The 115,343-nt window shown below is 36.5% G+C and carries 108 protein-coding genes, 1 pseudogene and 1 riboswitch (2 of these 110 only partly in view); of the genes and pseudogenes, 32 read left to right on the plus strand and 77 right to left on the minus strand.

Annotated features, from left to right (window positions below; genetic code table 11):
- The 6 genes from upp to PQF83_RS18315 all read right to left on the minus strand — a co-directional run.
- Positions 1 to 425 carry the 5' portion of a uracil phosphoribosyltransferase gene (upp, locus tag PQF83_RS18290; protein ID WP_000517539.1) on the minus strand. Its footprint begins 205 nt before the window's first position, so the window shows 425 of its 630 coding nt (coding positions 1–425); it begins with the start codon at positions 423 to 425; the stop codon falls past the left edge of the window.
- Positions 426 to 695: 270 nt separating this feature from the next.
- Positions 696 to 1,937 carry a serine hydroxymethyltransferase gene (gene glyA, locus PQF83_RS18295; protein ID WP_000349817.1) on the minus strand — a complete coding sequence of 414 codons (1,242 nt, stop codon included), beginning with the start codon at positions 1,935 to 1,937 and terminating at the stop codon, positions 696 to 698.
- 216 nt (positions 1,938 to 2,153) lie between these two features.
- Positions 2,154 to 2,726, minus strand: a complete 573-nt coding sequence (locus PQF83_RS18300; protein WP_000136362.1) for a TIGR01440 family protein — start codon at positions 2,724 to 2,726, stop codon at positions 2,154 to 2,156.
- A 66-nt stretch (positions 2,727 to 2,792) separates the two neighbouring features.
- Positions 2,793 to 3,236 carry a ribose 5-phosphate isomerase B gene (gene rpiB / locus PQF83_RS18305; protein ID WP_000869919.1) on the minus strand — a complete coding sequence of 148 codons (444 nt, stop codon included), beginning with the start codon at positions 3,234 to 3,236 and terminating at the stop codon, positions 2,793 to 2,795.
- A 95-nt stretch (positions 3,237 to 3,331) separates the two neighbouring features.
- Positions 3,332 to 3,772, minus strand: coding sequence for a low molecular weight protein arginine phosphatase (locus PQF83_RS18310; protein WP_000832385.1), 441 nt, complete (start codon positions 3,770 to 3,772; stop codon positions 3,332 to 3,334).
- A 246-nt stretch (positions 3,773 to 4,018) separates the two neighbouring features.
- Positions 4,019 to 4,516: a PTS sugar transporter subunit IIA gene (locus PQF83_RS18315; protein ID WP_000473666.1), complete on the minus strand. Its 498-nt coding sequence runs from the start codon at positions 4,514 to 4,516 to the stop codon at positions 4,019 to 4,021.
- A 387-nt stretch (positions 4,517 to 4,903) separates the two neighbouring features.
- Between PQF83_RS18315 and PQF83_RS18320 the strand changes: the two genes are divergently transcribed.
- Together PQF83_RS18320 and PQF83_RS18325 are read left to right on the plus strand one after the other, a co-directional pair.
- Positions 4,904 to 5,290 (plus strand): DoxX family protein, encoded by a 387-nt coding sequence (locus tag PQF83_RS18320; RefSeq protein WP_000968618.1) that lies wholly within the window; start codon positions 4,904 to 4,906, stop codon positions 5,288 to 5,290.
- Between the two features lie 159 nt (positions 5,291 to 5,449).
- Positions 5,450 to 6,061, plus strand: coding sequence for a flavin reductase family protein (locus PQF83_RS18325; RefSeq protein WP_000949039.1), 612 nt, complete (start codon positions 5,450 to 5,452; stop codon positions 6,059 to 6,061).
- 509 nt (positions 6,062 to 6,570) lie between these two features.
- Here the strand turns inward: PQF83_RS18325 and PQF83_RS18330 are convergent.
- The 15 genes from PQF83_RS18330 to spo0F form a co-directional block, all read right to left on the minus strand.
- Positions 6,571 to 7,086 (minus strand): hypothetical protein, encoded by a 516-nt coding sequence (locus PQF83_RS18330; protein WP_000065590.1) that lies wholly within the window; start codon positions 7,084 to 7,086, stop codon positions 6,571 to 6,573.
- Positions 7,087 to 7,096: 10 nt separating this feature from the next.
- Positions 7,097 to 7,372, minus strand: a complete 276-nt coding sequence (locus PQF83_RS18335; protein WP_000197468.1) for a DUF3935 domain-containing protein — start codon at positions 7,370 to 7,372, stop codon at positions 7,097 to 7,099.
- A 150-nt stretch (positions 7,373 to 7,522) separates the two neighbouring features.
- Positions 7,523 to 8,071 carry a manganese efflux pump MntP gene (locus tag PQF83_RS18340; RefSeq protein ID WP_000142468.1) on the minus strand — a complete coding sequence of 183 codons (549 nt, stop codon included), beginning with the start codon at positions 8,069 to 8,071 and terminating at the stop codon, positions 7,523 to 7,525.
- Positions 8,072 to 8,148: 77 nt separating this feature from the next.
- Positions 8,149 to 9,189 (minus strand): L-threonylcarbamoyladenylate synthase, encoded by a 1,041-nt coding sequence (locus PQF83_RS18345; protein ID WP_000557333.1) that lies wholly within the window; start codon positions 9,187 to 9,189, stop codon positions 8,149 to 8,151.
- Between the two features lie 108 nt (positions 9,190 to 9,297).
- Complete coding sequence (locus PQF83_RS18350) at positions 9,298 to 9,756, minus strand: mechanosensitive ion channel protein (RefSeq protein WP_000758435.1); 459 nt, start codon at positions 9,754 to 9,756, stop codon at positions 9,298 to 9,300.
- A 49-nt stretch (positions 9,757 to 9,805) separates the two neighbouring features.
- Positions 9,806 to 10,672, minus strand: a complete 867-nt coding sequence (gene spoIIR / locus PQF83_RS18355) for a stage II sporulation protein R (protein ID WP_002163457.1) — start codon at positions 10,670 to 10,672, stop codon at positions 9,806 to 9,808.
- Positions 10,673 to 10,785: 113 nt separating this feature from the next.
- Positions 10,786 to 11,637 carry a peptide chain release factor N(5)-glutamine methyltransferase gene (gene prmC / locus PQF83_RS18360; protein WP_001267033.1) on the minus strand — a complete coding sequence of 284 codons (852 nt, stop codon included), beginning with the start codon at positions 11,635 to 11,637 and terminating at the stop codon, positions 10,786 to 10,788.
- Positions 11,637 to 12,704, minus strand: a complete 1,068-nt coding sequence (gene prfA / locus PQF83_RS18365; protein WP_000887065.1) for a peptide chain release factor 1 — start codon at positions 12,702 to 12,704, stop codon at positions 11,637 to 11,639. The genes prmC and prfA overlap by 1 nt, the downstream gene beginning before the upstream one ends.
- A gap of 268 nt (positions 12,705 to 12,972) precedes the next feature.
- Entirely contained in the window at positions 12,973 to 13,560 is a 588-nt protein-coding gene (locus tag PQF83_RS18370) for a thymidine kinase (RefSeq protein ID WP_000280862.1), read from the minus strand.
- A gap of 108 nt (positions 13,561 to 13,668) precedes the next feature.
- A complete protein-coding gene (locus PQF83_RS18375; RefSeq protein ID WP_000643437.1) occupies positions 13,669 to 13,914 on the minus strand; it encodes a type B 50S ribosomal protein L31 in 246 nt (81 codons plus the stop codon).
- A gap of 614 nt (positions 13,915 to 14,528) precedes the next feature.
- Positions 14,529 to 15,800, minus strand: coding sequence for a transcription termination factor Rho (gene rho / locus PQF83_RS18380; RefSeq protein ID WP_001053898.1), 1,272 nt, complete (start codon positions 15,798 to 15,800; stop codon positions 14,529 to 14,531).
- 317 nt (positions 15,801 to 16,117) lie between these two features.
- Complete coding sequence (gene glpX / locus PQF83_RS18385) at positions 16,118 to 17,083, minus strand: class II fructose-bisphosphatase (protein ID WP_000442336.1); 966 nt, start codon at positions 17,081 to 17,083, stop codon at positions 16,118 to 16,120.
- Positions 17,084 to 17,199: 116 nt separating this feature from the next.
- Positions 17,200 to 18,489, minus strand: a complete 1,290-nt coding sequence (gene murA, locus PQF83_RS18390) for a UDP-N-acetylglucosamine 1-carboxyvinyltransferase (protein ID WP_000413260.1) — start codon at positions 18,487 to 18,489, stop codon at positions 17,200 to 17,202.
- 332 nt (positions 18,490 to 18,821) lie between these two features.
- The gene (locus PQF83_RS18395; protein WP_001131850.1) at positions 18,822 to 19,679 is read right to left on the minus strand and encodes a class II fructose-bisphosphate aldolase; all 858 of its coding nucleotides are present in this window, start codon (positions 19,677 to 19,679) and stop codon (positions 18,822 to 18,824) included.
- A 210-nt stretch (positions 19,680 to 19,889) separates the two neighbouring features.
- The gene (gene spo0F / locus PQF83_RS18400; RefSeq protein WP_000398594.1) at positions 19,890 to 20,258 is read right to left on the minus strand and encodes a sporulation initiation phosphotransferase Spo0F; all 369 of its coding nucleotides are present in this window, start codon (positions 20,256 to 20,258) and stop codon (positions 19,890 to 19,892) included.
- Between the two features lie 201 nt (positions 20,259 to 20,459).
- Here spo0F and PQF83_RS18405 point away from each other — a divergent pair, with 201 nt between their 5' ends.
- Positions 20,460 to 20,984, plus strand: coding sequence for a DUF2529 domain-containing protein (locus tag PQF83_RS18405; RefSeq protein WP_000912421.1), 525 nt, complete (start codon positions 20,460 to 20,462; stop codon positions 20,982 to 20,984).
- A gap of 30 nt (positions 20,985 to 21,014) precedes the next feature.
- Here the strand turns inward: PQF83_RS18405 and pyrG are convergent, their stop codons facing one another.
- From pyrG to PQF83_RS18445, 8 genes are all read right to left on the minus strand, one after another.
- Positions 21,015 to 22,622, minus strand: a complete 1,608-nt coding sequence (gene pyrG, locus PQF83_RS18410; protein WP_000170454.1) for a CTP synthase — start codon at positions 22,620 to 22,622, stop codon at positions 21,015 to 21,017.
- Between the two features lie 257 nt (positions 22,623 to 22,879).
- Positions 22,880 to 23,413 (minus strand): DNA-directed RNA polymerase subunit delta, encoded by a 534-nt coding sequence (gene rpoE / locus PQF83_RS18415; protein ID WP_000346283.1) that lies wholly within the window; start codon positions 23,411 to 23,413, stop codon positions 22,880 to 22,882.
- A 154-nt stretch (positions 23,414 to 23,567) separates the two neighbouring features.
- On the minus strand, positions 23,568 to 24,197 hold the full coding sequence (locus tag PQF83_RS18420) for a TetR/AcrR family transcriptional regulator (RefSeq protein ID WP_000238604.1): 630 nt from the start codon (positions 24,195 to 24,197) through the stop codon (positions 23,568 to 23,570).
- Between the two features lie 64 nt (positions 24,198 to 24,261).
- Entirely contained in the window at positions 24,262 to 25,401 is a 1,140-nt protein-coding gene (acdA, locus tag PQF83_RS18425) for an acyl-CoA dehydrogenase AcdA (RefSeq protein ID WP_000545521.1), read from the minus strand.
- A gap of 21 nt (positions 25,402 to 25,422) precedes the next feature.
- Positions 25,423 to 26,553: an acyl-CoA dehydrogenase gene (locus PQF83_RS18430; RefSeq protein WP_001011170.1), complete on the minus strand. Its 1,131-nt coding sequence runs from the start codon at positions 26,551 to 26,553 to the stop codon at positions 25,423 to 25,425.
- A gap of 72 nt (positions 26,554 to 26,625) precedes the next feature.
- A complete protein-coding gene (locus tag PQF83_RS18435) occupies positions 26,626 to 27,477 on the minus strand; it encodes a 3-hydroxybutyryl-CoA dehydrogenase (RefSeq protein WP_000538858.1) in 852 nt (283 codons plus the stop codon).
- A gap of 49 nt (positions 27,478 to 27,526) precedes the next feature.
- The gene (locus PQF83_RS18440; protein ID WP_002163456.1) at positions 27,527 to 28,810 is read right to left on the minus strand and encodes an acetyl-CoA C-acetyltransferase; all 1,284 of its coding nucleotides are present in this window, start codon (positions 28,808 to 28,810) and stop codon (positions 27,527 to 27,529) included.
- A 9-nt stretch (positions 28,811 to 28,819) separates the two neighbouring features.
- Positions 28,820 to 30,931, minus strand: coding sequence for a heterodisulfide reductase-related iron-sulfur binding cluster (locus PQF83_RS18445; protein WP_001086790.1), 2,112 nt, complete (start codon positions 30,929 to 30,931; stop codon positions 28,820 to 28,822).
- 307 nt (positions 30,932 to 31,238) lie between these two features.
- On the opposite strand from PQF83_RS18445, the gene cls reads away from it, so the two are divergent.
- From cls to PQF83_RS18460, 3 genes are all read left to right on the plus strand, one after another.
- Positions 31,239 to 32,432: a cardiolipin synthase gene (gene cls, locus PQF83_RS18450; protein ID WP_000465816.1), complete on the plus strand. Its 1,194-nt coding sequence runs from the start codon at positions 31,239 to 31,241 to the stop codon at positions 32,430 to 32,432.
- 32 nt (positions 32,433 to 32,464) lie between these two features.
- The gene (uvsE, locus tag PQF83_RS18455; protein WP_000605890.1) at positions 32,465 to 33,418 is read left to right on the plus strand and encodes a UV DNA damage repair endonuclease UvsE; all 954 of its coding nucleotides are present in this window, start codon (positions 32,465 to 32,467) and stop codon (positions 33,416 to 33,418) included.
- Between the two features lie 128 nt (positions 33,419 to 33,546).
- Positions 33,547 to 36,225, plus strand: a complete 2,679-nt coding sequence (locus PQF83_RS18460; RefSeq protein WP_002163455.1) for a DUF4084 domain-containing protein — start codon at positions 33,547 to 33,549, stop codon at positions 36,223 to 36,225.
- A gap of 17 nt (positions 36,226 to 36,242) precedes the next feature.
- Here PQF83_RS18460 and papR read toward each other — a convergent pair whose 3' ends face one another.
- Both papR and plcR read right to left on the minus strand, forming a co-directional pair.
- Complete coding sequence (gene papR / locus PQF83_RS18465) at positions 36,243 to 36,389, minus strand: quorum-sensing peptide PapR (protein WP_000734741.1); 147 nt, start codon at positions 36,387 to 36,389, stop codon at positions 36,243 to 36,245.
- A gap of 88 nt (positions 36,390 to 36,477) precedes the next feature.
- The gene (plcR, locus tag PQF83_RS18470; RefSeq protein WP_000542921.1) at positions 36,478 to 37,335 is read right to left on the minus strand and encodes a transcriptional regulator PlcR; all 858 of its coding nucleotides are present in this window, start codon (positions 37,333 to 37,335) and stop codon (positions 36,478 to 36,480) included.
- A 415-nt stretch (positions 37,336 to 37,750) separates the two neighbouring features.
- On the opposite strand from plcR, the gene PQF83_RS18475 reads away from it, so the two are divergent.
- Positions 37,751 to 38,074: a bacillolysin gene (locus tag PQF83_RS18475; protein WP_033671088.1), complete on the plus strand. Its 324-nt coding sequence runs from the start codon at positions 37,751 to 37,753 to the stop codon at positions 38,072 to 38,074.
- Between the two features lie 12 nt (positions 38,075 to 38,086).
- Here PQF83_RS18475 and PQF83_RS18480 read toward each other — a convergent pair whose 3' ends face one another.
- The 4 genes from PQF83_RS18480 to PQF83_RS18495 are packed head-to-tail and all read right to left on the minus strand — an operon-like array spanning position 38,087 to position 41,450.
- Entirely contained in the window at positions 38,087 to 38,689 is a 603-nt protein-coding gene (locus PQF83_RS18480; RefSeq protein ID WP_000619261.1) for a response regulator transcription factor, read from the minus strand.
- Positions 38,686 to 39,816, minus strand: coding sequence for a sensor histidine kinase (locus tag PQF83_RS18485; RefSeq protein WP_000136743.1), 1,131 nt, complete (start codon positions 39,814 to 39,816; stop codon positions 38,686 to 38,688). Before PQF83_RS18485 ends, PQF83_RS18480 begins: the two co-directional genes overlap by 4 nt.
- Entirely contained in the window at positions 39,817 to 40,551 is a 735-nt protein-coding gene (locus PQF83_RS18490) for an ABC transporter permease (protein ID WP_000646285.1), read from the minus strand.
- The gene (locus tag PQF83_RS18495) at positions 40,548 to 41,450 is read right to left on the minus strand and encodes an ABC transporter ATP-binding protein (RefSeq protein ID WP_000411152.1); all 903 of its coding nucleotides are present in this window, start codon (positions 41,448 to 41,450) and stop codon (positions 40,548 to 40,550) included. Before PQF83_RS18495 ends, PQF83_RS18490 begins: the two co-directional genes overlap by 4 nt.
- Positions 41,451 to 41,608: 158 nt before the next feature.
- Between PQF83_RS18495 and map the strand changes: the two genes are divergently transcribed.
- From map to PQF83_RS18515, 4 genes are all read left to right on the plus strand, one after another.
- Positions 41,609 to 42,403: a type I methionyl aminopeptidase gene (map, locus tag PQF83_RS18500; RefSeq protein ID WP_002081265.1), complete on the plus strand. Its 795-nt coding sequence runs from the start codon at positions 41,609 to 41,611 to the stop codon at positions 42,401 to 42,403.
- A 725-nt stretch (positions 42,404 to 43,128) separates the two neighbouring features.
- On the plus strand, positions 43,129 to 51,750 hold the full coding sequence (locus tag PQF83_RS18505; RefSeq protein WP_000732694.1) for a SpaA isopeptide-forming pilin-related protein: 8,622 nt from the start codon (positions 43,129 to 43,131) through the stop codon (positions 51,748 to 51,750).
- 490 nt (positions 51,751 to 52,240) lie between these two features.
- Positions 52,241 to 53,641, plus strand: coding sequence for a M28 family metallopeptidase (locus PQF83_RS18510; protein ID WP_000749146.1), 1,401 nt, complete (start codon positions 52,241 to 52,243; stop codon positions 53,639 to 53,641).
- A 146-nt stretch (positions 53,642 to 53,787) separates the two neighbouring features.
- Positions 53,788 to 54,162, plus strand: a complete 375-nt coding sequence (locus PQF83_RS18515; protein ID WP_000720474.1) for a hypothetical protein — start codon at positions 53,788 to 53,790, stop codon at positions 54,160 to 54,162.
- 25 nt (positions 54,163 to 54,187) lie between these two features.
- Here the strand turns inward: PQF83_RS18515 and PQF83_RS18520 are convergent, their stop codons facing one another.
- From PQF83_RS18520 to PQF83_RS18530, 3 genes are all read right to left on the minus strand, one after another.
- Complete coding sequence (locus PQF83_RS18520; protein ID WP_085964720.1) at positions 54,188 to 54,703, minus strand: anti-sigma factor; 516 nt, start codon at positions 54,701 to 54,703, stop codon at positions 54,188 to 54,190.
- 232 nt (positions 54,704 to 54,935) lie between these two features.
- Complete coding sequence (gene argS / locus PQF83_RS18525) at positions 54,936 to 56,606, minus strand: arginine--tRNA ligase (RefSeq protein ID WP_001086449.1); 1,671 nt, start codon at positions 56,604 to 56,606, stop codon at positions 54,936 to 54,938.
- Positions 56,606 to 57,043, minus strand: a complete 438-nt coding sequence (locus PQF83_RS18530; RefSeq protein WP_000414867.1) for a DUF1934 domain-containing protein — start codon at positions 57,041 to 57,043, stop codon at positions 56,606 to 56,608. The genes argS and PQF83_RS18530 overlap by 1 nt, the downstream gene beginning before the upstream one ends.
- 202 nt (positions 57,044 to 57,245) lie before the next feature.
- Between PQF83_RS18530 and PQF83_RS18535 the strand changes: the two genes are divergently transcribed.
- Positions 57,246 to 58,232, plus strand: coding sequence for a S66 family peptidase (locus PQF83_RS18535; RefSeq protein WP_000938067.1), 987 nt, complete (start codon positions 57,246 to 57,248; stop codon positions 58,230 to 58,232).
- 25 nt (positions 58,233 to 58,257) lie between these two features.
- On the opposite strand, the gene PQF83_RS18540 is transcribed toward PQF83_RS18535, so the two are convergent.
- Positions 58,258 to 58,620 (minus strand): YxeA family protein, encoded by a 363-nt coding sequence (locus tag PQF83_RS18540; protein ID WP_000779936.1) that lies wholly within the window; start codon positions 58,618 to 58,620, stop codon positions 58,258 to 58,260.
- Between the two features lie 234 nt (positions 58,621 to 58,854).
- Here PQF83_RS18540 and PQF83_RS18545 point away from each other — a divergent pair, with 234 nt between their 5' ends.
- Positions 58,855 to 59,892 (plus strand): PTS sugar transporter subunit IIC, encoded by a 1,038-nt coding sequence (locus PQF83_RS18545; protein ID WP_000996317.1) that lies wholly within the window; start codon positions 58,855 to 58,857, stop codon positions 59,890 to 59,892.
- Between the two features lie 346 nt (positions 59,893 to 60,238).
- On the opposite strand, the gene speB is transcribed toward PQF83_RS18545, so the two are convergent.
- The 4 genes from speB to PQF83_RS18565 form a co-directional block, all read right to left on the minus strand.
- On the minus strand, positions 60,239 to 61,111 hold the full coding sequence (gene speB, locus PQF83_RS18550) for an agmatinase (protein ID WP_001209831.1): 873 nt from the start codon (positions 61,109 to 61,111) through the stop codon (positions 60,239 to 60,241).
- A gap of 217 nt (positions 61,112 to 61,328) precedes the next feature.
- Positions 61,329 to 62,156, minus strand: a complete 828-nt coding sequence (speE, locus tag PQF83_RS18555) for a polyamine aminopropyltransferase (protein WP_000424696.1) — start codon at positions 62,154 to 62,156, stop codon at positions 61,329 to 61,331.
- Between the two features lie 164 nt (positions 62,157 to 62,320).
- Complete coding sequence (locus PQF83_RS18560) at positions 62,321 to 63,484, minus strand: MFS transporter (protein ID WP_000444218.1); 1,164 nt, start codon at positions 63,482 to 63,484, stop codon at positions 62,321 to 62,323.
- A 5-nt stretch (positions 63,485 to 63,489) separates the two neighbouring features.
- Complete coding sequence (locus PQF83_RS18565) at positions 63,490 to 63,897, minus strand: MerR family transcriptional regulator (RefSeq protein ID WP_000276568.1); 408 nt, start codon at positions 63,895 to 63,897, stop codon at positions 63,490 to 63,492.
- Between the two features lie 152 nt (positions 63,898 to 64,049).
- Between PQF83_RS18565 and PQF83_RS18570 the strand changes: the two genes are divergently transcribed.
- Positions 64,050 to 64,775: a glycerophosphodiester phosphodiesterase gene (locus PQF83_RS18570; RefSeq protein WP_000042763.1), complete on the plus strand. Its 726-nt coding sequence runs from the start codon at positions 64,050 to 64,052 to the stop codon at positions 64,773 to 64,775.
- 99 nt (positions 64,776 to 64,874) lie between these two features.
- Positions 64,875 to 66,926 carry a transglycosylase domain-containing protein gene (locus PQF83_RS18575; RefSeq protein ID WP_000372994.1) on the plus strand — a complete coding sequence of 684 codons (2,052 nt, stop codon included), beginning with the start codon at positions 64,875 to 64,877 and terminating at the stop codon, positions 66,924 to 66,926.
- Between the two features lie 35 nt (positions 66,927 to 66,961).
- On the opposite strand, the gene PQF83_RS18580 is transcribed toward PQF83_RS18575, so the two are convergent.
- Positions 66,962 to 67,471: a YwhD family protein gene (locus PQF83_RS18580; protein ID WP_000136688.1), complete on the minus strand. Its 510-nt coding sequence runs from the start codon at positions 67,469 to 67,471 to the stop codon at positions 66,962 to 66,964.
- 25 nt (positions 67,472 to 67,496) lie between these two features.
- On the minus strand, positions 67,497 to 68,171 hold the full coding sequence (locus tag PQF83_RS18585; protein WP_000372461.1) for a site-2 protease family protein: 675 nt from the start codon (positions 68,169 to 68,171) through the stop codon (positions 67,497 to 67,499).
- Positions 68,172 to 68,281: 110 nt separating this feature from the next.
- On the opposite strand from PQF83_RS18585, the gene PQF83_RS18590 reads away from it, so the two are divergent.
- Positions 68,282 to 68,467 carry a 2-hydroxymuconate tautomerase gene (locus tag PQF83_RS18590; RefSeq protein ID WP_001147171.1) on the plus strand — a complete coding sequence of 62 codons (186 nt, stop codon included), beginning with the start codon at positions 68,282 to 68,284 and terminating at the stop codon, positions 68,465 to 68,467.
- A gap of 39 nt (positions 68,468 to 68,506) precedes the next feature.
- Here the strand turns inward: PQF83_RS18590 and PQF83_RS18595 are convergent, their stop codons facing one another.
- The 6 genes from PQF83_RS18595 to PQF83_RS18620 all read right to left on the minus strand — a co-directional run bounded on the left by PQF83_RS18595 (position 68,507) and on the right by PQF83_RS18620 (position 74,534).
- A complete protein-coding gene (locus PQF83_RS18595; RefSeq protein WP_000262739.1) occupies positions 68,507 to 69,811 on the minus strand; it encodes an HD domain-containing protein in 1,305 nt (434 codons plus the stop codon).
- A gap of 146 nt (positions 69,812 to 69,957) precedes the next feature.
- The gene (locus tag PQF83_RS18600; protein WP_000787743.1) at positions 69,958 to 70,902 is read right to left on the minus strand and encodes an ABC transporter substrate-binding protein; all 945 of its coding nucleotides are present in this window, start codon (positions 70,900 to 70,902) and stop codon (positions 69,958 to 69,960) included.
- Between the two features lie 192 nt (positions 70,903 to 71,094).
- The gene (locus tag PQF83_RS18605; RefSeq protein ID WP_000212060.1) at positions 71,095 to 71,907 is read right to left on the minus strand and encodes an ABC transporter ATP-binding protein; all 813 of its coding nucleotides are present in this window, start codon (positions 71,905 to 71,907) and stop codon (positions 71,095 to 71,097) included.
- A 15-nt stretch (positions 71,908 to 71,922) separates the two neighbouring features.
- Positions 71,923 to 72,939 carry a FecCD family ABC transporter permease gene (locus PQF83_RS18610; protein WP_001260776.1) on the minus strand — a complete coding sequence of 339 codons (1,017 nt, stop codon included), beginning with the start codon at positions 72,937 to 72,939 and terminating at the stop codon, positions 71,923 to 71,925.
- Complete coding sequence (locus PQF83_RS18615) at positions 72,936 to 73,991, minus strand: FecCD family ABC transporter permease (protein WP_000388276.1); 1,056 nt, start codon at positions 73,989 to 73,991, stop codon at positions 72,936 to 72,938. Before PQF83_RS18615 ends, PQF83_RS18610 begins: the two co-directional genes overlap by 4 nt.
- Before the next feature lie 318 nt (positions 73,992 to 74,309).
- Positions 74,310 to 74,534: a DUF1450 domain-containing protein gene (locus PQF83_RS18620; protein WP_000526077.1), complete on the minus strand. Its 225-nt coding sequence runs from the start codon at positions 74,532 to 74,534 to the stop codon at positions 74,310 to 74,312.
- 387 nt (positions 74,535 to 74,921) lie between these two features.
- Here PQF83_RS18620 and PQF83_RS18625 point away from each other — a divergent pair, with 387 nt between their 5' ends.
- A complete protein-coding gene (locus PQF83_RS18625; protein ID WP_000868375.1) occupies positions 74,922 to 75,614 on the plus strand; it encodes an RsfA family transcriptional regulator in 693 nt (230 codons plus the stop codon).
- A 28-nt stretch (positions 75,615 to 75,642) separates the two neighbouring features.
- Here PQF83_RS18625 and PQF83_RS18630 read toward each other — a convergent pair whose 3' ends face one another.
- Positions 75,643 to 76,233 (minus strand): lipoprotein BA_5634 family protein, encoded by a 591-nt coding sequence (locus PQF83_RS18630; protein ID WP_000800128.1) that lies wholly within the window; start codon positions 76,231 to 76,233, stop codon positions 75,643 to 75,645.
- A 176-nt stretch (positions 76,234 to 76,409) separates the two neighbouring features.
- Between PQF83_RS18630 and PQF83_RS18635 the strand changes: the two genes are divergently transcribed.
- Entirely contained in the window at positions 76,410 to 77,255 is an 846-nt protein-coding gene (locus PQF83_RS18635; RefSeq protein WP_000071925.1) for a lipoate--protein ligase family protein, read from the plus strand.
- A 48-nt stretch (positions 77,256 to 77,303) separates the two neighbouring features.
- Here PQF83_RS18635 and pta read toward each other — a convergent pair whose 3' ends face one another.
- The gene (pta, locus tag PQF83_RS18640; protein WP_000067214.1) at positions 77,304 to 78,275 is read right to left on the minus strand and encodes a phosphate acetyltransferase; all 972 of its coding nucleotides are present in this window, start codon (positions 78,273 to 78,275) and stop codon (positions 77,304 to 77,306) included.
- Positions 78,276 to 78,529: 254 nt separating this feature from the next.
- Between pta and hemQ the strand changes: the two genes are divergently transcribed.
- The 4 genes from hemQ to gerQ all read left to right on the plus strand — a co-directional run bounded on the left by hemQ (position 78,530) and on the right by gerQ (position 81,792).
- Positions 78,530 to 79,273: a hydrogen peroxide-dependent heme synthase gene (gene hemQ, locus PQF83_RS18645; RefSeq protein ID WP_001287585.1), complete on the plus strand. Its 744-nt coding sequence runs from the start codon at positions 78,530 to 78,532 to the stop codon at positions 79,271 to 79,273.
- A gap of 195 nt (positions 79,274 to 79,468) precedes the next feature.
- On the plus strand, positions 79,469 to 80,746 hold the full coding sequence (locus PQF83_RS18650) for a serine hydrolase (protein ID WP_001998707.1): 1,278 nt from the start codon (positions 79,469 to 79,471) through the stop codon (positions 80,744 to 80,746).
- A 173-nt stretch (positions 80,747 to 80,919) separates the two neighbouring features.
- Entirely contained in the window at positions 80,920 to 81,342 is a 423-nt protein-coding gene (gene cwlJ, locus PQF83_RS18655; protein ID WP_000538165.1) for a cell wall hydrolase CwlJ, read from the plus strand.
- A 27-nt stretch (positions 81,343 to 81,369) separates the two neighbouring features.
- Positions 81,370 to 81,792 (plus strand): spore coat protein GerQ, encoded by a 423-nt coding sequence (gerQ, locus tag PQF83_RS18660; protein ID WP_000068644.1) that lies wholly within the window; start codon positions 81,370 to 81,372, stop codon positions 81,790 to 81,792.
- A gap of 30 nt (positions 81,793 to 81,822) precedes the next feature.
- On the opposite strand, the gene PQF83_RS18665 is transcribed toward gerQ, so the two are convergent.
- The 3 genes from PQF83_RS18665 to PQF83_RS18675 all read right to left on the minus strand — a co-directional run bounded on the left by PQF83_RS18665 (position 81,823) and on the right by PQF83_RS18675 (position 83,539).
- A complete protein-coding gene (locus tag PQF83_RS18665) occupies positions 81,823 to 82,191 on the minus strand; it encodes a DUF423 domain-containing protein (RefSeq protein ID WP_000688322.1) in 369 nt (122 codons plus the stop codon).
- 64 nt (positions 82,192 to 82,255) lie between these two features.
- The gene (locus PQF83_RS18670; RefSeq protein WP_001167357.1) at positions 82,256 to 82,540 is read right to left on the minus strand and encodes a YwdI family protein; all 285 of its coding nucleotides are present in this window, start codon (positions 82,538 to 82,540) and stop codon (positions 82,256 to 82,258) included.
- Between the two features lie 6 nt (positions 82,541 to 82,546).
- Positions 82,547 to 83,539: a potassium channel family protein gene (locus PQF83_RS18675; RefSeq protein WP_000993997.1), complete on the minus strand. Its 993-nt coding sequence runs from the start codon at positions 83,537 to 83,539 to the stop codon at positions 82,547 to 82,549.
- Positions 83,540 to 83,634: 95 nt separating this feature from the next.
- Here PQF83_RS18675 and PQF83_RS18680 point away from each other — a divergent pair, with 95 nt between their 5' ends.
- From PQF83_RS18680 to PQF83_RS18690, 3 genes are all read left to right on the plus strand, one after another.
- Entirely contained in the window at positions 83,635 to 84,918 is a 1,284-nt protein-coding gene (locus PQF83_RS18680; RefSeq protein ID WP_000847023.1) for a purine/pyrimidine permease, read from the plus strand.
- Between the two features lie 225 nt (positions 84,919 to 85,143).
- Entirely contained in the window at positions 85,144 to 85,965 is an 822-nt protein-coding gene (locus tag PQF83_RS18685; RefSeq protein ID WP_000221376.1) for a Cof-type HAD-IIB family hydrolase, read from the plus strand.
- 211 nt (positions 85,966 to 86,176) lie between these two features.
- A complete protein-coding gene (locus tag PQF83_RS18690; RefSeq protein WP_000953390.1) occupies positions 86,177 to 86,470 on the plus strand; it encodes a DUF3817 domain-containing protein in 294 nt (97 codons plus the stop codon).
- A 38-nt stretch (positions 86,471 to 86,508) separates the two neighbouring features.
- On the opposite strand, the gene PQF83_RS18695 is transcribed toward PQF83_RS18690, so the two are convergent.
- Genes PQF83_RS18695 through PQF83_RS18715 form a run of 5 tightly spaced genes read right to left on the minus strand, consistent with a single transcriptional unit; the run spans position 86,509 to position 90,974 of the window.
- Positions 86,509 to 87,186 carry a uracil-DNA glycosylase gene (locus tag PQF83_RS18695; RefSeq protein WP_000432522.1) on the minus strand — a complete coding sequence of 226 codons (678 nt, stop codon included), beginning with the start codon at positions 87,184 to 87,186 and terminating at the stop codon, positions 86,509 to 86,511.
- A 19-nt stretch (positions 87,187 to 87,205) separates the two neighbouring features.
- Positions 87,206 to 88,198: an ABC transporter permease subunit gene (locus PQF83_RS18700; protein ID WP_001206493.1), complete on the minus strand. Its 993-nt coding sequence runs from the start codon at positions 88,196 to 88,198 to the stop codon at positions 87,206 to 87,208.
- Positions 88,191 to 89,108, minus strand: a complete 918-nt coding sequence (locus PQF83_RS18705) for an ABC transporter ATP-binding protein (RefSeq protein WP_000207715.1) — start codon at positions 89,106 to 89,108, stop codon at positions 88,191 to 88,193. Before PQF83_RS18705 ends, PQF83_RS18700 begins: the two co-directional genes overlap by 8 nt.
- The gene (locus tag PQF83_RS18710) at positions 89,105 to 89,986 is read right to left on the minus strand and encodes an SGNH/GDSL hydrolase family protein (RefSeq protein WP_141402918.1); all 882 of its coding nucleotides are present in this window, start codon (positions 89,984 to 89,986) and stop codon (positions 89,105 to 89,107) included. The genes PQF83_RS18705 and PQF83_RS18710 overlap by 4 nt, the downstream gene beginning before the upstream one ends.
- A gap of 10 nt (positions 89,987 to 89,996) precedes the next feature.
- Positions 89,997 to 90,974 (minus strand): LacI family DNA-binding transcriptional regulator, encoded by a 978-nt coding sequence (locus tag PQF83_RS18715; protein WP_000181965.1) that lies wholly within the window; start codon positions 90,972 to 90,974, stop codon positions 89,997 to 89,999.
- 98 nt (positions 90,975 to 91,072) lie between these two features.
- Here PQF83_RS18715 and PQF83_RS18720 point away from each other — a divergent pair, with 98 nt between their 5' ends.
- On the plus strand, positions 91,073 to 91,699 hold the full coding sequence (locus PQF83_RS18720) for a YczE/YyaS/YitT family protein (RefSeq protein WP_000943413.1): 627 nt from the start codon (positions 91,073 to 91,075) through the stop codon (positions 91,697 to 91,699).
- A 23-nt stretch (positions 91,700 to 91,722) separates the two neighbouring features.
- On the opposite strand, the gene PQF83_RS18725 is transcribed toward PQF83_RS18720, so the two are convergent.
- The 4 genes from PQF83_RS18725 to PQF83_RS18740 all read right to left on the minus strand — a co-directional run bounded on the left by PQF83_RS18725 (position 91,723) and on the right by PQF83_RS18740 (position 96,512).
- Positions 91,723 to 93,018 (minus strand): homoserine dehydrogenase, encoded by a 1,296-nt coding sequence (locus PQF83_RS18725; RefSeq protein ID WP_000659097.1) that lies wholly within the window; start codon positions 93,016 to 93,018, stop codon positions 91,723 to 91,725.
- Between the two features lie 141 nt (positions 93,019 to 93,159).
- Complete coding sequence (gene metA, locus PQF83_RS18730; RefSeq protein ID WP_001121520.1) at positions 93,160 to 94,065, minus strand: homoserine O-acetyltransferase MetA; 906 nt, start codon at positions 94,063 to 94,065, stop codon at positions 93,160 to 93,162.
- Complete coding sequence (locus PQF83_RS18735) at positions 94,049 to 95,347, minus strand: bifunctional O-acetylhomoserine aminocarboxypropyltransferase/cysteine synthase (protein WP_000504756.1); 1,299 nt, start codon at positions 95,345 to 95,347, stop codon at positions 94,049 to 94,051. The genes metA and PQF83_RS18735 overlap by 17 nt, the downstream gene beginning before the upstream one ends.
- Before the next feature lie 92 nt (positions 95,348 to 95,439).
- A riboswitch (SAM riboswitch) is annotated at positions 95,440 to 95,544 on the minus strand.
- Between the two features lie 272 nt (positions 95,545 to 95,816).
- A complete protein-coding gene (locus PQF83_RS18740) occupies positions 95,817 to 96,512 on the minus strand; it encodes a YjjG family noncanonical pyrimidine nucleotidase (protein ID WP_000760172.1) in 696 nt (231 codons plus the stop codon).
- A 106-nt stretch (positions 96,513 to 96,618) separates the two neighbouring features.
- Between PQF83_RS18740 and PQF83_RS18745 the strand changes: the two genes are divergently transcribed.
- Positions 96,619 to 97,290 (plus strand): transcriptional regulator YeiL, encoded by a 672-nt coding sequence (locus PQF83_RS18745; RefSeq protein ID WP_000868836.1) that lies wholly within the window; start codon positions 96,619 to 96,621, stop codon positions 97,288 to 97,290.
- Between the two features lie 61 nt (positions 97,291 to 97,351).
- Here the strand turns inward: PQF83_RS18745 and PQF83_RS18750 are convergent, their stop codons facing one another.
- From PQF83_RS18750 to PQF83_RS18760, 3 genes are all read right to left on the minus strand, one after another.
- Positions 97,352 to 97,978 carry an FMN-dependent NADH-azoreductase gene (locus PQF83_RS18750; protein WP_000170050.1) on the minus strand — a complete coding sequence of 209 codons (627 nt, stop codon included), beginning with the start codon at positions 97,976 to 97,978 and terminating at the stop codon, positions 97,352 to 97,354.
- Between the two features lie 191 nt (positions 97,979 to 98,169).
- The gene (locus PQF83_RS18755) at positions 98,170 to 98,817 is read right to left on the minus strand and encodes a response regulator (protein ID WP_000695784.1); all 648 of its coding nucleotides are present in this window, start codon (positions 98,815 to 98,817) and stop codon (positions 98,170 to 98,172) included.
- A 20-nt stretch (positions 98,818 to 98,837) separates the two neighbouring features.
- Positions 98,838 to 100,409 carry a GAF domain-containing sensor histidine kinase gene (locus tag PQF83_RS18760; RefSeq protein WP_000485091.1) on the minus strand — a complete coding sequence of 524 codons (1,572 nt, stop codon included), beginning with the start codon at positions 100,407 to 100,409 and terminating at the stop codon, positions 98,838 to 98,840.
- A gap of 135 nt (positions 100,410 to 100,544) precedes the next feature.
- Here PQF83_RS18760 and pdxK point away from each other — a divergent pair, with 135 nt between their 5' ends.
- A complete protein-coding gene (gene pdxK, locus PQF83_RS18765) occupies positions 100,545 to 101,369 on the plus strand; it encodes a pyridoxine/pyridoxal/pyridoxamine kinase (RefSeq protein WP_000174249.1) in 825 nt (274 codons plus the stop codon).
- 84 nt (positions 101,370 to 101,453) lie between these two features.
- Here the strand turns inward: pdxK and PQF83_RS18770 are convergent, their stop codons facing one another.
- The 8 genes from PQF83_RS18770 to PQF83_RS18805 all read right to left on the minus strand — a co-directional run bounded on the left by PQF83_RS18770 (position 101,454) and on the right by PQF83_RS18805 (position 110,961).
- Complete coding sequence (locus tag PQF83_RS18770) at positions 101,454 to 102,509, minus strand: GGDEF domain-containing protein (protein WP_000942884.1); 1,056 nt, start codon at positions 102,507 to 102,509, stop codon at positions 101,454 to 101,456.
- Positions 102,510 to 102,654: 145 nt separating this feature from the next.
- Complete coding sequence (locus tag PQF83_RS18775; RefSeq protein ID WP_000919826.1) at positions 102,655 to 102,858, minus strand: YbdD/YjiX family protein; 204 nt, start codon at positions 102,856 to 102,858, stop codon at positions 102,655 to 102,657.
- Positions 102,851 to 104,926 carry a carbon starvation protein CstA gene (gene cstA / locus PQF83_RS18780; RefSeq protein WP_001259567.1) on the minus strand — a complete coding sequence of 692 codons (2,076 nt, stop codon included), beginning with the start codon at positions 104,924 to 104,926 and terminating at the stop codon, positions 102,851 to 102,853. Before cstA ends, PQF83_RS18775 begins: the two co-directional genes overlap by 8 nt.
- Positions 104,927 to 105,047: 121 nt before the next feature.
- Entirely contained in the window at positions 105,048 to 105,764 is a 717-nt protein-coding gene (locus PQF83_RS18785) for a LytR/AlgR family response regulator transcription factor (protein WP_000698252.1), read from the minus strand.
- A gap of 265 nt (positions 105,765 to 106,029) precedes the next feature.
- The gene (locus PQF83_RS18790) at positions 106,030 to 107,229 is read right to left on the minus strand and encodes an MFS transporter (RefSeq protein ID WP_000521096.1); all 1,200 of its coding nucleotides are present in this window, start codon (positions 107,227 to 107,229) and stop codon (positions 106,030 to 106,032) included.
- Between the two features lie 292 nt (positions 107,230 to 107,521).
- Positions 107,522 to 108,262, minus strand: a complete 741-nt coding sequence (locus PQF83_RS18795; protein ID WP_000290741.1) for a WecB/TagA/CpsF family glycosyltransferase — start codon at positions 108,260 to 108,262, stop codon at positions 107,522 to 107,524.
- Positions 108,263 to 108,283: 21 nt separating this feature from the next.
- Positions 108,284 to 109,393: a glycosyltransferase family 4 protein gene (locus PQF83_RS18800; RefSeq protein WP_001221233.1), complete on the minus strand. Its 1,110-nt coding sequence runs from the start codon at positions 109,391 to 109,393 to the stop codon at positions 108,284 to 108,286.
- A 95-nt stretch (positions 109,394 to 109,488) separates the two neighbouring features.
- A complete protein-coding gene (locus PQF83_RS18805) occupies positions 109,489 to 110,961 on the minus strand; it encodes an O-antigen ligase family protein (RefSeq protein ID WP_000880772.1) in 1,473 nt (490 codons plus the stop codon).
- Between the two features lie 494 nt (positions 110,962 to 111,455).
- Between PQF83_RS18805 and PQF83_RS18810 the strand changes: the two genes are divergently transcribed.
- From PQF83_RS18810 to PQF83_RS28595, 3 genes and pseudogenes are all read left to right on the plus strand, one after another.
- A complete protein-coding gene (locus PQF83_RS18810; protein WP_000924376.1) occupies positions 111,456 to 112,088 on the plus strand; it encodes a trimeric intracellular cation channel family protein in 633 nt (210 codons plus the stop codon).
- 249 nt (positions 112,089 to 112,337) lie between these two features.
- Positions 112,338 to 112,715, plus strand: a pseudogene (locus PQF83_RS28590) (protoglobin family protein); the annotation flags it as partial.
- On the plus strand, positions 112,713 to 113,519 hold the full coding sequence (locus PQF83_RS28595) for a methyl-accepting chemotaxis protein (protein WP_369805093.1): 807 nt from the start codon (positions 112,713 to 112,715) through the stop codon (positions 113,517 to 113,519). The pseudogene PQF83_RS28590 and the gene PQF83_RS28595, both read left to right, overlap by 3 nt.
- Before the next feature lie 92 nt (positions 113,520 to 113,611).
- On the opposite strand, the gene PQF83_RS18820 is transcribed toward PQF83_RS28595, so the two are convergent.
- Complete coding sequence (locus PQF83_RS18820) at positions 113,612 to 114,925, minus strand: ArnT family glycosyltransferase (RefSeq protein WP_001015645.1); 1,314 nt, start codon at positions 114,923 to 114,925, stop codon at positions 113,612 to 113,614.
- A gap of 298 nt (positions 114,926 to 115,223) precedes the next feature.
- Between PQF83_RS18820 and PQF83_RS18825 the strand changes: the two genes are divergently transcribed.
- Positions 115,224 to 115,343, plus strand: the beginning of a protein-coding gene (locus PQF83_RS18825; RefSeq protein WP_000412121.1) for an acyl-CoA thioesterase. The gene runs 393 nt beyond the window's last position; only the first 120 of its 513 coding nucleotides appear in the window; the start codon lies at positions 115,224 to 115,226; its stop codon lies beyond the right edge, outside the window.

Genomic DNA, 115,343 nt, shown 5'->3' on the forward strand with positions numbered 1-115,343 from the left:
TCAGCTGCAGAACCACCTGTTGCTAGCATCGGATCTAGTACGATAAAGTCACGCTCTTCTACATCCGTTGGAAGTTTCACATAGTATTCTACCGGTTGCAATGTTTTAGGGTCGCGGTATAAGCCAACGTGTCCTACTTTTGCTGCTGGAATTAATTTCAGAATTCCATCAACCATTCCTAAACCTGCACGTAAAATCGGAATTAAACCAAGTTTTTTACCAGCGATCACTTTTGTTGTCGCTTTGCTTACAGGAGTCTCAATTTCAATGTCTTTAAGTGGAAGGTCGCGAGTAATTTCAAAAGCCATTAAGCTTGCTACTTCGTCCACTAATTCACGAAAATCTTTCGTACCTGTATTCTTGTCGCGAATATATGTAATCTTATGTTGAATTAACGGGTGATCAAATACATACAGTTTTCCCATGTGAATCTCTCCTTTAGATGATATTCATGCGTTTGCACGCTTTTTTACACTATTTACGATTGTAAAGAAAACGCTACTAATATTCAAGGGCAAATTTGGAAAAGTCATGATTTCCGATGAATCTATCTAGTATCTTTACCAATTATGGGAGCTGTATCCTTCATTATATCGCCAAAATTTATTCATCATTTGTATACATACTTAAAGAACAATATATGTCCACAAAAAAACTGCCAAAACAATTATGTCTCAGCAGTCTTCTTCAATCTATTATAGATTTGGATACATTGGGAATTTGCTCGTTAACGCTTCTACACGCTTACGCGCTTCTTCTAATGCAGCTTCATTTTCATGATTTTTTAATGTGTAAGCAATAAGTGACGCAATTTCATCCATTTCTTCTAAACCGAAACCACGAGATGTTACAGCTGCTGTACCGATACGTACACCACTTGTTACAAATGGGCTTGCTGTTTCAAATGGAATTGTATTTTTGTTCACTGTAATACCAACTTCGTCTAATACGTGCTCTGCTACTTTACCTGTGATTTCTAGGTTACGAACATCAATTAGGATTAAGTGATTGTCTGTTCCACCAGAAACAAGTGTAAGTCCTTCTTTTTGAAGACCTTCAGCTAAGCGGTTCGCATTGTTAATGATATTTTGTGCATATGTTTTGAAATCATCTTGAAGTGCCTCACCAAACGCAACAGCTTTTGCAGCGATTACGTGCATAAGTGGACCACCTTGAATACCAGGGAAGATTGATTTATCAATTTGTTTTGCAAATTGCTCTTCACATAAAATCATACCACCACGTGGACCACGTAATGTTTTATGTGTTGTTGTTGTAACGAAATGTGCATGTGGCACTGGATTTGGATGTAAACCAGCCGCTACTAAACCAGCGATATGTGCCATATCAACCATTAAGTATGCGCCCACTTCATCTGCAATCTCACGGAATCGTTTGAAATCGATAACACGAGGGTATGCACTTGCACCTGCAACGATTAATTTTGGTTTATGTTCTTTCGCTTTTGCTAATACATCATCGTAATTAATACGGTGAGATTCAGCATCCACGCCATATTCTACGAAATTATATTGTACTCCACTGAAGTTAACAGGGCTTCCGTGTGTTAAGTGACCACCATGAGATAAATTCATACCAAGTACTGTATCGCCTTGCTCTAAAATCGTGAAGTATACTGCCATGTTCGCTTGTGCACCAGAATGCGGTTGAACATTTACGTGCTCTGCGCCGAAAATTTCTTTTACGCGATCACGTGCGATATCTTCTACTACGTCTACATGTTCACAACCACCATAGTAACGTTTCCCAGGATATCCTTCAGCATACTTATTCGTTAAAACAGAACCTTGCGCCTCCATTACTGCTTCACTTACGAAGTTTTCCGAAGCAATTAACTCAATCTTCGAACGCTGTCTTCCTAGTTCTGCCTCAATTGCAGCAAATACCTTTTCATCTTGACGTTTTAAATGATCCACCAAAATCCCCCTTTTCTGAACGAATTACATCGATTCCCAACAGTTTTTTCTTATTTATTCAGAAAAAACGAAAATTCAGGTTGTAATTCTTTCGAACCTTCATGTTTTCAACTACATTCTAACATGACTTTCTATATCATAAAAGAAAAAAAAGACCGAAAATCGGTCTTTTCTTTCTTCTATAATAAAGTCAGACAACATACCTTATTCATAACTTTAACGGCAAGTGATAGTCTCTTCCTTCGCCGCATAAACAGCACGTGCTCCACCAATTAGCTTTCCACGTGTTGTTGCCATCGTTACATGTGCACTTCCAATTTCCTTCACACTAGTACGAACCGGAACAGCTACGTGCTTTAAATGCATACCGATAAATGTATCACCAATATCCATTCCCGCATCTGCTTTAATAAACTCAATTACTACCGGATCTTTCAAATTGTGATAAGCATATGTTGCTAATGCACCACCTGCTGATCTAACAGGCGTAACTGTTACAATTTCAAATTGATATTTCATCGCCAACTCTTTCTCAACTACTAAAGCACGGTTTAAATGCTCACAACATTGAAACGCCAACTCAATACCTGTTTGTTCTTGAAATTGTTTTAACTCAGAAAAAATCGCCTCTGCTACTTCCATTGTTCCTGATGTCCCAATTCTTTCTCCTAGCACTTCGCTCGTACTACACCCCACTACAAAAATTTGACCACTTTGTAATGAAGCTTGTTCTTGGAAATCAGAAAGCGAAATTTGTAGCTGTTCTCTTACCTTTACGATTTCTGTCATTACGCCTCTTCCTTTCACAGGTTGGTTCACCAAATTATATTTCCTACTGCTTCTAGTTAGAATCTATTACTTTGCTTCGTATGTTTTAATTTTTCCTACGCGGTTTTCGTGACGGCCGCCTTCAAATTCAGTTGTTAACCAAATTTTTGCGATGTCGCGTGCTAGACCAGCACCAATTACACGCTCGCCCATTGCTAACATGTTTGTATCGTTATGCTCTCTCGTTGCTCTCGCACTGAAAGTATCATGAACTAACGCACAACGAATACCATTTACTTTGTTTGCAGCAATTGACATACCGATGCCTGTCCCACAAACTAAGATACCACGATCTACTTCGCCATTTGCTACCATTTCCGCTGCTGGAAACGCAAAATCAGGGTAATCAACAGAACCAGCTTCACATTCACAACCTAAATCAATATATTCAATATTTAACTCTTCTAATAAACTTACAAGTTCTTTACGGATATTCATACCGCCGTGATCAGATGCTACTACTACTTTCATTTTTACCCCTCCAAAGTTTCAATCCATTATCTTCATTCTCACTTAATCCTTTAATGGGACGAAGTGATCTCCAATATCGTATTATACACGAAACATCAACCTTCTGAATGTTTTTTCAGTAAAGTTTGTACAAGTTTTTCCATCTCTTCTAATGTTTCTTTATAAATAGAGAGAGAGCCGCCGAACGGATCTGAAATATCCTTACTCATCCCCTCAGTTACTCCATATAATGTATCTACTTTCCCTTCAACACTCGGATAATGCCCAAGGATAAGTTCCTTATGGTTTTCCGTCATTGTTACTACAATATCTGCCCAATCAATTAAGGCTTCGTTTACCTGCTGCGAAGCATGATCGATTGCAATTCCCTTTTCAGCTAAAGCTTCCTTTGCATGTACCGACGCATCACTTCCAGGATAGGCGAAAACACCAGCAGATTGCACTTCAAACTTACCTTCTCCATAATGGCGCAGTAACGCCTCAGCCATCGGACTACGGCATGTATTTCCAGTGCAAACAAATAATACTCGTTTCATCTAAACCCACCCCTTTTCTCTATTTCCTTCCTTTTATCATAGCGTACATTACAATAGAACAAAAGAAATGTGAATATACGAAAGGCGCATTTCTCTTATATTTTTTCTAAGAAAAATGCGCCTTATCCACATATATGTGAAACCCTATTTCCAAGTGCCCAAAGTATTTTACCATATATAAGGAACAGACTACAAAACAAAATAAGGAATCCATTTCATACGAAACGGATTCCTTTCATGTGATAATTATTTCATTGTAACTTTCATTACTTCTGTTGAACCTTTTGTAGCAGTTACACCTACAGTTGTCTTAATAGACTCAGCTGCATCTGTGTTTGTAATAACGATTGGAGTAATTGTGCTTTTCGCTTTTTCACGAATTAATTCTAAGTCGAATGAGATTAATTTATCTCCAGCTTTTACAGCTTGTCCTTCAGAAACGTGAGCTTCAAAACCTTCGCCTTCCATTTTTACAGTTTCTAATCCAACGTGGATTAAAATTTCTGTACCGTTTTTCGCTTTAATTCCAATTGCATGTTTCGTGTGGAATAATTGTACGATTTCGCCATCAACTGGAGATACAACTACACCTTCAGTAGGATCGATTGCAACACCGTCACCCATCATACGACCAGCGAATACTGGATCTGGTACTTCTTCAATATTTTTCACCGCTCCAGTTAATGGAGCTACAATTGTTTCTTCATTTGTTTTTGAACCAAGACCGAATAATTTTTTAAACATAGGATAGTCCTCCTTATAATTTACCTAAAAGTTTATAGGGCAATCTCTATTAAAGATCAGAATAAACGTAAGACTTCATACTTCGAATATTATACTGTAAAAACGCTTTCGAAATAAATTACGTCATTACTACTAGACTCTTATTGTAGCGTCTCACAAAATTCCAGTCAATTCTGATTGTCTGAATAACAATAAGAAGTTAACTTCTACTTATATTTTCTCTTTTTTTACCTAACTTGTCTAGAGGTCTTTACTACATTTTATTTTTTGTTGTTAATTTGTAAAATTTTTTTCAAACTTTTTTCGAAATCCACTTGACTAAAGTAAGTAACTATTTTATTATTACTTACGTAAGGTAAGTTAATAACTTTTAGGAGGTTTTCAAAAATGATGGATTTCGGTCTTCTTATTATTCGTCTTATTATAGGTATTACATTCATGGGTCATGGTGCTCAAAAATTATTTGGTTGGTTCGGCGGTTACGGTTTAAAAGGAACAGGTGGCTGGATGGAATCAATCGGTTTACGCCCTGGTGTATTTATGGCATTTATGGCTGGCGCAACTGAACTATTAGGTGGTTTCTTATTCGCATCAGGTATTTTCACTGCAATCGGTTCATTATTTATCGTTGGAACAATGTTAATGGCGATCTTCACTGTTCATGGAAAAAACGGTTACTGGGTAACTCAAAATGGATATGAATATAACTTAATGTTAATCGCTGTTGCTATCGGTGTAGCTTTAATCGGTCCTGGCGCATACGTTTTACTATAATTTTTATCTTGAATTCGAGATTATTTAGGTGGAACTTACTTCATTGTGGTTGAAGTAAGTTCTTTTTATGTAATAAAAATATTATTTTCAGCAGGAGTTTTCCACTAACATCTTGTAAACAAACAATAAGTCGTCATATTTAGAAAGGGGATTTCAATCATGTTATCCATTAATCCAAATGAACAATCGGAAAAAGAGAATTACAAATTACTTACAGGAAGTATTATTCCACGCCCTGTCGCATTCGTTACTTCTGTAACAAAAGACGGCGTATTAAATGGAGCACCATATAGTTATTTCAATATTGTTGCTGCTAATCCGCCACTTATCTCAGTTTCTGTACAACGAAAAGCTGGAGAAAGAAAAGACACTTCTCGAAACGCAATTGAAAAAGGAGAATTTGTTGTACATATCTCTGATGAATCATATGTAGCGGCAATTAACGAAACAGCAGCAAATCTCCCTCCAAATGAAAGTGAAATTGAATTAGCAAAATTAACACCAATTGAAAGTGATGTCATCTCCGTTCCAGGTGTAAAAGAAGCAAATATTCGAATGGAATGCGTACTAGAACGCGCAATCCCCCTTGGCGGAACAGAAGACTCACCAGCTTGCGATCTACTAATTGGACGCGTCGTTCGCTTCCACGTCGCAGAACACCTATACGAAAAAGGACGCATTCATGCCGAAGGACTAAAACCAGTAAGCCGCCTAGCAGGACACAACTACGCAAAACTAGGAGAACAATTTGAATTAGTGAGGCCAATCTAAAAGCGGAAGCGGCTCGTTCAGAATGGGAGGAGGATGGAGCTTCTGACGTAGAGGCGCCTTTTGCCTCGCAGGAAGACGCGAAGCCACCGACCATTCTAGCCGCTGGAGCTGGATAACAACTAACAGCGGAAGCGGCTCGCTCAGAATGGGAGGAGGATGGAGCTTCTGACGTAGAGGCGCTTTTTGCCTCGCAGGAAGACGCGAAGCCACCGACCATTCTAGCCGCTGGAGCTAGATAACAACTAACAGCGAAAACAGCTCGTTCAGAATAGAAGTAACAATAATATAAAAGGGTGTACCAAATTAATTTGGTACACCCTTTTCATAGAAGAAGAAAAATAATTTTTCATTATTGGTCATCGACCTCTTTTCCCATTATTGGTCATCGGTAAAAAGTAACAGTGTGATTGGTTATTGGATGATTGGTTGTCCTTTGGCCATCACAAATCTCATTTTTACAAAAGTGGTCTTCTTCTATGCCTTGAAGCGGAGTCTCACCACTTCAAGGTTTAAAAGTATTTTTCACCATCAAAGTCTAGTTCAATGGCGTAGTTTTTCGCATTAATTAAGTTAGATAACCTATTAGCTTGTCTCTCTAACTCTAAACCTTTTACACGATATACTTCAGGATCAAACATGGCTACTTTTACAAGCGACGATGTTTCACCGTACGAATATACATGTTCTTCTTTCTTACTCACGCCAAACTCTTTACACTTTCGAGCTTTTGCACGTAACTGCGTTGCAAGTTCTATCGCTTCAACAATCGTTATATTCTCTCCGTTGAAATTCACTTCATTTCGGATATTTGCTTCATACATTAATTTATCTAAAAGACGAAAATCAGCGCGAACTTCATCTAGCTCCTGTTCAACTTGTACCAATGTACGCGTCTGTTTTGGAAGTGTATCACCTTTTTCAATTTCAACAAATCCAATTTGGTTCATCTCTTCTTCTAATTCATGTATTCTTTTCGATAATACACTTTTTAATTTTACAGCTTCTGCCAAAGAAATGTTAGACATAGTATCCCCCTTATATCTCTTCTTTCTGCTCCTCTAAAGTAGGTACTTTCTCTTTTTTCGGTTTCCCAAGCTTAATGACTAAGAAATATAGGGAAAGCAATGTAATAAGAAAAACAATTATAAATGGATACGGAGAATAAAAGGCACGCGCTGCCTCCGTTTTCCCTGCAACAAACTTCAATGACTCAATATCTAAAAACTCAGCAAACATTTGTACACCGAGCATACTAAACCAAAAAACAAAAAAACTAATAATAATACCAAAAACTTGCTTCAATCTCGTCATCCATCTCATCCTTTCTATATGTTTAATTTTTTAGCGCAATCAGTATAGTACAAACAAAACTATGCACAGAAAGGAACTATCTTACCATTCGCGAATTAATTTAATCCAACCTAAAATTGAAATTTGTAAAATAACGCCCTCCCCCTAAAATTATATAGGAAAAAGGAGATATAATCCAAATCCAACCAAAATGATACCACCTACTATCTCACCATATGTACCGAGCATACCTTTCGCATGCCTACCAATGAATAAACCAGTCCACGCTAATAACATACTAATAAATCCAAAGAGTAATATCGTAATAACTGTCTGTGCTCCGTAAATACCAAGACTAAGCCCTACTGAAAAACTATCTATACTAACACCAAATGCAAATACGAATAAACTAATTCCAATAGGGGCTGTTCTAGTCTCTTCATTCTCTAAAATAGAGGAATACACAATATAAAATCCTAGTCCTATTAATAAAATAGCACCTGCAAAATGTGCAATGTCTCCATACTGCTCTGATAAAAAACGACCTAATACCATCCCAATAAATGGCATGATAATATGAAATATCCCTATCGTCACACCGATATACAGGATCTGTCTTATCTTTAAGGCCATCATTCCCATACCAAGACTCACCGAAAATGCATCCATCCCTAAGGCGAATGCCATAATTATTAAAGGTATTAGCTGTTCAAACGTCATTCATGTCCCTCCTCGGACGTGCTACTTCACAATATGCTTATCCGAGGAGAAATATTCTGTTTGCTAATCGTACCTTATCATTCAGTGATAATTTGATGTCCTGCCGCTTTTGTTAAACGATTCATAATCGCGTTCCCTATTCCTTCATTCGGGAATGATTCACTAAAAATAACATCCACTTCACTTGCATCAAATGTTCTAAGTACATCATATAATTTAGTCGCAACGCTAGCTAAATCACTTCGAACACCACAAGATAATACAACATCCGCGCTATATACATGCTGATACTCTTCTGTCGTTAATACACCGACTTTGAATCCCTCTTCCTTTTTCTTATCCACAATAAGCTGAATAAATTCACGTGAACCTTCAACAATACTTAGCGGCGCTTTCGGTGCATAATGTGTATATTTCATTCCAGGTGATTTAGGTTTTTCCTTCTCATCCTTTAGAGCCGGATCTAAAGAAACCGTGCCAATCACCGCTTCCAATTGTTCTTTCGTAATTCCACCTGGGCGTAATATCGTTGGAACAGCGCTCGTACAATCAATTACAGTCGATTCAACACCGACCCCTGTTGCACCACCATCTACAATACCTGCGATTTTCTCATTTAAATCTTCATATACGTGAGATGCTAACGTCGGACTTGGACGACCTGAACGATTTGCACTAGGTGCTGCAACAGGTACATTTGCCTCTTCAATAAGAGCAAGAGCTACCGGATGATCAGGCATTCTCACTCCAACTGTATGAAGTCCTGCCGTCACCTTCTCTGAAATTCCTTCTTTTCTAGGTAAAATAATTGTTAACGGACCTGGCCAAAAATGCTCCATCAACTTCTCTGCAACTGGCGGAATTTCCTTCACAATACCATCTAACTGCGATTTTGTACCGATGTGGACAATAAGTGGATTATCACTCGGTCTTCCTTTCGCCTCAAAAATTTTCGCAATCGCTTCATCATTCATCGCGTTTGCACCTAGTCCATATACCGTTTCTGTAGGGAAGGCAATCGCCTCATTTTCCCTTAATAATTTTGCTGCTTCTTGTAACTGTGGATAATATTTTTTTCTTTCCACAACATTATCCACAACCCACATATTTGTATGCATTTTTTCCCACGTCCTTTTCTACCCTGAAATACTTGTCTATTTTTAGTTTACTATGAGATTTATCCAAAAGACAAACAAGGTTTATCCACAAAATGTGGATAAACCTAATTAATCCGTGGATAACTTTGTGAATAGCTGACAATTTAGTATTATTGCATTTGGCTCTTTTATATTTTTACAAAAGTGTTCTAACTGTCGAATTCCCTCTGGTACGTTCTCTTTCTCTATCGTAACAAAGTCAAAAAACTGAAAGATCGTTATAGATTGTGGATGATTTGTTAGTAAGTACAATTGTCGAATATTTTTTTCTTTCATATACTGCAAAAACATTTCAAAAAAATATAAGAAAGTCTGTTTATCCACATTAGGTGTGAATAAACAAGAACGAATAAGTGCGTTTTCTTCACTTTGTTCATATCCAATGACTGCCCGTATTTCTTCCGCCTCTTCCAAAATCATAAACTGTGCGTACAACTCATTTATTTTATCATCTTTTTTATTAGCTTGTCCGAAAAAAGAATGCAATCTTTCCACATCTGCCTTTGTCGCAAAATATACCTTCTTCATAATAAATCCCTCCTCTTTTTTATATATGAGAAGGGATTTACGAATAGTACTATTTAGAGAATAAAGATGTAAAAGCTTCTACAATAAATAACTTAACTTCCGGCTTTTCTTCTTCCTCTTCTACTTTTACATACTCATTTCGCTTTTCTTGTTTTTGTTCCACAGGTTTCTCCACTTTTTCCACAGTTTTTGTTTCCTCTTTACTTGCAGGTTGTTCTTCTACTTTCGTTTCATTTTTTACTACTTTTTTTTCAGAAGCTGTTACTTTTTTTGCGACTTCCTGCTTTACAACTTTCTTTTCTTTCACCTCATCCCCTTTTTTCTCTTCTGCATTTACTACTTCTTCATCATCTATTTGTTTCACTTGCTCCTCTTCAGGAGATTCAGCCTTCACAACATGTTCTTCTTTCCTTACAGCTGTACCACTTGAAAAATCTAAGAAACACATTGGTGGAAATAGTACACACCACCAGTTTGCCCCTTCACCTTCCCCAATTGTAATTAAGACTGCTTCATATTCCCCTGCCGGATAAATAAAATTCCCATATACCTTTGTAGGAAACTTTACATTTTTACTGAATTTCACTTGAAATGAATCTTTACTTCCTTCTTTTTTCAACGTATTTGCTACTGTTTTTTCGATTTCTGGAATATGACTTTGAATGACCTTGCGTGCCTCTTCAAATGAAGTTAAATCAGCTACCCATCCATCAATTTGTGCTTTTACTTCATCACGCACTTTGCGCTTTAACGCCTGGTCTTTATCTGAATCACTATTTGCTAAAATCCGTAATCGAACGGCCTCTTTCGGAATAACTGAAGGCCCTTTCGCATCAGCTTTCATATATCCAAACTGCACAAGTAACTGTGCACCAATTAATAATAGAAGAAGATAAGCAATAACTTGTTTTTTCATTTCCTCCACCGTCCCTTCTACAAACAGTGTGGACAGACTTTCATCTTTCTAAACTATTAAATTCAAAATCTATATGAATTTTTCCACAAAAAAAATAGAGTAAGGTGTAAACCTTACTCCATCTCCGCAAATACCATACGATCTTTTCCATTAATATCAAAAACAACCTCAACATGAGCATGTGGAAATGCTTGTTGTAACAGCCCTTTCACGTCCTCACCTTGCCCTACTCCAATTTCAAATGCGACAATTGCTTTCTTCTGCAACACATTCGGCAACTCTTCCATAAAGCGGCGATAGAAATCTAATCCGTCTTCACCACCAACAAGCGCTCTCTTTGGCTCATGCTCTTTCACCACTGGAGAAAGACCACGCCAATCTTCTTCCGGTATATATGGAGGATTTGAAACAACAACATCTAACTTTTGACCCGTTTCATAAAATGGTGATAATAAATCACCATGATAGAACGTTACTTCTGCGCCCAAAGTTTTCGCATTTTCTTTTGCAACTTCAATCGACTCCTGCGCAATATCTACCGTATACACATGAAGATTTTTATTTTCTAAAGCAAGTGTAATCGAAATTGCTCCGCTACCTGTACCAATATCTGCTACATGTATTTTCTCATCACCAAAATGACGCTCGATTCTTTCTAACACTCCTACTATAAGCTCTTCTGTTTCTGGTCTTGGTATTAATACTTCTTCATTCACAAAGAACGATCTTCCATAAAACATTTCATGACCAATCATATATTGAATAGGAATACCTTCTACATGCTTGTGGATAAACTCTGTAAAACTTTTTTCTTGTTCCGCAGTTATTTCTTCACGCATGTTCATCAATAATCCTGTTCTATTCGTCTTTAATACATGACAAAGGACAATTTCTCCCGCATTTTCATCTCGTCCATTCTCCTGTAAAAAAGAAGAAGCCCATTTCAGGGCTTCATAGACACGCATTACTCAGCTGCCTCCATCCTTTGAGCCTGATCTTCCATTACTAAGGCATTGATGAAATCATCTAACTTACCTTGTAAGATTTGATCTAACTTTTGAATCGTTAAACCGATTCGATGGTCTGTAACACGGTTTTGCGGGAAGTTATACGTACGAATACGCTCTGAACGATCACCCGTACCAACAGCTTGTTTACGGTTTTGATCATACTCAGCTTGTGCTTCTTGTCTAAACTTATCATAAACACGTGCGCGTAATACTTTCATCGCTTTTTCTTTATTCTTAATTTGTGATTTCTCATCCTGACATGATACAACTACACCAGTCGGTAAATGCGTTAAACGTACCGCTGACATCGTTGTATTAACGCTCTGTCCACCAGGTCCACTAGAAGCGAATGTATCAACACGAACATCTTTCTCATGAATATCAATTTCTACTTCTTCTGCCTCTGGTAATACAGCTACAGTTGCTGTAGATGTATGGATACGTCCACCAGATTCCGTTTCAGGAACACGTTGTACACGGTGAGCGCCATTCTCGAATTTCAGCTTCGCGAAAGCACCTTTACCGTTAATCATAAAGATAATCTCTTTATATCCACCTAACTCTGTATAGCTAGCCTCGATAATCTCCGTTTTCCAACCTTGCACCTCAGCATAACGGCTATACATACGATATAAGTCACCAGCAAATAAAGCGGCCTCGTCGCCACCAGCAGCTCCACGAACCTCAACGATAACGTTCTTATCATCGTTAGGGTCTTTTGGTACAAGTAAAATTTTCAGACGCTCTGATAATGTTTTTTCTTGTGATTCTAACTCAGAAACCTCTTCTTTTACCATTTCACGCATTTCTGCGTCTAACTTATCTTCTAACATTGCTTTCGCATCTTTTAATTGCTCACGAACATCCTTATACTCACGATACACCTCTACCGTTTCCTGTATATCAGACTGTTCCTTTGAATATTCACGAAGCTTATTTGAATCACTAATAATTGCTGGGTCGCTTAGCAATTCATTTAACTTCTCATAACGATTTTCTACAGCTTGCAAACGATCTAACACATCATTCACCTCTACATCCTAGTATCTAATACAAATAGTATATGGTACTTACTCAAAAAAACGCAAATTATATTTAAAAGCGTAAGCGGCTTGCTCAGAATCGCAGGCCATTGGAACTCTCGACCTTGAAGCGCTTTTTGCTTCAAGCGAGAGAGTGAAATGGCCGGAGATTCTAGCCGCTGGAGCTAGATATTACAACTTAAAGCGCAAGTGGCCCACATCACTCACACTCTCTATTCTGAAAAAAACCCGCCTTGCGCAGCGAGTTTTACTTATCTTTGTTTGTAGGAACTGCATGACAATGACGACAGCGTGGTTCATACGATTCTGAAGCACCAACTAAAATAATCGGATCATCAAATGCCGCTGGTTCTCCATCAATTAATCGTTGTGTACGACTTGCCGGAGATCCACATGCAGAACATACTGCTTGTAGTTTTGTTACATGTTCAGCAATCGCCATCAGCTGAGGAACTTGTCCAAATGGTAGACCACGGAAATCTTGGTCTAAACCAGCTACAATGACACGATAGCCACGATTTGCCAATACTTGCACCACTTCCACAATGTCCCCATCAAAGAATTGCACCTCATCGATTGCAATTACATCCATTTCTTCAGTGATATGTTCAAATATATCTTTTGAAGCTGAAACAGGAACTGCTTTTACCTTTAATCCGTTATGTGATACAACGTCTTCTTCACTATAGCGATTATCAATACATGGTTTAAATACAATTGCATGTTGTTTCGCAAATTGCGTACGACGCACACGGCGGATAAGCTCTTCTGATTTACCAGAAAACATACTACCGCAAATCACTTCAATCCAACCGTTCTGATTTATTAAGTACATGAAGCTCTCCTTTCATCTACTTTTTAATTAAAAGTAGGGTAAAGGTATAATATTTTCGCAAAAAAAACAGACAAGCGAATAGATACACTTGCCTGTTTTATGTTTTTATTACTTAAGACCGTATTTCTTATTGAAGCGGTCAACGCGTCCGTCTGCAGTAGCAAACTTCTGACGTCCAGTGTAGAATGGGTGAGAATCAGAACTGATCTCAACTTTTAGTAATGGATAAGTGTTACCATCTTCCCACTCAACAGTTTCGTTAGATCCTCTAGTAGATCCGCTTAAGAATTTGAAGCCTGTGTTTGTGTCCATGAATACAACTTTCTTGTAATCTGGGTGAATTCCTGCTTTCATTCTTTTCATCTCCTTCCGCCCTGAATCATTTTCGAAACAGAGTTTTTCATCTTCAGCTGCATACACAACTATATTGATGAAACACATATGATGAAATTATAACAAGGCTAACTTCATTTTGCAACTACCTGTTTTTGTCTTTTTAATTTTAAAAGCAGAAGCGGCTCGTTCAGAATGGGAGGGGGATGGAGCTTCTGACGTAGAGGCGCTTTTTGCCTCGTAGGAAGACGCGAAGCCACCGACCATTCTAGCCGCTGAAGCTGGATATTATCTTTAAAGTGGAGGGGGCTCGCTCAGCTCTGACCAGCTAAGGTTCTTTCGCCCTAAAGGTGCTTTTTACCTTTCGGGCGGAAGGTTCTTAGATGCGAAGAGCTAGCCACCGGAACTGGATATCATTTAAAAGCAGAAGCGGCTCGCTCAGAATCGCAGGCTATTTGGAACTCTCGACCTTGAAGCGCTTTTTGCTTCGAGCGAGAGAGTGAAATGACCGGAGATTCTAGCCGCTGAAGCTGGATATTATCTTAAAATGGAGGCCGCTCATCTCTCTTTAAGATCACCTAAAAAACATAAAAAACTCGCTTACCATAAAATAAGCGAGTCCCAATCTTTTCCCTTTACTTCGTTGTTACATATCTTTTCGAATCTGCAACAATGTTTTGTAAAAATTCTTCATTTGTCTTTGTTTGACGAAGTTTACGTAAGAAACCTTCAACAAAGTCTGGTGTATCACGCATTGTTTTACGAATACCCCATAGTTTGTCTAAATGTTCTTTCGGAATTAATAGATCCTCTTTACGTGTACCAGAACGGCGAATATCAATTGCCGGGAAGATACGACGCTCAGCTAATGAACGATCTAAATGAAGTTCCATATTTCCAGTTCCTTTAAATTCTTCGTAAATTACATCGTCCATACGAGATCCTGTATCAACAAGAGCTGTTGCTAAAATTGTTAAGCTACCGCCTTCTTCGATATTACGTGCAGCTCCAAAGAAACGCTTCGGTCTATGGAAGGCAGCTGGGTCGATACCACCCGATAATGTTCTACCACTTGGCGGAATAACAAGGTTGTAAGCTCGCGCTAAACGGGTAATACTATCCATTAAAATGATAACATCTTTTTTGTGCTCTACAAGACGCATTGCACGTTCTAACACAAGTTCTGCTACTTTAATATGATTTTCTGGTACTTCATCAAAAGTAGAGCTTACAACATCTCCTTTAACAGAACGTTCAATATCTGTTACTTCCTCTGGACGCTCATCAATTAAAAGGACAATTAATTCAGCTTCCGGATGATTTGTTGTAACACTGTGTGCGATTTCTTTTAATAGACTAGTTTTACCAGCCTTTGGAGGCGCGACAATTAAACCACGTTGTCCAAATCCAACTGGTGCAATTAAATCCATGATGCGTGTCGGTAACTTTTTCGGTTCCGTTTCCAATTTCATTTGGCGATCTGGGTATAATGGTGTTAATGCAGGGAAATGCACACGCTCTTTTGCTGACTCTGGATCATCTCCGTTTACAGCTTCAACTTGTAATAACCCAAAGTAGCGTTCATTTTCTTTCGGAGGTCGTACTTTACCAGAAACCTTATCTCCATTACGTAAATCGAAACGACGGATTTGCGAAGCTGAGATATAAATATCTTCTGAGCTTGGAGAGTAGTTGATAGGACGTAGGAATCCAAATCCTTCTGATTGAATAATTTCTAATACGCCTTCCATGAAGAAGAAACCTTCTTTTTCTGCTCGAGCTTTTAAAATGGCGAAGATTAACTCTTTTTTCGTTAATTTGCTATAATACGAAATTTTAAATTCTTTCGCAAGCTCGTATAACTCTTTTAATTTCATGTTTTCTAATGCTGCAATTGACAAATTCATTCAGACACCACACTTTAACGTTATTCTCTTTTCACATGGGTAAAGGGAAAAAATACGGAAGGCAAATAATTAATAATGAAAGGCAATAAGTTCAAGTAGGGTAATATTCACTATTGTAACCCTTTTATCTAGTTTTAATCAATACGTTGAAACACAAATACAAGAAGCGAAGACAAGAAAATTTGTCTTCGCTTTTTATTTAATCCAGCTTCAGCAGCTAGAATGGTCGGTGGCTTCACTTCTTCCTACGAGGCACAAAACGCCTCTTCGTCAGGAGTTCCAATGCCTTCCCCTTCTGAGCAAGCCACCTCCGCTTTTTACTTAATAACCAAGTTCGGTTTTTTATTTAAGCTGTGACGTCCGTCTACGAAGCGTACGGTGCCTGATTTTGCGCGCATAACAAGGGATTGTGTTGTTCCTACGCTACCTTTAAATTGAACGCCGCGTAGTAGTTCTCCGTCTGTTACGCCTGTTGCTGCGAAGATTGCATCGTCACCTTTTACTAAGTCCTCCATGCGAAGGATACGGTTGATGTCTTCTATGCCCATCTTTTTGCAACGCGCCAATTCAGCTTCGTTTTGTGGTAATAATTTCCCGTGAATTTCTCCACCTAAACATTTTAATGCAACTGCTGCTAACACACCCTCAGGCGCGCCACCAGAGCCGAATAAAATATCTACACCTGTACGATCAAATGCGGTGTTGATTGCACCAGCTACGTCTCCATCATTAATCAATTTAATGCGAGCACCAGCTTTACGAATTTCTTCAATAATTGCTTGATGACGTGGACGGTTTAAAACTGTCGCTACAACATCTTCAATATCTTTGTTTTTCGCTTTCGCAACTGCACGTAAGTTATCGATAATAGGCGCATCAATATCGACCGCCCCAACTGCTTCTGGGCCAACCGCGATTTTATCCATGTACATGTCAGGAGCATGTAACAAATTACCATGATCTGCAATTGCAATAACAGCAAGAGCATTCCATCCACCAGCTGCTACAATGTTTGTCCCTTCTAAAGGATCAACTGCAACGTCTACACGCGGACCATATCCTGTACCTAATTTTTCTCCGATATATAGCATTGGTGCTTCATCCATTTCACCTTCACCAATTACAACTGTACCTTTCATCGGAATTGTATCAAATACATCACGCATAGCTGATGTTGCTGCACCGTCTGCCTCATCCTTTTTCCCGCGTCCCATCCAACGCGCTGATGATAAAGCTGCAGCCTCTGTTACACGTACTAACTCCATAGATAAACTTCTTTCCACGATAATCCCTCTCCTTTAAGTCTTTATATTTCTGCCGTATTTTGTGAACCGTGTTTTTCTATAAAGTGTACTTCCGCAAGTAGTGATGCTTCGCTTCCCCCTCGCGGAAGTATCACTTATGCGTTCTTCATTTCTTCAATTTCTTGCTTTGTCATTTGTTCTCGCCAAATGTTTGCACCAAGCCCTTTAAGCTTGTCTACTATATTTTCATAGCCACGATCAATATGCTCAAGTCCGGTTACTTCTGTAATTCCATCCGCCATCAATCCTGCAATAACAAGAGCTGCTCCAGCTCGCAAATCACTCGCTTTCACTTTTGCACCTTGTAATAAAACAGGACCAGTTACGATAGCTGACCGACCTTCCACTTTAATTTGCGCATTCATGCGACGTAATTCATCAATATGTTTAAAACGTGCGCCATAAATCGTATCCGTTACAACACCCGTTCCATGCGCCTTTGTTAAAAGTGTTGTAAATGGCTGTTGTAAATCTGTTGGGAAACCTGGATATACAAGCGTTTTTATATCAACTACTTTTAATCTTCTATCACCGTTCACTGTAATCTGGTCATCATTCGTTTCAACTTGGACACCAGCTTCTCTTAATTTTGCAGTAACTGACTCCAAATGCTGAGGAATAACATTATCAACTGTTACTTCTCCTCCTGACGCAGCACCTAAAATCATATACGTACCCGCTTCAATACGATCTGGAATGATCGTATGATGACAACCGTGCAATGAATCCACACCATCAATTCGGATTACATCTGTACCAGCACCTTTAATGCGTGCTCCCATGCTAGTTAACAATGTAGCTACATCAATAATCTCTGGTTCTTTCGCTGCGTTTTCAATAACAGTTCTACCTTTCGCTCGTACAGCTGCTAGCATAATATTAATCGTAGCTCCTACACTAACAACATCTAAATAAATACGTGCCCCTCGTAGTTCATCTGCTCTTAAATAGATAGCACCTTGTTCATTCGTAACATGTGCACCTAACGCTTCAAATCCTTTAATGTGCTGATCAATCGGCCTCGGTCCTAAGTGACATCCACCTGGAAGCCCAATAACAGCTTTTTTAAAACGGCCAAGCATCGCACCCATTAAATAATAAGAAGCACGCAATTTTTTCACTTTTCCATTTGGTAAAGGCATTGCAACCATGTTAGAAGGATCGACTACCATCTCTTCCTCCTGTCCATACGTTACTCTTCCTCCAATTTCCTCTAGTAAGTCTCCTAACATTTTCACGTCCGAAATATTAGGGACACCACCAATAGTTACTGGAGTATCTGCTAAAATTGTCGCTGGAATTAGTGCAACGGCGCTGTTCTTTGCACCACTCACACGAATTGTTCCATTTAAAGCTCTTCCGCCTTCAATTAGCAATTTTTCCATATTGAGCTCCCTTCTTGTGAATGTATTTACTTTCTATATTTTTATAGAAAGCTCCCCCTTAAGAATCTCAATCACTCTTTCCACCCTAACACTCAATAAATAGGAAACCATCATCTTCATTTCTCCTGTAATACAAAAAGATAAAGATTAACTATTTATCGAATTTACTTTATCAATTTAGATACATTATCACATTTATTAATAGGACTATGCACATTATTTTCTATTTCAAAAACAAAATGATAAAATCTTTAGACTTGTTCACGCTTTCATTATACAACGAAAGGAAACCGTCTAAAAGAGTAGACGGTTTCCAAAACGGAATTTTATTCTTACGCTTTACCGTTAGAACCGAATTCGCGAATTTTACCAATAACAGTTGCTTTGATAGCGTCGCGGCCAGGTCCGATAAATTTACGAGGATCGTAAACTTCTTGGTCTTTGTTTAATACTTCACGAACAGCTTTTGTAAACTCAATTTGGTTCTCAGTGTTTACGTTGATTTTTGAAGTACCTAAAGAGATAGCTTTTTCGATATCAGCAGTTGGGATACCAGTACCACCGTGTAATACTAAAGGTACGCCAGTGAAGTCACGAACTTGTTCCATTTCAGCGAATCCTAAGTTAGGCTCACCTTTGTAAGGACCGTGTACAGAACCTAAAGCTGGAGCTAGGCAATCGATACCTGTTGCTTCAACAAGGTGCTTACACTCAGCTGGGTCAGCGTAAATTACGCCTTCAGCGATTACGTCGTCTTCTTGTCCGCCAACTGTTCCAAGCTCAGCTTCAACAGATACGTTACGAGCGTGTGCGTATTCTACTACTTTTTTAGTAGTTTCTACGTTTTCTTCGAATGGGTGGTGAGAAGCGTCGATCATTACAGATGTGAAACCTGCATCGATTGCTTCTTTACATTTTTCGAAGCTTGAACCATGGTCAAGGTGAATCGCTACAGGAACAGTGATGTTCATTTCTTCGATTAAAGCTTTAACCATAGCTACAACTGTTTTGAAACCAGTCATATGACGAGCTGCACCCTCAGATACACCTAGGATTACAGGAGATTTTTCTTCTTCCGCAGCAGCTAAGATAGCTTGAGTCCACTCTAAGTTGTTCATGTTGAATTGACCAACTGCGTATTTTCCTTCTAGTGCTTTGTTTAGCATTTCTTTCATAGAAACTAAAGGCATGGTGAATCCTCCTAAAAAACGTTTTTTGTATCCGATAAGTTCTTATCGCTGGTAGTATGACCAGAATAAGGTAAAATATGTATATCTACATACCGGACTTTTTTCTACACTCAATAGGATAACAACTTGTACTCAAAAACTCAACCGTATTCACCTGCACAATAGTCCATGTAAACGCTTTTTTCCATATTTTTTATAAAAAATTCATTTTTAAGCCTCTACAGCGAGTTCATTTCTCACCGCTTGACGAATTTCATCAATATCAAATGGTTTAGCAAAATGCATTAAAGCACCTAAATCTTTTGCTTCTTGGATCATATCAAGCTCTCCATAAGCAGTCATTAAAATCACTTTAATACTCTCATCAATTTCTTTTACATGCTTTAAAATCTCTATACCATCCATACCTGGAATTTTCATATCTAACACAACTAAATCTGGATTATCTTTTTTCACGATATCTAAAGCTTGAAATCCATTCGCTGCTTGGAATGTCTGATAACCTTCTTTTTGGAACACTTCATGTAATAACACACGAATGCCATATTGATCATCAACGATTAAAATTTTCCCTTCCATAACTCCCAACCTTTCTGTGTAAGTACAAGATTTAAAGCTTCTTATATCTTAACGATTAATTTTCGCTATTCTTTACCAAATTCCTTCCTATTTCTTTCTTATTTTACCGTTTCCTATTTTGTTATGCCACCTTCGATTTCACCTTTCTAAAAAAATAAACTATAATGAAAGCCGGTAAACACGTACGAAGGGAGTAACATTATGTTAAAAATTTTTTCAACCCAATTAAGCGGTTATTTCTCCAGAGTTTCTCAAAAAGAGGAAATGAATATAGAAGATAGCGCCCGTCTACTTGCTCAAGCATTAGTTGGCGAAGGTTTCATTTATTTACATGGTACAAATGAAATGGAGGGCGTTGTTGCTGAAGCACTATTCGGTGCTGAACCAATGAAGCAAGCAAAACGATTTTTTGAAAATGGTAAAGAAGTAGAAGTAACTTCTGCAGATCGTGTGCTTCTTATTAGCCGTTTTTCAACAGATGAAGAAGTTGTAGCAATAGCAAAAAAACTGCAAGCAGATGGACACTCTATTGTCGGCATCTCTGCTATTCAAGAAGGCAATGAATCACTAGAACAATATACAGATGTACATATTGATACAAAACTGTTAAAAGGGCTTATTCCAGACGATGAAGGTAATCGCTACGGATTCCCAAGCTTAATGATAGCTTTATTTGCATATCACGGAATCAAATTTACAATCGATGAAATGTTAAATGAATATTAAAAAAAGCGCCCTATTTCAGGCGCTTTTTTATTACTTGCTCTCTTTATTCGTAATAGAAGCTTTTACGAAGTCATGGAACAATGGCTGTGGACGGTTTGGACGAGAAACAAGTTCTGGGTGGAACTGTGCTGCCACGAACCAAGGGTGATCTTTTAATTCAATGATTTCAACTAGACGGCCATCTGGGCTTGTACCAGAGAATACAAATCCTTCTTTTTCCATATCCGGACGGAATTGATTGTTGAACTCATAACGATGACGATGACGCTCATATACAACCGGCTCATTGTAAGCATTGTATGCATTTGTTTCTTCAGCAAGCTTACATGGATATAGACCAAGACGAAGTGTACCACCTAAGTCTTCTACATCTTTTTGTTCTGGTAATAAGTCGATGATTGCATAAGGTGTGTCAGGATTGATTTCAGAAGAGTTAGCTCCTTCTAATCCTAATACGTTACGTGCGAATTCGATTGATGCAAGTTGCATACCTAAGCAAATTCCTAGGAATGGAACTTTGTTTTCACGAGCATATTGAATTGCAACGATTTTACCTTCTACACCACGATCACCGAAGCCACCTGGTACAAGGATACCATCTGTGTCTCCTACTAATTCTTGTACGTTCTCTGCTGTTACGTGCTCAGCATTTACCCATTTCACTTCTACATCTGTGTCGAAAGAGTAACCCGCATGACGAAGTGCTTCTACAACAGAAATGTATGCATCTTGAAGCTCTACGTATTTACCAACAAGAGCGATTTTTGTTTTCTTAGAAAGGTTACGCACTTTTTCAACTAGCGCAGTCCACTCTGTCATATCTGCAGCTGGATTGTCTAATTTTAAGTGATCGCAAACGATTTGGTCCATATTTTGCTCTTGAAGAGATAATGGAACTGCATATAAAGTATCTGCATCGCGTGCTTCAATAACTGCTTTTGTATCAATGTCACAGAATAATGCAAGCTTGTCTTTCATATCTTGAGAAACAGGCATTTCTGTACGAACAACGATAATATTTGGTTGAATACCTAAACTGCGAAGCTCTTTAACGCTATGTTGCGTTGGTTTTGTTTTCATTTCACCCGCTGCTTTTAAGTACGGGATTAACGTACAATGAATGTACATTACATTGTCACGACCGATGTCGCTCTTAATTTGACGGATTGCTTCTAAGAATGGTAGAGACTCGATGTCACCAACAGTTCCACCGATTTCTGTAATAACAACGTCCGCGTTTGTTTCGCGACCAGAACGGTATACGCGCTCTTTAATTTCGTTAGTAATGTGAGGAATAACTTGAACTGTTCCTCCTAGGTATTCACCACGACGCTCTTTTTGAAGAACTGAAGAGTAAATTTTACCTGTTGTTACGTTGCTGTATTTGTTTAAGTTGATGTCGATGAAACGCTCATAGTGACCAAGGTCTAAGTCAGTTTCTGCACCATCATCTGTTACGAATACCTCACCGTGTTGGTATGGGCTCATAGTCCCTGGGTCTACGTTAATGTATGGATCAAACTTTTGAATTGTTACGTTTAAACCACGATTTTTTAAAAGTCTTCCAAGAGATGCTGCTGTAATACCTTTACCTAAAGACGATACTACACCGCCTGTTACAAAAATATACTTAGTCATGAAAAAGCTCCCTTCTATTTTGCTGTTATATAATCACCGTTGCAAAGCGCAACGTATGTAGATAACACTGTATCCATCTTATTGTTAGACTCTTTTTATTTTCTAAACAAAAAACAAAAAAGAAAATTGCTCCCCTCATCACATAAAGTAATAAGTAGGGAGCAATTTTCTTTTATATTTACACTTTAAAAGTATTATCGTCCTTTTTTAAAGAGCCCAAAAATGATTCTACATGGACGATAATGAAAAGTCAAGAACTACAGTTCTTCCTCTTCTTCTTCTTCAGTTTCATCATACTCAAGTTCTTCTTCAGCGAAGTCATCTTCATCGTCCTCTAAATCATCAAGATCATCGTCGTCTCCGTCTTCGTCTTCAAGAACCTTGTCCAAATCTTCTACATCATCATCTTCGTCTTCATTTCCGTCTACATCATCAAAGTCATCTTCATCTTCTTCAATGTAGTCGTCAAAACCGTCTTCTTCAACTTTACGTTTCTTCTTCGGTTTTGGTTGAGGCAAGATTTCTTCATCAATTTGCTCATATGGGTACCAGCTACGTAATCCCCAACGATTTTCTCCTAAATTAATGAAACGTCCATCGATGTTTAAGTCTGTATAAAATTGTGCGATCTTCGCATTAACTTGCTCTTGAGATAGTCCCAGCACTTGAGCGATTTCTTGAACCAACTCGTTGAATGTCGTTGCTTGTTTTTTATCCCCTAAAACGCTATGTACAACTTCAATCATTGAACATTCTTTTAGCTCTTCTGGTGAATATTGCTTAAAATCCACTTATGCGGCACTTCCTTTCATCAAATATAACCTTATATATAACGGCCTGCTTAAAAAAATCCATACTATTCATTATAAACAAAAGTCGCACAAATATGCTACAAAAAAAACGGGAAACTTTTATAGGGTAGTAAAATTATAATTTGTGCATTCCTTATTTCGGAAGCATATGGGCCCCTTGTAATACATACCTAATTTGCATGTCTGTATATTCCTCGAGCGTATATAGCTTTTGCAACGCCCAACGTCGAAATCCCCACATCTGTCCTTGTATAAAAATATTATGCGCAAGAAGCTGTATTTCTTTTTTATTTAATGTAAATGTTCCGTTTTCCGTACACTGTTCTAAAATATTCTCAAACATTCCTACCATTTGAAACTCCTTTTCTAATACGTACGGGAGTGATTCTTTCGGTAAAAAGCGTACCTCTTGATACATTATTAATACTTCTTCCTGCAATTCGTCCATCACTTTAAAATAATTCGTTATTGCTATCTTTAAACTTTCTACACTTCCTTTTTCCGTACAAACTACTTCCTCTAACCTTTCTTTTACATGTTCATAAATACTATCACAAACTAAATACAAAACATCATCTTTTGTACGAATGTATTCATAAAGCGTTCCAATACTAAATCCAGCTGCCTTTGCAATCTCTCTCGTTGTTGTACGCGGAAATCCTTTTTGTTTAAACAGTTGTACTGCACCTTTAATCATTTGTTCACGCCTTAACGCAACTAATTTTTCATCTTTCACTGATGCATGCACATTATGTTTAACCATCCCCTTCACCTCTCTATTATTTTTTGGAAGGAAAAAGCGTAGGAAAATACCTACGCCTTTGATCCTACTTCGTTAACATACGAGAAATTACGAGCCTTTGAATCTCTTGTGTTCCTTCATATATCTGTGTAATCTTTGCATCTCGCATGTATCGCTCTACTGGATAATCTTTCGTATAACCGTAACCACCAAATACTTGTACCGCTTCCGTCGTCACCTTCATCGCTGCATCACCTGCAAATACTTTTGACATCGCTGACTCTTTCCCATACGGAAGCCCTTCCGATTCCAGCCAAGCTGCTTGATATGTTAGAAGACGCGCCGCCTCCACATCCGTTGCCATATCTGCAAGTTTAAAGCCAATCCCTTGTTGCGCCGCAATCGGCTTCCCAAACTGATGACGCTCTCTTGCATATTCTACGGAAGCATCTAAAGCCCCTTGTGCAATACCGACCGCTTGCGCCGCAATACCGTTACGGCCACCATCTAATGTTTGCATCGCTATCTTAAACCCTTGTCCTTCTTCCCCTAGTAAATTCTCTACAGGAATACGGCAATCTTCGAACATAATTTCAGTTGTTGGTGAAGAGCGAATCCCTAATTTACTCTCCTTCTTCCCAACTGAAAATCCTGGTGTATCACTTTCCACTATAAATGCACTCGTGCCACGCTGCTTCGATTCAGGATCAGTTAATGCGAAAACAACATAAATATCAGCAATACCACCATTAGTGATAAATATTTTTGATCCATTTAATACATAATGGTCTCCATCTCTTTTGGCGATCGTCTTCATTCCACCAGCATCCGATCCAGACCCTGGCTCCGTTAAGCCGTACGCACCAATTTTCTTTCCTTCAGCCATCGGTCGTAAAAATGTTTGCTTTTGCTCTTCTGTTCCAAATTTAAAAATTGGCCAACCAGCAAGCGAAGTATGTGCAGACAATGTTACACCTGTAGAAGCACATACACGCGATAATTCTTCAATAGCAATTACATATGCTAAGTAATCGCTTCCAATTCCGCCGTATTCTTCAGGCCACGGAATACCAGTTAAACCAAGCTCGGCCATTTGATCAAATATTGCACGATCAAATCTCTCTTCTTCATCACGCTCAGCTGCCGTCGGTGCTACTTCATTCTTAGCAAAGTCTCGAACCATTTTTCTTATCATTTCATGTTCTTCTGATAGTTTAAAATGCATGCCCGTCTCCCCCTTGTGCTTTTATAAAGCTCGGCTAATAACAAGTTTCTGTATTTCGCTCGTTCCTTCATATATTTGCGTGATTTTCGCATCACGGAAAAATCTTTCTACTGGATAGTCCTTCGTATAACCGTATCCCCCAAATACTTGCACCGCTTCAATCGCAACTTCAACAGCTGTTTTAGAAGCGAATAATTTCGCAATAGATGCTTCCTTACCACATGGTAATCCTTGCGCTCTTAGCGATGCCGCCCTATATACGAGTAATCGCGCCGCTTCTACACTAGTTGCCATATCTGCAAGTTTGAAGCCAATCCCTTGCTGCGCCGCAATTGGCTTTCCGAATTGCTCACGTTCTTTCGCATAATCAATCGCACATTCAAGCGCCGCTTCAGCAATCCCTAATGCTTGCGCCCCAATCCCAATTCTTCCAACATCTAAATTCGCCATTGCTACCTTAAATCCTTGTCCTTCTTCACCAAGTAAATTCTCAGCCGGTACCTTCATATCCTCGAACGTAAGTTGTACAGTGCGAGAACCGAGCAGTCCCATTTTATGCTCATCTTTACCGATAATTAAGCCTGGTGTATCTTTCTCTACTATGAATGCAGAAATCCCACTCTTTCCTGCCTCTGGATTTGTAGAAGCGAATACAATATATGTACTTGCTTCACCACCATTTGTAATGAACACCTTCGATCCATTAATAATGTAATGATCGCCTTTCTTCACAGCTCTTGATTTCAAACTTCCTGCATCCGATCCTGCATTTGGTTCTGTTAATGCAAATGCACCTAAATATTCACCAGTCGCAAGTTTAGAAACGTATTTCTCTTTCTGTTCTTCTGTTCCGAAATATAAAATCGGGTTCATTCCAACTGACGTATGTACAGCTAAAATTACACCAACCGTTGCGCTTACCTTTGAAATTTCTTCAATTGCTAAAATGTAAGAAATAAAATCCATTTCTGCCCCGCCGTATTTTGCAGGCGCTGGAATTCCCATTAATCCAAGCTCACCCATCTTCTGCAAAATCTCTTTTGGAAACACCCCTTGTTCCATACTAGGAACAAAGGGAGCAATTTCCTTCTGTGCAAAATCTCGAACCATTTTTCTCATCATTTGTTGCTCTTCATTAAAACGAAAGTTCATATACTCCGCCTCCATTTGCTATAAATCCTTTTAATAATTTGGTAAGACCACTATTTTGTAACAAAGGGGGATTTATTCGTAAACGTAGAAACCACGACCTGTTTTACGTCCTAACCATCCTGCATTTACGTACTTACGCAGTAATGGACATGGGCGGTATTTACTATCACCTAAACCTTCATGCAACACTTCCATAATATATAAACACGTGTCTAAACCGATAAAATCAGCGAGCGTTAAAGGACCCATCGGGTGATTCATACCAAGTTTCATTACTTCATCAATCGCTTCTTTCGTCGCTACACCTTCATATAACGTATAAATTGCTTCGTTAATCATCGGCAATAAAATACGATTCGATACAAATCCTGGGAAATCATTTACTTCAACTGGTACTTTGCCAATTTTCTTCGTAATATCTTCAATTGTTTTGTATACCGCATCATCTGTAGCCAAACCACGAATAATTTCAACAAGTTTCATAACCGGAACCGGATTCATAAAGTGCATACCGATTACTTTTTCCGGACGTTTCGTTACCGCGGCAATTTCTGTAATTGGCAAAGATGACGTATTTGTCGCTAAAATTGCGTGTTCTGGAGCAATTTCATCTAAATTCGCAAAGATTTTCTTTTTAATATCCATTTTCTCGACAGCTGCTTCGATAATAAGATCCGCTTCCTTCACACAATCTAAATCAAGCGTTACTGCAAGACGGTTTAATGTCGCTTCCTTTTCTTCTTCCTTCATGCGCCCCTTTTCTACTTGGCGTGCTAAGTTTTTCGTAATAATAGCCAATCCTCTATCTAATTGCTCCTGTTTTAAATCTTGTACCTTCACATCGTATCCTGCCATTGCACATACTTGCGCAATTCCTGATCCCATTTGTCCTGCACCAATTACAACAATTTTTTGTACACCCATTTCTTCTTCCCCCTTAATTTTTAATAAACTATATATCTTCTAATCTTAATTAGTGAACTTCAATCATCACTGCATCGCCTTGACCGCCACCACTACAAATCGAAGCAATTCCAATTCCACCGCCGCGTTGCTTAAGTGCATGGATTAGTGTAACAATAATGCGCGCTCCGCTTGCTCCAATCGGATGTCCCATCGCTACTGCGCCGCCATTTACATTCAATTTTTCTGGGTCAATTCCTGCGATTTCTGTACTTGCAATTGCTACTGCTGCAAATGCTTCATTAATCTCGAATAAATCGATGTCTTCAATTGTCTTGCCTGTTTTTTCAAGCAATGCGTTAATTGCATAACCTGGCGTTCTCGGGAAATCTTTAGACTCCACTGCAATTGCTGTATGTGCCAAAATTGTCGCTAACGGCTTTCTTCCTTCTTGCTTCGCTCTGTCTTCGCTCATTAATACAAGTGCAGCACCACCATCGTTTAAGCCTGGTGCATTACCAGCTGTCACTGTCGCTGTTTTATCAAATACAGGTTTTAATTTTGCTAACTTTTCAATTGTTGTATCCGCGCGTGGCGCCTCATCCTTTGCAACGACAATAGGATCGCCTTTTCTTTGCGGAATCGTTACTGGCACGATTTCCTCTTCAAAACGTCCTTCATTATGTGCTGAAACCGCACGCTGGTGGCTACGATATGCCCATTCATCTTGCGCTTCGCGAGAAATTCCATCTTCCTTCGCAACTTCTCCGCCATAAACACCCATGTGTATACCTGAAAATGCGCATGTTAAACCGTCAGCAATGTTTAAATCAACGACTTCGTTGTTGCCCATTCTATATCCCCATCTTGCTCCTCGTAAAATGTAAGGACTGTTACTCATCGACTCCATACCACCAGCTACAATCAATGATTGATCGCCAGTACGAATAATTTGATCCGCTAACGTAACCGCACGAAGCCCCGATGCACAAACTTTATTCACTGTTTCCGTCTGCACTTCCCAAGGGATTCCAGCAGCCCTCGCCGCTTGGCGCGACGGAATTTGCCCCTGCCCACCTTGAATAACCGTTCCGAATATAACTTCCTCAACATCACTAGCAGAAACATTTGCTCTTTCAAGCGCCGCTTTAATTGCAATCCCTCCAAGTTCTGTTGCTTTTACATCTTTTAAAGATCCTCCAAATTTTCCAACTGGTGTTCTTGCAGCACTTAAAATAACTGTTTTACTCATGTTTCTTTCCCCCATTTCATTTTTTAACACTGAGCGCTCGCTCGGTATCCCTACGTTGAGAAGAGGTGCAATCATTGCACCTCTTTCTAAAGTTGTATGCATTCCTACAAACTAGATTGCTTCTTTCTTCTGTCCAATCACTGAGCGTTCTAAAATCTCTGTTACATCGAGAGTTTGAACTTTCTCTTCAACTTCTTTCGCTTTCGTCCCATCACTAATCATCGTTAAGCAATACGGACATCCTGTACCGATAATGGATGGCTGTACAGCTAATGCTTGTTCTGTACGAGCAACGTTAATGCGTGAACCTGTTGTTTCCTCCATCCACATTAAGCCACCACCTGCTCCACAGCACATTCCCGTTTCACGGTTACGTGCCATTTCTACAAGATTCACACCAGGAATCGCTTTCAAAATGTCACGCGGGGCTTCGTATACTTCATTGTATCTTCCTAAGTAGCAGGAATCATGGTACGTAACTGTTTCCTCAATAGCGTGAACCGGTTTTAAGCGTCCTTCTTTCACCCACTGAGCTAACAGTTCTGTATGATGATAGACTTCTGCTTGCAAGCCAAAGTCCGGATACTCATTTTTAAATGTGTTATAAGCATGAGGGTCAATCGTAACGATTTTCTTCACTCCTGCTTTTTCAAATTCCTCGATATTTTTTGTCGCCATCTCTTGGAAGACAAATTCATTTCCAAGGCGGCGCGGTGTATCTCCAGAGTTCTTTTCCTTATTACCGAGTATCGCAAATGAAATGCCTGCTTCGTTCATCAACTTCGCAAACGATATCGCAATCTTCTGACTACGATTATCATATGATCCCATTGAACCAACCCAGAATAAATATTCGAACTCCTCACCAGCTTTCGATTTTTCTTTTACAGTTGGAACCGTTACTTCATCATCACCTTGGCGCCAAGTTTCACGCTCTTTACGGTTTAGACCCCACGGATTCCCCTGACGCTCGATATTTGTCATCGCACGCTGTGCTTCCGCATCCATCTTTCCTTCTGTTAAAACGAGATAGCGGCGTAAATCAATAATTTTATCAACGTGCTCATTCATAACCGGACACTGATCCTCACAGTTACGACACGTTGTACAAGCCCAAATCTCTTCTTCTGTAATAACATCTCCGATTAAACTCGGATCGTAAGCGAGTGTTGCAGCCGCTGATTCTTGTTGCCCTTTTCCAGCTGCCATCATCGCTAACTGATTTCCTTGTGTATTATTAAAAGCAACTACTGGAACCCACGGTGCTTTTGATGTCACTGCAGCTCCTTTATCAGTTAAATGATCGCGAAGTTTTAAAATTAAATCCATCGGCGATAACATTTTACCTGTTCCTGTTGCCGGACACATATTTGTACAACGACCACACTCTACGCAAGCGTATAAGTCAATAAGCTGATTTTGTCTAAAATCTTCGATTTTACCAACACCAAATGTTTCTTGTGTTTCATCTTCAAAGTCAATCTTTTCAAGTTTCCCTGGATTTGAAAGACGGCCGAAGAAAACGTTAGCTGGTCCCGCAATTAAATGCGCGTGTTTCGATTGTGGAACATAAACTAAAAATGTTAACAAAATTAGTAAATGCACCCACCAAGAGAAATAGAACACAGAAATGGCTACGGTTTCATTTATCCCTGAGAAAACGTAAGCGATTGCAGAAGCGATTGGCTCACTCCATGAAAGCTCCTCGCCATGCCATATAATTCCCATCCCATTACCGAGTAGCACAGAAATCATTAAGCCACCGATAAAGATAAGAACAAGGCCTGATTTGAAATTACGTTTTAAACGAACTAGCTTCTCAACATAACGTCGATGAAAAGCCCAAAAGACTGCAATTAAAATAACAAGTGTGACAATTTCCTGGAAGAATGTAAATGCAGGGTATAGTGGTCCAAGTGGAAGATGTGATCCTGGTGCGAGTCCTTTCCAAACGAAGTCAATTGCTCCAAATTGGACAAGAATAAATCCGTAAAAGAACATAACGTGAATAATGCCGCTCTTTTTATCTTTCAGCAGCTTTTTCTGACCGAAAACATTGACCTTAAGGAGATCCCAACGCTCTTTAAAACGACGGTCAAATTCAATCTTTTTTCCTAACTGTATGTAGGCCATCCTCGTTCGTATAAGATACACAAACAAATATCCCGCATAAGCAATAACAGCAATGGCAGCCAGCCAATTCATGATCAGTAAGCTATTCATTTTTATGCTACCCCTCTCTTTGTAAGCCCTCTTTCTTTTTTTAGAATCTTCAAAAACATATAATTTTCTGAATTTTATCCCCTACCTTCATTATATAATGAGTGAGCATTCAGTCAACAGTTTTTTGTTATACAACAACATATTTTTTAATAAAGCTGTTTATTTCGGTGAAACTATAAAGTGAAACTTTAATCATTAGAAGTTATTTACTCCCTACTAATTATTAGCCCACAAATAACCGAATAAAATGAATGTTTGATTTATAAAAAACAAATGGTGAAAAGACCGTGAAGGAGGGAATTTACTCATGTTCTTCTTATCTCTCTTATTAATAGGTATTGCTCTCTGGATTGTAATTGATCTTTCTTATGGGAGAATTGTTCATTTAAGGCGTGTACGTTCTCGTTCTTTCCCTTTACGTCAAAGTGATTTTCACCTTTATACATACGGAAAAGATTTGTATGACGCTCTATTTACTGATATAAAACAGGCGAAACACCATGTGCACGTTTTGTTTTTCATTGTAAAAAACGATACAATCAGCCGGGAATTTTTAAAGTTACTTATTGATAAGGCAAAGGAAGGAATTGAAGTAAGACTTCTACTCGATCGATTGGGGGGCCATCATTTATCAAACGAGGCCGTTCGCTCCCTACAAAAACATGGTGTCTCTTTTTCATTTTGTCACAAAGTAAAGTTTCCTTTTCCTTTCTTTTCTGCAAATCAAAGAAACCATAGAAAAATTACAGTTATCGACGGGAAAATTGGTTACATTGGGGGATTTAATATTGGTGAAGAGTATTTGGGACATAATGAGCGGTTAGGATTATGGAGGGACTATCATTTACGTCTTACAGGCGAAGGAGTACAAGATTTACAAAAGCAATTTTTACATGACTGGTTTGATGATACAAACCAAAATTTATTGGACGCTTCTCTTTATTTTCCGAAACAGCAACCCGGTACTATCGAACATCAATTTATTCCAACTGATGGTGCCTATTTACAACATACTTTTTTACATTTAATTGAAGGTGCAAAAAAGGAACTCTTTATCGGTACACCCTATTTCATTCCTGGAAGAAAAATTATGAACGCATTATTAGAAGCACGAAAACGCGGGGTTCAAATCACGATTCTCGTTCCAGAAAAAGCGGATCACCCCCTTGTTCGAGAAGCAAAATTCCCATATTGCCGAAAGTTAATACAAGCTGGCTGTAATATTTACGCATTTCAACAAGGTTTTTTTCACGCTAAAGTTATTATAGTTGATGACTATATCTGTGATATCGGAACTGCAAACTTTGATATGAGAAGTTTATATATTAACCATGAAATCAACTGCCTTTTATATGATGAACATTTTATACAAACAGTAAAAAATAAATTCCACGAAGATCTAGAAAATGCGTCATTACTTTCCTTGAAAGATGTTAGTCCGAATTCTCTCATTAATAGAGGCAAAGAATGGATAGGAACAATACTTGCTTTCTTCCTATAGGAAAGATAATGCATAAAGGAGATGTATTCATTATGATTATGCGTTTCGGATATGTCTCACATGCAATGGCACTCTGGGACTGTTCTCCGGCTAAAACGATGACATTTACAAGCTTTCAAAAGCTTAGTAAACAAGAACGAGAAGATAAATTATACGATGTTACGCGGCAGAATCTTGAGCATACAATACGTATTCTTCATTACAATATAGCGCATGAAATTCCATTATATCGCTTATCTTCTTCCATCGTCCCACTTGCAACACATCCCGAAGTCGAGTTTGATTACATCGGATTGTTCACACCGCTTTGGCGTACAATTGGGGCATTAATTAAAGAACATAATTTACGAGTAAGTTTTCATCCGAATCAATTTACACTATTTACAAGCGACAAACCACACATTACGACTAACGCTATTACAGATATGACCTATCATTATAAAGTATTAGATGCAATAGGCATTGCAGATTCTTCTTATATTAACATCCATGTAGGTGGTGCCTACGGAAATAAAGAAAAAGCGGTTGAACGTTTCCATGACAACATAAAAAAACTTCCTGCACATATAAAGAGGCAAATGACACTTGAAAATGATGATAAAACATATACAACTGCTGAAACTTTATCTATTTGCCAAAAAGAAAAGATCCCATTCGTATTTGATTATCACCATCACATGGCAAATCTTTGCGAAGAACCGTTAGAAGAGTTACTTCCTGCAATTTTTGAAACTTGGTCACATACAAATATCGTTCCTAAAGTTCACATTTCCTCTCCTAAATCAAAAAAAGAATTTAGGGCTCACGCGGAATATATTGATTTAGAGTTTATTAAACCTTTCTTACACGTTGCAAAAAAAATCAATCATAATTTCGATATTATGATTGAAAGTAAACAGAAAGATTTAGCGATGCTGCAATTCATACATGAATTATCCTCTATAAGAGGGGTAAAAAGAATAAGTAGCTCAACATTACAATGGTAAATTGTAATGTTGAGCTATTTTTTTCAAAAAAAGTAATTTTTTTAGTAAAAAACACCCTATTTTATATGCTATGATTGGAATTAGCATTTTCCACCTGTGATTCAACTTTATTGAAACGGAGTCATAATATGATTAATCAAAAAAAATACGTACACTTTGTCACGATGTACATAATTATATTTTCTCTTTGGATATTTCTTATCCCTAAGGACTTAAATATAAAAGAAATTGGAATTCTCTTCTTATTTTTTTTCGCTACACTCTTTTCTTGCTATTGCCTATATAAAGCAATTAAGAAAATGAAGCGCGGTGACAAATTATTTTGGGTTTTAGTACTATGCACTTGCCTATGTGGATTGACAATGGAGATAACTCTATTTCTTCATTCACTTTCTATATATGACCAAGTCATATTCTCGTATAAGGCATTGCCCTTTTTTATCGTACAATATATTTTGCTCTTTTCTGGCTTTGCTATAAAGTTCATAAAGCATTACTCTATTAGAGGACTAGCTCAATTTTCATTCGATAGCATCTTTATCGTTATTATGAATATTTATTTTACCTTAACTTTTATTTTGGACATTTCAAGCTTTCGTATGTTAACAACAGATACCTGGGTTTTAATTGGATATTTTATTGCACAATCATTAGTAATCTACGCCGTAATTAGTCTATATAGAAGAGAAGAATATTCTTCTAGCAGAATTTCATTAATTATCGGCTTTACTATTATACTCGTGTACGGATATATACACCTGTTTCAATTAAACGCAGGGATAAAACCTTCTTCTGAAGTCTCTTACTTAATACATACTGCTTCGATTTTATTAATTGGTTTGTCATCCATACTATATATTTTAGATAAACCAATACAGCATGAAACGAAAACAAAATATTATCGGTTTGATTATGTGCGCTTTATATTACCTTATTTTAGTATAATCATTACTTTTTCTTTTATTATCTTTCAACCTTGGGATGATAAGTTCATGTTGATCGGTCTAGTATTATCTCTTATCTTATTATTCTTACGACAACTTTATATGTGGAAAGATAATCAGGCACTAATCGATACATACGAGCAGTTGACTACACAACTAGAAGATAAAGTAGAAGAAGGTGCATCTGCTTTATCAAAAAGTGAACAACGTTATAAATCTTTATTCGAAGATCACCCGGATGCTGTTTTCTCTTTAAATATGTATGGTATTTTCCAGCAGTCTAATACAGCTTGCGAAAGCTTATTTACTGCCTACTATTGTGAAGTAGAAAGCTATTCCCTTTTACACTTTATTGACTCAAAAGACCATGATTTACTAAAGAAAGCTTTACAACTAACGAAAGAAGGTAGACCACAAACTTTAGAAGTTCGCACAAAGGAAAAAGAAGGTTACTACTATTACCTTCACATTACACTCATCCCTACTTTCATAAACAAGGAAGTTGTCGGGATGTTTGGCATAGCACGTGATATTACAACTTTATATGAAAAACAAAAACAAGTAGAACATTTAGCCTTTCATGATGCACTTACCGGATTACCAAATCGCCGTAAGTTTGAAAAAGATTTAAAAAACATTTTAAATACCGCTCAGGCTAGCGCAAATGATGTTGCCGTCATATTTCTTGATTTAGATCGATTCAAAAAAATTAACGATAGACTCGGTCATGACGTCGGAGACTTGTTATTAATTGAAGTAGCAAAACGATTACGCAGTTGCCTACGTTCAAAAGATGTCGTTGCTCGCCAAGGCGGAGATGAGTTTACAATTCTATTACCAGATATGTACTCAGAAAAAAGTGCGGCCTTTATAGCTGAACAGATTTTAAATATTTTAAACAAACCATTCTTCATTAAAGATGAAGAACTGTCTATTACACCAAGTATCGGAATTGCAATGTACCCTGATTGTGGAACTGATGTAACAGCATTAATGAAAAATGCTGATATGGCTATGTATCGCGCGAAAGCAAATGGAAAAAACCGATTTGTTTTCTTCTCAAAAGAAATGAGTATCGCTCAAAATGAGAGTAACTTCTTAGAAGGAGAACTTTCAAAAGCATTACAACAAAATGAATTTTTCCTTGAATACCAGCCACAAGTAAGCACAAAAACAAAACAAGTTATTGGTTTTGAAGCATTAATTCGTTGGAAACATCCAAAGCTCGGTATCGTATCCCCAGCCCAATTTATCCCTCTAGCAGAGGAAACTGGATTCATTATTGAACTTGGAAATTGGATTTTACGTACTGCTTGCTTAGAAGCGAAAAGATGGCATAATCAAGGTTTCTCTCACTTAAAAGTCGGTGTAAATTTATCTGTAGTTCAATTTAATCATGCAGATTTAATCCCAACTATTTCAAAAGTTTTAGAAGAAACAGAGTTACAACCAGAAGCACTAGATATCGAAATTACAGAAAGTATCGCCATTAACCAAAATCAATCTGTAGTTGCAAAACTAGAACAACTTCAAAATCTCGGTATTCAAATTTCAATTGATGACTTTGGAACTGGTTATAGTTCTTTAGCTTATTTAACAAAATATCCAATTAACACATTAAAAATTGCTCGAGAATTTATTTGCGGAATTACAACTAGTCCTTTAGAGGAAGCGATTATTTCTTCCATTATTACACTATCAAAAGAACTAAATTTAGAAGTTATCGCAGAAGGTGTAGAAACCGAAGAACAATGGAAGTTTTTATATGAGCAAAACTGTGACCACATTCAAGGATTCTTTATTAGCAAGCCCGTTTCTAGTAAAGACGTTTGGAGGTTACTCCACAAAAAAACAACCGTCTAAGTAAGACGGTTGTTTTTTTAATATTCAAAAGGTAGGTCCGAAGCTAATTGTACCTCTTGATCATTATGAGAAATTACTTGGCTTTTCTCTAAAGCTGTATCTGTTAATGAAATACCCCATGCCATTGCTAACGTTAATAAACTACCAATAAGTAATTTTTTCATATTCCATCACCCACATTTTTTCTTTTAATATATCATGAAAGTTTATCCATGCCGTATGCAATTATGCATATCCATTTTTTAGGGTTATTCATTCATTGATTTTATTTACGATTGCCTCTTTATATGCATGCATTTCTAATATATCAAAAAAGAAACTTGCTTTCTTATATGTATCTTCAATCTCTGCCTCATCATACTCCAACCTTTCTAGACATTCACCTCTTTGATAGTACAGCTGCCCAATTAATGCCATACTATTAATTCGGCAAGATATTTCAATCGCCTTATTCACTTGATATAAGGCTTGTTCATATTGATTATCTAAGTATAGTGCTTTTGCATGATTATATCTTACCTTCACGTCGAATTCTTCATTATCATGCAATGACTCTAATTGTTTCAATATACCTTCAAATAACTCAATACTCTTCTTAAAATAGCCATTTTCAGCATAAATATTTGCGATTGCATTTTCTATATAGAGGTTTTGGTATACATCTATTCCAGCTAGTTGTTGGTTTAACAATTTTTTCAATTCTAAAATACAATATTCGTAATCAATTTTCTTCAACATGTAAGCTGCTACATGATATTGCCATTGAAGAAACTGCTGGAATTCGGGATGATATTCTTCCTTTTTCAGCTCATTCCATACTCTATTATAAATCTCTTTATATTTTTTTTGCTTACATAGCGTAATGACTTGATCTTTAAACTGCTTTTTTCTCTCAATATCTGAATAAATGAGTACCTCATAAAAATGAATAATGGGAACTTGTAACTTTGCTGCAATACCTTGCAATATATCCATACTTGGGTATACTGCGCCTGATTCAATTCGGCTCACTTCCGATTGATGACATATGTTCTCGGATAACTGTTTTTGTGTTAATCCCCGCATTACCCTAATTTTCTTAATTTCACTTCCTAATTTTTCTGCGTGCATACTTACTCACCATCCCATTATAACAATATAATTTGTTAAGTTGTCATACCACTACAATAATGTGAGTTCGACAATTTTTGACATGAAATAATGCATAATATATATAAAATTCGGCAAATTCTTCATACAATTCGTCTCACATATAATAATAGATTAGTAGTTTTATAAATAAATTATAGAAGATTCGTCCGTGCCTTCGTTACATTCGGTCTTCTTTTTCCTTTATTAGCAGTAGCAGAAGTTATTCACACCCAAGAATTAGACAGAAATGAAGTAAAATTTGAAATTACTTAGCCTAATTTAACGCTTAAAAAATTACACAACCTCAAAATGATACGAAAAAAACATACTGAAAAAGTATTTAAAAGGTGAGATAAATGAGGCACAAGCTCAACAAAAGTGAATGACAACTGAAATGAATATCGATTCCCAACCTACAAATAAAGCAACAAAAGAAAATCAAACCGAAGCTCGCCTTGCACAAACATATAAAAACTATAAAGTATATGGCCAAGATCTCATTGTAAAAGTAGATAAAAATGGAGTAATCACAACTATTAGTGGTAAAGTTGTCCAAAACTTAGATCAACAACCTAATCTTACTATAACAAATTTTTTGTCGAAAAATGAAGTAAAATCTAAATTACACGATATACTTCAAATCCTGAGCGATGCGACTGTGACGAAACTCTCTATTGAAATACTTGTTTATAAGAAAAAAGAAGTTTACCATTCATAGGTAAACTTCTTTTCATATCCATCCCTTTTCTTCCGCAATTGTAATTGCCTCAATTCTATTTTTCGCATCAAGCTTCGTTAATACTTCAGAAATATAATTACGTACTGTACCTGGCGAAAGATAAAGTGCCTTTGCGATTTCATTTGCCGTCTTTCCCTCTTTCGCAAGTAGCAATACTTCTTTTTCACGATCTGATAACGGATTTTGCTCCTGCCATAAGCCGAACATTAAATCTTGAGAAATCTCTCGTTTACCTTTCATTACGTTGCGAATCGATGCAGCTAAATCCTCGCTTGGGCTATCTTTTAATAAATATCCGTGCACACCAGCTTTCATTGCTCGTTCAAAATATCCAGGACGCGCAAATGTCGTTAAAATCATTACCTTGCACGCTGAATTTTCTTTCTTTAACGTTTCCGCAACATCTAATCCACTTTGAATTGGCATTTCAATATCCATAATGCTTACATCAGGCTTTAACGATTCAATTAGTTTTAGCGCCTCTTCCCCGTTTGCAGCCTGCCCAATTACTTCAATATCATCTTCTAGATCGAGTAGGGCTCCTAACGCACCACGAAGCATTCGCTGATCTTCTGCAATAATAATTCGAATCATGCCTTCACCTCATCTTTTCCTGTTCTAATAACAACTGGAACTTTTACTGTTAATAGTGTTCCTGGATTAATCGTACCCAGTTCAACAAATCCATCAATAAGAGCGATTCGCTCCTTCATACCACGAATACCATTCCCATCGTGATTTTGATCCGCTAAACCAATTCCGTTATCTTCTACTGTCAAAATCAATTCACCTTGTAATTCTCGTACAGAAACTATGCACCGCGTCGCCTTACTATGCTTTACAACATTCGTAACAGCTTCACGTAAACACATTCCTAAAATATTTTGTTCAATGGGTGATAGCGAACTTGCACTCGTTTCTTGTTTGATCTCTAATTCAATATTAGCAGCTTGTAAGATCGCTTTTATTTGCTCAAGCTCTTCTTCTACCGTAATCATGCGCATATCAGAAATTAATTCCCTTAGCTGTTTTAAAGCAGTTCGAGATGTTTGTGTAATCTCCTTCGCTTCCGTACTTGCGCGCTCTGGATTTTTGACGATTAGCTTTTCAACAAGCTGACTTTTCAACGTAATAAGAGATAGCGTATGCCCGAGCGTGTCATGAAGATCCCTTGCAATACGCTGCCTCTCTTCACGTTTTACTAAGTCCTTAATTTGCTCATTCGCTTCGTTTAATTGATTTCTTAACATCTTTTTCTGGTTAAAATTGCGCATACCAAATGGTGTAAGAAGCATTAAAATAAACATCGGAACGATATTTACTAAACTTGTCGGTGTTAGTTGATTCATATTTATAAATACAAATACTCCAAGCATTACAACTAACAAACATAGTAATATCCGAAATACTTTCTTACTTGGTGCAAACCCCATTGCACTTGCTGTGAAAAAGCCAAAGAATATCATGAAGGGATTATAAAATAAAGCAAATAAAAGCGTAAGTATCATTTGAATACAAGCCCACAAAATGAACGTCTTCTGAACAAAATAAAGTTGACGGTATGTGATCATGAAAACTATCAACATACCGCTTCCTATTACAAGCTTCCATCCCGATACTTGTGTTAAATTATAAATTGGAAATAACAAATAAACGAGCCACATATACGGAAAGAATCCCATATGTTTCGGAAAAATCTCAATCCTCTTCTTCTCTGTCATTTATACCGCTTCCTGTCTTTTTCTTATATATATTGATACTACAACAAATATAAGGAAATAACCTCCTAGTACCGCGATATTTTCCCATCCAATTGATTTTCCAGCTACAATGTCCCACGCACCACTTCCGAAATGATATGTCGGTGTCCATTCACCAATTGTTCTCAATATTTTTGGAAATACTTCAATCGGCATCCATAGCCCACCAATTACAGCTAAGCTCATATTTAAAATATTCGCTAAGCCAGCAGCTGCATCAGCCTTCTTAATAGAACCTATTACTGTTCCTAATGCTAAAAATGGTGTTACCCCTAACAATAACCATAATCCAGCACCAATCCACTGCCCTACCGTTAACTCCACATGATTAATTAATATCCCTGCAATAAAGATAACTAATATTGAAAAAGCATTTACTACTGTTTGAGCAATGATCTTTGCTGTTAAATATGCACCTTCTGGAAGTGGCGTAATTTTTAAAAGATGTGTCCATCCCTGCCCTTTTTCTTGAGAAATTCTTACACCGAAACTAAACAACGCAGTCCCTACAATACTGAAAGTTGCCATTGAAATTAAATAATGCGCCTTCCATGCATCACCGTTTTGCGGTACTTGAATAACGTTTGTGAAAATGTAATAAAACATAACTGGCATTAATAATGAGAAAAAGATAAATAATTTATTACGGAATGTACGTAAAATTTCTATTTTGCATTGCATCCATAGTGCTTTCATGCTATTTCTCCCTTCTGATTTGCGACAAACTGTTCAAATGCTTCATCAAGCCTTCCACGTTCAACGGAAACGTCTGTTACAGGTAAATTCTTTTTATAAATTGCTTGTAAAGTTGCATCGGTATCCTCAGTTGTTAAGATGAAACGCCCTTCATTTGACTGTACTTCTGTTACATTCGGCAACTCCTTTAGTACACTCTTAGGAATTTTTTCTTTCGAATAAAACGAAATCGTTTTTCGAGAAATCGTTGCTTTCATCTCATCTGGTGTACCGTCTGCGATAATCTTTCCATTCGCAAACAGTAAAATACGATTTGCCAATACATCTGCTTCTTCTAAATAGTGCGTCGTTAAAATAATTGTTTTCCCTTCACTTGCTAACTTTCGAATCGTTTCCCAAAACGTTCTTCGAGACGTAATATCCATTCCAACTGTCGGCTCATCTAAAAATAACAAGTCTGGATTTCCTGCAAGTGCGAGTGCAAAGTTTAACCTTCTCTTTTGACCTCCTGATAATTTCTCACATCTTTGCTTTCGCTCCGATTCTAAATTTGATAACTGTAGTAACGTTTCTTTCGCTACCGGATTCGTATAATAGCTACGGAATAACTCAATTGCTTCTTCCACTGTAATGCTATCAATGACACTTACTTCTTGTAACATCGCACCGAGGCTATTACGAACATCTCTATGCTTTGGACTCTTTCCGAATATAGAAACCGTTCCTTCCGTTGGATCCTTTAATCCAAGCATCATCGACATCGTCGTCGTTTTCCCTGCACCATTCGGTCCAAGCAATGCTACGATTTCTCCTTTATTCACATGAAATGAAACGTTATTTACTGCTTTTTTATGTTTAAATGTTTTAGAAACACTATTTACTTCAATAATCTTTTCCATCTCTCCACCCCCGCTGTTTCTTATATTTACATTGTATTCCTTGGAAAACTTAGGAAACAGTATGATGCGTCATGACATCGATATGACAATTGTCATGTATTCTTTATGAGAGGAATCAATCCACCATACTGCAAGCGAGTAGCAGGACGAAAATAAACATGATACAATCGGGTAAGATATATATTCGAGGAAGGACAGTGGTTTTCATGATTATTCGTAATGAACAAGATTTAGAAGGCTTACGAAAAATCGGCCGCATCGTTGCGCTTGCACGTGAAGAAATGAAAAAAGAAGCGAAGCCAGGTATGACAACGAAAGAGCTTGATTTGATTGGCAAAAAAGTATTAGATGAGCATGGTGCTATTTCTGCGCCTGAAAAAGAATATGATTTCCCTGGCGTAACTTGCATCAGTGTAAATGAAGAAGTTGCTCACGGTATTCCAGGTGATCGTGTATTAAAAGAAGGCGACCTTGTAAATGTCGACGTATCTGCAGCACTTGATGGTTATTATGCAGATACAGGTATTTCATTTGTACTTGGAGAAGATGAAGCAAAAGAAAAGCTTTGCCAAGCAGCTGTTGATGCCTTTTGGGCAGCAATGAAAAAGGTGAAAGCTGGTTCAAAACAAAACCAAATTGGTCGTGCCGTTTCAAACTTTGCACATAAAAATGGATACAATGTTATTCAAAATTTAACTGGTCACGGTATTGGTCTTAGCTTACATGAAGCACCAAACCACATTTTAAGCTATTTTGATCCAATGGATAATGCGCTTCTAAAAGACGGTCTTGTTATCGCTGTAGAGCCATTCATTTCTATGAAAGCTGATCACATTATCGAACGTGGCGATGATGGTTGGACATTCGTTACACCTGATAAAAGCCTTGTTGCACAATGTGAACATACAGTTGTCGTAACACGTGGCGAACCGATTATTTTAACAGAAGTATAAAAAAGAACCGCTTCTTACTAAGAAGCGGTTCTTTTTACATACTTTTTTGAAAAGAAGCAATACGGTTGAACTCTTTTTCATTTACGTATATAATTTTTAACGAAGGTTTGATGATTATCTCTTATAGAAGATAATCAAGGGAGTACCTTCTTTTTTTATTTAACAGCATCGATTAAAGTAATGCGTTCTATTTATTATAAGACGCTGTCTTCACTTTAATCTACGAATTGTATACTCCTTTAGATAGTACATATTTTCTTCATTCTGACCAAATTCAAGCTACATGTTATCACTACCTCAATACGAAAGAACTTTTTACAATGAGATACATTATTTTGGTTAGTATGTATCGTAAAACTCACCTTTATAACGATTCTTTACACATTGCAAGAATACAAATCCTTATAAAATAGTTTAAGCATTTCACTGCATATTTTTTGTATGTACCTATTTTATAAAGAACCACATAACAACTCGCATTCTATAAAGGTCTGATATCATTCCTTATCAGCACTTCATTCGACATTTTTTGTCGAAATTTGTATATTAACTCCCTATATTATTAAAATATACATTTGTTTTACGTTACAAGACATCAATATGAACACTTTTTCTATAAGGGTATACGTAGTAAAGGAGGCATCACATAAAGCACATTGATCTATGACAAATAATCTCTTCATAAAGCATTGTTATGCAATAGAAGGATTCATAAAGGAGGCACAATGAAAAAACTTTTCAATATATGTTTAATTGTATTCGTACTATTTTCGCAACTTGCTAGTTTTCCAGACAATCAAGTAAAAGCAGAAACCTTAGCAGGGAATTCATTATTTGACACTGTTGAAATGAAAGATGCAACAAATCATATTATTGACGAAGCATTAAATCCTAAAAACTTAATAAAAGTAGGATCAACCATTCACCTAGAATATGCTTGGTCAATAAAAGATCAACAAACAGACTCAGCAGTGCTCCAAATACCTAACGCATTAAAAGTAAAAAGTGACCAACAGGGAAATCTGATGGCAGAGCAACAAATTATTGGTCAATATTTTGTTAAAGCAAACGATAACAAAATGAAACTAGTATTTAACGACCAAGTAAAAGATTCCAAAGGTGCTAACGGAAAAATCAGTATTGATGCAGTATTCAATCCAGATTTAAAATCTGGTGCAAAATCTGTTCAACTCTCTTTCCCTTTAGGTGCAACAGCTAAGCCTATTTCAGTTCCTGTTCAAGTAGATAACCCGGCTTCACCTACTACGGATAAGGATACTGCTCAACAACCTGCAGAAGAGCAAAAAGATGGTGATGCTCAACAACCTGCAAAAGAGCAAAAGAATGGCGATACTCAACAACCTGCGGAAGAGCAAAAGAACGGTGATGCTCAGCAACCTACGGGAGAGCAAAAGAACGACGATGCTCAGCAACCTACGGAAGAGCAAAAAAACGGTGATGCTCAACAACCTACGGAAGAGCAAAAAAACGGTGATGCTCAGCAACCTACGGAAGAGCAAAAGAACGGCAATGCTCAACAACCTACGGAAGAGCAAAAAAATGGTGATAACACAACAGAACAACCTGTTGATAATCCCGACCCATCACCTAAGCAAATTACAGAAAATATTTTAACAGGTGTCACACTAACGGACAAAGACGGTAAGCCATTCAATGATACGGATAATCGTCCAAGTCCAGATTCTATTACTAAAATTGATTTTACATGGGAAATTTTAGAGTCCCTAAACGTCAAAAAAGGTGATTACTACACTTTCCAACTCCCAGAATACTTTATTGTCCACAATACCATTACAGAAGATTTAATAGATGGTGAAGGACATACGATTGGATCATTCGTTGTTACGCCTGATGGCAAAGTAACGATGACTTTTAACGAATATGTTGAAGATCATCCTAATATAGCTGGAGATTTAAATATTCGTACGGAGTTTAATGAAGTAAAAATTACAGGGACTACCGAAAAACAAATTCCATTCCCTATTAAAGAAAAAGACGTTATTATTGAGCTTGATTTCAAGCCTAAAGTAACAAAATCTATAGATAAAAAAGGTGTACCTGATAGACCAATTAATACGAATCAAATTAATTGGAAAGTAGAAATGAACAAGACAAAAGATAAGCTTACAAATGCCGTCTTTGAAGATGACATTCCAAATGGGGCTAGTCTCAACGAAGATTCTATTAAGGTCTACTATTTGGAAGTAGATATTAACGGGAAAACAACTCGTGGTGCAGAAGTTCCTAAAGAAGAATATGAACTTACTTCATCCTCTAATAAATTAAATATCGCTTTCAAAAAAGAAACGAATAAAGCATATGAAATTGAATATGCAACAAAGATTACAGATGAAAGTGTTACTAGTTTCAAAAACAACGCAAAAGTATCCAGTGATAATCAAGGTAGTGTAGCTGCGAATGCCACTGTAACTGTTTCACGCGGTACACATCTTGAGAAAACTAGTAAGTACAATCCAAAAACACAAACAATCGAATGGACAATCACTTATAACGGTGATCAGAGAGATATTAAAAAAGCTGATGCGCTTTTAAAAGATGTTTTGGATAAATCTCATAAAGTTGATAAAAATTCTATCGTGGTAAAAAATGCTTCTTATGATGATGCAGGAAAACTTGTTACAGGTGACAACGCCACAAACTTTACTGTAAAAGAAACTGATGAGGGATTTGATTTACAGTTTAATGAAGATATTAATAGTGCCTATGTGATTACTTATACATCGAAAGCTACGAATGATGTCATAAAAGATGGCGAAATCGAAAATAAAATTATTGCAGATGGTAAATGGAATCAAACAAACAAAGTTACGTTAAAACAACAAAATATCATAAAGAAACATAATAAAAAAGATACAGATTACAATAAGAAAACAACAACATGGACAATTATTGTAAATGATAACAACTACGTGTTAAACGATGCTGTTATCAAGGATACGTTTGACTATGGTGGCTTAATGTTACAAAAAGATAGTTTCAAAATTACAGACGGCTCGAGAACGCTTGATCCAAATTTTGATTACACACTTGATGTAACAGATAAGGGATTTGAAGTGAAACTAACTGGTGATTATAAGTCTAATATGGATAAAACTTTAACTATCACATACACAACAGACTTTAATTATGAAAATTTATCCAAAGAGAATGATAATAAATCATTCAAAAATACAGCAAATTTATCATGGATAGACATAAATAATAAAAAGAACAACAGTTCATCTGATGATACATTTGATCCTGATTACTACACAAAAGGAAACGGATTTAAATACGGTTCTTACAATGCCCAAACGAAAGAAATTAAATGGGACATAGGGTTTAACTATAATAATAGACCGATTAAGGATCCTTCTATCGTTGATATATTAAGAGATAACCAAAAATTAATACCGGAATCTATTGAAGTTCGACATATGAAATTAACTGGTGGTGCACATGGATTTGAAGTAGGCGATCCTGTTCCTCCTAGCGAATATACGATAGAAAATCCAACAAAAGATAACAACAATACATTAACGGTTCATTTTAAAAACGAAATTAATTCTGCATATTATATTAGCTTTAAAACTTCACTTGCAGGTGAACAAATTAATAAGCGCTACGATAATTATGCCGATTTAAAAGATGGATCGAAAACTGTTACTACTATCCATGGTGCATTTGAGATCAAAAACGGTGGTAGCGGTGTTACGAAAACAGCAAAACAAAATGACAAGTATATTGATTGGAGTGTTTCCATTAATCCGAGTCAATCAACTATTGAAAATGCTGTCGTAACAGATAACCCAACAGACAATCAAATTCTTGATGAAAAGTCCTTCCACCTATATCCAACAACAGTAGCCGTGGATGGCACTTTAACAAAAGATACAGCAAATGAATTAAAAGAAGGAACAGACTATAAACTCAAAGTAACAACAGACAACGATACAGGAAAACAACAGTTTAAAGTTGAATTTCTTCATACCATTAATCGAGCTTATATTTTAGAATATCGCTCACTCATTAATGCAGACAATAATGAGACAGTGAGTAATAAAGTGAAGATTACTGGTAATCGTTTAACATTAACTCAGGTTGAAACAACAGAAGAAAAGGTAGTTAAAGTATCTTCTGGATCTGGGGGTGGTTCTGCTAATAAAGGACGCGGAAGTCTTCAAATTATAAAGGTTGATGACAAAGATAGAAAAGTACCATTAGCCGGAGCAGAATTTACTTTATATGATCAGACAGGCACAACCGCTATTCGTTCAATTACAACAGGTGATGACGGCGTCGCCAAGTTTAACAACTTACGACGTGATAAATATTTAATTAAAGAAACAAAAGCACCTCAAGGTTATGTAATTAGTAAAGAATTAAAAGAAGGTATACTTGTCGAGCTAGGTTCTGAAGAAATTACAAAATATACTCTTACAAATAAAAAGTTTGTTGGGAAAGTAGTACTTACAAAAACTGATGCTACGAGTAGAGAGAGACTTGAACATGCTGTTTTCTCTTTACTGGATCAAAACAAACAGGTTATTCCTGAACATAAAGAATTAATAACAAATGATAAAGGACAAATTACTGTAGATCATTTAAAACCAGGAACTTACTACTTACAAGAAACAAAGGCTCCTGAGCATTATAAATTAGATGATCGACTGATTGAGGTTAAAATCGCGGAAGATCAAACAACAGTAATAAACCGCACTGCAACAAACAGCTTGATTCCAGGTTCGGCCATTTTAACAAAAGTCGATAAAGATGGAAAAACTTTAGCAGGTGCGGAGTTCAGTGTACGGGACCGAAAAAACAAAATAATCCCCGGCTATGGAAAATTAACGACAAATGATCAGGGACAAATCGAAGCAACAAATTTACGTCCTGGAGACTATCAATTTGTTGAAGAAAAGGCTCCTAAAGATTACGACATAGATAAAACACCAATTGAGTTTACAATTGTAAAAAGTCAACAGAAGGCAGTTACTGTTACTGCGACAAATCACCTCATTAAAGGTGGCGTCACTTTAACAAAAACTGATGATATCGATGGTACAGCTCTTGCAGGTGCTATATTTAAAATTGTCGATGCTAATGATGAAAAGAAAGTCATTCGCGAAAATGTAACAACTGGTGCGGATGGTAAAGTAACTGTTAAAGACTTAGAGCCTGGTACGTATAAATTTATTGAAACAGAAGCTCCTAAGGATTATGTGTTAAATACAAATCCTATCGAGTTTACAATCGATAAAAGCCAACAGTCTTTTGCTACTGTTACGGCAACTAACAGTTTAAAAACAGGAGAAGTTGAATTATTAAAAGTTGATGAATTCGGTGATAAAAAACCTCTTGCAGGTGCCGTATTTAAAATTGTTGATGTAAATAATAATGATGTTCGTACTGACTTAACTACAGATGCTGATGGAAAAACAAAAGCTGATAAGCTACGTCCTGGTACGTATAAATTTATTGAAACAGCTGCTCCTGAACACTACGTTTTACGAGCAGAACCTATTGAATTTACAATCGATAGAAGTCAGAAAGAAACTCTACTTGTGAAAGCTGAAAATGCTTTAAAACCAGGAGATGTTGAATTAACAAAAGTTGATGATATCGATGGTACAGCTCTTGCAGGTGCTGTATTTAAAATTGTCGATGCTAATGATGAAAAGAAAGTCATTCGCGAAAATATAAAAACTGGTGCGGATGGTAAAGCTATCGCTACTGGCTTACGCCCTGGCGATTATAAATTTATCGAAGTAACAGCACCAAAGTATTACGATAAAAATACAAATCCGATTAAATTTACAATCACAGAAAGTCAAACGACGTCGGCTACTGTTACTGCTAAAAACAGCTTAACAAAAGGCGGTATTGAATTAACAAAAGTGAATGCTGCAGATGAAAAGGAAACACTTGAAGGTGCGGTATTTAAAATTGTTAATAGAGATACAAATGAAGATGTTCGTGCGGAACTTGTTACGAATAGTGAAGGAAAGTTAGTTGTAGACGACTTACGTCCTGGTAACTATAAACTTATCGAAACAAAGGCCCCAACTTATTACGATGTAAATGTAGAACCAATTGAATTTACAATCGAAAAAGGACAACAAAAACTTCTTCCACTTACATTTAAAAATAGTTTAACGAAAGGAAAAGTTAAACTTATTAAAGAAGATGATGTGGAAAGTAGTATCGCTCTTGCTGGAGCAGTGTTCACATTACAAGACGCAACTGGCAAAGAAATTGCGAAAGATTTAAAAACAGATGATTACGGAGTACTAGTTATTCCTGATTTAGCACCAGGAGATTATCAATTTATTGAAACATCAGCTCCTGAACATTATAAATTAGATCAAACACCTATTAAGTTCACAATTAAAAAAGGTAGCAAGGATGATCTTCCAGTCCCTGTCACTGTAACAAATAGTTTACTTACAGGTGGCGTTACTTTAACAAAAGTTGATGACATTGATGGCGTTACTCTTGAAGGCGCAGAATTTATCATTGTTGATGCTCATGATACGAAAAAGGTAGTTCGTAAAGGATTAACTACCGATGAACATGGTAAAGTTTCTGCTTCTGATTTACGTCCAGGTGACTATCAATTTATTGAAGTAAAAGCTCCAAAAGACTATGACTTAAGACAAGATCCTATTCCATTCACTATTGGAAAAAGTCAAAAAGAAAATATTAGCGTTACCGCTACTAACAGCTTAACGAAGGGTGGCGTCATTTTAACCAAAATCGATGACATCGATCGTACAATGCTGAAAGGTGCAATCTTTAAAATTGTTGATATGAATGGTAACGACGTTCGCACAAACCTTGGTACAGATAAAAATGGAAAAATTTCCGTTTCTGATTTACGTCCTGGAGACTATCAGTTCATTGAAACAAAGGCTCCTGAGCACTATGTATTAGACGAAACACCGATTCCATTTACAATTGAAAGAAGTCAAACGAAAAAAATTACTGTTACGGGTAAAAACACGTTGAAAAAAGGTAGCGTGGAATTAACAAAGATTGATGATATCGATACAAACACTAAACTTGCTAATGCTGTATTTGATTTATTAGATGCAGACGGACAGCTAGTTGAAAAAGGTTTAAAAACAAATAATGAAGGGAAAATTGTTGTTGAAAACCTACGTCCTGGCACGTATCAATTCGTTGAGACAATCGCTCCTGAACATTACGATTTAAATAAAAAACCGATCAAATTTACAATTAAGAAAAGCCAAACTGAAACGCTTCATGTTACGGCTAAAAACGCTCTAACAAAAGGTGGCGTTGAACTTTCTAAAGTAGATGACATCGATGATACTAAACTTGAAGGTGCTGTATTTAACATTGTTGATATGAACGGTACTGTAATTCATAAAGATCTTGTTACAAATAATAAAGGAAAAATCGAAATCGATGACCTACGTCCGGGTGATTATCAATTCATCGAAACGAAAGCACCTAAGCATTACGTTTTAGATGAAACGCCAATCCATTTCACTATTGAAAAAGGACAGAAGAAAGCTATTTCTTTAACTGCTAAAAATAGCTTACAACAAGGTAGTATTGAACTACTTAAAGTAGATGATCTAAACGATCAAATGAAACTTTCTGATGCGGTATTTAATTTACTAGACCAAAACGGAAAAGTGCTTAAAACAGATTTAAAAACAAATAATGAAGGAAAGATCGTTGTTGAAAATTTACGTCCTGGTACGTATCAATTTGTCGAAACAACCGCTCCGAAACATTATGATTTAGACAAAAAGCCAATTGTAGTTACAGTTGAAAAAAGCCAAAAAGATATTGCTACTGTTACTATGAAAAATAGTTTAACTAAAGGTGGCGTTGAACTTTCTAAAGTCGATGACGTCGATGGTACTACTCTTGAGGGTGCTGTATTTAACATTGTTGATATGAAGGGTACTGTAATTCGCAAGAGTCTTACTACCAATTCACAAGGTAAAATTAGCGTTCCTGACCTACGTCCGGGTGATTATCAATTCATCGAGACAAAGGCTCCGAAACATTACGATTTAAATAAAGAACCAATTCCTTTCACTATCGAGAAAGGACAAGCCGAACCGATTTCTGTTACTGCTAAAAATAGTTTAACTAAAGGTGCGGTAGAACTTTCTAAAATGGATGATATCGACGGTACGGCTCTTGAAGGTGCGGTATTTAAAATTGTTGATATGAACGGCAATGACGTTCGTACTGGCATTACGACAGATGCGAAAGGGAAAGTTTCTATTCCTGATTTACATCCTGGAGACTATCAATTTATTGAAACAAAAGCTCCTAAGCACTATAAACTAGATGCTACACCAATTAAATTTACAATTGAGAAAAGCCAAGCAGAGAAGTTACAAGTCACTGCTAAGAACAGCTTAATTGAAGGTGCGGTAGAGTTAATTAAAGTGGATGATATAAATCCAGATACAAAACTTTCTGATGCAGTATTTAACATCATTGATGCGAAAGGTAAAATTGTTCGCACAAATTTAACTACTGATAAAGACGGGAAAGTTTCTGCTTCTAATTTAAGACCAGGAGATTATCAATTCGTGGAAACGAAAGCTCCGAAACATTATGATTTAAATAAAACACCTATTCCTTTCACTATCGAGAAAAGCCAAACAACTCACGTTTCTGTTACTGCTAAAAATGGCTTAACTAAGGGTGGCGTTGAATTAACGAAAGTTGACTCTTTAGATGCGAAAGAAACGCTAGAAGGTGCGGTATTTAAAATTACTGATATGAACGGTAATGATATTCGTACGAATTTAGTTACCAATAAAGACGGAAAAATCATCGCTAAAGACTTACAACCTGGAGACTATCAATTTATTGAAACGAAAGCTCCTGAAGGCTATCAATTAGATGCATCACCAATAAGCTTTACAATTGAAAAAGCCCAAGCTGCACCACTACAAATTACAGTTTCAAATAAAAAGATTGAATCTTCATCAGGTGGAGATAATGAATCAATTACTCCTCCGAATAAAGAAGAGAAACCAGGTAAGGAAACTTCCGAAGAACTAGAAAAAGGAAATCCTGAAACACCTGGTACAGAAACTTCTGAAGAACTAGAAAAGGGAAATCCTGAAGCACACGGTAAAGGAACTTCCGAAGAACTAGAAAAAGGTAACCCTGAAACACAAATAAACAAACAGCAAGATGACCGAAATACGGGTAAAGAACTTCCAAATACAGGTCACAAAAAAGATTCTACTCAAACAGTAGGTATCTTACTTCTACTAGCTGGTTTGTTAAGTATTTTAGCTACAAAACGCAAAAAATATTATTAATAGTTTTTCACACCCCATCAAGTGAATATTTGATGGGGTGTTTTTTTATACAAAAAAGGACGATACATAGAGTATCGTCCTTTTAACGGGGTGAGGCTGTCCAAAAGTACGGAAAACCTTTGAACAGCCTCGTATTTTCATATGGATGCCTTACATATATCACTGATGATAATTATGAAATGCGGAAACATATTTATCATCACATGATTCAAACACGAGAAAAGAAACCCTACAGTGGATTCTTTTCTCTACATAATCTAAAGTTTGGGTACACTAGATTCATGCAATGTAGGAGCTTTCCAAATAGAAAGCGAACCTTCGTTTAAAATGATAGCATACATATCTCCGTCAAAAATATGCAAATGTGCATACAGCGTTTTTTATTTCTCAATGTCAGAATATTGAAAAATAATAAAGGTAAGGGTAAAATGAAGTCGTTATCCGTCTTCTTTTGTCAGTCAGAGAGAATAGAAGAATAGGAGAGGAAAAAATGAAAAAATCTTTGAAACAAAAAATAGTAAGCTCTTTGCTTGCTGTATCACTCGCTGTTAGCTTAGCTCCGATTGGACAAGCCAAAGCTGATTCCACTTCAGAAATCACACAGACTTCATCTATTACAAAACAAGTTGATGCAAGCCGCGCTATCGAACACATCCGTTTCTTATCCGAAACAATTGGCCCTCGACCTGGCGGGACAAAATCAGAGGAATGGGCTTCTCGCTACGTCGGTATGCAGCTTAAATCAATGGGCTACGAAGTAGAATATCAACCATTCCAAGTGCCGGATCAATACGTTGGATTTATTGAATCACCATTATCCACAAAGCGTAATTGGCAAGCTGGTGCTGCCCCTAACGCACTAATTTCTACAGAATCTGTTACGGCTCCTCTTATCTTTGTTCAAGGTGGGACAAAATTAGAGGATATCCCAAATGAAGTAAATGGAAAAATTGTTCTATTCGAAAGAGGAACAACAGTAGCTGACTATAATAAACAAGTTGAAAATGCCGTTAGCAAAGGAGCAAAAGGTGTTCTTTTATACAGTTTAATTGGTGGACGTGGAAACTACGGACAAACTTTCAATCCCCGCCTAACGAAAAAGCAATCTATCCCTGTCTTCGGTCTTGCTTATGCACAAGGAAATGCATTTAAAGAAGAAATCGCTAAAAAAGGAACAACAATTCTTTCCCTAAAAGCGAGACATGAATCTAATTTAACATCATTAAACGTCATCGCTAAAAAGAAACCAAAAAACAGTACAGGTACTGAAAAAGCTGTCGTCGTAAGTTCACACTACGATAGTGTCGTTGGAGCACCTGGAGCAAATGATAATGCTTCTGGTACAGGGTTAGTATTAGAATTAGCTCGTGCTTTTCAAAATGTAGAAACTGATAAAGAAATTCGTTTTATTGCTTTCGGTTCTGAAGAGACTGGCTTACTTGGCTCCGATTATTACGTTAATAGTTTATCCCAAAAAGAACGCGATCGAATTTTAGGTGTCTTTAACGCAGACATGGTCGCAACAAATTACGATAAAGCAAAGAATTTATATGCTATGACGCCTAACGGTTCTCCAAACCTTGTAACAGATGCAGCCTTGCAAGCAGGTAAACAGTTAAATAATGACCTTGTACTGCAAGGAAAATTCGGCTCTAGTGATCACGTACCATTTGCTGAAGTTGGGATTCCTGCCGCTCTATTTATTTGGATGGGTGTCGATAGTTGGAATCCATTAATCTATCATATCGAAAAGGTATATCACACACCTCAAGATAACGTATTTGAGAACATTTCACCTGAACGTATGAAAATGGCATTAGAGGTTATTGGAACAGGAGTTTATAATACACTTCAAAAACCTGTCACTCAAACTGAACAAAAAGCTGCTTAGTCATTTAAAAGACCACCGATTTTTATCAGTGGTCTTTTATTGAGAAAAAATATATATGCATAAAAGCATATTTTCTCCTACTCATTATCGTATACAATATTAACTGTAACAAAAATGATTACAACAATTAAGGAGGCTTTTCTACTATGAAAAAAATAATTTTAGCCGGTGCATTAACTTTAGCAGGAATTACTGGTGCTACCGCGTTTATTCCTGAAACAAAGGCCGCTGCCGCTACTCAAGAACAAAGCTTTACAAAATTTTATTCTTTGCAAACTGGAAGTAGTTCTGAACAAGAACCTGTTTTCCTTCAAAAGGGACAAGAGTTAACAATTCAACCTAACAGCAAAACCCCTAGTTACAGTGTTTATGACTCAAATCATAACCTTATTGGACGTTATTCTGATGGCTACGGCCGAATTTTCACTGCAAAAACAGATGGGAATATGTACGTTCAATTTCATGCACCTTATGTTTACTATAGTCCTGTTAGCTTTTCGGTTACGTATACAATCCGATAAAATAAAGGGCCCTTCCCAAGGGCCTTTATTTTGTTTCCCAATTCACTTTTACAAAACCATCTTTCACCATTAAACCACTTATACTAAATACATACTTTTCATTCGCTTTCAATGTAGCTTTAAAAGTACCTTTTTTTGATTCACAGATTTCTTTTAACTCCCTTATACCTTCTCCTTTCCTTTCATACAAGCTAAAGCATAAATTCCCACGTTTTGCATCCGTCTCATAAGAAAATGTTACTTCTGTGTCTTTGGCATACTCAAGTTCAATACCTTTCCCAGCAATATCCCATGATGAGAATTTTGCCTCATAGCTTGTCTCTCCTTGTTGCTCACTCTCTAAATATATATCACCAGCTCTCCACATATCATCTAACGTTTGAAGAAAAGCAAAGCCGCTCAGTAATACAAACATCGCACTTGCAAATATGACAACTAATGTTATCTTTTGTTTTTTCACAGCATTCATCGTATGCTCTCCTTCTATTTCCTTGTTACTTCTTCGTATCATATATAACAAAACTACAATAAAAAAAGGCAATCACAACATCGTGTGATTGCCTTTTACTAAAAGCGAAAATCGACTAGAATACTCGGTGGCTTCGCGCCTTCCCCCTCCTATTCTGAACGAGCCGCTTCCGCTTTTCTTTATGTCTAGCTCTGCCTCCTAGCCCCTTCCGTCTAAGAACCTTCCCCACAAGAAGATAAAATGCATCTTCTGTGGGAAAGAACCTTAGCCTTCGGGACTAAACAGTCGGCTCCGCTTTTCTTAATTACATTTTTTCTGGCGCAGATACTCCTACGATTGCTAATGCGTTTTGAAGTGTAGTGCGTACTGCTTTCATTAACTCGTAGCGAGCTTTACTTAATTCTAAGTTATCTTGGTTTAATACTTTTTCTGCATTGTAGAAGCTGTGTAATGTTGCTGCTAATTCAAATGCATAGTTTGTAATACGGTGTGGTAAACGTTTTTGTGCTGCATCCGCAACTACTGCCGGGAATTCACCAAGTTTTTTCAGTAACTCTACTTCTTTCTCAGAAGTAACAAGTTTGTAGTTCACGTCTCCGCCTGTAGCTAATCCTAATTCTTCACCTTGACGAAGGATACTGCATACGCGAGCGTGAGCGTATTGTGCATAGTATACTGGGTTTTCGTTAGATTTTGATACAGCTAAGTCCATATCGAAGTCTAAATGAGAATCACCGCTACGCATTGCGAAGAAGTAACGCATTGCGTCCACACCTACTTCTTCCATAAGCTCACGAAGTGTAACTGCTTTACCTGTACGCTTACTCATTTTCATTTTTTCACCATTTTGATACAGTTGTACCATTTGGATGATTTCTACTTCAAGTGTTTCTTTATCGTAACCTAGCGCTTGAATAGCAGCTTTCATACGTGGAATGTAACCGTGGTGGTCAGCACCCCAAATGTTGATTAACTTATCGAAACCACGCTCTAATTTATCACGGTGATACGCGATATCTGGCGTTAAGTACGTGTAAGAACCGTCGTTTTTAATTAATACACGGTTTTTATCATCACCGTAAGTCATTGAGCGGAACCAAGTTGCACCGTCTTCTTCAAAAATCTCGTCACGCTCTTTTAATACAGCAAGAGCTTGATCGATTTTTCCGTTTTTGTATAATGATGTTTCTGAGAACCATACATCAAATTTAACACGGAAACTTTCTAAGTCTTTTTGAAGTTTTGCTAACTCATATTTTAAACCGTACTCACGGTAGAATTCATAGCTTTCTTTTTCATCAGCTTTCGCATAACGATCGCCAAACTCTTCTGCTAAACGTTTACCAATTGCAATGATGTCCGCACCATGGTATCCGTCTTCTGGCATTTCTTTCTCTAAGCCTAAAGCTTGCATGTAACGAGCTTCAACAGAAAGAGCTAAGTTATGGATTTGGTTACCAGCATCATTAATGTAGTACTCACGAGATACATCATATCCTGCTTTTGCTAATAAGTTACATAAAGTGTCACCTACTGCTGCACCACGTGCATGCCCTAAGTGAAGGTCACCTGTTGGGTTCGCAGATACGAACTCAACTTGTACTTTTTCACCTTTACCAGTATTCGTTTCACCGTAAGCTTCACCAGCATTAACGATCGTTGGGATTAAGTCTGTTAAGTAGCTATTATCCATGTAGAAGTTAATGAAACCAGGACCTGCGATTTCAATCTTTTCAATAGAAGCTTTTGCTTTATCGAAGTTTGCAACTAATTCTTCTGCAATCATACGAGGTGCTTTTTTCGCAACACGTGCAAGTTGCATTGCCATATTTGTAGAGAAGTCACCATTTGTTTTATCTTTTGGAGATTCTAATACTACGTTTGGAATCTGTTCTTCTGTCGCTAATTCTGCCTTTAATACAGCAGCTTGAATTTCTTCTTTAATTAATCCTTTTACTTGTTCTAAAGAATTCATTATTTTGCCTCCTTCAAATTAATCGTAATTGTATATCTGCCAGCTTCTTGTTCACTTAGAAGCAATGCGTACGTTAAGAAGAGTTGTCCTTTTTTCTTTTCATCCGACCATTTAAAAAGAACGTTATCAGTCTTTGTTTGCAATGCAAACGTACCAAGTTCACTCGTGTACGTACCAGTTGTCCATTCACCTTTCACATGCGTTTGACGCATCGAAACAGCACCTGAACGCATAATGAGAACTTGTTCATCTTGAATTTTAATAATTGTTTTCACTTCGCCTTGTTCGTTCGGCTCTTGGAATGTTACATATGTACCTTGACCTTTTACATAGTATTGACCATTTGCTTCAAAAGCAACGGTTTCCTTCCTCGCCCCTTCACGGATTTCTGTTACGAAATGAACGTGTACCGGCAAGCCTGCAAGTTGTTTCTCCACGTCTTGCACACCTTTCAAATGTTATAGATATTAAATACTACTTATAATAAATCACTTTTCCTATCATATCAAAAAAAACCTCTGTCTGTCTGCTGAAAAATCAGGAAAACTCCATTTCAAAACATAATTCACTTTCACTTTATTTCATATGATAAAATATTTCTTAAATCTAAATATTCTTTCTTTTGAAGAGGTGAATGAAGTGCTACCAACAAAATTGAAAAAAGGTGATGAAATTAGAGTGATTTCACCATCTTGTAGTTTAAGTATTGTCTCAACTGAAAACAGGAAGCTTGCTGTAAAAAGGTTAACCGAAATGGGCTTTCACGTTACATTTTCAACATATGCTGATGAGATAGACAGATTTGCTTCCTCTTCTATTTCTTCACGCGTTCAAGACCTTCACGAAGCATTTAGAGACCCGAATGTAAAAGCCATTTTGACGACACTTGGCGGATACAATTCTAATGGCTTATTAAAACATCTCGATTACGATTTAATTCGAGAAAACCCGAAATTTTTCTGTGGCTATTCGGATATCACTGCACTAAATAATGCAATTTACACTAAAACAGGACTTGTTACATATTCAGGCCCCCATTTCTCTTCATTTGGAATGGAGAAAGGGCTCGAGTATACAACAGATTACTTTTTAAAATGCGTAACTTCTAATGAGCCGATTGAAGTCCTACCATCTGAAACATGGAGTGATGATTCTTGGTACATTGATCAGGAAAATCGAGAGTTTATTAAGAATGAAGGATACGTTTCGATTCACGAAGGAGAAGCTACGGGAGATATTATCGGTGGTAATATGAGCACATTGAACTTACTGCAAGGTACACCATATATGCCAGACTTAAAGGATAAAATTTTATTTCTTGAAGAGGATAGTTTAACTGGAAGAGCTACTCTTAAAACTTTTGATCGATATTTACATTCTCTTATGCAGCAGCAAGATTTTGAACATGTAAAAGGCATCGTTATAGGAAAGATGCAAAAAGGCGCAGAATGCACGATAGAAGACATTCAAGAAATGATTGCTTCAAAGCCTGAACTTGCACATATCCCTATCATTGCAAATGCAAGTTTCGGTCATACAACCCCGATTTTCACTTTCCCAATTGGCGGACGTGCAACAATCATTTCTAGCAAAGAAAAGACATCTATCACTATTTTAACGCACTAAAAAAGGAGCGAATGAGTCGCTCCTTTTATCGTTTTTCTATTTTTTCCAACGCTTTTTGTGGAATTGATTCTTTCGGGATTTCAGCCCACCCTTTTCCTTGCATACCTTTTGCATAAATTTTTATAAATGCCCCCGTATGCAATTCACGGTTCATCATTCTTTTAATAACCTGTAACTTTCCGTCTTCTGTATACCCTTTAAAAGTATACAAGTATTCTCCGTCTTTTTTCTCACCTTTATCTATAACCGCATAATAATCTTGTATTTCTTTATTTGAAAAGAAGTTGTCTACAAAAGCATGTACACCTTCTGTTTTTGTGTTCAAATAATACGCTGTTCCACCTAGAATGATGGCGAATACAACCAAAACTTTAATTACCAATTTCATACATGCGCCTCCTGTTTGCACTTCTTTTTCCCTAGTCATATATCTATACTTGTATTATACGAAAAATGGCATACTATACTCTATCTAAAAGTCTTACACTTTCCTTACATTATTGTAAGGCATTTTCACCTTATAGCAATTTCCCAAGAAAAAATTTTTCCGTTTCATACACTTTTATATTATTATTGAATGATACAAATTTTTATTACAAAAATCAAAGGAGACAGTTTTCAAATGGCTATCTTGCAAGGTTTAGCACTATTACTTGTTGTACTTTGTCTATTTACACTTTTTAGTTACCGTGCTCCTTACGGCATGAAAGCAATGGGTGCTTTAGCTAATGCAGCAATCGCAAGTTTTCTTATTGAAGCATTTCATCGTTATATAGGTGGAGAAATGTTTCATAATGACTTTTTACAATCAGTAGGAGAAGCTTCCGGTAGTATGAGCGGTGTCGCAGCAGCGATTTTAGTCGCATTAGCAATCGGTGTTTCCCCCGTATATGCTGTTTTAATCGGTATCGCTACTAGTGGATTTGGTATTTTACCAGGATTTTTCGCTGGATACGTTTGTGCCTTCGTCGTAAAATTTCTCGAAAAGAAATTACCGGCTGGTGTAGAGTTTTTAGCAATTTTATTTATCGCTGCACCAATCTCACGCGGAATGGCAATGCTTATGGATCCGCTCGTTAACGCAACACTTGGTAAAATTGGTTCTATGATTTCAGTTGCAACTACAGAAAGCCCTATTATCATGGGTATTATGCTTGGTGGATTAATAACAGTTATTTCTACCTCTCCACTGAGTTCTATGGCACTCACTGCAATGCTTGGATTAACAGGTTTACCAATGGCAATTGGTAGTCTTGCCGTAGCAGCCTCAGCCCCAATGAACTTTATTTTCTTTAAACGACTAAAGATTTGTTCAAAGAAAGACACAATTGCTGTAGCAATCGAGCCTTTAACACAAGCCGATGTTGTTTCAGCAAATCCAATTCCAATTTATGCGACAAACTTCGTTGGCGGTGCACTTGCTGGTATTATTACATCTCTGTTCCAGCTCGTTAATAATGCACCAGGAACAGCATCACCAATCCCAGGACTTCTTGTTTTATTCGGATTTAATGACGTTGTAAAAGTAACAATTGCTGCTATATTATGTGGAATCGTTACCACGATTGTTGGATACATCGGATCAATTGTGTTCCGTAAATATCCAATTCGCTCTGCTGATGACATTCGCGGCATTACTTCGGAAGAGAAGGTTGCATAAGAAAAAGAGCTATTCCCGTTGTTTGGGAATAGCTCTTTTTTGTGTGTTGCGTGATAGTAAATACAATTATATCAGCGGTTTTTCAATTATATCGGCGCAACTCGAATTATATCGGCGATTTTTTAAATATATCAGCGTAACTCGAATTATATCAGCGGTTTTTTAAATATATCGACTTACCGACACATAACGACAAAATAAGAGCCCCCTAATCATAGGAGACTCTTATTTTATCTAGCTGCAGCGGCTAGAATAATCGGTGGCTTCGCTTCTTCCTTCGAGGCAAAAAACGCCTCTATGTCTGAAGCTCCATCCCCCTCACATTCTGGGCGAGCCGATTCTGCTTTTACTTTACCCAACCGAGCAGCATTTCCCGCACGAATTTGCTTGCTGCGACTGGTGTTTGATCACTATGGTCGTAGACAGGAGCTACTTCTACTAAGTCTGCTCCAACTACATTTATATTTGAATTTGCAATTGCTACGATGGAATCTAATAATTCTTTAGATGTGATACCACCAGCTTCTAACGTTCCTGTTCCTGGAGCGTGAGCTGGGTCTAATACATCAATGTCGATTGTGACATAGACTGGGCGTCCTGCAAGTTTCGGTAATACTTCTTTTAACGGTTCTAATACGTCAAATTTATATAAGTTCATACCTACTTCTTTCGCCCATTCAAATTCTTCCTTCATTCCAGAACGAATTCCGAAAGAATATACGTTTTCCGGACCAATTAAATCACACACTTTACGAATTGGTGTAGAGTGGGATAAAGGCTCCCCTTCATATGATTCACGTAAATCAGTATGAGCATCCATATGGATGATTGCTAAATCCGGATATTTTTTTGCCATTGCCTTAAAAATTGGCCAAGACACTAAGTGCTCACCGCCGAGACCTAGTGGAAACTTATCGGCATCTAAAAGTTTTGATACATATTCTTCAATCATGTCTAAGCTGCGCTGTGCGTTTCCGAATGGTAATGGGATATCACCCGCATCAAAATATTTTACCTCTTCTAGTTCACGATCTAAATACGGACTATATTCTTCAAGACCGATTGATACTTCACGAATACGTGCAGGGCCAAAACGAGATCCCGGACGGTAACTTACTGTCCAATCCATAGGCATCCCATAAATAACTACCTTCGACTCTTCAAAACTTGGATGACTTTTAATAAATACTTTACCTGAATAAGCTTCATCAAAACGCATATTCTTTTCCTCCTTATGTGGAACTTAAGGTATCCCAACCTTTCATTATTTCTCAAATTTGGAGCGAGTTGCTCCTCTTTCTCGATTTACCGGGTCTTCTATTTCATACAAAGAAGACAATTTTCTTTACAGAAGTGTAAATAGCTAGCATGTTCAAGTCTTCTGGACAAACACCTTAAATGAGCTATTTACACTTTATTTGTTCCGTGCGATTCTCTTACTTAATTAAATCGCCAACAAATTTCGGTAATGCGAATGCTGCATTGTGTAATTCTTTTGTGTAGTATTTCGTTTCGATTTCGTGGAAACGCTCTTCACTTACTTCTAATGGATCATGTTTTTTAGATCCGATTGTGAACGTCCAAAGACCGCTTGGGTAAGTTGGAATGTTCGCTGTGTATAAACGAGTAATTGGGAAAATCTCTTTTACATCTTTAAACACAGTTGTAATTAGTTCTGGCGTAAACCAAGGGTTGTCCGTTTGTGCAACGAAAATACCATCTTCTTTTAACGCTTTTGAAATTCCAGCGTAGAAGCCTTTTGTAAATAGGTTTACTGCTGGTCCTACTGGCTCAGTAGAATCTACCATAATTACGTCATATTCATTTTCGCTTTCTGCGATATGTAGGAAACCGTCTCCTACTTTTACTTCTACACGCTCATTATCTAATGCACCTGCAATTGATGGTAAGTACTGTTTAGAGTACTCAATTACTTTTCCATCGATTTCAACAAGAGTTGCTTTCTTTACGCTTGGGTGTTTTAACACTTCACGAATAACACCGCCATCGCCGCCACCTACAACTAATACGTTTTCAGGGTTTGGATGTGTAAATAAAGGTACGTGCGCTACCATTTCATGATAAACGAACTCATCTTTTTCTGTTGTCATAACCATGCCATCTAAAATAAGCATGTTTCCGAACTCTTCCGTTTCGACCATATCAAGTTTTTGGAATTCTGTTTGCTCCGTATGTAATGTGCGGTTAATACGCGCCGTAATCCCAAAATGTTTTGTTTGTTTTTCAGTGAACCATAGTTCCATCGTACAATCACGCCTTTCAATGCAAATTTATAATAGGGACATCATTAATGTCCCCTAACAAAAATAAAACAAAACATCCAAAATGTATAGTTAAAAGTACAAAAATACCGAAAATATATTTTAGTCAGAGGGTTCTAACATATACATATAAAGAAAACCCTTTCTTAAGAAAGGGCTTTTCTCTCTACTTCTACCTGTTTTCGAATCGGAATTAAAATCATTACACAACCAACTAATACAACAATCCCACCTACTAAAAATGGACTTTGCGGTGAAACAGCGTGGCCGATAATCCCTGATAAAATGGGAGCAATTGCGCCACCTAACCAACGAACGAAGTTATAAACACCAGATGTAACAGATCTTTCATAAGGTGAAATATCCATTACATAACTTGTAAATAATGCATTATTTAATCCTGATGCTAATCCTGATAGAACAATTAATACAATTTGTAACCACATAATTTTCACGAAGAATAGTGCAATTAAGAATAGCGCAAATACGAGTAAACTGCCTTTCAACAATGTTTTCGGCTCATATTTCCCTTCTAGCTTATGTGCTAAAATTGCAGAACCGTAAGCTAACGCGAGTCCCCATCCACAAAATACAAAACCTAATTGAATAGCAGATAAATGCATAATAAGTGGTGAATATGCTAACACAACGAAAAATCCGTAGTAGTATAACATTCCTGAAATGGCGCCTTGCATAAACGGCTTATACTTCACCAGGTTAAGTAATTCTCCTACGCCTGCCGCTTTACGCTTCACTTTTCGCTCTGGTTCTTTCACAAAGAAGAAAACTAAAATAAATGCTAAGAAAATTAAAATACTCGTCGCAAAAAATGGGTAACGCCAAGAATGTCCACCTAATATCCCGCCTAATAATGGTCCACCTGCCATTCCTAAACCGATAGCTGCTTCATATAACCCTACTGCTTCATGAACTTCTTTACTTAATGCAATCAATAAAGTCATCGCCGTTGCGAAGAACATCGCATTCCCTAATCCCCATCCAGCGCGGAAAAGAGATAACTGAGCAATCGTTTGCGATATACCGCATATAAACGCAAATACAGTCACGATGGCAAGACCGATTGTCATCATTCGTTTATCACCAAATCTCGATGCAAATATTCCAGCTGGTAACATCATAATTGCCATCGTTAAAATATATGCTGTAAATAACATCTCTACTTGCCAATGCGATGCACCAATCTTTTCAGCAATAATTGGCAAAATTGGATCGACTACCCCTATACCTGAAAAGGCAAGGAAAGTAGCCAACACTGTAATCAATCTCCCTAGTTTTTGTTTGCTCTCCATTTTGATTACTCTCCTTTTGTATTCTCTAAAAATGTCACTGCACGATGTAAGCTGTCTTCAAGTTCTCCCTTTACACGCTGCATTTGCTCCATTTTCTCGTCTAGCGTTTGCACTTGTTTTTCAAGCATCTCTTTAATTTCTTGAATCACTTCACGATCACGGGGATTCTCACTATTTCTTCTTTGCTCCATTCTTTCTTTTAACGATAAAAAATGTTGCATTTCTTGAAGCGTAATCCCTAACACTTCTTTCGCTTCCACAATTCTTTTAATTCTAGCGATATCTTCGTCTGTATACAGGCGAATGTTCCCCTCACTACGTTCTGGGGGATGAATTAAACCAATTTCCTCATAATAACGAAGTGTACGTTTTGTTAAACCAACTTGCTTTGTAACTTCATCAATCTTATACATGTTTATTCCTCCCTTCACTCGATTATTACATTTTACGTTAACGTTAACTTTTGTGCAACTGTTAGACTTTTGTAAATGTTTGTCATATTAAATTGTATTTTTTCAAAAGCAGTTTCATAATGAAAGAAAAGAAATGATAAGGAGAATTTCACATGAGTAAACCACTTATTTTCGCTCATCGCGGCGTAAAAGGAACACATCCAGAAAATACGATGATTGCCTTCCAAGAAGCTGAACGCATCGGCGCCCATGGAATTGAGCTTGATGTCCACCTATCAAAAGATGGTGAACTTGTCGTAATTCACGATGAAACAGTCGATCGTACAACGAATGATGTAGGTCTTGTCTCTGAAAAAACGGTAAAAGAGTTACAAGCTTTAGATGCCGGCAGCCATAAAGATCCTTCTTTCCATGAAGCAAAAATCCCAACGTTACGCGAAGTATTCATTTGGTTATCTACAACAAAGTTACAGCTCAACATTGAGTTAAAGACAGATGTCATTCACTATCCAAACATTGAAGAAAAAGTTGTTGCTCTCGTTCGAGAATATCATCTTTCTAATCAAATTGTATTCTCTTCATTTAATCACGACTCTGTTTCATTATTAGCAGAAATAGCTCCTGAAATCCCAAGAGCAATTTTATATGACACACCTCTTGCTGATCCTATCGCTGAAGCGAAAACTAGAGAAGCAACTGGTTTACATCCAAACTTTCAACTACTAACAAAGGAATTTGTTCAACTAGCGCAAAAACAAGGGTACGTTTTCCGCCCTTATACAATTAACGAATACAAAGATTTGCAAACTATGATTGATTATGGCGTAGATGTCATTATTACCGATTGGCCAGCACGTGCATTTGAGCTCCTTTCTTAATTGAAGGAGCTCTTTATTTTCGAAATTTCATTGTTTAAAATAATCGAAAACCCTCAATACTAATACAATAATGTTTGTATGAATGAGGGGCTGAAAAAGATGGATCAAACTATGAATCCAAAACTTAAAAAATATAAACGTCTTTTCTTCACCGTAATGTTTTCTTCTGTTCTTTTTTTCGTTTTCTCCTTTTTTGTTATTATTATAGTTGCAAAAATTATGGGACCTCCTCCTGTTGCTGTCCCGCAAACAAGTGTCTTTTACGCTAATGATGACACTGTTATAGGACAAAGTAATCAGGTACAAAAACGCTACAATGTATCTCTCAATGAAATTTCTCCTTATGTAAAAGAGGCAACACTATCTATCGAAGATCAACGATTCTACAAACATCATGGCTTTGATATGAAGCGTATTGCTGGTGCCATTGTTGCTGATTTAAAAGCGATGGCAAAAGTCCAAGGTGCTAGTACGATTACACAACAGTATGCCCGTAACCTATACTTAGATCATGATAAAACGTGGAAACGTAAACTATTAGAAGCAATGTACACAATCCGTCTTGAAGTGAATTATAATAAAAATCATATTTTAGAAGGATATTTAAATACAATTTATTACGGGCATGGTGCTTATGGAATCGAAGCTGCGTCCCGTCTATATTTTGATAAAACAGCAAAAGAATTAACATTAGCGGAAGCTAGTATGCTCGCGGGTATACCAAAAGGACCTAGTGTCTACTCTCCCTTTTTAAAAAAAGATCGTGCGAAAGAACGACAATCTCTTATATTAGATGAAATGGTAGAACAAGGCTATATTACGAAGAAACAAGCAGCTTCAGCAAAGAAAGAATCACTAACTTTCGCTTCATTAGATACGAAAAAAGTCGCAGAGGTTGCGCCTTATTTCCAAGATGCTGTACAAGCTTCTCTTCTTCGCGATGTCGGATTAGATGAGCAAGCCTTACAAAAAGGCGGCTTGCGTATTTATACAACGCTAGACCCCAAATTACAATCAGTTGCAGAACAAGCTGTAAAAGACCACATACCTGACACGACAAACATACAAACTGCGCTCGTCTCTATGAATCCAAAAACAGGTGAAGTAGCTGCCCTTGTTGGTGGAACTGATTATAATACAAGTCAATTTAACAGGGCTACACAGGCCGCTCGCCAGCCTGGATCTACATTTAAGCCATTTCTATATTATGCGGCATTAGAACGAGGATTCACCCCTGCTACGCGCTTAAAAAGCGAATACACCGTGTTCACTTTAGGTGACGGTGTTTCAAAATATAAACCGAAAAACTATAAAGACTATTATGCAGACGATTTTGTAACAATGGCGCAAGCTCTTGCGGTCTCTGATAACGTATATGCCGTGAAGACTAATTTATTTTTAGGCGAAGACATTCTTACAAAGACAGCGAAGCAATTCGGCATTAAAAGTGCATTAAAAGATGTCCCTTCCCTCGCGCTCGGTACATCTCCTGTAAAACCAATTGAAATGGTTAACGCTTATAGCATGTTCGCAAACGGGGGAAAAGAAGTAAAACCTATTTTCATTCGCCGCATTATGGATCATGAAGGAAATATTTTATACGATGCTCATTTGGAGAGTAAACAAGTTCTTGATAAGAGCAAAGCATTTGTGATGGAAGAAATGATGACAGGCATGTTTAATAAAAAACTAAGCAGTTATGCTGCTGTAACTGGTCAATCAATGTTATCTAAACTATCAAGAACCTATGCCGGAAAATCTGGTTCTACCGAAACAGATAGTTGGATGATTGGGTTTACCCCGCAACTCGTAACTGGCGTATGGGTTGGATATGATCAACCTAAATCAATTTCAAACGTAGCAGAACAAGGCTATGCGAAAAGAATATGGACTGATACGATGGAGAAAGGCTTAGATGGACAGCCTAAAAAAGAGTTTAAACAACCAAGTGACGTCGTTGCAGTCGATATTAACCCTGAAAACGGGAAAATCGCTACAAAAAATTGTCCAATTTCAGTGAAAATGTATTTTGCAAAAGGTACAGAACCAACTGAATATTGTATGGATCACGTTGATGATAAAGAGGAATTTGAAAAGACAACTGAAGAAAAGAAAAAAACAAGTTGGTGGAAAAAATATCTTCCTTGGTAAAAAAAAATAGCTGACGGACATCCGTCAGCTATTTTTTATTCACTTAATAAAGCACGGCGCAATTCTTCGCTAGACTCGTTCCAAATCGCTTCATTATGTTCTTTTAAGAATGTACCAAGTACTTTTTTAGATGATTCGTCCATATGTTCAACCATAATGTGACGCTTCAATGATTTATCCATTTTGTTTACGTGCTCTGGAAGTGACTTATATCCGCGGCGAATTTCACGGTCAACTGTCATTTCACAAGCTGTTACACCTGCGTAATACGCACCTGTTGCTGTTCTTTCAATCGTTACCCATACAAGCCAGTATGGTTTTCCGTTTGGAACTTCATCTTTATTTGTTAAAAACTTAATACCTTTTTCTACTGTACTACGTGCATGCATCGCACCGATATCAACAAATGCTGTTTTCTCTAGTACATCGACAAATACAGGTGAAATGTTTTCTAGACTTAATGCCCCAACGCCAAAACCACCATGTCCATCTGTTGAATCATTTTTCACGATATTAAAACCGATTTTTTTCTTTTTCTCTGTCATATGTAAATTCCTCCTCACTTAATGATTATAAAAGGCCAAAGATAGGCGCAATAATACTGTTTAAAAATGCAAATACGTATGGAATGACAACATTAAAAATAGGTTGGATTGTGTAATTGCTAAGCGGTGTAATAACTAGAATTAATAAAGCAATTGCCCCGTATTTTTCATACTGTGTCATTTTCGCACGAATATTTGTTGGTGCTAAATCCTCCACTACGCGATATCCATCAAGTGGCGGGATTGGTAATAAGTTAAAGACAAGTAAAACGATATTCAACATAATAAAAATCTGGAAAAATTGAGCTAGCGTATCTGCTACTGCAAATGGAATTGAGTCTAATACACCAAATGTTAATAAGCTATACCAAATAATTAAACCGATTGCGCTTAAAATTAAGTTACTAATCGGTCCTGCAATTGAAACTAATATACCTGCAAGACGAGGTCTTTTAAAGTTATATGGGTTAACAGGAACTGGTCTCGCCCAACCAAAACCAAGAATTAATACAGCAATCATCCCGATAGGATCTAAATGTGCCATCGGTGATAAAGTTAAGCGCCCTTGTCTCTTTGCTGTATCGTCTCCAAATTTATATGCTACATATGCATGCGCAAATTCATGCACTGATAATGCGATAATAATGGCCATTGCTACCAAAGGAATTTGGTGCAACGGGTATCTAAATAACTGATCCATACTTCATCTCCTCTTCCATATGTCAAAAAAGAAATTATTTGTTTTTTGATTGTTCTTCCACATAATCCGCTATAATAAGAGTGTAACTTACATAAAAGGAGCGATTATATATGCCATACGTAACAGTGAAAATGCTAGAAGGACGCACAGAGGAACAAAAGAAAGCTCTTGCTGAGAAAGTAACAGCAGCAGTAAGCGAAACAACTGGTGCTCCTGAAGAAAACATCGTTGTTTTCATCGAAGAAATGTCTAAAAACCATTATGCAGTTGGCGGAAAACGCTTAAGCGACAAATAATTTCAAGTTCTTTCATAAGAAGCAGCTTTTAGCTGCTTCTTATTTTTTGCCTTCGAGTAACTCGATGATTCTCTCTTTATATTTTCCTTTTCTTCCATCTTCATAGATTAAATCATGCGGGTAGAATAGCTTTTGATCCCTTCTCTTCTTACCAGTAATCGCCTCAACAATATCCGATTCACGTGAAAGCTCTCTAAGTTCTCCATTTGGCATAAGAAGTAAGATTGGTAGACGTTCTTCTTCTTCACCAGCACGGTAAAAGTCGTACGGTAAGTCTGATGTTGAATCAACTACTAAATAGTATTCTGGATCGAGTCCAATCTTTTTAAATAAGCTACTTAATTCCATCCAATTATCTAAACCGTGCTTATCTGTAAACTCTACATATTTAAATAGGTTTCGATTCATAAAACGACGGCATAGATCACTTAAAATTGGATCCTCTTCGTCTTGCCATACTTGGAAGTAATAATACATAACGTTCTCGTCTAACTTTAAATAATCCTCTACTGTTACTTCTTCTTCAAATAAAGAATAGAAATGAACCGGATGATTCTTAAATGTATAGTACTTCTCGTGCAATGATTTTGCACGGTGTAAAATCTTCGTTAAAATAACTTCAGCACTGCGTGTTACTGGATGGAAATATACTTGCCAGTACATTTGATAACGACTCATAATATAATGTTCAACAGCATGCATACCACTATTTTTAATAACTACTTGATTTCCGTACGGACGCATAACGCGCAGTATACGTTCCATATCAAAGTTTCCATACTTTACGCCAGTGAAATACGCATCTCTTAATAAATAGTCCATGCGATCTGCATCAATTTGACTGGAAATCATGCTAATCGCTAATTTATTAGTAGATGTTTTCGCAATTACATCGGCTACCTTTTGTGGGAAATCTTTATCCACACGACTTAATACACGATTAATTTCTGTATCTCCAACGATAATCTTTTGCGTAAATTTCTCATGGTCTAATGAAAATACTTTTTCAAACGAATGAGAAAACGGACCGTGACCGACATCATGAAGCAATGCCGCACATAAGCATAACAATCTATCTTCAGCATTCCAATTCGGTCTGCCATCAAACACATCATCAATCATACGACGAATAATTTCATATACACCTAACGAATGAGTAAAGCGACTATGCTCTGCACCGTGAAATGTAAAAAATGTCGTTCCAAGCTGCTTAATACGGCGCAAGCGTTGAAATTCTTTCGTTCCGATTAAATCCCAAATAACACGATCGCGCACGTGCACATATTTATGTACCGGGTCTTTAAACACTTTTGTTTCGCTGAGTTTGTCGTTTAAATATACCACTTTCCGACATCCCCCTTTCTTTACTGCATTCTTACTATATATTATAAACGAAATAGGAAACAGAAAGAAATGAAAGACTATATTAATTGCCCTTATATAAAGAAAAAATCACTTTTACCGGGGTAAAAGTGATCTCTTTTTATATATTATTTCCCTAAAACGAACTCAGCAACTTCATCTAAGATCATTTCTTTACCTAGTGGGAAGTAACCTTTGTTTAATTCTTCGTTTTTAATTGTAAATACGTGGTTGTTTTTAACAGCGTTCATATTTTTCCAAATTGATTCTTCTTGGAATTCTTTTAGGCGCTGAGAACCGTCACCAGTCGTAAATACGAATAAGTAATCTGGGTTGTAATCGATTAAAGCTTCTTTTTGTACTTGTACTAACGGTTTATCAGTTGGTGTACCTTTAACTGCTGGTAATTTTAAATCATTAAAGATTACACTACCGTAACCGTAGTCACCGTATACACGGAAAGCATTTGGATATGCAGCCATTTTCATGAATTTAGCATCGCCAGTTTTCGCAACGATTTTGTCATGTAATTTGCTTGCTTTTTCGTCATACTGTTTGAACCATTCTTTTGTTTCTTTCTCTTTACCGAAGATTTGACCTACTTCTTCGAATTTTGGACGCCATTGGTCTAATGGAGTTTTTAACATAACTGTTGGTGCAATTTTAGATAATTGATCATAAATCTTTTCTTGACGATTATTTACAAGAATTAAGTCTGGTTTTGCAGCAGCTACTGCTTCGATGTTAATTTTATCTCCCCAAGCAGAACCAACTGGTTTTACGTCTTTTAATTTCTTTTCAATATGTGCATCAATTTTTTCTTGAGATGTATTAGCAGTAATAATTGGTTTCATACCAAAGATTAATAATTCTTCTGTTGAACCACTAAGGTCAGCAATTTTCTTGGGATTTGCAGGGATTTTAATTTCCCCTTTTGCATGTTGTACAGTGCGCTCTTCAGTCTTCGCATCCTTCGCATCTGCTTTCTTCTCTTCTTTGTTAGAACAAGCTGCAAATAGTACAGAAGTAACGACTAGTACCATTGCTAATAACGCCATTTTAAAATTCTTCATGTTCCCACTCCTTCTAGCTGTATTTCTCTTATAAGTTACAGTGAACTATAAGAAACAAGGTTAACAATTAATAAATATATATTGATTAATTGTTGCTTATGCCCCCGTTCTAACGGGTGTTCAACTTCCTATTTACTAATAAGAAGCTCAACGTCCATTAGAAGCCCCCCCTCTTTACGAGGGGGATTCTACTTATGCTTTTTTACGCAATTGATTACTAATCATCGCTAAATCATACGTTAAACAAATTGGCTTACAGTTTACTGGACATGGAACAATTTGAGCTTCAATCTCAAATACATTACGAAGTGTTTCACTCGTCATCACTTCATCTGGCGTTCCTTGTTTCATTAACTTACCAGCTTTTAATGCAATCATATGATCTGAGAAACGAGAAGCATGGTTTAAGTCATGGATAACCATAACAATCGTTCTACCTTCTTCTTCATTTAACTTTTTCAATAAGTTTAATACTTCTAATTGATGGGCCATATCTAAGTACGTTGTCGGTTCATCTAATACGAGTAATTCTGTCCCTTGTGCAAGAGCCATCGCAATCCATACGCGTTGACGTTGCCCACCTGATAATGCCTCTGCTGGACGATTTGCGAATTCTGTCATTCCCGTCACTTCAAGTGCCCAATGAATGTAGCGATAATCCTCTTCTTTCAACGTTCCAAATCCTTTTTGATGAGGAAAGCGTCCATATGAAACGAGTTCAAATACAGTAAGGCCAGTTGGTACTTCTGCAGTCTGTGGTAAAATTGCCATTTTCTTTGCGATTTCTTTCGTTGGTTGTTTCTCGATTGCTTTTCCGTCAAGATAAACAGTACCTTTTTTTGCTTTCAAAATACGAGAAGCCGTTTTTAATAATGTGGACTTTCCACAACCATTTGGTCCAATAATTGTTGTAATTTTCCCTTCCGGAATTTCAACTGTTAATCCATCAATAATTAACCCTTCATTATAGCCAACAGATACCGCATCAACTGCTAAAGTTGCCATACAAAAAGCCTCCCTTTACTTTGTCCTCATAAGTAAGTATATAAAATACGGTGCACCAATTACAGAAATAACAAGACCGACCGGTATTTCTGAAGTTGGTAACACACTTCTTGAAATTACGTCTGCGAATAAAAGTAAAAACGTTCCTATTAGTGCAGCTGTAGGCAGCATAATTTGATGTTTCCCACCAACAAGGCGCCTCGCTAAATGGGGAGCCATTAAACCGATAAAACCAATTCCTCCGGCAACAGCGACAGATGCACCCGCTAAACAAACTGCAATAAATAATAATTTACGTCTTTCCTTTTCTACGTTTACACCAAGACCAACTGCTGTAGAGTCGCCTAGGTTCATTACATTTAGTATGTGTGCTTTACTAATAGCTAGTGGCAAGAAAATAACCATCCATGGAAGGACACTTAGCACGAACTTCCAATCTGTGCCCCAAAGACTTCCTGCTAACCAAATCGTAGCAAAGCGGAAATCGTTAGATGTCATCTTCATAGAAAAAATTAAACTAACAGCACCAAACCCAGCTGCAACAGCGATACCAACAAGTATCAATCGAGTAGATGAAACGCCGTCTTTCCATGCTAGTAAATAAATAATAACAGCTGCTAATATCGCTCCAACTAGTGCGAAGAACGGAAGAATGAATACAGATAAAAATGTACCAGTTCCTACTTTCCCGAAGAAAAAGTAGACAAAGATAACAACTGTTAATCCCGCTCCAGCGTTAATACCGATAATACCTGGATCAGCAAGTGGATTTCGTGATAACCCTTGCAAGATCGCACCTGACATAGCTAAAGCAGATCCAACTAATATAGCAATGACCATACGCGGCATACGGAATTCAAATAAAATAACAGACTGATCTTCAGCCCCGAGTCCAACCAATGACTTTAATACGTCCATTGGCGGTATTTTAAATGTCCCTGTATTTAAACTCACTAAAAATACAGTAACGATTAATCCTACTAAAATTGTTAAAACCGAAACGTTCTTTTTTGTTAAGACACTTGTCCTCACATTTTTCCTCTCCCTTCGTTACGTGCTAAGTAGAGGAAGAATGGAACCCCAATTAGCGCTGTAATTGCTCCAATTGGCGTTTCAAACGGCGGATTAATAACGCGAGATAACATATCTGCACATTCAATTAACAGCCCGCCTAAGACCGCAGAACATGGAATAACCCATCTATAGTCTGAGCCTACAAGGAAACGAGTCATATGTGGGATGACAAGACCAACAAATCCAACCGATCCTGCCATAGAAACTGCCGAACCTGTTAACACAAGAACAAGTACTGTCCCGATAAATTTAATTAATGTCGTATTTTGACCAAGTCCAATCGCAATTTCTTCACCGAAGCTTAAAATTGTAATATACCTCGACATCATAATTGCAATGAAGAGACAAACTAGACCAATCGGTACTAACATATTAATACTTTCCCATTTCACTCCAGCAACTCCGCCTGCATTCCACATACTTACCTCTTGGGCAAGATTGAAATATAGCGCAATTCCAGATGAAATGGCCCCTAATAAAGCACTAATCGCGGCACCCGCTAAAGCTAATTTCACAGGCGTTAATCCACCTGGTGAAGAAGATCCAATTCCATATACAATGCTCGCTCCAAACGCAGCACCAATAAAAGATGCGATAACGAACATTAAATAAGGTGAATTAGGGAAGAATGCATACATAATTGCAATTCCAAATACAGCCCCATCTGTAATCCCCATTAACGATGGGGATGCAAGTGGATTTCGCGTCATACCTTGCATAATTGCTCCTGATACCGCTAAAAAGGCACCTGCTACTACGCCCCCTATTGCTCTAGGCATGCGAAGTTCTTGAATTACATTATGATGCGTAATAGAACCGTCAAACTGAAATACAGCTTGCCATACAGTCTTTAAACTAATATCTGCAGCACCAAACGAAATAGACAGTGCCATGCTTAAAGCTAACAAAATTGTACCTGCTACTAAAATAATAGAGGCAATGAGCGGCCTGCTCTTAATCTCTTTAACATTCACATCTTGCTGTTCTATACTCCTTGCGCTCGCTTCCATCCCTCAACCATCCTAACCAACAACATATGTTTAATTTAATGAAATGAAATTTATTCTCAAATAGCAATAAAAAAATTAAATGAATCGGCCCTTTTCTGATAATGATTCTCAGAATCAGACACCTTCTATTCTACCTATCGCTTCAAAAGACTGTCAACCATTATTTTGAAATACAAATTCATATAGGCCGAGACCTTAATAAATAGATAATGCCTATCTATCATGAACTATTATCATCACCAGTTAAGCTTTCTCAGAATAGATTCTTCCTCTTATGGGCATAAAAAAAGAAGAGTAATCTGTTCACTCTTCTTTTCCTTACTTATTTAACTTTGCTTCAATTTTTACAATTAATTCGTCTTCTGTTGGCGCTGCAACTGGACGATTATTTACAAATGCGAATGATTTTTTACGGCCAGGGCCACAGTAAGACTGACATCCAACTTCAATCGTTGCACATGAATCTACTTTTTTTAGCTTTGGAATCAGCGTTTTAACGTTCGTTGCCTGACAATCATCACACACACGAAATTCGTTTCCCATTATATAACACTTCCTCTATTTTAAACTTTTCTCAAGTACATTTAAAAATAAACACTAAATGGTATTTTACCGCTCTTTGAAGCTCGTTGCAAGTTTCCTTTCGACGCTCTTTCCTCATATAATGCTACATATTTATATATTTTCCTACAGCACCTTCCATCATTCTTGGCAAAATTTATCCCGCTTTAATGGGCAGTAAGATCCCCACCTTAAAATTCAGCGAAAGCAAAGAAGTTAGGTAGGGGATGAAGAACCTCCCCACTGATGAAAGTTTCACTTTATACCTCTCATCGAAATCTACCATATTTTTAAAAGCTTTGTATAAAAGCTCACTTTTTTGCCCATTATAAAAATAGGAAGTTCATAAAAAGAAAGGGAGTTGAATCTATGAAAGTAAGACAAGATGCTTGGACGGATGAGGATGATTTATTACTTGCTGAAACTGTACTTCGTCACGTTCGAGAAGGAAGCACTCAATTAAATGCATTTGAAGAAGTAGGAGACAGATTAAATCGTACATCGGCTGCCTGTGGTTTCCGTTGGAATGCTGTTGTTCGCTATAGCTATGAACAAGCTCTTCAACTAGCAAAAAAACATCGTAAAGATAAAATGCGTGCTGCAAGTGGTGAACAAGCGAAAAAACGTTTACTTTATACACCACCAGCTTCAGATTCGATAACTAATTATGAAGAGTTCGTACAAGAGGAATCAATTGTACAATATAAAGAAGCTACTCCATATCAAGAAACTACCGTTCCTACTGCAAAAGGCTCTATGACAATGCAAGATGTTATTTATTTTTTACAAACAGTCGGATCTTCAAATATAAAAGTGACAGCTCTTGAAAACGAGAATACGAGATTGAAACAAGAAATTAAATCACAAATCCTTCGAAATGAAGAACTAGAAAAGAAACTGGAAAAATTAGAAAAACAATCTCATACTGTACAAGAAGATTACGAAACACTTATGAACATTATGAACCGCGCTCGTAAGTTGGCAGTCATGGATGAAGAAGAACGTTCTCAAACATCTTTCCGAATGGATCGAAACGGTAATTTAGAAAAAATTGCAGAGTAAAAAGGATGCATTACATGCATCCTTTTTGTTATTTCACTTCAACCATATGTGCTTCTTCTACTTTAGAATCCCTCTTTATATCTGGAAAAATCTTTTCCTTTGGATTCTCTTTAAAGGATGCTAAACCAATTGTTTTTACCGGTTCACTTATTTTTGCATATTCTGCATCACTAACAACTGCATACATATCTGTATATTTACGCGCATCACCAATTACTACATTGCCTTCGTACTTCATTTTCTTTCCATCAATTACTACATCTTTTTGTTCCTCTTTAGCAAATACAATTCCAGCTTCATCAGAAATAGCCGGCAATGCTTTAATAGGTTCTACATCTTCTTTCACTACTTTTTTCAGCATGTTTTCCTTTACCATCTTCTCAGCCGTTGTTTTATTCATGATTAAAACCTTTTTCTCATTAACAGTAGCTAGTTTAGCTTCAAATTTATTTTGAGATTCAATTTTATCTTTATATTGATCCATTGTTTGTTGAACGCCTGTTTCATCTCCGTACATAACAACACCCGTTGCTTGTGGTGCAATCATATCCATAATAGAACAGCCACTAAATACAGCAGCTGACATAATCGCTACGATTCCTAATTTAACATTTTTCATTTGTATGCCTCCTAAAATCAATAATTACATCTCTTAGTTTAGCCATCTTAGATCATTTAACCAATTCACTTTCCTTACAACAACCTTACAATTCAGTAAGGTTTTCTCTTAAAAACTACTTTCATTATTTTTTGCTATAATAGAGATTGTCATTTTAAAGATAAGGGGTTAGTTATATGAGCAATTCCCGTTCCATTTTATCTCAGCCAGAGTGGCGTATTGTAGATCAGTCTAGTTTAGGACCAACATTCCATGCACTTCAATCATTCGCAATGGATGATACATTATGCACAAGCATTGGAAAGGGCGAATCAGCTGCAACAATGCGCTCTTGGGTTCATCACAATACAATTGTTCTTGGCATTCAAGATTCACGCCTACCACACTTAGAAGAAGGTATTTCCTTTTTAAAAGAAAACGACTTCAATGTTATCGTTCGTAATTCTGGCGGGCTTGCAGTCGTACTTGATGAAGGTGTGTTAAACGTATCACTTTTATTCCAAGAGACGGAAAAAGGTATCGATATTGATCTTGGATACGATACAATGTGGCATTTAATTCAGGAAATTTTAAAGGATTACGATGTTACAATTGAGGCAAAAGAAATCGTTGGTTCTTACTGCCCTGGTAGCTACGATTTAAGTATTCGCGACCAAAAATTTGCTGGTATTTCACAGCGCCGTATTCGCGGTGGTGTCGCTGTCCAAATTTATCTCTGTGCTACAGGAAGTGGCTCTGAACGTGCCGCACTTGTTCGTGATTTCTACAACCTAGCCATTCAAGGAGAAGAAACACGCTTTACTTATCCTGAAATTGTACCGAGTACGATGGCTTCACTTTCAGAATTACTTGGCGAAACCATTACAGTACAAGATTTAATGATGCGCCTTTTAAAAACATTGCAGCAATTCGCTCCAAAGTTAACACCATCTCAATTAACAATAGATGAAATACCTTTATATGAGACGAATTTACAACGTATTATTGATCGTAACAATAAAGCACTTGGCTTAGAAAAATAAAGACCGTCGCTATTTTAGCGACGGTCTTTATTTCAATTCGTTATAGAATTAAAGTGCTTGAGCTGCTGTAATTAAAGCTAACTTGTACACTTCTTCTTCGTTACATCCACGAGATAGGTCGTTTACAGGCATGTTTAAACCTTGTAAGATTGGTCCTACTGCTTCGAAGTTACCTAAACGTTGAGCGATTTTGTAGCCGATATTACCAGCTTCTAAGCTTGGGAATACGAATACGTTAGCATCACCTTTAATTGTAGAACCTGGAGCTTTTTTCTCAGCTACAGATGGTACGAATGCAGCATCGAATTGGAATTCTCCATCTAGAGCTAATTCTGGAGCCATTTCTTTTGCAATGCGAGTTGCTTCTACAACTTTTTCTGTTTCTGGAGATTTCGCAGAACCTTTTGTAGAGAAGCTTAACATAGCAACGCGTGGATCAATGCCGAATAGTTCAGCAGTTTTCGCACTTTCGATACCAATTTCAGCTAAATCTTGGCTATTTGGTGCAATGTTAATTGCACAATCAGCGAATACATATTTCTCTTCTTCACGTACCATGATGAATACGCCAGAAGTTTTTGTAACGCCTGGTTTTGTTTTAATGATTTGAAGTGCTGGACGAACTGTATCAGCTGTAGAGTGAGCTGCACCACTTACTAAACCGTGTGCTTTGCCCATGTATACAAGCATTGTACCGAAGTAGTTTTCGTCTTTAAGGATTTTGCGAGCGTCTTCTTCAGTTGCTTTACCTTTACGGCGTTCAACGAAAGATGCTACCATTGCATCCATTTCTTCGTATGTAGCTGGATCGTAAATATCAACGCCTGCTAATGTTAAATTCATGCTAGCAGCTTTTGCGCTAATTTCTTCTTTATTACCAACTAAGATTGGTTTTACTAACTCTTCTTTTGCTAAACGCTCTGCAGCGCCTAAAATTCTTTCATCAGTTCCTTCAGGAAGTACGATAGAAATGCCTTTTCCTTGAACTTTTTCTTTTACTGTTGTAAATAAGTTGCTCACGAATAAACCCTCCTACATATGTTAAAAAACTCTATCTTTAAGAATACTTCTTTTCCTCTATATTTTAAACTTATAGCTCCCAAAAAATAGATAAAATAAAAATGATTATATTTTCATAAAATTCAGCCGTTAAATTCACCTTGCTTAAACACTTAAATGTGACAATTTTATGCGCCAAGGTTTTATATAGATGATTTTAAAACTATATATGCTATAGTTAACGTGTAAAACTATCATTAACTGAGGTGAATAGAATGAGTGAAGCAACAACAACGTTAGATGGCTGGTATTGTTTACATGATTTACGTTCTATTGATTGGGCTGCATGGAAAACATTATCTAGCGACGAACGCGGACAAGCTGTGTCTGAATTTTTAAATGTCGTTGAAAAATGGAACGACGTAGCTGCTGCGAAAAAGGGCAGTCACGCAATGTATACAGTTGTTGGCCAAAAAGCTGATATTATGCTTATGATTTTACGTCCAACAATGGAAGAGTTAAATGAAATTGAAACAGAATTGAATAAAACAACTTTAGCTGAATATATGGTTCCTGCATACTCTTACGTATCTGTTGTTGAACTAAGCAACTACCTTCCAGCTGATGAAGATCCATACCAAAATCCACAAATCTTAGCTCGCTTATATCCTGAGTTACCGAAAGCAAATCATATTTGCTTCTATCCAATGGACAAGCGTCGCCAAGGTGATGACAACTGGTACATGCTTCCAATGGAGGAACGTAAGAAAATGATGTACAGTCATAGTAAAATTGGTCGCCAGTATGCAGGTAAAGTACGCCAAGTTATTTCAGGATCTGTTGGATTCGACGATTTTGAGTGGGGCGTAACATTATTCGCTGACGATGTTCTTCAATTTAAAAAGCTTATATATGAAATGCGCTTCGATGAAGTAAGTGCTCGTTATGGTGAATTCGGAACATTTTTCGTCGGAAACATTTTACCAGACGAAAAGGTAGAGAAATTTTTACACATATAAATCGTGAAAAAGGAACGAAATTCGTTCCTTTTTTTATTCCCCTCTATATTTCTCCTCAAAAAACTTCTTTTTTCCGCAAATTTGAACAAAAATCGACAAATCCTTTTAAATACCTTACAAAATTGTAACCTTTCTATATCCAAATTTATGCTAAAATGGTACGAGCTATATGCTAATAACGATGCGAAGGTGATAATGTATATGAAGAAAATCTTTTCTATTTTACTAGTGTTTCTATTGTCAATTTCTTCCTTAGGAGTAACAACATCCCATGCGGAAGAAAAAATACACATTGAGGCAGCTGCTGCACTTCTATTTGATGCAGATACAGGAAAAATACTGCATGAACAAAATCCAGATGAATTACTAGCTATCGCTAGTATGTCAAAATTAATTGTTGTTTATGCCGTGTTAGAAGCAATTAAAGAAGGAAAAATCACTTGGGATACAAAGGTAAATATTTCTGATTACGCTTATGAAGTTTCACGTAATAATGAATTCTCTAACGTGCCGTTCGAAAAAGGACGTCAATATACTGTAAGAGAACTATATCATTCTATCGTTATCTTCTCTGCAAACGGATCTAGTATTGCCTTAGCAGAACTTCTTGCAGGAAGTGAGAAAAACTTCTTAAATCTTGCAAATGAACATGCAAAAAAACTAGGGTTAAAGAAATATAAATTTGTAAACGCTACTGGTTTAAATAACGCTGACTTAAAAGGAAAACATCCTGAGGGTACTGATCCAAATGCAGAAAACTCTATGTCAGCTCGCGATATGGGTATACTTTCAAAAGCAATGATTACAAAGTATCCAGAAATGCTAGAGGATACAAAACAAAGATTTAGAAACTTCCCAGATAATCATCCGAAACCAATTCGTATGGAAAACTGGAACTGGATGTTACCAGGAGCTGCTTTCGCTTATGAAGGTGCTGATGGTTTAAAAACCGGAAGTTCTGATACAGCTGGATACGGATTTACTATTACTGCTAAACGCGGTGATGTACGTCTTATTTCGGTTATTATTAAAACAAAATCAATGGACGAGCGCTTCACAGAATCTCGTGAGTTAATCGAATACGGGTTTAATAACTTCGAAAAACAAAAACTAAAGGTCGATAAAAACAATACACTCTCTGTAGTACAAGGGAAAGAGGATCAAGTAACTGTTGCACCGGAAAAAGAAATAACCGTAATTGCAAAAAAAGGTAGCAAAGACCCTTATAAAATTGGAACTGAAGTAGATAAATCTCTTGCTGAAGATGGTCATTTAATTGCTCCTATTAAGAAAGATGCAAAAGTAGGATCGATTACTTTAGAATCAACCGATAAATATGGTTTCTTAGACGGTAGTAAAAGTATGAAAGTTACTGCAAAAACGACAGAAGAAGTTGAAAAAGCAAATTGGTTTGTATTAACAATGCGCTCTATCGGTGATTTCTTCTCAAACTTATGGTCTAAAGTTTTTTAATAAAAAAGCTGGCTCACGCTAGCTTTTTTTATTTTCCACTCTCCATGTAAAACTTTGTTTGGTTGTCATATCTGAGTCCTTTTTCTCATACGTATGAACTAGTAATTGTTACACACTTCATCTAGACATAAACCTCTTTCCACAAGGTATTCCAAAAAGAGAGGTGACACATAATGGGCGTTATCGCGTATAACGAAGAAGATGTAAAGTTATTAGCTAGACTGATGCGTGCTGAAGCTGAAGGTGAAGGACAACAGGGGATGTTAATGGTCGGAAACGTTGGAGTAAATCGTGTCCGCGGGAATTGTTTAGACTTTAAAAATATTCGTAATTTACGTCAAATGGTGTATCAAAATCCTGGTGGTTTTGAGGCAACTCAAAAAGGTTATTTTTATCAACGTGCAAGGGAACAAGATATCGCATTAGCAAGGCGAACGATTCAAGGACAACGTTTTTGGCCTGCAAATTTTGCCTTATGGTTTTTTAGGCCTGAGGGTGCATGTCCACCAACTTGGTATAATCAGCAAAACTCTGGTCGCTTCAAAAAGCACTGCTTCTTCCAGCCAAATGCTGGGGATTGCCCTAGCATATATTAAGGAATGAAAACAAGGAGGGATTTTTGAATGGCACAGCAACAAAATCCGTATTACGGAACAGGTTTCTATCAACCATCTGGAACTTACGTACAACCGCAACAAATGACCCCACAGCAACAGCAGCAAGCAATGCAACAACAAGTTGCGCAAGCTCAATATGCTGTTTCTCAAGGCATGTTACCTCTAGAACAGTCATATATTGAAAATATTCTTCGCTTGAACAAGGGCAAGCAAGCCACAGTTGTAATGACTTATGAGCGTGGTAGTTCACTCGGTACACAATCCTATACGGGTATTATCGAAGCGGCTGGTCGTGATCACATCGTAATTAGTGAGCCACAATCAGGGAAACGTTATTTATTATTAATGATTTACTTAGATTATGTAGAATTCCCAGAAGAAATTACGTATTTGCCTAGTCAACAAGCAACTTATGCTCCAAGACCATAAAAAAAGCTGGCGTATGCCAGCTTTTGTTTTTTATAATCCTTTTACAACTGCAGTTCCAACTAAGATCCATGCCACAATAAACGCTACACCACCAAGAGGTGTAATTGGACCAAAGAACTTAATACCTGTTGTACTTAATGCATACAGGCTACCCGAGAACATAATGATCCCAGCTACCATAAGCCAACCAGCAGTAGTTAAGAGTGATGATTGAATTTTATCCATCAATAAAGCAACTACAAATAGTCCACCTGCATGAAACATTTGATATGTAACACCTGTTTTCCAAACCTCTAACATTTTTGCAGAAACTTTATTTTCTAAACCGTGTGCTCCGAAAGCCCCTAACGCAACAGATAGCCCCGCTGCAATACAACCTAGTAAAAAGAAAATTTTCATCTTAATTCCCCTTTTTTACTTTTATCATAAGCAATTTTTTCATATAAGCCAAACGATTTATCCTCTAAAAATCAAATAAAGAATTACCGTTTGCATCACTTTCTTTTATATATACTGGCTCATTAGAAACCGGTGCAATTGGTTGCATCGTGATTGGTTGTGATCCAATTATTTGTGATTGAACTTGTGGCTCTCTATACGTAGAAGATTCAACTTGCTCATCTAATAATAAATCACATAAAGCACGCACAACTAATACATGTTCTTTTGATTTTTGTCCTTCACTACTTTTTGCCTTTGCAATTTCATTCGCCATTTTATTTAAAATCTTATCGCTTGATATTTGCATCCCTTATCACCTCGTACTTTGTAGTTCTTTCTCAAATTGTCCCAGCTTCTCTACTGAACCAAATACTATTATCATATCATGTTCTTGCAACTTTTCCTGCCCCGTTGGATTATGTATAACATTCCCATTTCTCAAAATCGCTAAAATTGTTACATCAAATTGATTTCTAACATCACTCTCTAATAATGATTTATTAGCTAAAATAGAGCCCTTACCTACTGCAATTTCTTCAATTACAAATGACTGCTCCACGCCATACAGTACTGTATCAATATAATGAACTGTTAACGGATTCGCAATACCTTTTGCAATATGAATCCCTGCCATACTAGATGGATTAATCACCTTATTTGCACCAGCCCTCTTTAATTTGTCTTCGGTTTCTGGTTTTTCTGCTCTTGCCACAATTTTAATTGCATCGTTTAATCCTCTTGCAGTTAACGTAATAAATACATTTTCAGCGTCATTTGCTACGATAGCAACTAAACCAGCTGCCTTTGAAATCCCAGCATGTTGTAACACTTTGTCTTCTGTTGCATCTCCATGTACATATAAAAGCTTTTCCTTCTCTAATATGCTTTCATCTTTATCCACGACGACAAATGGGATCTTCTTTTCTTGCAATTCATGTACAACTTGTAGCCCTACTCTACCGCAACCACATACGATAATATGATTTTGTAACTGTGCTATTTGTTTATCCATCTTCTTCCTCCGTACTGCATGAAATAAATTCCCTTCAATAATCATAGCTGCCACTACACCAATTGCATACGTAACAATACCGACTCCAACCGGTATGATAAGGAGCGCAAAAACTTTTCCTGCATGTGTTACAGGAATGGCGTCTCCGTATCCCACCGTTAATACGGTAATCATCGTCATCCAAAATGCTTGAAATAAGCTAATCTCTTCAATTGTCATAAATCCTAATGTTCCTAGAATTACAACAAAAGTCATACATATAACTGCTATCCATAATTGCTTACGTGCATTCATATCATGTTTCAACTCTTTTCTCTATCTACAATCTTTGCCAGTGGAAATGAAATACATATATACTAGATACGGAATCTATGAAAGAGGTTGATATAATGAAAACATTTCTTTCCGCCTTACAATGGGCACTATTTATTTTAGCTGGGAGTCTTATTGTACCAATTAGCGTCGCAACTAGTTATGGTCTTGATGGCGCTGAAGCTATCGCATTCGTACAAAGAACATTATTTGTTCTAGGCTTTGCTGGTCTCTTACAAGCTATATTTGGGCATAAACTTCCTATTCAAGAAGGTCCTGCTGGCCTTTGGTGGGGAATTTTCTCCCTATATGCAAGTTTAGGTGTCGTATTATTTGGATCAAACAATGAGACACTTAAAGTTCTTCAATATGCTTTCTTATTAAGCGGTATCATTTGTATTATTCTTAGCGTTTTTGGACTTATTGATAAACTCGTTCGCTATTTTACACCGACAGTCATTGGAACGTACTTATTTCTTCTTGTTGCACAACTTAGTGGTTCCTTCTTAAAAGGAATGTTCGGCCTGGATGGAAAACATACAGAAGTACAACCTAATGTATTTATTCTTTCACTCATTGTTATTTTACTATCCTTTTTCATCATGAAGCTACCTATTATCGGACAATATTCTGTTCTTTTCAGTATCGTTTGCGGCTGGATATTATTCGCATGCTTTGGATTATCCAATCCAATAACACCAGTGACAGACATAATCCGTTTTCCATCCTTATTTGTTTTCGGAATGCCTCGTGTTGAATGGAACATGGTAATTACGGTCATTTTCGTTACACTCTTACTTCTAACAAATATGTTAGCAAGTATTCGCGTTGTACAAAAGGTTGTCTCTAAATATGAAGAAAATGCTGCATCAGATCGTTTTAAACAGGCCGGTATTATAACAGGAATCAATCAATTACTAGGCGGCCTGTTTTCGGCTATCGGACCTGTCGCTATTTCTGGATCAGCAGGTTTTATTGCAACGACTAATATTTATAAACGCCTCCCATTTATATTAGGGTCAAGCTTTATTATTGTCGTTAGTATATTCCCAAAGATCACTTCATTCTTTGCGGCAATCCCAGTTGCAGTTGGTTATGCTGCCATTTATCCTGTATTTGCAAGCATGATCGGTCTCGCCTTTCGAGAATACGAAACAGTACAGGATAAAGAACGATTATTTAAAGTAGCAGGTCTGTCAATCTTCACAGGAATTGGGGTTATGTTCGTTCCAGCAGGAGCATATTCCACGCTTCCACCATTTCTAGCTTCATTCCTAAGTAATGGTCTCGTTCTTGGGGCTGTAATGGCAATCTTACTAGAAATACTATTTTCTCGTTCGACAATAAAACAAGTATCGTAAATTGGAAAACTTCCATTATTGCACTCTACCTTTAGAGTTGTTACGATAAAATAAACATTTAATCATTGGGGTTTTGTCCATCCCCAATGATTATTAATTAATATGATGAGAAAAACACTCATAAAAATGAATCTACTTCTTTTTAAAGAGGTTCGATGTCTTACTATTATTTCTTACATCTCCATGAACATATATTTGATTTAAATAAAGAAGGGAATTTTCAATATGACTTATAAAATGATTGTTTTAGATTTAGATGATACTTTATTACGTGACGACCATACTATTTCACCTCGTACGAAAGAAGCTCTAATGACTGCACAAGAACAAGGTGTAAAAGTTGTACTTGCTTCTGGACGTCCAACGTTTGGTATGCGCAATGTAGCGAAAGAACTTCGTTTAGAAGAATACGGCAGTTTCATTCTATCTTTTAATGGCGCAAAAATTATTAACTGTAAAACAAACGAAGAAATCTTTAGTAGTACGCTTTCTCCTGAAATCGTTCACAACTTATTTGAAATTAGTAAAACTGAAGATGTATGGATTCATACTTATATTGGCGATGATATCGTAACGGAAGAAAATAATCCTTATACTGAAATTGAGGGCGATATTACTGGTATGCCTATCGTTGTAGTAGATGACTTTAAAGCTGCTGTTAAAGAGCCTGTAGTAAAAGTATTAATGAATAAAGAAGCTGAACGCCTTGTTGAAGTAGAAAAGAAATTACAAAAACAACTAGAAGGACAATTAAGCGTTATGCGTTCTAAACCATTCTTCTTAGAATTTACTGAAGCCGGTGTTACAAAAGGAACGAGCTTAAACCAATTAATCCAAAAACTTGGCATTAAGCGCGAAGAAGTTATCGCAATGGGCGATAGCTATAACGATCAGGCGATGATTGAATTCGCCGGTCTTGGTGTCGCAATGGGCAATGCACCTGATGATATTAAGGAAATTGCAAACTATGTAACAGATACAAATATGAATGACGGTGTAGCAAAGGTTGTAGAGAAGTTCGTACTAAAAAAAGAAGCACTTGTTTAATATTTCCACTCATAAAACCTATTTGAAGTCAAACACTTCAAATAGGTTTTTATTTAAATTACCATGCTTTTGTGACTATATTTTGAACTTTGCACTATTCTCGTAGTGTAAACTTTCTTTTTGTATATAATGAAACAAAATAGACTATTTTATTTTAAAAAAGAATACAAATTTACTATAAACAAGCATACGTTAAGGGAGGCTATTTTACATGTTATCTACACCAATCGGACGATTAAGAGCAATTGGACTTATTGAGGGGATTTCTTTCCTACTACTATTATTTGTAGCAATGCCATTAAAATATTTCGCAGGATTTGCAACAGCTGTTAAAATTACAGGCATGGCTCACGGTGTTTTATTTATTTTATTTATCTTCGCAGTAATTCAAGTAACAATCGTACACCGTAAATCAATTTTATGGGCACTTGGGGCATTCGTTTCATCAGTTATCCCATTTGGCACGTTTGTACTAGATGCAAAATTAAAGAACGAGCAACAATAATGAAAAGGTAGTTAACGACTGTTAACTACCTTTTCTATTTATAAATTTGGAATTTCCCAATCAATTTCTCTCTCGCCCATATTAGCTAAAATCGTATTTACTTTAGAGTATGGCTTACTCCCAAAGAAACCTCGTCTTGCTGATAGTGGGCTTGGATGTACAGATTCGATAATATGATGATTTGAATTTGTAATTAACTTCTTCTTCGCCTGTGCATGGCGTCCCCACAATATGAAAATAACTGGCTTTTCACGTTCATTCAACAGCTCAATTACACGATCAGTGAAATGCTCCCATCCTTTTCCCTTATGAGAATTTGCTTCGCCTTGTCGAACTGTTAATACAGTATTTAGTAGTAATACTCCTTGCTCTGCCCATTTCACTAAATAACCGTTATTCGGAATGTCATACCCATATTCATCTCGAAGCTCTTTATACATATTTAACAATGACGGCGGCGTTTTAACACCAGGTTGTACAGAAAAGCTTAAACCATGCGCTTGATTCGGCCCATGATATGGGTCTTGTCCTAAAATAACGACCTTTGTATTTTCATAACTTGTATACTCTAGAGCGTTAAAAATATCTTCTTTCTTTGGGTAAACAACATGTGTACTGTACTCTTCTTTCAAAAAATCAGCTAGCTTACGATAATATTCTTTCTCGAATTCTGGTGCCAATAGTGGCTCCCAATCATTCTTTAAAACATTTTCCATACTGTCACTTCCCGTCCAATTAATTCACCATATCCTGCTTTGTAAATACTACAAATGAAATGATAAGAGACACAACTCCCCAAACAGTTAAGTTCATCAAAGAAAACCCCATCGATAAACCTTGTAATGCAGGTAGTTTCCCTGATAGATAATCTGTTAATGATAAATTCACACTAAAAATATATTTCGCACCTTCCCAAGATGTTGCGAACGAGCTTAAAATACCGCCTGCAATTAATGCAGCTAGCATAACGCCCATACCAGCTGGTGTATTACGAATTAAAACAGAGACCATAAATGATATAGTTCCGACAACGATAGCAACAAACCAAGCTAATCCATACGCCATCAAGATATATTGCCATTGCGGAATAAGATGTACAAAATTCGTATTTAACGTTTCCTTATCAATAACAAATCCAGTTAACACAGGTAAATTCCATCCCGAGTATCCAAATACAAGCCCTGATAATATGTATGCAAACACACCTACAAGGAGCAGTATGAGCGAAATGAAAAATAACATCGTTACGTATTTACTAAGGAGTATTTTCCAGCGCCTAATCGGCCGCGTAAGTAACATCTTCATCGTTCCATCACTTCGTTCTCCTGAAACAATATCAATGGCGACAATCATTACGAGAAGTGGAATAAATAATGTAATTCCTTGCTCAATAAACGCCCTTACAAAAGTTGGTGCGCCCGGTGCCATCGGGTTAATATCATGATCTAAATAATATTGTTGCTGCTCAACTCTTACCTTTAACCAATCACGCCATTCTTCTGGCAACCTAGAATTGTTCAACCGGTTCTGGGAATCAACAATTTGCTGTTGCAATGAAACCTTCCAATCAGTTGTACCGAGTCTTTTTTGTGTCGTTTCTATTTCACGATACTGCGCATACACAAAAAGCGGGATCAAGATTGCTAAAATAAGCATAACAACAAAAATACGCTTCTTACGATAAATCTTCTCCGATTCGTTTAAAACTAGATTCGCAAATTCACGCATGCTGCTCACCCCTTGTGAGTTCAATAAATAAATCTTCTAGCGTAAATACAAGTTCCTTAACACTATGTACATCTATCCCGTTTTCTACAAAATGTTTATTCCAATTACTTATAGATGCGATATTCATGCGGCATAGTAATCGATCACCTTCTATACTCACTTCTCTTACTTCCTCAGCATCTTCTAGCATATCTTTTGCCTTCCCAATCGGCGTAACAATCCATTCTACGCGGTCACTTGCTGTTTTAATTAATTCTTCAACTTTGGCAACTGTTATCATCTTTCCTTTATGAATAATAGCAACGCGATCGCATATCATTTGCACCTCACTTAGCAAGTGACTTGAAATAAACACGCTCATATTTTCTTCTTTTACAAGCTTATGTATAAATTCCCTAAGTTCTCTAATCCCTGCTGGATCTAAACCATTCGTTGGCTCATCTAATATGAGCAATTTTGGATTCCCAAGGAGCGCCTGCGCAATTCCAAGCCGTTGTTTCATACCAAGTGAGTACGTTTTTACCTTGTCATGAATTCTTTCATCTAAATGAACCATTTCAGCAATTTCAATAATACGTTCATCTGATATATCACCTAACATACGAGCAAATTGCTTTAAATTTTCCCATCCCGTTAAATATGTATACAACTCTGGGTTTTCAACGATACTCCCAATTTGACGCATCGCTTCTCTAAAATTTTCCTTAATCGAATAACCACCGATAGAAATCGTACCTTCTGTCGCCTTAATCAATCCAACTAACATTCGAATGGTAGTCGTCTTTCCAGCACCATTTGGTCCTAAGAACCCGAACACTTCTCCTTGCTTTACATCAAAGGAAATATTCTCTACAAGAGTCTTCTTTCCAATTACCTTCTTCAAGTCTCGTACGGAAAGTATCGTCGTCATTTTACCCCTCCTTGTTCTAGTTTTAATTTACTTACAACATTTTGAACTAAACGTTCTGCCATATACGTATAACCTACTTCGTTCGGATGAAAATGATCAGAGTATAATAAATCTTTCCCACGGTTTTGGAATAAATCAAATGTCGGTGTAATATACACATTTTTATCGTTTAGCGCTAACTTCTCTAAAGATGCATTCCAGTCCACAACAATGTTTGAAGCCCCTTTTAAATCTTCTACATCTTCAAAAGGATTGTATAAGCCAAGCCAAAAAATCGGACTATCTGTATTTAATTTACGAATTTCTTCTATAATTTTCTTTGCTTCATTTTGAAATGTTTCTGTGTCAGGACGATACGTCTCTAAATCTATTTTCCCAAGCGATTCCCAGCCTGGGAACAAATCATTCCCACCAATGGTTAACACGATTACATCTGCTTGTTTAATTGAATATTGAGCGCCATTACTTTCAATTTGTTTTAATAAATCGGGCATTTTTGCACCACTAACTGCTAAATTTGTTAATGCAATTTTTTGCTTATAATCTTTTTGTAAATCCTCTTTCATTCGCCCAACATAGCCAATTCCTTCTTTATCACCAACGCCACGCGTTAATGAATCACCTAAACTGACGATTTGTAACGTTCCCGTTTTCTTTTTCTCCTTCGCCACTACATCGGTCTTTTTAATTAAATTTGAAGCTTTCGGATTTAATACATCATTTACACCTGAAACAAAGCCATATGCAAATAAACAGAAAGATGCAATTGTAATGAGTAGAATTACTTTTACCACTTTTGATCTCATATCAAAACCCCTTTTAGCCCTCATAGATTGTCCATAATTATACCAAACGCAATTTTGAAAAGCGATTTTCATACCTTATCTATTATGTTGTTTCCCTTTGTACGAATTCTGGCAATAACTCTACGTGCTTTACATCTATTTGCTCATCATTAATCTTTTCATATAATAATTCAAATGCCTTCACACCAACATTTTTACTAGAATATGAAATCGTCGTAATGCCTAAAATGTCTGCTACATCTTGATCATCACAACCGATAATCGTAATATCTTCTGGAATACGAATTCTTTGTTTTTTCGCCTCCGTTACCATTCCCGCTGCAATATGGTTACAAGATACAAGAAACGCAGTTGGCTTTACTGACATAGAGGCCCACTCCCTAATTACATTACGCCCATCTTCCACCGTAAAACAGCCTTCAAACTTCCAAGTTCCTATCGGTTTTTCAGCAATCTGTTGAAGTGAATCCGCATATGCTTGTTTTCTTCTCTGGCTATTAATGCTATTACTTCTTCCAATGCAATACCCAATACGTGTATGACCAGCATCTATTAAGTTTTTCATCCCTTGTGAAAACACTTTATAGTAATCAACATGTACACTTGAAATGCATTTTGAATCTATTTCTTCACACATAACAATCGGGCCGAATTTCGTATATTCTTCGAGCTTCTCCTTACTATTTGCCCGAGAACATATAATAACCCCATCAAGCTTTTTCATTTTTAACATATTCAAAATTTCTAATTCTCTTTCCTCGCTATAATTCGTCTGACAAAGCATCATATTATAATTATTCTTTGCTGTTTCCTTTGATATTCCCTCAATAATGGCACTATAATATTGATCATTAACGTGCGGTAATAAAACGCCAATTACATTCGTTTTTCCTTTCACTAAATGAATTGCATTCACATTTTGCGTATAGTTTAATTCTTCTATAATTGCTAAAATTTCTTTTCGCTTCTGTTCATTCACATATGGATGATTATTTAGTACACGTGAAACAGTTGAAACAGATACCCCAGCAAGTTCAGCAATCTTTCTTATATTCGTCATCTCATTTTCCCCTTCCCTGCAAAAATTCTCCCTTGACCTGGTAAGCTTTCCACAATATATCCTTTCCTAGCAAATACATTTTGAAAGGATATACAACTATGCTTCGATTCAAATTAGAATATATATTTTTCATTGGTGGTCTACTCATTCTCGCCATCGGTATTAATATGATGACGACCATTACTTCCTTTGGACTTAGCCCTTATGATTCCTTCTTTATTGCACTATATCAAAATTTCGGGATAAGTATCGGTTTTTGGATTTTCATGATTAATTTTGCCTTTACCCTTATCGTCCTCTTTTGGAATAAAAGACAAATTACAATCGGTACAATCGTAACAATGGTTCTTATCTCTCTTTTTGTTGATTGGATTGGTTCCATTACAACTATTATGGACGCTGTCCGTTCTCTTCCAAAATATATAACACTTATTTGCGGAAATCTATTCGTTGGAGCCGGAATTGGTCTTTATGTCTCTACAAACCTTTGTGCAGCACCGCAAGAAGCTTTCGTTTTAACAGTTGCTGAGAAAAAGAAATGGACATTTAGAAGAACAGAAATTTCGTTAGCGTTTTTATTTTTAACATTAAGCTTTTTATTAGATGGACCTATCTATTTTGGAACAATCATCTTATCTTTTACAACAGGCTGGATTATCCAAGCATTTATTCAAGTTGGTACGAAGATTTTAAATAGAAAAAAACCTATTAAGCAAGCCGCTTAATAGGTTTTTTCTTAGAGGAGATACTACTTTGCATCCCCTTCAATTCGATAGTTTGCTTTCAAACAATCTATTTCTTCATACCCTTGCAACGTATGTAGAATATAATCATAATCAGCAAGAGAAGCACGATGCGTTACAATTACAATTTCAGCTTTTCCTTTCTCTTCAAGTGGCATTTGAATAATTTTTTCAAAGCTAATGCCACGCTCAGAGAATAACGAAGTAATTTTTGCAAATACACCAATCTCATCTTTCACATGAAGTCTTAAAAATTTCTTCACAACAATTTCGTCTGGCTCTTTTAATACTTTTTGATATTGCGGGACTACAGCACTATTTCCTGTTACCCCTAATCTAATATTTTGCATTACAGCTACTAAATCGGAAACAACAGCTGTTGCTGTCGGTAAACTTCCTGCACCTGGTCCATAAAACATCGTTTCTCCAACTGCTTCACCATACACATATACAGCGTTATATTCATTTTGCACGGCCGCAAGAGGATGTGTATTTGGAAGTAAAGTCGGTTCAACTGTAACCTCTAATTTTTCACCATCTCGCTTCGCAAGACCGATTAGTTTAATCGTGTAACCTAAACTCTTACTGTATTCGATATCTTCCTCTGTAATAGAAGTAATCCCTTTTACCTTCACATCTCCAAGCTCTACATTTGTAGAGAAACCAAGGGTAGCCAAAATTGTCATTTTTCTTGCTGCATCTAAACCTTCTACATCTGATGTTGGATCCGCTTCTGCAAATCCAAGTTGCTGGGCTTCTTTTAACACGTCGTTATATGCTCTCCCTTCATCTGACATTTTCGTCAAAATAAAATTTGTCGTTCCATTTACAATTCCCATTACTTTCGTAATAAGATCTGAAGAAAGTCCCTCTACAATACTTCGTAAAATCGGAATCCCTCCGGCTACACTTGCTTCATAAAACAAATCTGCTTTATTATCTTTTGCTACCGCTAATAGTTCCGCCCCATGTAACGCCATTAAATCTTTATTGGCAGTCACAACATGCTTCCCGCTTTGTAAAGCTTGCAAAATATATGCTTTTGCATCATCAATGCCACCCATTACTTCGATGACAACGTCGATGTTTGGATTGTCTAAAATTTCATGTGCATCTTGTGTTAATAGAGTAGAAGGTACCTCTACTTCTCTCTCTTTTTCAATATTTTGTACTAGTACTTTCGTTACTTTTACAGGACAACCTACTTGGTGTATAAGTCGCTCTTGGTGATCTGTAATGATACGAACTACTCCGCTACCAACTGTCCCAAGACCTAATAAGCCAACTTGAATTTCTTTCATAATACTGTCCACCCCTCAAAAATTGTGTTTAGATGAAATTATATGAATAAAAAATCTGAAAAACAATGTTTTTTGAACATTCGGAAAAATATAGATTAATCTTTACAAAGAAAACGTTGCCACGTGTGATACAATCTTTTTTTATAATACATAAGGGGTTTCTTGATACACGTAATAATTCAGCCAATTAGAGAATAATAGATTCCCATGGCTTCTCCACCTTACAAGCGGCTTCTCATTTGGATTATTATGCTTAAAATAGTTTTTCGGCACATCAATATTTAACCCTTTTTGGCGGTCCCGTTCGTATTCTTGCTTTAACGTATCACAACTATATTCACTATGCCCGAGCGCAAACACTTGTCTTCCTTCTTGCCCAATAACAAGGTGAACACCTGCTTCCTCAGAGTTTGCTAATAATGTTAATTCTTTCACCTCTCTAATATCACTCTCTCGTACTTCTGTATGACGCGAATGCGGGGCGAAAAACAATTCATCAAAACCTTGTAACAGTTTCACATGTTGCTCACGGACCTCATGTTCAAATACACCAAACATTTTTTCCTTAAGAGGATACTTTGGAACGCCATAATGATGATACAAACCAGCCTGTGCCCCCCAGCAAATATGAAGCGTAGATGTTACATTCGTTTTTGAATACTCCATAATACGTTTAAGCTCTTCCCAATAATCTACCTCTTCAAAAGAAAGGGTTTCAACTGGTGCTCCTGTAATAATGAGTCCATCAAATTTCTCATTCTCAATATCACGGAATGTTTTATAGAAACTCGTTAAATGTTCCTGTGCAACATTACGAGACAAATGCGATTCCATATGAAGTAAATGAACATCTAATTGCAACGGTGTATTTCCAATTAAACGAAGTAATTGCGCTTCTGTTTCTTGCTTTGTAGGCATTAAATTTAATATAGCAATTTTCAATGCCCGAATATCTTGTGTTTCTGCTCGCTCTTTTGTCATTACAAAAATATTTTCCTCCTGCAACACTTTGCGAGCTGGCAAATCTTTATCAATTATGATCGGCATGTTGTTTGCCTCCGACTAGCGCTGCTTCTAAATCTGCAATAATATCCGAAACATCTTCTATACCAACTGATAAACGAATTAAATCTGATGTGACGCCAGCTAAGCGCTGATCTTCGGCACTTAATTGTCTATGCGTTGTACTAGCAGGATGTATAACGCAAGTTCGTGCATCAGCTACATGCGTTACGAGAGTTGCTAGTTTTACATTTGCGATAAATTCTTTTGCTGCTTCTAATCCTCCCTTAATGCCGAATGTTAAAACACCACTCGCACCTTTTTTCAAATACTTTTGTGCTAACGAATAATTTTCATTACTATTTAATCCCGGATAATTCACCCATTCAATACGTTCATGATCAGCAAGCCATTTAGCAACTGCAAGAGCATTTTCACTATGACGCTCCATTCGTAAATGCAATGTTTCTAAGCCAATATTGCTAATATACGCATTAAATGGGCTCATACAGTTTCCGTAGTCTCTTAATAATTGAACACGTGCCTTCACAATATAAGCTGCTGCACCAAAATTTTGAACGTAACTTACGCCGTGATAACTTGGATCCGGTTCAACTAGTTCAGGATATTTCCCGTTTGTCCAATCGAAGTTCCCTCCGTCAATTACAATGCCACCTAACGAACTTGCATGACCATCAATATATTTCGTCGTAGAATGAACGATAATATTTGCTCCATGTTCAAATGCTTGGCATAAATAAGGAGTTGCCAATGTATTATCCACGATAAAAGGTACTTCCAACTCTTTCGCTGCATCTGAAAGTTCTTTGAAATTTAAAACGTTCATCGCCGGATTTCCTAGCGATTCTGCATAAACAAGTTTCGTCTTATCATTAGCAAGGGCCACAATTTCATCAGCAGTTAAATTCGGATTAAAGAATGTAACATCGATACCAAGTTTACGCAAACTCACTCCAAATAAATTAAACGTCCCGCCATAAACTGTGGAAGAACAAAGCAAGTGGTCTCCGCTACTACAAATATTTAAAACAGCAAGCATAATAGCAGCTTGCCCAGAAGCCGTTGCAACAGCACCTACACCACCCTCTAAATCCGCTAACTTTTGCTCAAATGCAGCTAAAGTAGGATTTCCAATACGCGTGTAGATATATCCTTCTGCCTCTAAATTAAATAGCGCTGCTAAATCATCTGAAGTATCGTATTTATACGTTGTACTTTGATAAAGCGGTAAAACACGCGGTTCACCATTCTTTGGCGTATAGCCACCTTGCACACAAATCGTTCCTTTCCCCCATGATTCTCCCATTTCTTATTCTCCTTTCTTTTATACAAAATAAAAAACTGCCCCTTTCCTGAAAACAAGAAAGGAGCAGTTTGAAAACACGCTCTAAAGGCTCTTTCTTATCTCTCAGGGTTATTACCTGCAGGATTTGGCACAATTCCGTTATACGGCTGTTGCCAAGGTTTCATCGGGCCTGTCCCTCCACCTTTTCTTGATAAGACTATGCAATTACCGTTGATTTTATAGCAATAATTTCCTCATGTCAATTAGTTTTTCTGAATGTTCTAAATTAAATACAAAGAACTTAATGTACATAACAAAAGAAATATATTCTATATCCATTTGAAAAAGACCTTTTAAAACCTCCGCTTAATTTACTATTACCAATGCTTGGGGCAGCTACTATCGGAAATGCATTTCCACTTCCAAAACATAACGAAACTACAAATAAAAAAATAGGCAGTGTGGACAAAAGTTCCACTGCCTATTCTCATTACACATGTTGCTTCAATAATGCATATAACTCCTCAAAATTATGCACTTCATATGTCGGTATAATCCCACTATCATTTAATTTCCTTTCTGGATTAAACCAACAAGTATCAATTCCCGCTACATATCCACCTTTCATATCAGCGCTTAACGAATCCCCAATAATGAGCCCTTCTTCAGGCACAAAGTTAGGAATCCTTTCAAAAACATAATCAAAATACTCTTTCATCGGCTTTTGATAACCTGTATCTTCAGAAACGAAAATATCTTGAAACAAGGCATGTAACCCTGCATTACGTAATCGTTTATCTTGCGTCTTAGAAATACCGTTTGTCACTATATATAAATCGTACTCACTTTGAATTTGATTTATAAATTGTAAGGCACCTTCCATGAGCTGATTTCCTTCTTCTAAGTAACTGCGATAATTATTTTCGAATAATATCCCATCTACTTCTTCCCCGTATTCTTTAAACAAAATTGAAAATCGTGTATTTACAACTTCATCACGATTTATTTCACCTTCTTCAAAAGCAGTCCAAAGACTTTTATTAATTTTTTTATATTGCGCTTCAATCTCGCTAGTGAGAGACATCCCTTTCTCTTCAAAAAGCATACGTAATGCCGATTTTTCTGCCTTTTGAAAATCCAACAATGTATCATCTACATCGAATAATAATGTTTTATATTTTTTCATAAGCCCTTCACACTCTCTTTTCTACAAAAACAAATTTACGTAAATCGTATCATTCTTTCTTGTAAAAATAATAGGAGATATCTCATACTAAACATGAGGTGAAAACATGAAAGTCAGCAGAAATAGCGAAGAAATCTCTCATTACATACAAACTTACAATTTCCATACTCTTTTTTCTTTTGATATCTTACCGTATGCTGAACTACATTCCTTTCAGAAGAGAGAAAAGATATGTAATGAAGGGGTCGATGTTCCTTATCTTTATTACTTAATTTCTGGGAAAGCAAAAATATATATGAGTCACAAAAACGGAAAGGTCTCCTTGATTAACTTTATTCAGGCACCTTCGTTCATTGGGGAATTAGGATTAATTGGCGTAGAATCTGTTACGAAAACGGTGGAAGTAATGGAAGATTGTATATGCTTAGCGCTTCCTCTTAAAGATTGTCAGCATCTTTTGTTACAAGATGCTACCTTTCTACAGAAACTATGCAAATTTATCGGTGAGAAAACCATTACCCGAACAGAAAGTTATGCTAAAAATAATAGTTATCCGTTCGAAAATCGATTAGCGGCGTTTATTCTATTAACAGAACAAAATAACAGTTATATAGAAAAACATACTGAGGTTTCGGAATACTTAAATGTTAGCTACCGTCACCTTTTATATGTATTAAACCAATTTTGCCAACAAAATTACTTAAAGAAAGATGGAAGAACCTATTACATACAAGATCGAATTCAGTTAGAAAAACTAGCTGACGAACTTAAAATATAAAAAAGTAGCATTAACGTTTATCTGTTAATGCTACTTTTTTGAGTGACGATTCTATTTTCAATTAAAATTTACTTGCTACTTTAGCTGCTTCTTCAAGACCAGCTGTAATGATTTCTTCTGCTTTATCTGGGAATTGGTTATGTCCTTCAATAACTACTGTTTCCATGTTTGTTGCGCCGAAGAAGCCCATCATGCTTGCTACATATTTAACAGCCATTTCTACTTCTGCTGCGGGACCTTCAGAGTATACACCGCCGCGCGCGTTTAATAATGCAATCTTCTTATCTCCAATTAGACCAACTGGACCTTCTGGCGTATATTTAAACGTTTTACCAGCACGGTTTAAATAATCAATATATGTGTGTAACACTGCTGGAATCGTTAAGTTCCATAATGGGAAACCGAAAACGACTTTATCAGCTTCTAGGAATTGATTTAAATACTTATCAGCAACTGCTACTGCTTTTGCTTCCTCTTCAGTTAAATCAAACCCTTTACCAGCTTTGAATGTACCATTAATCATATCTACGCCTACATATGGTAATTCTTCTTTATATAAATCAAGTTCTACTACTGTATCGTTTGGATGCGCTTCTTTGTAACTTGCTAAAAACGCTTCATATAATTTTACACTAACTGCTTGTTCCGCTGGACGGTTGTTTGCTTTTACGAATAAAACTTTTGTCATTATGTTTTCCTCCTAGTACTAACTCTTCTGTTGTTATATGCTTTCAAAAAAGGTATCGCTTGTAATTGTTGTTTTGTTGCTTACAAACATATTTTATCTTTATATCAAGACAATTTCGTCCTCACATAGACGTATTTTTCCATAAAAAAAGTCCACCTTCTAAAGGCGAACTAGGTCTTACGACTTTCGTCTTATACAATTCCATTTTTTACTGCATATAATGCTGCTTGCGTACGATCAGATAAATTCAACTTACTCAAAATACTACTTACATGAGCTTTTACCGTTTTTTCCGTAATAACTAAAACAGAAGCGATTTCTTTATTACTCATCCCTTTCGCTAATAGCTGCAATACTTCATTTTCTCTCGCTGTTAACACATCCACTTGAATAGAAGGCTCTTCTTCCTTTTCTTCTACAGGTAATGTTTGAGAGAGAAGAGCATTTGCTATATCAGGATGTAATTGAATATTACCTTTATATGCACTTCGAATAGCCTCAACAAGCTGATCCGGTTCTACATCTTTTAAAATATACCCGCTTGCTCCAGCCCTTAATGCTGGTAACACATGCGCCTGATCAGAAAAGCTAGTTAATACAATTACTTTCACATCCGGATATTCCTTTTTAATACACGCTGTCGCCTCAACACCATCCATTTCGGGCATATATAAATCCATTAGTACAACATCAGGATTCGTCTCCCCTACTTTCATTAGTGCCTCTTTCCCATTACTTGCTTCTCCAACTAACTCTATATCTTCCTGTGTACTTAAGAAAAATGCTAATCCTTTTAAAACGACTGTATGATCATCAACTAACAATACTTTTATTTTCACAAACTTCCCTCATTTTCACATCATAATGGTACGTTTATTTTTACACTTGTCCTTTTCTTATCACTTACAATTTTAATTGTTCCACCGACTAATTCTACTCTTTCTCGCATCGTAGTCATGCCAAGTGATTTCTTCTCTTTTATATCCTTTTCTACGAAGCCGGTTCCTTGATCGACTATTTCTAATGATACATTCTTCTCCGTCACTTTGAAATAAATCGTCGCTTCTCTAACATTTGCATGCTTACTTACATTATTTAAAGCTTCTTGTCCAATTCTCCATAGCGCTTCCTCTACTACGCGTGGCAAATCACGGACACCTGTAACTTGTTCTCGAATTTTCAATCCCAAACTTTCACCATATTGCTTTAAAGCTGGTAATAATCCTTTCTCCAAACCCGCTGGACGTAATTGCCAAATTAACGTCCTCATTTCTTTTAAAGCTCCTTGCGCTAGTTCACGCATATCATGCAAAGATCGATCCACTTTTTCGTTTTGACCTTTTAAAACCGCCTCAGCGCCTTTTGTCATAAAGGTTAACGAAAATAGCTTTTGTGAAACAGAGTCATGTAAGTCCCTTGCTAATCGATTTCTTTCTTCCATTCGTACGAGTTCACGTCGTTGCTCATTTAACCTTAAATTTTCTATCACGAAAGAAATATGAGTTGTTATTGCTTGAAGTACATCTAACGTATTTACATCAAATTCACCATTATTTGAACTAACACATAAAACACCAAATATGTGAGTTTGAATCTGTATTGGGGTGGCGATAACCGTCCTATTAGAGGCAATCTTATGACTGATTTGATCGTTTAATAAAATAGGTTCACCTTTTTCTAACGCTTCTTTCGCTGCTTCTTTTATATCCTCCTGCCATTCTTCCTGGCAATAAGATGCCCGCAAGGATAATTCTTTCTCTTCCCTAATAAAGAATGCGACTTGATTCCACTGAAACACTTCACCTAATTGACCTACAACTTTTTCAGGCAATATATTAAATTGATGAATCGTTCTTAAAACTTGAATGAACCGTTCTAATTTCACATAATAATGTGCTCTTCGCTTTTCATTTTCATATAACTTTGCTCGTTTTAAAGCCGTTCCAATTTGGAAAGCAACTGATTGAAGCAATACTAATTCTTCTTCTGAAAAATGTGTTTTACCTGGGCTTGCCACATTTAACAAACCAAATTTTTCTCCTCCAGCCTTTAAAGGAACCGTAGCATGATGAAGAATTCCTTCTGTATCTCCCCAATTATATTCAATTGCATTATTAATTCTTTTACATTCAATAATATTAACAGCTCGTTCTAATTTTCCATCCACAAAGCCACGTAAACACCAACATTCTCCTTCACACATCGGACGTTTGTTTTCATATGTAAGTGCCTCTGGTAATTGATAATCAATTAATTTTGTATACCTACCATTTTCATCCGCAAGAAATATCCATCCTGTCGTTAAACCTGTTACACTCAGCAATTTTTCTAGTACTGCTTGCAATACATGATATGTATCATTTGATGTATTTAGTGTTTCTGCAATCTCTTTTAATATAACTAATTCATTTGTACGATTCTCTTGAAACATAATTCGTCTCCTACATACAAGATTTTACATAGTTCCTAACATAAATCATCTACTTTTCACTTTGTACTTATTCGTAACATTGATATAATGGTGAAAACATAGTTTTCATTATATCACCTGAGGGGGCTTTTCATAATGACATTAAATAAAGCACTTACTATCGCTGGTTCTGACACAAGTGGCGGTGCTGGTATACAAGCAGATTTAAAAACATTCCAAGAACTTGGTGTGTACGGAATGACATCTCTTACGACAATCGTAACGATGGATCCACATAACGGTTGGGCACATAACGTATTCCCAATCCCAGCTTCTACATTAAAACCACAATTAGAAACGACAATTGAGGGCGTTGGCGTAGATGCTTTAAAAACAGGTATGCTTGGATCGGTAGAAATTATTGAAATGGTTGCTGAAACAATCGAAAAACATAATTTCAAAAATGTAGTAGTTGACCCTGTTATGGTATGTAAAGGTGCTGATGAAGCATTACATCCTGAAACGAATGATTGCTTACGTGACGTTCTTGTTCCAAAGGCATTAGTTGTCACACCAAACTTATTTGAAGCTTACCAATTAAGTGGCGTAAAGATTAATTCTCTTGAAGACATGAAAGAAGCAGCGAAAAAAATCCATGCTTTAGGTGCGAAATATGTCCTAATTAAAGGCGGTAGCAAGCTTGGTACCGAAACTGCAATCGACGTCCTATATGATGGAGAGACATTCGACATTCTAGAATCAGAAAAAATTGATACGACAAATACACACGGCGCAGGTTGCACATATTCTGCTGCAATTACAGCAGAACTTGCAAAAGGAAAACCTGTGAAAGAAGCAGTAAAAACTGCTAAAGAATTTATCACAGCTGCTATCCGTTATTCATTCAAGATCAACGAATACGTAGGCCCAACACATCACGGTGCATATCGTAAATTCGTTGTATCAAAAGAGCTTGTCTAACCTATAAATAAAAACACCCACAGAGTGTGTATTTTCCCTCTCTGTGGGTGTTTTTATTTATAAGCTCTTCTGGTCATCTTATCTTTAAGATGCAGAACTGACCTGATTTCTACCATTTCTTTTGGAGTAATATAATGCATCATCAGCAGCTTGAATAAATTGCTCTGGTGATTGTTCATATACTGAAATTCCTACTGAAACTGTAATTTTTATTTTTGTTCCATCTAACAATTGGAATGAATGTTTTTCAACAGCTGCGCGAACTTGTTCCCCCATACGCATTCCGTAAGCTAATCCCTTCTGTGGTATAAGAAGCGCGAACTCCTCTCCACCCTTTCGAAAAGCCAAATCTGGAAACGTTGAAACTTCTCGTAAAATACGCCCTATTTGTTTTAATACTTCATCTCCTGCAGGATGCCCGTACGTATCGTTTACAGACTTAAAATGATCAATATCTATAAGTAGTAAACAAAGTGAATCATTTTTCATGCGCTTATTACCAATATGATGATTCATTTCTAAATCAAACTGCCTTACGTTTCCTAACCCTGTCAATGCATCTATCGTTGCATATTGCTTCATCTTTTGAAATAACTCATTGGATTGCAATACATAATTCGCGCTTATAAATGTGATATATGCTGCAACACTACTACAAGCTAAATATAATGCTACTATAGACATATCCTTAAACAGCATAGAAAGTGGCACCGCTAAAATAAATAAACTATATACATTAAACCAGATCCATCTTGTAAACATAGAAACTTTCATCCGCCAAATGAAAGTAACCCCAATACCTATCAATACAATAGTATAACAAGCCAATTCAGAGGCTAAAGAGTACTCGGTTAAAAATAATCGGGTAATTAAAATAATCGTAACTGTTATACTACTAGCTATCGGACCTCCAATTATAATTGCCAAAATAACAGCTAAATAGCGTAAATCTAACATAATATCCCCAATATGTACGCCAAAGTACATCAACAGTACACTTAATATTCCAGTAAAAATACCTACTACACATTTCTGCCAAAAAGAGAACTCTTCTTTTAACGGTTTATCTCTTAAAAGCTGACCTCCAATAAAAATAAAGGAAAGAATAATGGTTGTGTTTACAAATAAGTCCCTTAACATAAAATAATCTCCCTACTTTTCTATCTATCCCTTTCCTTATTTTATTGTATACGAAATCCCTATAATTCCCAAAGATTTTTATTTGTTTTTTGCTGTTCCACGTGAAACAGCAAAAAATAAAAAGGACGAAAATTCGTCCTTTTCACTAACAACAGCGCGAGATTTTTCCGCCCTTTGCATTAAATCTTGCTTCTTGCGCTTCTGCAAAAAATTGTTTTTGACATACAACTTCTTTTTCTGGATGATGCTTTTTCATATGCTCTACATATGTTTCATAGCTTGGTACCCCAACAAGTAAGCTAATAAAGTGTTTCCTTTGTCCCCATACTTGCCGTAGTCTTTTAAGCATAGTTCCTCGACTCACTTTCATCTTTAGGGATATATGGTGCCTCTTTTAGCGGCATCGGCTTATTTCTTAATACTTGAATCCAAATTCGAATTGCAGAAATTAATACAGCGATTACAACTATCATAAAAATTCCACAAAGTGCCGCATCAATATAATCATTGAAAATAATTTGCTTCATTTGAGCCACATTTTTAGCTGGCGCTAACACTTTCCCCTCATCTAATGCTCCTTGAAACACCTTTGCGTGGGATAGAAATCCTATTTTAGGGTTTTCATGAAATAGCTTTTGATAACCCGCCGTCATCGTTACAATAAGCAATCCGACAGTTGGAATAAGCGTCACCCAAACATATGCCTTTTTTCCCATTTTGAACAAAATTGTCGTTCCAAGTAATAACGCAATACCTGCTAACATTTGATTTGCAATACCGAAAAGTGGCCATAATGTATTAATTCCACCAAGTGGATCAACTACCCCTTGATATAAGAAATAGCCCCATCCTAACACACATAACGTTGTAGCTATTACATTCGCTAATGTAGAATCCGTTTTCCCAAATGGCTTATATACATGCCCTAAAATATCTTGAATCATAAATCGACCTACGCGCGTTCCAGCATCAATCGTTGTTAAAATGAATAACGCTTCAAAGAGAATCGCAAAATGATACCAAAATGCCATCATGGCCGTTCCACCTATTACTTTTGAGAAAATATATGCCATACCTATCGCTAACGTTGGTGCACCACCTGTACGTGATAAAATCGTTTGCTCTCCAACGTTTACAGCGAGATCTTTTAGTTCATTTGGTGTAATAGCAAATCCCCATGAGGAAATAACTTGAGCTGCCTGCGAGACATCTGTACCGATAAGTGCTGCAGGACTATTAATTGCAAAGTACGTTCCCGGTGTTAATACACAAGCTGCAATCATCGCCATGGCTGCTACAAACGACTCCATTAACATTGCTCCATAACCGATTGGCTGTGCGTGTCCCTCTTGCTCAATCATCTTCGGCGTCGTACCTGATGAAACAAGAGCATGGAATCCAGACACTGCACCACAGGCAATAGTAATAAATAAGAACGGGAATAAATTTCCAGAGAACACAGGACCAGTTCCATCAATAAATTTCGAAACTGCTGGCATTTGTAAATCTGGTGCTACAATTAAAATACCGATTGCTAATCCTACAATTGTTCCGACTTTTAAAAATGTACTTAAATAATCACGTGGTGCTAAAAGCATCCAAACTGGTAATGCCGATGCGATAAATCCATATACAATAAGCATTATAGCAATTGTTTCTCCGCTAAACGTGAACATGCTTGCAAGCGCTGGATTTTCCGCTACATACTGCCCTCCAATAAGAGAAAGTATAAGTAGGATAATTCCAATTACTGACCCTTCACCAACCCGTCCAGGCCTAATGTAGCGCATATATACTCCCATTAAAATAGCAATAGGAATCGTTGCTGCTATCGTAAACATTCCCCAAGGGCTTCCGACAAGCGCCTTTACTACTACTAATGCTAATACTGCTAATAAAATAATCATAATGCCTAAAATACCAATCATTGCAATAAGTCCTGTAACAGGACCAATCTCATCTTTAATCATTTCACCGAGAGATTTACCATTACGTCTCATCGAAGCAAATAAAATGACAAAATCCTGCACAGCTCCAGCGACAACTACCCCTACAATAATCCATATTGTCCCTGGCAAATATCCCATTTGTGCTGCCAAAATCGGTCCTACTAAAGGACCAGCCCCAGCGATTGCTGCAAAATGATGCCCAAATAATACCCATTTATTTGTCGGAACATAATCTTTTCCATCATTTAATGTATGAGCTGGCGTTTGTCGATTATTATCTAAACCGAATACCTTTCTCGCTATAAATCTACTATAAAAGCGATAAGCAACTGCATACACACATACCGCAGCTACTAAGAGCCATACAGCATTAATAGTTTCACCTTGTGATAAAGCTATTACACCAAAAGCCCCGGCTCCTACTGCTGCAATAACTCCCCAAAGTAAAATCGACTTCAATGTTCTCACATACAATCCCCCCAATACTATTTCTTAGTGGGATTGTACTAAATTTTCTGAATATTTAACTTGAATCCTCCCTATCATGAAGGATTTTTAGTTTATCATGTTAAAAAATTCGCATTATCTGCTATAATTCAATTTTATTTCGAAGTCGTTTCACATAATTACGACTTACTGGAATCGGTTGCTCATCATATTTATCTAAATACAGATTATATGTGCCATTATAGTAAGGCTTTAACTCTTGTACATATGACATATTAATTAAATAACTTTTATGCACACGTAAAAAATCATATGCATTTAGCTTATTTTCTAGCTCCTGGAGTGTATATGTTGAAATATACTGATTATTTGTTGTATAAATTGAAACTGTTTTGTTTTCCTTATTTTTGCTTACATATACAATATCTTCAGGGAAAATATACCGAATCCCCTCTTGACCTTCTATCGGTAGTTTACGCAAATAGCTCTTTGCTTTCTCACCTTGCTCTTTAGCCATTCTATATAAAAGGAATTGCAAATCTTCCTCGCGAAATGGGCGTAGTAAATAATAAACTGCTTGAAAACGAAATGCTGTAATGGACTCTTCTATATCTTCACCCATAAAAATAAATTTCGTATAACAATTTACTTCCCGTAATAAACTTGCATATTCAAAACCCGTTCCATCTAGTAATTTTGAATTTAAAAAAACAAAATCTGGTGTATGCTTCTTCATCATAAATAATGATTCTGTTCCTGTATTTGCTTCAAAACATTCTACATTCCTTATATTTTCAGTAAATTTTTCAACTAAACTTCTTCGCTCTTCTGCATCTTCCATGATCAGTAAAATTTTCATTTCTTCAACCACCTAATTCTTTTGTCCGTATGTCCTGTTGTATACATTCGCTTTTATAAGGAACATTCCCTTTTTCTTACTATACCATTATTTATCTAAAAAAACAGAAAAAAGGGAACCATCATGGTTCCCCCTGCCCTTTTTTCCGTTATTTGTAGGCAGTAAAACCCACTGAATGAGAAAACATGGGCTCTTAGTTTTACTACTCTAAAACATAATTGGTACGGACCAATAATTGAGATCACTTACCGATTAAAGTTTTACCTTATACTAATTCTCGTTGTTTCGTTTCTTGCCCAAGTATAATTACAGCAAATACGCCTATTAAAATTGATCCACAGAAAATCGTAAATATTAGTGATAGTGAAGCCTGTAAAGCAACTAAATATCCTACTAATAACGGTCCAAGAATACCACCAATACGACCGAATGCTGCCGCCATCCCTGCACCTGTACCACGAATAACTGTTGGGTATTGTTCAGGTGTATAAGCATATAATGCACCCCAAGCACCTAAATTAAAGAATGATAGTAACATGCCTGCTACGATTAATACCGTTAATGACTCTGCCACTCCAAATAAGTAAGCACTGCAAGCTGTACCAATTAAATACGTAACTAAAACAAACTTACGACCAAGACGTTCAATAAACCAAGCAGCTGTGAAATAACCTGGTAATTGAGCTAACGTCATAATAAGTACGTATTGGAAACTTTTTATTAAACTAAATCCTTTTAATACCATTACACTAGGTAACCAAAGGAACATGCCATAATAGGAGAAGACAACAGAAAACCATAAAATCCATAACATAATTGTTGCCTTACGATATTCTCCAGACCAAACTGACTTTATATTTTCGATAACGGATGGCCTTTTTTCAACCTTTTGGAATCTTGGAGAATCCGGTAAATTCCACCTTAAATATAAAGCATATAGTGCCGGAACCGCACTCAATATCATCGCAACTTCCCAACCATATTTCGGTATAACAAAATACGAGATAAGAGCTGCGATTAGCCATCCACCTGCCCAAAAACTTTCTAATAGCACAACTATTTTGCCACGTTCATGTGCTTCAACACTCTCCGATACTAATGTAGAAGCAACTGGAAGTTCTCCACCAAGCCCCATACCAATTAAAAATCGTAAAACAAGGAACATAGCAAGTGTCGTCGTTAAAGCCGTTAAACCACTACCGATAGAAAATAATAATAATGTAATAATAAAGACTGATTTCCGCCCTATTTTATCTGATAGTATTCCAAAAACGAGCGCCCCGACCGCCATACCAATTGAATTAATACTGCCTATCCAGCCCATTTCTTGGGTACTTAATCCCCAATCTTTTTGCAGCGCTACCATTACAAATGAAAGCATTCCAACATCCATTGCATCAAATAACCATCCAAGCCCCGCTATACCAAGTAGCTTTCGCTTCGAAATTTCTTTCACCTTGCCCACAAGAAGTCCTCCTTACACAGCTGTCTTTACACATCATTTTACATGTGTGAATTGTATAAGTAAAATACTTTCGGTAAAAAATTCTCCTTCATCATTCCCAAAAAGTAAAATACTTATCCGACTATTTGAGGGCAGTAAGACCCCTCACCTCAAAATTCAGCTGAAGCAAAGAGAGATAGATAAAAAAACCATGGCCATTAAACACCCGATTAGTGAGTGTCCGCAATCGGTAGTAGATGAATAAAAACGCACTTTATTAAAAATGGACAAATAAAAAAGTAGCGATAGAACGCTACTTTTTTGAACGCATGACTTCTTTTAAAAATTCCGCTAATACTAACTGACGACGCCAACGCGTTGGATTGCTACACAATCTATAAAACCACTCTAAATGGATCGCTTGAATCCATTTTGGTGCACGTTTTACCTCTCCAGCCCATACATCTAAACTTCCGCCTACTCCAACGGCCATTTTCGTTTCTAAACGATGTTTATTCGTTTGGATAAAGTTCTCTTGTCTCGGGAAGCCAAGTGCAACAAGCAATAAGTCTGGTTTTGCCTTTTGAATACGAGAAACAATATTCTCTTCTTCTTCTTGTTTAAAATACCCATCTTGTATACCCACAATAGATACAGCTGAATACGTCTTCGTTAAATGATCTGCTGCAGCTTGTACAACATGCGGTTTTGCACCTAATAAGAAAACTGATACTGGTTTATTGTCTTCTGATAACGCCGCAAGTAAATTACACATTAAATCAAAACCTGCTACACGTTCCTTTACAGGTGTACCTAACATACCACTTGCTTTTACGACTCCAATACCATCAGGTGTAATTAAATCTGCATTTAATAATGTTTGATGGAATGCTTCATCCTTTTTTGCACACATAACAATTTCAGGATTTGCTGTTACTACCTGAAAAGTATGTGTTCGCTCCACTTCTAGTTGTTCTTTTAAATATTGGATCGTTTCATCCATTGTCATTGTAGAAAAAGGAACGCCTAGAATATCAACTGTTTGTACTGCCATAGTTAACTATCCTCTCTATCATTACAAGTTTTTCGCTATTAATTGCTTATATGTTTCCTTTGTATCTTCATATAGTTTTTGAAGTGAGAAGTTCATAATAGCATGCTCATAAATATGTTTCCCCATTGCTGCTAATTCTCCAGTTTTCCACTTATCATACGCTTCTTCTAAAGCTAATGCTAATGCCCTTCCATCATCTGTTGGCACAATCCATCCATACGTTTCATCTACAATTAATGGTTCAATTTCTCCAGCCCTAGTCACAATTGATGGTACGCGTTGATTTGCCGCTTCTAATAAAACTAGTGGAAATCCTTCACTATGGGAGGTTAATAAATTCACATGTGACGACGCAAATAATTGTTTTACATCTTGACGATGCCCTAAAAACTCGACTTTATTATTAATCCCTTTTTCAGTAGCCAATGACTTTAGATTTTCTTCTAACGGGCCATCGCCAACTAACAATACTTTAATTTTCTCTAATTTTGTTCGTTGTAACGCATCGAATAGAACTTCATGTCCTTTCACAGGATGCAATCGTGCTACTTGGATTGCCGTAAATACATCTTCATCAATATTGAACATTTCTTTTTTATTATAACCTTCTGCTTTTTCCTTATCGTATTCAATTCCATTATAAATAACATGCATCTTTTCATTAGAAATACCTAAAGCAGCTAAACTTTTCTTTAATCTATTTGTTACAACAAAAAATAAATCTATATTTTTTAAGGCTTTCAAATTCAATTTCGTAAAAATCCAACCTTTTAAGCCTTGTTTAGTAAAGTCTTCAAATGGATCACTATGAATAGTCGTTACCCATTTTGCCGTTATTCTCTTTTTCATTAAAGAAACATAGAAATTAGCCCTAGGACCATGCGTATGAACTATATCAAATTTTTCATTATTAATGAATTCGCTTATATTCTTTAAAATAGATAAATCATAGCGGGATTTTTGTGAAAACACATGGACTTTTATCCCTAACTCTCTTGCTTCTTTCGCAACAATTCCATCTTCAAATACCGCTAATTCTACTTCACCAGTTGGAAACTGATCGAGAAGTGAAATAATATGTGTTTTCCCTCCCCCATCTTCTGCTCCTGCATTCATATGCAATATTCTCATATTTTTTCCTCCTTTAAATCCTCGCCACATTTCCATCTATCTTTATTTTACTGTACTAAAAAATAAAAGCTAACAAAAGTTAGCTTTTATTTTAATCATTCAATTTCTAAGTCTACAATTAGATAAGCTAATACCACTACAAAGTAGATCCCAACTCCTGGTGCTGTTAAAATATGTCCTGCAATATAAGCAATACCTAATGCTAACAATAAGCTTGCTGCAATCATTCCATATTTTATATTAAATATCTCTTTAAACCTTGTAATAAATACTAGTAGGATTCTTAAGCCGTAATAAATAAATGGAATCATTAGTAATGCAAAACCAATAATCCCAAAGTCATAAAACCAATCATGGAAGTCCATTTCAATTAGCTTTGGATCTGGCTGCTTTTGTTCATTATATTTAAAATTACCTGCATAACCCATTCCTAATAACTTTTGTGACGTTGGCGCTTCTTTAAAGAACTGCTTATGTCTTTCTTCATATACTTGACGTCCGCTGAAAATAAGATTTTCTTGATTTTCTTTCTTTTGCTCTTTCTCAAGCTCTTTCTTAACTTCCTCTTCTATCTTTGCCTTTTCTTCTGGCTTTTCAACTTTATGATGGTTTTCTTCTTTTGCTTTAAGTTCTTGCTCTTTTTTCAGCTTCTCTTTAATTTCTTTTTCTTTTTGACCTTGCTGTGCCACATTTTGCTCTGATAAATAGTTATTGTGAATGCCCATATTTTGTGCTAATGGCGTTTGTTTAAACGTTCCAACTACACCAGCTAATAGGACAATAGCAATTACTGCATTAAACGCAAGGGATTTTTTGTTCGGATTTTTTCTATCAAATAATAATTGTAGTACAATGATCCCGATTGCTGCCGCTAACGTAGCACCAATTGAGCCCATTCCTACTTTCGTACCGACCTGAATTAATGAGTAAATCATTAAAAGCGATGGAATCCAATATAAAACGTGTTTCCAGCTCTTTGTTTTTTGAATAGAATATAGTACCACAATAGGGAAAATAATAGCTAAGATTGAACCTAGTTCATTCCCTGCATAGAACCAACCTCGAGAACCTACCTTCATCCATTCATAACTACCAAAGTCAGTAGATGTTGAAATAGAAATAACCATAATTGCGTTAATGATTAATGTAGAATATACAATACTATTTCGAACCTTATCACTAATATTAACTTTCTTTTTCAATGATTTTAAAGCTAAAATGTATGACCCCAGCATGATATATATATATAATGCTTTCGCAACGAATTTAACTTCTTCACCAAGTACAATAGGATCCTTAACTAGTTTGTTATTAATAAATCCTACCCCTAAAACTCCGGCTAATAATATCAGATAAATTAAAAACTTTCTATTTCCCTTCTCTTTTGCCTGAATTAAAATATAAATGCTACCAACAGCCATAATAAGGAATCTTACTAAAATTCCAACGGTAGCACTTGACTTTAATAAAGTGATGCTAAGAGACGTTAATAAATCTAAAACAGGCTGTAAAATAATAAAAAAGAGCAAAAAACGCTCAAATCTAACCCTAGCTTGATTTGCTAACATTCCAAGACCTCCATACAAAATCTTAACATTATCTTTTAATCATAATTTTTTATCATTCAAACACACCTAGCAATTATAACATAACTCATATTCAAATCGAGAACTATTTTTCCAGCTAAAACTAGCCAGGACAAGTATTAATCAGTAATAGAAATTACTGTTCTTTCGCTATACTCCTTATTTTTACAAAAGCTATCTAACAACCATCCCCTTATTTTTGTCAGTATATACATATTTTTTTATCATTTTATACAGATGTAAACAACATACCTACCATTGTAACATTTTACCAAGTGGGTAACACCAAAAAAATGTAAAATTAATCTTTTCATATCTTTTTCAAATTACTTTATAGCTATTTTCCAAACATTTTCAAACGCTTTCTTTATGTATTTTATCCGTTTTTCTACATGTAGCGAAAAGTAATTGTTATTTCCAATACTTTAGTGTATATTTTTTCTCTGGAACATCTTTAAGAGGAAGGGATTAAGGCCATGTTATTAATCGATATATTTACGTTTCTTGGCATTATCGCCGCTGCCATTTCTGGTACATTAGTTGGTTTAAAAAAAGATTTAGATTTATTCGGTGTCCTTTGTTTAGCTGTAGCTACTGCGCTCGGCGGCGGTATTATTCGTGATATTATGATCGGTAACCTGCCTCCCGTCGCATTTGTTAAACCCATTTACTTTTTCGTAAGCGTATTATCAGCATTATTTACTTGTATGTTTTTTGAGCGTATCAATAAACTTCAAGTTGTTATTATGCTTTCTGACGCTGTTGGCTTAGGCGTTTTTACAGCTATTGGTGCAAATGCGGCAATGTCACATCATGTTGACGCCTCATTTTTAGTTGTTTCAATGGGAGTTATTACAGGTATTGGAGGCGGTATTTTGCGTGACATTTGCGCTCAAGATATCCCCTACGTCTTCCGAAAAGAAATTTACGCCATCGCTTCTATTTTAGGGGCAATTAGTTTCCTAATCACATATGCAATGGGGGCACACGTATTGGCTTTCTATGTTTGTTTATTAGTAACATTCATTATTCGTGTTGTCACTGTCATATATAATGTACATTTCCCAGTTTTCTTTAAAACACATGCTAAAATTAATAAAGGTCATTAAGAGAATTCTATATGGAATTCTCTTAATTTATATACTATTCTACACACTAACATAGAGTAATTGTATATAAAAATATATAATTATATTAGAACCAAAAATGAAAACGCTTTACAAACAGGGGGAAGAACGATGCTTGGGGTTTTTAAAAAACATAACAATAAAACAAACGTAAGTATACTTGAATTAAGTAAGAATCAACAAATCACTTTTAACGTTCCTACTAATTCTGAACTGAAAATTCAAATGGATATGCTACATATTTCAAAAGAAGATTTACAAATCGTAAAGGTACTACAGCCTTTTATTTATGAAGAAATTGATTGGATTACTGAAAAATTCTATTCCAATATTACAAAACAGCCTAATTTAATTACGATTATCGAACGTTATAGCTCTATTCCAAAACTAAAGCAAACTTTAAAAACACATATAAAAGAATTATTTAGTGGAGATATGCATGAAGACTTTATTGAACAACGTGTTAGAATTGCAAAAAGACATGTACAAATTGGGTTACATAGAAAATGGTATACTGCCGCTTATCAAGAATTATTCCGCTCTATCATGAAGATTTTAAAAACGAAAATTACAACAATTGACGATTTTTCTTATTCTATAAACGTAATAAACAAATTACTTACTCTTGAACAAGAACTCGTTATTGCGTCTTATGAATCTGAATATGAAAGAATGCAAAAAGAACTTGAAAAAGAAAAAGAAATAACAGCTATGACCATTACGCACATTGCAACAGAACTAGCATCTGTATCTGAAAAAACAAGCGCTTCTATTCAGCAGTTAACCGCTAAATCTGAAACGATTGTAGAAATTGCTAAAACAGGTACGTCATTAGCTACAACATCAGAAGAAAAAGCAAATAAAGGTAAAGAACAATTAAATGAGCAAAATAAACGAATGGAATACATTCAAACGAACATGGAAACGATTATTACAGATACACATGAACTTCTCGATATTTCTAACAAAATTAACGAAATTATAGATATTGTAAAATCAATTGCCGAGCAAACAAATTTACTCGCACTAAACGCTGCAATTGAATCTGCGCGTGCTGGGGAATTTGGCAAAGGCTTTTCTGTTGTAGCTGGAGAAATTAGAAAGTTATCAGAGCAAACGAAAGAATCTATATTTAACGTTACAAAGCTCGTTGAAAAAACAAATGAACAGATTGTTCGTGTCTCTTCTTCCGTGAAACAAATTAGCTCTCTCGTATCTGAAGGAACTGATAGTATGTCTGCAACGGATCAATACTTCCAAGAAATCGTAAAAGACATGTCTAACTCGAAAGAACAGAATAAAAAAATTGAGAATGAGTTAGAAACCATTTCACAAGTAATGAAAGGAATTCAAGACGATTCCTCAAAAATGGCTCTAACAGCCGATAGTTTACAACTGGAATTAAATCGATAGAGTGAAGTTTATGTCAGTAGAGATATTTTATCCCTGCTGACTCTTAGCTTTCATCTTCTATCCATAAAAAAAGAATCCAAACTGGATTCTTTTTATTTTCTGAAAAATATTTTTTGACAATACACATAACTCATATAAACACCAAAGCTTTGCAAAATAAACAATGCTGGCACAATAAGATTATAATATGCCATATCGACTTGGAAGAGCTTTAACAATACGTATCCGCTAATTAACAATAAGAACAACATATATCCCTCATTTTGTTGTTTCTTAATAAGAAAGTGTAATAGAGCTATAGTCATAAACAATGTTACCGCTATATATATCAGTTTTTCACATTTGAAAAGAGTAGAATTTATCCCCTCATCTGAAAACTGATTTATCACCGGTTCTAAAAGTTTAAATCTTTCTCCCTCAATCTCTTTTAACTTCTGATCAATATGCTCTGTTACACTTTGATTTTTCGATACTTTTTCCTCACGTTGCGCTTTTCCAATTAAGACAGATTGAACATACGTCTCATTCGAAATCGTATATTGTGACAGTCCCATTGTCTTAATTCCATAATTCACACTAAAATGAGCACTATAAAACAGAATAAGTATCCCTATCGTCTTTAGTAACACTTTTTGTTTCGTTGCTGATTGAAGCGCTTCAATTAATAATACATATATCGTGATAAAAATAGGAAGAAATAATCCCATTGGGAAAATCATATTACTACATGCAAATAAAATCGCTGAAAACACCCACATATAAGGATGATCTAATCCTTTATATAAAAGTATGTAACAAGCAAAATAAAATAAAAATATTGCAAGTGACTCAGGAGTTAATACGGAACTCATGAATATATTTGGAATATACAGAGCATAAAATGTGGAAGCAATACGACCGCATTCTTCTCCAAAAACCATTGCCGCAATACGATAAATAAAAAATGCAGTTCCTGCGCAAAATAACACATTAAATAGTTGTAAAGCAAATAATGTATCACCAAATATACGAATAATTACTGACTCATATATAATAAACGGCAAATGAGTTATAGTCCCTATATTATTACCAATTGCAATCTCCTTTGCAGACTCATACATCATTTTCATATCACCAATTATTGGAGCGTCTACAAATAACAGCATACTAAGCCTCACAACTATAGATATACTTATAAGAAAAATAAGAAATTGTTTGTCTGTAAAACGATATTGTAGAATTGTTGCCACTAACAAAATGAGTATGACGAAAATTGCCAATATGATTGTTACACTTGTTGTACTTCCTCCAAAAAATTGCTTACTTGTCTCAAATGCTGTCCAACAACTATAAACAAAAAATGCGAGCATCGCACCAATCGTAATTTTATTGAAGAAAGATGAAAAATTTGTTTGTATATGATTCATATGTCCATTGCACCTCTATTTCCATTCATAACAAAACGATTCTATCATGAATGGGTACACGGCTGATAGGGAATTTCTATGACAAATACATAGTCATTACTTTTTACTTGCAATGTAAGCGAATCCTCTTTTACACTACATTTTAGATAAAATAAATTTTCTTTCAGTTACATGAATACAAATACAGAAGTTTAAATAATCCTCTTTTGGAATACGCTTTACTTTATTAAATATCTAATATGAGTAATCCACTTACACATATTATTCTGATTGAAAACAGACTATAGGGGCTGAATATATGGAAAAGAAATTCATGCGAGAATCAAAAGCAATTAAAACAACACGTGTTTTTCCTAACGATTTAAATAATCACCAAACACTTTTTGGAGGGAAATTATTAGCAGAAATTGATAGTATT

It is taken from the genome of Bacillus sp. FF-1 (assembly GCF_028548245.1).
Classification (GTDB): Bacteria; Bacillota; Bacilli; order Bacillales; family Bacillaceae_G; genus Bacillus_A; species Bacillus_A paranthracis.

Bases quoted from the DNA above. Each gene is read 5' to 3' on its own strand.
- PQF83_RS18300 (WP_000136362.1), bottom strand. From the start codon at position 2,726: ATGACAGAAATCGTAAAGGTAAGAGAACAGCTACAAATTTCGCTTTCT.
- rpiB (WP_000869919.1), bottom strand. From the start codon at position 3,236: ATGAAAGTAGTAGTAGCATCTGATCACGGCGGTATGAATATCCGTAAA.
- PQF83_RS18310 (WP_000832385.1), bottom strand. From the start codon at position 3,772: ATGAAACGAGTATTATTTGTTTGCACTGGAAATACATGCCGTAGTCCG.
- PQF83_RS18315 (WP_000473666.1), bottom strand. From the start codon at position 4,516: ATGTTTAAAAAATTATTCGGTCTTGGTTCAAAAACAAATGAAGAAACA.
- PQF83_RS18320 (WP_000968618.1), top strand. From the start codon at position 4,904: ATGATGGATTTCGGTCTTCTTATTATTCGTCTTATTATAGGTATTACA.
- PQF83_RS18325 (WP_000949039.1), top strand. From the start codon at position 5,450: ATGTTATCCATTAATCCAAATGAACAATCGGAAAAAGAGAATTACAAA.
- PQF83_RS18330 (WP_000065590.1), bottom strand. From the start codon at position 7,086: ATGTCTAACATTTCTTTGGCAGAAGCTGTAAAATTAAAAAGTGTATTA.
- PQF83_RS18335 (WP_000197468.1), bottom strand. From the start codon at position 7,372: ATGACGAGATTGAAGCAAGTTTTTGGTATTATTATTAGTTTTTTTGTT.
- PQF83_RS18340 (WP_000142468.1), bottom strand. From the start codon at position 8,071: ATGACGTTTGAACAGCTAATACCTTTAATAATTATGGCATTCGCCTTA.
- PQF83_RS18345 (WP_000557333.1), bottom strand. From the start codon at position 9,189: ATGCATACAAATATGTGGGTTGTGGATAATGTTGTGGAAAGAAAAAAA.
- PQF83_RS18350 (WP_000758435.1), bottom strand. From the start codon at position 9,756: ATGAAGAAGGTATATTTTGCGACAAAGGCAGATGTGGAAAGATTGCAT.
- spoIIR (WP_002163457.1), bottom strand. From the start codon at position 10,672: ATGAAAAAACAAGTTATTGCTTATCTTCTTCTATTATTAATTGGTGCA.
- prmC (WP_001267033.1), bottom strand. From the start codon at position 11,637: ATGCGTGTCTATGAAGCCCTGAAATGGGCTTCTTCTTTTTTACAGGAG.
- PQF83_RS18370 (WP_000280862.1), bottom strand. From the start codon at position 13,560: ATGTACTTAATAAATCAGAACGGTTGGATTGAAGTGATTTGCGGTAGT.
- PQF83_RS18375 (WP_000643437.1), bottom strand. From the start codon at position 13,914: ATGAAAGCAGGAATTCACCCAGATTACAAGAAAGTTGTATTCATGGAC.
- rho (WP_001053898.1), bottom strand. From the start codon at position 15,800: ATGAATTTGTCAATTGCAGCATTAGAAAACATGAAATTAAAAGAGTTA.
- murA (WP_000413260.1), bottom strand. From the start codon at position 18,489: ATGGAAAAATTGCTAATTGAAGGCGGAAGAGCTTTAAATGGAACAATT.
- PQF83_RS18395 (WP_001131850.1), bottom strand. From the start codon at position 19,679: ATGCCTTTAGTTTCTATGAAAGAAATGCTAAACAAAGCACTAGAAGGA.
- spo0F (WP_000398594.1), bottom strand. From the start codon at position 20,258: ATGGAAGGGAAAATTTTAATCGTTGATGATCAATATGGCATTCGTGTG.
- PQF83_RS18405 (WP_000912421.1), top strand. From the start codon at position 20,460: ATGTTAAAAATTTTTTCAACCCAATTAAGCGGTTATTTCTCCAGAGTT.
- pyrG (WP_000170454.1), bottom strand. From the start codon at position 22,622: ATGACTAAGTATATTTTTGTAACAGGCGGTGTAGTATCGTCTTTAGGT.
- PQF83_RS18420 (WP_000238604.1), bottom strand. From the start codon at position 24,197: ATGGTTAAACATAATGTGCATGCATCAGTGAAAGATGAAAAATTAGTT.
- acdA (WP_000545521.1), bottom strand. From the start codon at position 25,401: ATGCATTTTAAACTATCAGAAGAACATGAAATGATAAGAAAAATGGTT.
- PQF83_RS18430 (WP_001011170.1), bottom strand. From the start codon at position 26,553: ATGAACTTTCGTTTTAATGAAGAGCAACAAATGATGAGAAAAATGGTT.
- PQF83_RS18435 (WP_000538858.1), bottom strand. From the start codon at position 27,477: ATGGGTGTACAAAAAATTGTTGTAATTGGTGCAGGACAAATGGGATCA.
- PQF83_RS18440 (WP_002163456.1), bottom strand. From the start codon at position 28,810: ATGCATACAACTTTAGAAAGAGGTGCAATGATTGCACCTCTTCTCAAC.
- PQF83_RS18445 (WP_001086790.1), bottom strand. From the start codon at position 30,931: ATGAATAGCTTACTGATCATGAATTGGCTGGCTGCCATTGCTGTTATT.
- cls (WP_000465816.1), top strand. From the start codon at position 31,239: ATGTTCTTCTTATCTCTCTTATTAATAGGTATTGCTCTCTGGATTGTA.
- uvsE (WP_000605890.1), top strand. From the start codon at position 32,465: ATGATTATGCGTTTCGGATATGTCTCACATGCAATGGCACTCTGGGAC.
- PQF83_RS18460 (WP_002163455.1), top strand. From the start codon at position 33,547: ATGATTAATCAAAAAAAATACGTACACTTTGTCACGATGTACATAATT.
- papR (WP_000734741.1), bottom strand. From the start codon at position 36,389: ATGAAAAAATTACTTATTGGTAGTTTATTAACGTTAGCAATGGCATGG.
- plcR (WP_000542921.1), bottom strand. From the start codon at position 37,335: ATGCACGCAGAAAAATTAGGAAGTGAAATTAAGAAAATTAGGGTAATG.
- PQF83_RS18475 (WP_033671088.1), top strand. From the start codon at position 37,751: ATGAATATCGATTCCCAACCTACAAATAAAGCAACAAAAGAAAATCAA.
- PQF83_RS18480 (WP_000619261.1), bottom strand. From the start codon at position 38,689: ATGATTCGAATTATTATTGCAGAAGATCAGCGAATGCTTCGTGGTGCG.
- PQF83_RS18485 (WP_000136743.1), bottom strand. From the start codon at position 39,816: ATGACAGAGAAGAAGAGGATTGAGATTTTTCCGAAACATATGGGATTC.
- PQF83_RS18490 (WP_000646285.1), bottom strand. From the start codon at position 40,551: ATGAAAGCACTATGGATGCAATGCAAAATAGAAATTTTACGTACATTC.
- PQF83_RS18495 (WP_000411152.1), bottom strand. From the start codon at position 41,450: ATGGAAAAGATTATTGAAGTAAATAGTGTTTCTAAAACATTTAAACAT.
- map (WP_002081265.1), top strand. From the start codon at position 41,609: ATGATACAATCGGGTAAGATATATATTCGAGGAAGGACAGTGGTTTTC.
- PQF83_RS18505 (WP_000732694.1), top strand. From the start codon at position 43,129: ATGAAAAAACTTTTCAATATATGTTTAATTGTATTCGTACTATTTTCG.
- PQF83_RS18510 (WP_000749146.1), top strand. From the start codon at position 52,241: ATGAAAAAATCTTTGAAACAAAAAATAGTAAGCTCTTTGCTTGCTGTA.
- PQF83_RS18515 (WP_000720474.1), top strand. From the start codon at position 53,788: ATGAAAAAAATAATTTTAGCCGGTGCATTAACTTTAGCAGGAATTACT.
- argS (WP_001086449.1), bottom strand. From the start codon at position 56,606: ATGAATTCTTTAGAACAAGTAAAAGGATTAATTAAAGAAGAAATTCAA.
- PQF83_RS18540 (WP_000779936.1), bottom strand. From the start codon at position 58,620: ATGAAATTGGTAATTAAAGTTTTGGTTGTATTCGCCATCATTCTAGGT.
- PQF83_RS18545 (WP_000996317.1), top strand. From the start codon at position 58,855: ATGGCTATCTTGCAAGGTTTAGCACTATTACTTGTTGTACTTTGTCTA.
- speB (WP_001209831.1), bottom strand. From the start codon at position 61,111: ATGCGTTTTGATGAAGCTTATTCAGGTAAAGTATTTATTAAAAGTCAT.
- speE (WP_000424696.1), bottom strand. From the start codon at position 62,156: ATGGAACTATGGTTCACTGAAAAACAAACAAAACATTTTGGGATTACG.
- PQF83_RS18560 (WP_000444218.1), bottom strand. From the start codon at position 63,484: ATGGAGAGCAAACAAAAACTAGGGAGATTGATTACAGTGTTGGCTACT.
- PQF83_RS18565 (WP_000276568.1), bottom strand. From the start codon at position 63,897: ATGTATAAGATTGATGAAGTTACAAAGCAAGTTGGTTTAACAAAACGT.
- PQF83_RS18570 (WP_000042763.1), top strand. From the start codon at position 64,050: ATGAGTAAACCACTTATTTTCGCTCATCGCGGCGTAAAAGGAACACAT.
- PQF83_RS18575 (WP_000372994.1), top strand. From the start codon at position 64,875: ATGGATCAAACTATGAATCCAAAACTTAAAAAATATAAACGTCTTTTC.
- PQF83_RS18580 (WP_000136688.1), bottom strand. From the start codon at position 67,471: ATGACAGAGAAAAAGAAAAAAATCGGTTTTAATATCGTGAAAAATGAT.
- PQF83_RS18585 (WP_000372461.1), bottom strand. From the start codon at position 68,171: ATGGATCAGTTATTTAGATACCCGTTGCACCAAATTCCTTTGGTAGCA.
- PQF83_RS18590 (WP_001147171.1), top strand. From the start codon at position 68,282: ATGCCATACGTAACAGTGAAAATGCTAGAAGGACGCACAGAGGAACAA.
- PQF83_RS18600 (WP_000787743.1), bottom strand. From the start codon at position 70,902: ATGAAGAATTTTAAAATGGCGTTATTAGCAATGGTACTAGTCGTTACT.
- PQF83_RS18605 (WP_000212060.1), bottom strand. From the start codon at position 71,907: ATGGCAACTTTAGCAGTTGATGCGGTATCTGTTGGCTATAATGAAGGG.
- PQF83_RS18615 (WP_000388276.1), bottom strand. From the start codon at position 73,991: ATGGAAGCGAGCGCAAGGAGTATAGAACAGCAAGATGTGAATGTTAAA.
- PQF83_RS18620 (WP_000526077.1), bottom strand. From the start codon at position 74,534: ATGGGAAACGAATTTCGTGTGTGTGATGATTGTCAGGCAACGAACGTT.
- PQF83_RS18625 (WP_000868375.1), top strand. From the start codon at position 74,922: ATGAAAGTAAGACAAGATGCTTGGACGGATGAGGATGATTTATTACTT.
- PQF83_RS18630 (WP_000800128.1), bottom strand. From the start codon at position 76,233: ATGAAAAATGTTAAATTAGGAATCGTAGCGATTATGTCAGCTGCTGTA.
- PQF83_RS18635 (WP_000071925.1), top strand. From the start codon at position 76,410: ATGAGCAATTCCCGTTCCATTTTATCTCAGCCAGAGTGGCGTATTGTA.
- hemQ (WP_001287585.1), top strand. From the start codon at position 78,530: ATGAGTGAAGCAACAACAACGTTAGATGGCTGGTATTGTTTACATGAT.
- PQF83_RS18650 (WP_001998707.1), top strand. From the start codon at position 79,469: ATGTATATGAAGAAAATCTTTTCTATTTTACTAGTGTTTCTATTGTCA.
- cwlJ (WP_000538165.1), top strand. From the start codon at position 80,920: ATGGGCGTTATCGCGTATAACGAAGAAGATGTAAAGTTATTAGCTAGA.
- gerQ (WP_000068644.1), top strand. From the start codon at position 81,370: ATGGCACAGCAACAAAATCCGTATTACGGAACAGGTTTCTATCAACCA.
- PQF83_RS18665 (WP_000688322.1), bottom strand. From the start codon at position 82,191: ATGAAAATTTTCTTTTTACTAGGTTGTATTGCAGCGGGGCTATCTGTT.
- PQF83_RS18670 (WP_001167357.1), bottom strand. From the start codon at position 82,540: ATGCAAATATCAAGCGATAAGATTTTAAATAAAATGGCGAATGAAATT.
- PQF83_RS18675 (WP_000993997.1), bottom strand. From the start codon at position 83,539: ATGAATGCACGTAAGCAATTATGGATAGCAGTTATATGTATGACTTTT.
- PQF83_RS18680 (WP_000847023.1), top strand. From the start codon at position 83,635: ATGAAAACATTTCTTTCCGCCTTACAATGGGCACTATTTATTTTAGCT.
- PQF83_RS18685 (WP_000221376.1), top strand. From the start codon at position 85,144: ATGACTTATAAAATGATTGTTTTAGATTTAGATGATACTTTATTACGT.
- PQF83_RS18690 (WP_000953390.1), top strand. From the start codon at position 86,177: ATGTTATCTACACCAATCGGACGATTAAGAGCAATTGGACTTATTGAG.
- PQF83_RS18695 (WP_000432522.1), bottom strand. From the start codon at position 87,186: ATGGAAAATGTTTTAAAGAATGATTGGGAGCCACTATTGGCACCAGAA.
- PQF83_RS18700 (WP_001206493.1), bottom strand. From the start codon at position 88,198: ATGCGTGAATTTGCGAATCTAGTTTTAAACGAATCGGAGAAGATTTAT.
- PQF83_RS18705 (WP_000207715.1), bottom strand. From the start codon at position 89,108: ATGACGACGATACTTTCCGTACGAGACTTGAAGAAGGTAATTGGAAAG.
- PQF83_RS18710 (WP_141402918.1), bottom strand. From the start codon at position 89,986: ATGAAAATCGCTTTTCAAAATTGCGTTTGGTATAATTATGGACAATCT.
- PQF83_RS18715 (WP_000181965.1), bottom strand. From the start codon at position 90,974: ATGACGAATATAAGAAAGATTGCTGAACTTGCTGGGGTATCTGTTTCA.
- PQF83_RS18720 (WP_000943413.1), top strand. From the start codon at position 91,073: ATGCTTCGATTCAAATTAGAATATATATTTTTCATTGGTGGTCTACTC.
- PQF83_RS18725 (WP_000659097.1), bottom strand. From the start codon at position 93,018: ATGAAAGAAATTCAAGTTGGCTTATTAGGTCTTGGGACAGTTGGTAGC.
- metA (WP_001121520.1), bottom strand. From the start codon at position 94,065: ATGCCGATCATAATTGATAAAGATTTGCCAGCTCGCAAAGTGTTGCAG.
- PQF83_RS18735 (WP_000504756.1), bottom strand. From the start codon at position 95,347: ATGGGAGAATCATGGGGGAAAGGAACGATTTGTGTGCAAGGTGGCTAT.
- PQF83_RS18740 (WP_000760172.1), bottom strand. From the start codon at position 96,512: ATGAAAAAATATAAAACATTATTATTCGATGTAGATGATACATTGTTG.
- PQF83_RS18745 (WP_000868836.1), top strand. From the start codon at position 96,619: ATGAAAGTCAGCAGAAATAGCGAAGAAATCTCTCATTACATACAAACT.
- PQF83_RS18750 (WP_000170050.1), bottom strand. From the start codon at position 97,978: ATGACAAAAGTTTTATTCGTAAAAGCAAACAACCGTCCAGCGGAACAA.
- PQF83_RS18760 (WP_000485091.1), bottom strand. From the start codon at position 100,409: ATGTTTCAAGAGAATCGTACAAATGAATTAGTTATATTAAAAGAGATT.
- pdxK (WP_000174249.1), top strand. From the start codon at position 100,545: ATGACATTAAATAAAGCACTTACTATCGCTGGTTCTGACACAAGTGGC.
- PQF83_RS18770 (WP_000942884.1), bottom strand. From the start codon at position 102,509: ATGTTAAGGGACTTATTTGTAAACACAACCATTATTCTTTCCTTTATT.
- PQF83_RS18775 (WP_000919826.1), bottom strand. From the start codon at position 102,858: ATGCTTAAAAGACTACGGCAAGTATGGGGACAAAGGAAACACTTTATT.
- PQF83_RS18785 (WP_000698252.1), bottom strand. From the start codon at position 105,764: ATGAAAATTTTACTGATCATGGAAGATGCAGAAGAGCGAAGAAGTTTA.
- PQF83_RS18795 (WP_000290741.1), bottom strand. From the start codon at position 108,262: ATGGCAGTACAAACAGTTGATATTCTAGGCGTTCCTTTTTCTACAATG.
- PQF83_RS18800 (WP_001221233.1), bottom strand. From the start codon at position 109,393: ATGAGAATATTGCATATGAATGCAGGAGCAGAAGATGGGGGAGGGAAA.
- PQF83_RS18805 (WP_000880772.1), bottom strand. From the start codon at position 110,961: ATGTTAGCAAATCAAGCTAGGGTTAGATTTGAGCGTTTTTTGCTCTTT.
- PQF83_RS18810 (WP_000924376.1), top strand. From the start codon at position 111,456: ATGTTATTAATCGATATATTTACGTTTCTTGGCATTATCGCCGCTGCC.
- PQF83_RS18820 (WP_001015645.1), bottom strand. From the start codon at position 114,925: ATGAATCATATACAAACAAATTTTTCATCTTTCTTCAATAAAATTACG.